Below are 92,484 nucleotides of genomic sequence, written 5' to 3' on the forward strand. Positions count from 1 at the left end.
CAGGTGTTCCCGGACCAGGTGTTCCCGGACCAGGTGTTCCCGGACCAGGTGTTCCCGGACCAGGTGTTCCCGGACCAGGTGTTCCCGGACCAGGCGTCGACCGACCAGGCGTCGACCGACCAGGTATTCCCGGACCATGTGTTTCCGAAGATGTCTACCTCGCCTTCGAGCATGACCCCGCCGATCCACAACCGCGAGAGGCCGCGCGCCGCGTCCAATGATCCACTGCCGTCGGACCGCTGGATCGACTGTGAGTAGCTCGGGACGGAGGCGGAGATAGCCTCCGCAACGTTGAGCAGCCGGGAGATCCCGAAGGTCTCGGACTTTGTCTTGTCGGCGGTTTTCTTCAGGAGCCACTTGACCTGGTCGGGGCTCAGATCGGGTCGTGCCTCGAGGAGGAGGGCCACGGCGCCGGACACAACTGCGGCCGCCTGGGAGGTGCCGGTGGCGCGCACGAGATCGTCGCCGATGCGGCCGTCGAAGTTGAAATAGTCCGAGAACGAACCCGGGTTGCGAAGGCCGATGATCGACTTACCGGGGGCGCTCACATCGATCTTACGATTGGGAACGCCCTCAGAGGTGAAGTCGGCTTCGGTCTCGGTTCCGGCGAGCATCGAGGCACCAACCGCGATGACCAGCGGGTCGTAGGCCGGAGAACTCAGGCTGGCTCCGGCGTTGCCATCGTTTCCTGCTGAAACCACCACGACGATGCCTGCCAGCCAGGCGCGCTCAACCGCATAGGCCAGCGGGTCTGACGAGTAGGGGTTGGTCGACGCAGTGCCGAATGACAAGTTGAGGATATCGATGTCGGATGCACCGCTCGTCTTCTGATTGATGACCCAGTTGATGGCCGCAATCACTTGACTCACGTCCACCGTTCCATCCGCAGTCCCCGCCTTGATGCTGATCAGGTCGGCGTCTGGAGCGATACCGAGCACCCGGTCGGGTGACCGTGTGTGGTCACCGTCGAACCATGCTTGATCAGATGCCACCATGATGCTGGCGAGATGAGTCCCGTGTCCGTTGGCGTCTTTGCCGCGCAGATCCGGGATCATGTCATCGAACGAGAAATCGGGACCGATCGTCACGTTCGAGTACCGCAGGCCGGGGACGTCGACGACCCCGGTGTCGATCAGGGCGATCGTGACGCCTGCTCCGGTTGCCCCGGTCGCGGCGACGCCGTTCCCATCTATCAGGCCGATACGCTCGGCCACCGCATACGGTGACCCTTGATACCCGGATAGATCCCCCCCGGTCAGCGCTCCTGCCGGTGCGCTCGCAACGACGATGATCAGGGACAAGACCACCATCAGCACGCGCCCGTGTGCCTTTCTCGTCCGCCACTCGATACCGTACATTCGCCCTCCCGGTGCTTTCCGACCTCACGGCCGGGCTCCGTGCCCGGGGCCCCTTCGTGCCCCGACTGCGCATGCGAAGCACTATCACCATAACACACAAAAGAACTAGTCCCCCGGTCAGATTTGAAGAATTCTGCGTCGCGGCAATCCATTGCTCAGGGCTGGAAGCGGCCAAGCACCTTCGCCGGGTGGTCGTGGCAGGAGGCCCGCCGTGATAGTCAACCGCTAGTTGTGAATTGCGGGGCCGGGAGTCCCGGCAAATGCCACGCTTCCTATGCCTCGATCTCGAGCTCCGCCTGTGCATCGGCGAGGTCGGCGGCTCGGACGAATACCTTGGCTCTGGCCATTTCGAGACCTGCGTACGTGCCGCCTGCATCGTCGGCCTGGACGAAGGCCTTGATGCCGATGGATTCCAGGTGAGCCCGCGCGATATCCGCCTCGATTCGGCTGAAGAATGCTCCTACTTCTACGGGCTCGTTCGGATCCATGCCCCGACCGTACTCTGAGAGTCCGGCTATCGGCGACGCAAATCTCTTGACATCTCCGTCGAACTCCCTTAGAACAAGGCGACTCGCACTTTGGAGGTTCGGACCGAATAACCACGACACGCACAAAACATCATCCAGAAAGGTGGAGGGAACAGGCCCTGTGAAACCTTGGCAACCATCTCAATGAGAACGGTGCCAATTCCTGCCCGTGGGAACGGGACAGATGAGGACCGAGCGACGACCGTCGTGACCGCCTCTCCAACGGATGAAGGCGGTTCTTCAATTAGAAGCTCCTTCATCTCACCAGCGAAGGAGAGCCATGAGCTCCGAATACCGATTCGAAACCCTGCAGGTTCATGCAGGCCAACAACCGGCCCCCGGCACAAACGCGCGGGCAGTGCCGATCTACCAGACAACCTCTTACACGTTCGACGATGCAGACCATGCTGCTCGTCTGTTCGGTCTCGAGGAGTTCGGCAACATCTACACCAGAATCATGAACCCGACCACCGATGTGTTCGAACAGCGGATCGCCGCTCTCGAGGGCGGGGTGGCGGCCGTTGCGACCGCCTCTGGACAGGCCGCACAGCTGCTGGCAATCAGCAACCTCGCCCAGGCCGGAGACGAGATCGTCTCGTCTAGCTACCTGTATGGCGGTACCTACAACCAGTTCAAGGTGGCGCTGCCGCGCTTCGGGATCGATGTGAGGTTCGTGGAAGGCACCGATCCGTCGGATTTCGAAGCCGCCATCAGCGAACGCACCAAGTCGCTCTACGTTGAATCGATTGCCAACCCGGAGTTCATCGTCCCCGATCTCGAGGCAGTCGCCGAAGTAGCCCACCGCCACGGGATCCCTCTAATTGTCGACAACACCTTCGGATGCGCCGGGTATCTGGTGAGGCCGATCGATCACGGAGCCGATGTCGTGGTCGCCTCCGCCACGAAGTGGATTGGTGGGCATGGGACATCTATCGGTGGGGTGATTGTCGACTCGGGCAACTTCGATTGGCGCAACGGCAACTTCCCGCTCTTCACCGAGCCGTCGCCCGGGTACCACGGCCTGGTCTTCGGTGATGTATTCGGTCCGGATGGCCCGTTCGGCAACATCGCGTTCGCCATCAGAGCCAGGGTCGAAGGTCTGCGAGATCTCGGCGCGGCGCTGAGCCCTTTCAATTCGTTTCTTCTCCTGCAAGGGCTGGAGACTCTCTCGCTCCGGGTGCAGCGTCATGTCGACAATGCGCTCGCTCTCGCTTCCTGGCTGGAAGATCTATCGGAAGTGAGCTGGGTCAATTACCCGGGATTGCCGTCACACCGATCACACGACCTGGCGAAGAAGTATCTCCAGCATGGCTTCGGGGCCGTCCTGTCGTTCGGCGTTGAGGGTGGATTCGAGGCGGCACGGCGGTTCATCAACGCGGTTGAGCTGGCCAGCCACCTCGCCAATGTGGGCGACGCCAAGACCCTGGTGATCCATCCGGCCTCCACGACCCACCAGCAACTCAGTGAGGAGGAACGTGCCGCGGCCGGCGTACGTTCCGATCTCGTTCGCGTGTCGGTCGGGATCGAGCACATCGAGGACATCAAGCGGGACTTCTCCCAGGCGCTCGCTCGTTCGCAAGAAGCAGCACCGGTGTGAGGGCCTCCCCGTCAGCGCTCGGGGGCCACGTCCCCGGCATTACGAGTTTTGACCCGCGTCGACCGGGAGCGTGGTGATGAGCGGCACGGTGGGTCGCGTCGAAACTCGTTTTGTGACCTTGCCGGATGGCCAGGTGCTCGACGACGGCGAGCGACTTGCGCCCGTGACGGTGTCGTACGAGATCTACGGGGACTTGAACCCGGATCGCTCGAACGCCGTCCTCGTGTTCCACGCCCTGACCGGAAGTCAGCATGCGGCCGGCCTCAATGAGGAGGTCCCCGGACTCGACGGCCGGTGGACCGATGACGTCCGGGTTGGCTGGTGGGACGAGTTCATCGGGCCGGGCAAGGCACTCGACACTGACGAGTTCGCGGTGATCTGCGCCAACTACATCGGGAGTTGCTACGGGTCGACGGGGCCTTCCTCGGTGAACCCGGCGAGCGGGCGGCGCTACGGTTCGACCTTCCCGCGGATCACCCTCGGCGACATTGTCGACAGCCAGGTGGCTGTTCTCGACCACCTCGGCATCGGTCGTCTCCACGCGGTCATCGGAGGGTCGGTCGGCGGGCTCATGGCACTGAGCCTCGCTTCCCGCTACCCGGATCGGGTCGACGTCGTGATCCCGATCGCCGCCGGCCTGGGCGTGACGGCCCTGCAGAGGATCCACAACTTCGAGCAAGCGCTAGCCATCGAGAACGACCCCATGTTCAACCGTGGGGACTACTACGACGGTCCGCGTCCGGAACGCGGTCTGGCGCTGGCCAGGATGATCGGCCACAAGACGTTCGTTTCGCTCAAGGCGATGGAGGAGCGGGCCCGGACGGAGGTAGTCGATCGCGACGAGACCGGCGGGTACGTCCGGATCGCGAATCCCCTCGAGTCGTACATGTGGCATCAGGGAACGAAGTTCGTCCAGCGGTTCGACGCCAACAGCTATCTGCGCATAATCGAGGCGTGGCAGACGTTCGATCTGCTTGATCAGGCCGGCGCGGCGGATCTCGACGAGTTGCTGCGACGCTGTCGCCACCAGCGGTTCATGGTGTTCTCGATCGATTCGGACGTGTGCTTCTATCCAGACGAGCAGGAGGAACTGGCCGCCGCCCTGAAGCGCGCCGGCGTTCCCGTCCGGCGAATCACAGTTCACTCCGATCGTGGTCACGACGCCTTCCTCCTGGAGCCCGATTTGTTCGCACCCCACCTTCGCGACTCACTAGCCCGGCACTAGATACCCGTTTTCGCGCGGGGTTCTTCCCCTATACGGTGGGATTCCCGCGCGAAAACGCCTCGACGGCGGGCGGCTCTCTGCAACTACGCTTTGTTGCGGTGTCTTTGAAGGAGTCTTTGTGACGGTATCGGTCGGCAGCATCATTCACCCTGAAGGCGTTCACACGATCGAGGTTTCGACGCCCGAGGAGATGGATCGCTTTCTCGGCGAGTTGGACGCCAACAAGGAACGTTGGGTGCAGACGTCGATCGAGCGGCGCATCGAGTACCTCGAGTTGATCATGGCCCGCACCCGGGCTCTAGCCGAGCGATGGACCCGTTTGGCCTGCGACGCCAAGGGAATCGCTTTCGACGAGCCGGTGTCGTCTGAGGAGTGGAACTCGGGACCCCACCTCACCATTCGCAACGCCCGGCTCCTGCGGAACTCTTTGCGCGACATCCTCGAGCACGGCACCCCCCAGTTCCCGGGTCCGGTGACGACACGCAAGGGCCAGACCGTCGTGGGAGTCTTTCCGACCGACATCTACGACCGGCTCCTCTGGACAGGGATCAAGGCCGAGATCTGGATGGAGCCGGGGGTGACACCTGCCGACCTCGCCGCCACTCAGGCTCTCGCTTATGGAGATGACGCTGATCAGGTCGGTCGGGTCTCGCTCGTGCTCGGTGCAGGCAACATCGCCTCGATCCCCCCAATGGACGTCATGTACAAGCTCTTCGCCGAAAACGAGGTCGTGCTACTCAAGATGAACCCGGTCAACGAGTACCTCGGGCCACTCTTCGCCGACGTATTCGCCGACATGATCGACGACGGGTTCATGCGGATTGTCTACGGGGGAGCCGCCGAAGGCGACTACCTCAGTCACCACGAGCTGGTCGGGTCCATTCACATGACCGGTTCGGACAAGACCCACGATGCGATCGTGTTTGGACCGGGCGAGGAGGGCGCTGCCCGCAAGGCGGCAGACGATCCGGTCCTCGACAAGCCGTTCAGTTCCGAACTCGGCAGCGTGACGCCCGTGATCATCGTTCCCGGGCCCTGGTCCGAGAAAGACCTCCAGCACCAGGGAAAGAACATCTCGGCCATGCTGACCCACAATGCCGGCTTCAATTGCATCGCGGCGCGGGTCGTCGTGACTCCCGAGAGTTGGACGCTGCGCGACCGGTTGATCGACGCGATCAAGAACGGCCTGTCGATCACCCCCGAGCGTCCTGCCTACTACCCGGGAGCCGAGGATCGATGGAAGGCGTTCTTGAAGGAACACCCGGAGGCTGCCGGATTCGGTGAAACGACTCCGGGAACCGTGCCCTGGACACTGATCGAAGGCCTGCGGGCGGAGTCGACGGGGGACGTGTGCTTCACGACGGAATCGTTCACCGGCCTGTTTGCCGAGGCATCGATCCCTTCGCCGGGGTCGACGGCTGAGTACCTCCGGCGGGCAGTGCAGTTCTGCAACGAAGATCTCTGGGGAACGCTCGGCGCCACCATCATCGTTCACCCGAAGTCGCTGAAGGACCCGGAGGTGCGGAGCGCCGTCAACGAGGCGATCGCCGACCTCCGGTACGGAACGGTCTGCGTGAATCTGTGGACCGGGGTCGGCTTCTTCTCGACAAGCGCGACCTGGGGCGCATTCCCCGGCTCCCCGAGGAACGACATCCAATCGGGTCACGGTGTTGTTCACAACACGTACCTGTTCGATCGGCCGCAGAAGAGCGTGATGTGGGGCCCGTTCCGAACGCCGGTGAAGCCGCTTTGGTTCGCCGACCACAAGACGAAGCATCACGTTACGAAGAAGATGGTCGACCTCGATGCGGATCCGTCGCCCGGGAAGCTGCCGGGCATCTTCTGGCTGGCGTCGAGGGGGTAGCGCGGCGCGCGGTCGGCACCGGGAGGGCCCTTCGGCCCCTCCGGGTGGGTCTTCACTCAGGTGGTCATCGCCGGGCCATCGTCTAAACTTGAACCGACTCTAAACATAGAGAAGGTTCAGATTGTCGCTCCGGCAGGCCAAAAAAGAGAAGACCTCGAAGGCGATCCTCGAAGCCGCCTCTGCCAGGTTTGCGACTGACGGAATCGAGGCCGCCCGCATGGACGACATTGCCGCGGACGCAGAGGTCGCCGTCGGGACGCTCTACAACTACTTCGGTTCGAAGCAGTCGCTCCTCATTGCTCTCTTCGAGGCCGAGGTCAGAGAGATGCTGGCCGCCGGTAGGGCGGCGGTGTCCCACGACGTCGACCCGGTCGAGGCCGTCCGGCACCTCTTCGCCGCCTATCTCGACATCATGCTGGCCACCGATCGAAACCTCCTCCGGGAGGTGCTCCGGTTCAGCCTCTGGGGCGGCGAAGCCATTCAAGAACTCGCTCGCCTCGACGAGGAGTTGATGACCCAGCTGGCCGGCGTTCTCTCCGTCCACCAAGAGTCCGGACGCCTCGACTCCTCGCTGGCTGTTGAGGACGCCGTATTCGTTCTCTACTCGGTTTTGATTGCAGAGCTCATCATCTACTTGAGTCTGGAGGGTGTCGCCCCGGGGGCGGTTCATGCCAACGTCGGCCGGCGCGTCCGACTCGTTTTCGACGGCCTCAACCCCTAGGAGCTTCGATGTCCATCGTCATGAAACAGGTCGACAAGACGTACGGGGAAGGCGCCACCACGGTTCATGCCTTGCGCGGCGTCGACCTCGAGATTCCGTCCGGCGAATTCGCCGTCTTGCTTGGACCGAGCGGCTCCGGGAAGACGACCGCGCTCAACCTGACGGGGGCCATCGACGATGTGACGGCCGGTTCGCTCGTTGTGAACGGCATCGATGTCACGACCTTGACGGCCGACGAGCAGATTTCCTATCGCCGCTCGGAGGTCGGATTCATCTTCCAGTTCTTCAATTTGATCCCCACCCTGACGGCAGCCGAGAACGTCGAACTAGTCGCCGAACTGACCGGCCACGACGGTGGTGATCGGGCCCGTGAGGTTTTGAAGCTGGTGGGCCTGGCCGACCGGGCCGACCACTTCCCGGCGCAGTTGTCGGGCGGTGAGCAGCAGCGGGTCGCCATCGCCAGAGCCCTCGCCAAGGAACCGCCGATTCTCCTGTGCGATGAGCCGACCGGCGAGCTCGACTTCGAGACCGGTCGGATGATCCTCGGGCTGTTGCGGGACTTGAACCGCCGGAACAACCAGACGGTGCTCATTGTCACCCACAACGCGGCGGTCGGGGATATGGCCGATCGCGTCCTGCGATTGCGGTCGGGGATGGTGGTTGATGATCTTCGGATCGACTCTCCGGTGGAGGCGGAGGCACTGACATGGTGAGCACGCTCAATCGGAAACTCCGGCGCGACATCCGCCGACACCGTGCCCAGTTCATCGCAGTTGCAGTAACCGTCTTCCTCGGCGTCACGATGTTCGTAGCCTCCTACGACTCGTACCTCAATTTGGACGCCTCCTATCAGGCCACCTTCACCGAGTACCGATTCGCCAACGTGACCTACGTCGGGGGCGATGTCGAGACGCTGGCGGGCTCGGTGGCCGTGGTTGAGGGTGTCGAGTCGGTGGCGGTGCGGACCGTGGCCGACCACCCTCTTCAGATAGGCGGGGTCAAGATGCTCGGCCGGGTCGTCGGCGTGCCCGCCGACCGGCAGGCGGACGTCAATCAGTTGAAAGTGCTCGAGGGCTCGTATCTCGGCGTGGGCGACTCCGTGCTCGTCGAAGAGCACATGGCGAATCACTTCGACTTGAGCCCCGGTGAATCCATTGACGTTCTCGCCGGCGACAACTGGGTTTCAGCTGAAGTGGCAGGCATCGTTTCTTCGCCCGAGTACATCTGGCCTTCGCGCAGCCGCCAGGAACTCATCACCACCCCCGACAACTTTGGTGTGATCTTTACCACTGAGGAAACCGCGCAGAAGTTCACAGAGTCCGGCCCGAATGAACTGGCCGTCTATTTCGATGGCGGCGCGGAAAACGACGGTCTGCTCGAGCAGTTGGCGCCTACGGCGACGGCGGCGGGGGTCGCAGCGGATTACACGCGAGCGGAGCAGCCGTCGAATGCTGCGCTGTCTGAGGATATCAAGGGATTCGAGGAGATGGCAGGGTTCTTCCCCTTGTTGTTCCTTACGGCCGCCGGTCTGGCGTCGTATGTGATGATCAGCCGCCTCGTCCACGCGCAGCGCCCGCACATCGGAGCGATGCTCGCCAACGGGATGACGAAAGGGAAGGTACTCAGGCATTATCTCGGGTACGGGGTGGTTCCGGGGGTGGTGGCCGCCGTTCCCGGAGCGATTGCCGGAGCGTTGCTCGCCCGCGTCATCACTACCTTCTACACGGGACTGTTGTCGGTTCCGGTGACCCTCATCGAGTTCTACCCGATCAACGCCGTCGGCGGGATCCTCTTCGGCGTTGGAGCTGCCTTCCTGGCCGCCCTGGCGCCCGCCCTCGTCGCATCGCGTATTCGCCCTGCAGAAGCAATGCGTGGCGAGACTCCCACGGGAGGAGGGCAGATCAGCCTGCTCGAACGAATCATCCCGCCGCTTCGACGTTTGCCGATCCGCTGGCGCATGCCGCTTCGTGGTATCGGACGCAATCCGCGCCGCACGATCTACACGGTGGTAGGGGTAGTGCTGTCGCTGATGCTGGTGCTCGTGTCGTGGGGGATGATCGACACGGTCAACTACCTGATGAACACTCAGTTCGTCGACATCCAGCAGGAGGACGCGACGGTCTATTTCATCGGTCCGGTCGCGCCCGCCGAAGTCGCAGCACTGACCGGACTCGACGGCATCGACTCCGTTGAAACGAGCCTCCAGGTTCCGGTCACGCTGGTCGCCGGGGTCGAGGATTACGACACGGCGCTGGTCGCTCTTGCGTCCAATACGCAGATGCACAGGTTCCTGTCCGTGAACGGTGATTGGCTCGATCTGGGGTCCGAGGGCGTGCTGGTTGGTAAGGCCGTTGCGGATCTCCTGGGAGTTGAGGTCGGTGACCCTCTCGAGGTGCAGGTGGGGGCTATCGGGGCATCGTTCACAGACGAGATCGCGGGATTTCTCGATGAGCCCCTCGGGACACTCGCCTACATCTCGACCGAGCGTGTCGAGGGACTGGTGGGGTCCCGTCTGCCTGCCACCTCAGCCTTGATTAGATACGAGGAAGGTTTCGAGGGAAGCGACCTCCGACCGGCCATCACCGCACTGCCGGGTGTCGCAGCGTTCAACGACTCCAAGGCGATGTTCGACATGATGCAGCAGTTCATGCTGCTCTTCTATGCGTTTGTCGGGGTGATGCTGGTATTCGGCGGAGCGATGGCGTTCGCCCTGATCTTCAACGCAATGAGCGTGAATATCGCCGAGCGGCGTAGGGAAGTCGCGACCTTGCTGGCCGTCGGGACCGATCGTCGAACGATCAGTCGGTTGATCACAACCGAGAACTTGATCGTGGCGATCATGGGTATCCCGATCGGGCTCTTGGCCGGGTATTACCTCTCCAAGGCAGCGATGGGAACCTTCAGCAGTGACATGTTCTCGTTCGATCTCTATGTGAAGCCGATGACCTTCGTCTGGGCTTCGCTGGCCATAGTGGTGGTGGCGCTCGTCAGCCAGATCCCCGGCTTGCGAGCAATTCGCAGGATCAGCATCCCGGAGGTCATCAAGGAGCGAGCGGCCTGAGAGGTTCAGCTTGGTGAGTTCCAGTTCGGATGGCGTCGGCGATAGTGTTCAACGAGCGATCAAGCACTAGGGAGGACCCGGGCATGCGGACGCTCGTCATGTGGGCAGTAGGGGCGATGATCGCTCTCGCTGCCTGCGGAGGGAGTTCGTCAACAAGCAACGCCAGCCAAACCGAGCCGGTGCCCACCGTAGATGTAGTCGCCGCTGCAACCACCGGCGACGTTGTATCGGCCTCCCCGTCGTTGCGCGAGCAGATGGACGCCATCCACGAGGCCGTCGCCGCCTGGCGAAGTGCCACATCGGTCGAGGCTGCCCGGGTGGCCGCTGAAACGGCTGCGAACCTCGTCGTCGGACCGAACGGGCCCGGCTACGGCGATCGCAACGGCGACGGCGTCGTGAGCGGTGAGACAACCGCAGGAGTGCTACCCGGACTGGACGGCACGCCGCCAGGCCTGGCCGACCCGCTGATGGCGAACGATTGTGTCTTGCGCGACGTGCTCGGCGGCACCTGGACCGACCCCGGCGCAGAGTGGGGAGCGATGCTGACTGCCATCGACGATTGGCGATCCGACAACAACACCATGCCGTCGCTCGCCAGCCACCCCATGCGCATCGTCGGCTGGGCAACGTTCACCCTCCAGTCCGACTCACTTGACGAAGCCCACGAGTATGGGGGTCACGCCAAGCTGCACGTCGATGTTGCCCTCCGTGCGCTGGACTGCTGATCATCCCCGCGCTGATTCGGTCCTTTCGGCCGACCGGCCCTGATCGCCGGACCGGGCGCCATGGTGGCGGCAGGTCGGGTGCGGCGGGGGAAACGAACTTGCGCGTTCTAGTGGTCTGTCTGCTATTTGATGACCGGGGTAGGCAGTGCCACGAACCCTGCCACAGCGGGGATCGTCCGGCAGGAGACCAAGTCACCAAATCCGCGACGGACCACTAGGTGGGTACGAAATAGACGTCGGTCGGCTTCAGCTTGCTGTTTCTCAGGAACCGGGGCTGTACTTCTCTGCCGATCCACTCGAGCGATGCCTGCGTGTGATCCAGGCCGATCAATCTGGTGAGGAACAGGGTGTTCACACCTTCGTACTCGATCAGGGCCAGTACGAACGGTGTATCCGGCAAGAACTCCTCCGATCCGAAGTAGCAGACGGTGAACGCGTGCACGGTCGCCGTTCGATCGGTGACATCGATCCATTCGGTCTCCCGACCTGAGTACATGTCATGGCCGCGCGGGGTGGCGTAGGAGTACCCGGATTCGGCATCCTGCGAGGCCAGCAGCCGTTTGTTGGAAGCGCCGGCGAACCAGGGGCTGTCCTGTCCATACGAATGGAGGTAGGTGATCGAGTACTCCTGCTCGATCTGGATGGGTGTCATCCGCTTGAGGAACGCCAGGGCGTCCGTGTCGGTCTCGATGGGAAATGGAACTCCGTGGACGACGAAGCCGCCCAACGTCTCGTCCCGGCGTGCGTCGCTCATCAGTTCCCCTCCTTTTCGAGAATGCTGACCGAAACGTAGGTGCCGGTCCCGGCGTGAGAGTGGATGGCTCCCCGGCGGGCGTCGGCGACTTGCAGCGTCTCGTCCCCGAAGTGCTTGCTGATCGTGTTCTGGAGTTGCCAAATTGCGAAGACTCCCTGCATCAGCCCCGTTGCCCCCACTGGATGGCCACAGGCGATCAGCCCGCCGGACGGGTTCACAGCGCAGGCCGGATCCTCGGTCAAATCGAGCCCGTAGTCGATGCCTGGCATGAACGCCTTTCCGGAGGCTGCGAATGGTCCACCCTCGCCATACCGGCACAGTCCCAGATCCTCGTAGGTCTGGACTTCGCTGGAGGTGTAGGCGTCGTGAAGCTCGACAAAATCGAGCTCGGCCAGCGGATCGGAGATGCCGGCATGTGCGTAGGCCATGTTGCCGGCGGTGCGCCCGGCCCTGAACGAGTGGACCCCCGGATACCGTGTACCTCGCTCCCACAAATCCCGGTAGTAGGAACGAGTGTCATCGGAGTCCCGCTCCTGATCGGTTGCGTAGTCCGAAATGAATGTCTCGTAGTCGACGTGTGGACGATCACCCATCCGCATGGCATCGGTGCCACGGCCGATGCCGGTGACCCGGACGAGCGGCCGCGTGATTTCTGCACCGGCTGCCTCCAGCCGCTCGATACCCTCCTCTGAAGCAAAGATCACCGCCGCCGCGCCGTCCGACATGACGCAGATGTCCAGGCGGGTCAGCGGCCAGGCAACCATCGGTGAGTTGCGGACGTCGTCGATTGTGTAGCGGTTGCGCTTCTGGGCGTAGGGGTTGTGGTAGGCGTTGAGGTGGTTCTTGACCGAGACCGCCGCCATCTGCTCGACGGTCGTGCCGTACTCCTTCATGTGGCGGGTCACCATCATTGCGTAGTAGCCCGAATAGAACCCTCCCACCGGATAGTCCCACGACACGTCCGATGCAAGCGCAATGAACTCGTTGCCCTTCCAGGTTTCGACGTGGCTCATAGTCTCGAATCCGTAGGCGACGCACACATCCATGTGGCCGGACGCAATCGACTTCCACGCCTCTTGAAAACAGAGACCGCCGGTAGCGCCCCCACCTTCGACGCGGTGCGATGGTTTGGGTACCAGTCCCAGATAGTCCTGGGCCATGATCCCGGCCATCAGCTGGCGAGAGAAGTGATCCGAGAAATACGACGCTACCGAACCGTCGACGGCCTTCGTGAAGGCCGGGAATTCGAGGCCGAGGTCGGCGACGGCGTAGTCATAGGCCTCCTTGACGATGGCCTGGAAGGTCTTATCCGGTCTGGCCTTGGCGAATTTGGACACACCGCCGGACAGGGCGTAGACAGGTCGCATGCAGAGAACCTCCATCGTGTACGGCCTGCGCTGAGACTACCCAGTGCATGGCGCCCCCGACGGACGACATGATCACCCTGATTCCGGTTACACAACTTCACTAGCCTCGAATCCATGTACCGGGACATCACCGAAGGAACCGTCCTGTGGGAGCCCTCACCGGAGGAGCGCAGAGACGCCAAACTCACGGAGTTCTCGAACTGGCTGGCGCGGTCCCATGGCAAGACGTTCGGCGACTACTCCGCCCTCTGGGAATGGTCGGTTTCTGATCTCGAGGGATTCTGGGGAGCGGTCTGGGAGTACTTCGGGATCGAGTCGTCCTACGAGCGCGTGCTCAGTGGTCGAGACATGCCGGGCGTTCGCTGGTTCGAGGGCGCCCGCCTCAACTACGCCGAGCGGGCCTTATCCCGCAGAGACGACCATCTCGCCGTCATCGCCACAGACGAACTCGGCGTCCGCCGGGAAGTGACCTATGCGGCCCTGGCCGACCAGGTAGCGGCCGCTGCCGCCGGCCTCCGTCGCCTTGGGGTTGGAATGGGAGATCGGGTGGCCGCCCTGATGCCCAACATTCCGGAGACGCTGGTGGCGTTCCTGGCCACGGCCAGCCTCGGAGCCGTGTGGTCGAGTTGCTCACCGGAGTTCGGAATCGGAGCGGTGGCGCATCGCTTCGAGCAGATCGAACCCAAGGTTCTGTTGGCGGTGGACGGTTATCGGTTCGGGGGAAAAATGTTCGATCGTCTCGAGATCGTGGAGGAGCTGGCAGCTCGGCTTCCTTCCCTCGAGGCGACGGTCATTCTCAACCGAATCGGCACCCGCCGCCCGTCGTCCACACTGGGCTGGGAGGAATTCACTTCTCATCCGGAACCCCTGCGCTTCGAGCCCGTCCCCTTCGACCATCCCCTGTGGGTCCTGTACTCATCGGGAACCACCGGGCTGCCCAAGCCCATCGTGCACTCACAGGGAGGCATTCTCCTCCAGCACCTCAAAGATCTGGTCTTTCACATGAACCTCGGTGAAGACGATCGGTTCTTCTGGTACACATCGACGGGGTGGATGATGTGGAACCTCCTCGTGTCCGGACTGCAGGTCGGCGCAACGATCATCCTGTACGACGGCAGTCCGGGCTATCCCGACCTGAGCGCCCTCTGGCAGATGGCCGAACGGCTCGAGCTCACCTACTTTGGAACGTCTGCCCCGTTCATCCATGCGTGCCTCAAAGCCGATCTTCACCCGGGTAGCCAGTACGACCTTTCGCATTTGCGAAGCGTCGGCTCAACGGGCGCACCGCTCACTCCGGACGGGTTTGCCTGGGTCTACGACCGGGTCCACGATGACCTCCTGCTCGGCTCGATCAGCGGTGGCACCGATCTCTGCGCAGCATTCATCGGCTCGTGTCCTGTGCTTCCGGTGAAGGCAGGCGAGATCCAGTGTCGTTATCTCGGCGCCCGTGTCGAGTCCTACGACGTGCTGGGCAAGCCGATCATCGACGAGGTCGGAGAACTGGTCATCACTGCACCGATGCCATCGATGCCCATCTACTTCTGGAACGATCCGGACGGCTCCAAGTACCGGGCCAGCTACTTCGAGATGTATCCCGGCGTGTGGCGCCACGGCGACTGGATCAAGGTGACCTCCGACGGAGGGTGCGTCGTCTCGGGCCGATCCGACTCGACGCTCAATCGAGGCGGGGTACGGACGGGAACCAGCGAGTTCTACCGTGTCGTCGACAGCTTCACCGAGATCGAGGACAGCCTTGTCATCGATACCGGTGCACTTGGTCGCGAGGATCGGCTATTGCTGTTCGTCGCTTTGAAGGCCGGCTTCACGATGAACGCCGACCTGCAAGATCGGTTGCGCTCCAAAATTCGGTCAGAGATTTCGCCTCGCCACGTCCCCGACGAGATCCACCGGATCCCCGACATTCCGCGCACATTGAATGGAAAGAAGATGGAGGTGCCGGTCAAGCGAATCATCGGGGGGGTAGCGATCGAACAGGCGGCCCGCTTGGACGCCATGGCCAATCCGGCAAGTCTGGAGGCCTTCGTCCAGTGGGCGGCGGAGCGCAGGGATCAGCAGGGCGAGAGGGAGTACTAGCCAATGGATCCCACCTCTGTGTTCTGCTGATTTCGGATTGCGTAACCGGATCGCTCCCATGACAGAGCGCTCGAATCGATTCGGTTCGTCGATTCTGGTGGCCGGACCCCCCGACCCGGGGTCTACCCTTCTTTGACAGGAGGCAAACCGTGGACTTTGTGGAGACGCAGGAGCAGTTGATGTTGCGACAGGCGATCGCAGAGATCGCGGCGGGCTTCGGCCACGAGTACTACGCCGAGCGGGGTCGGCGCGGTGAGAAGGTAGAGGAACTCTGGGAGGCGCTGGCGGGTGGCGGGTTCGTCGGCGTCAACATCCCTGAGCAGTTCGGCGGTGGCGGGATGGGCATCTATGAGCTTGCCATCGTGTGCGAGGAACTGGCCGCCCAGGGCCTCCCATTGCTGATCCTCATCGTCTCGCCGGCCATCGCCGGATCGATCATCGCCAGATTCGGCACGGACGGACAGCAGCAGGCGTGGTTACCCGGCCTGGCAACGGGGGAGCGACGGATTGCCTTCGCCATCACGGAACCGGATGCCGGATCGAATTCGCATCGCATCTCGACGACGGCCAAACGCGATGGCGATGTGTATCGCCTCAACGGCCAGAAGTACTACATCTCCGCGGTCGACGAGGCGGATCAGATCCTGGTGGTGACTCGCACCGGAGTCGATGAAACCACCGGGAACGCGCAGCTGTCGCTGTTCGTGGTTGATGTGGACACGCAAGGACTGACGAAGCAAAAGATCAACATGGAAATGGTCTCCCCGGAGAACCAGTACACGCTGTTCTTTGACAATGCGGCCGTACCGGCCGATCGCCTGGTCGGGACCGAGGGGGACGGCCTCCGTCAGGTCTTCCAGGGCCTCAATCCCGAGCGCATCACCGGTGCCGCTATCGGAGCGGGTATCGGCCGCTATGCGCTCGACAAAGCAGCCGATTACGCCCGTCAACGCAAAGTATGGGATGTGCCGATCGGTGCACACCAGGGAATCGCTCACCCACTCGCCAAGGCCAAGGTCGAGGTGGAACTTGCCAAGCTCATGACCTACAAAGCCGCCTGGCAATACGATCACGGACATGATGCGGCAGAAGCCGCCAACATGGCCAAATACGCCGCCGGCGAGGCGGCACTCGAGGCGCTCGACCACTCGATCCAAACGCACGGAGGAAACGGCCTGGCCTCCGAATACGGCCTCGCCGACATGTGGGGGAACGCGCGCCTGCTTCGAACAGCTCCGATCAGCCGTGAGATGATCCTCAACTTCGTTGCTCAGCACTCCCTCGGACTCCCTAAGTCGTACTGATGAAAGAAGAAGCCGCGCCCGCCTCGCCCGACTCAAAAGAGGTCGCGTCGGGGGTCATCAGGGTGCAGCTGCCGATCAACTTCACCGGCCTCGGGCATACGAACATGTATGTTCTCGAGGATGACCGCGGCGCCGCCGTTATCGACACGGGCTTGCCCGGCAGAGCGGCCTGGGCGGCCATCCGTCGTGGATTGGATGCTGCCGGTGTCCCGATCGCCAGGGTCCACACGATCATGGTCACACACTCGCATCCCGATCACTTCGGTAATGCTGCCAGGCTGGCTGCCGAATCGGGCGCCGAACTCCTGACGCACAAGTCGTTCCAGATCTGGTGGACACTCGACAACCACTCGGAAATCGACGAGGACGAGCTGGCCCGGCATGCGGAAGCCCGGGCGGGCCGGATGCCCTGGCATGGCGCGTCGCAGCGCCGTTCGGCCGGTGCCCGTGCCCGCGGGTGGTGGATGCGCAACGTCGGCCATCGCATGTATCGGATCCCCACCCCGACCAGGCGTCTCATCGACGGCGAGGAGCTTCAGCTCGGCCGCCGCACTTTGCAGGCGGTCCATACGCCGGGGCACACGGCGGATCATTTGTGTTGGTTCGATCCGGAATCGGGGGTGCTGTTCAGCGGTGATCACGTGTTGCCGACCATCACGCCGCACATCGCCGGAATCGGGGCCGGCGCCGACCCGCTGGCCGACTATGTGGCCAGCCTCGACAAGGCGGTCGCTTTGCCCGGTGTTGGTTTGGTGCTTCCGGCTCACGGCGACCCGATCGTCGACCTGGCCCGTCGGGCGGCTTCGATCAAGCATCACCACGAGGAACGCCTCGATCAACTCCGCCAAATCGTCGCGACCTCCGGCCCGATGTCGGTCGAAATTCTGGCGGAGGAACTGTTTCCGAAACGTTCGTGGGGGTTCATGGCGGAGAGCGAGACGTTTGCCCATATCGAACATCTTCGCTTCCTCGGTGAAGTCGACCGGGCAACCGTCGACGGCAGGGTGGTGTTTGGAGCCACTCACCATTAGCCCTGGGCGTGAGCCTGGAGTAAGAACCTAGAACTCATAACCTAGAACTGCTTGCCATCTGTGAAGAGCCGATCATGCCCCAGCCCGGTGGCACGATCGGCTCTTCAGTTCGCCCGTCCCCGGCGAGAATCTGTTCTTGTGCAGCAAGAGTCCGGTCGGCAGCCACTCTTCCTTTCGCGATGAGCATTCAATTCTCGCGCTGAATAACTAGTCACTTAGTCTCGACCTCCGTGGCGGGTGAGCCGTGGCCGTGCGAATATGATCACCCAACTTCGCGGAGCGCCAGATGATCCACACCAGCCCGTACCCCGGTGTCTCGATACCCGATGTGTCCATCACGACCTATGTGTTGAAGGAGGCGAGTGCTAACCCGGACAAGCCGGCGTTGATCGACGGCCCTACCGGTCGCCAACTCACATTCGGGCAGCTCGAGGCCGGCATTCGTGCCCTGGCGGGGGGCCTGCGCTCCCGCGGATTCGGCCGAGGTGACGTCCTCGCCATCCTGGCTCCCAACCTACCGGAGTACGCGATCGTGTTCCACGGAGCCGCGATGGCAGGCGGAACGATCACCACTCTCAACCCCACCTACACGGCAGAAGAGGTGAGGTTCCAGTTGGAGGACTCGGGAGCCTCATACCTCGTGACGGTCGGCATCATCGTCGATGTCGCCAGGGAAGCGGCGGCTCGGGCCGGTCTGGAGAACGTCTACACGATCGACCCGACCGAAGGCGCGGCGCCCCTGAGTGAGCTGTTCGGCGCTCCGCTCGGCGAGCACACGCCGGTCAACCCCTCAGAAGACGTCGTGGTGCTGCCCTATTCGAGCGGGACGACGGGTCTCCCCAAAGGCGTCATGCTCACTCACCGAAACCTCGTAGCCAATCTGGAGCAGAGTCAGGTCGTCCTCGAGATTTCCCCTGACGACATCGGGATCGGGATTCTTCCCTTCTTCCACATATACGGCATGCAGGTTCTGATGAACGGCGCGCTGGCGCAGGGGACAACCCTCGTCACGATGCCCCGGTTCGACCTCGCTCAGTTCTTGCAGATCTGCCAGGACCATGCGGTGACCCGCTATTACCTCGTACCTCCGATCGTGCTGGCTCTGGCCAAGCATCCGCTGGTCGACGAGTACGACCTCTCTGCGGCCAGGCAGGTTTTCTCCGGTGCGGCGCCGCTCGGCGCAGAACTCGCCGCCCAAGCTGCGGCAAGGGTGGGATGCGAGGTCGTCCAGGGCTACGGCCTCACCGAGACGAGCCCGGTCACCCATGCGACTCCGGTCGGCGGCTTCAAAGCGGGTTCCATCGGGGTGTTGCTTCCGAACACCGAGTGCAGGATCGTTGATCCGGTCTCAGGTGCGGATCTCGGCCTCGATGACGATGGAGAGATCTGGATTCGTGGCGATCAGGTGATGAAGGGATACCTCAACAACCCGGAAGCGACCGCGGTCACAATCGATGAGCATGGCTGGCTCCACACCGGCGACATCGGCCATGTCGATGAAGATGGGCACTACTTCATCGTCGACCGCCTCAAAGAGCTGATCAAGTACAAGGGATTCCAGGTGGCGCCTGCCGAACTCGAGGCATTGCTGCTCACCCACCCCGCCGTCGCCGACGTGGCGGTCGTGCCAATTCCCGACGTCGAGGCGGGTGAACTCCCCAAAGCGTTCGTGGTGACAAAACCCGACGCGGCGGTTGCCGCGGCGGATCTCCAGGAGTACGTGGCCGGTCACGTCGCACACTACAAACAGATCAGGGCTCTCGAGTTCGTCGACGAGATCCCCAAGTCGGCGTCCGGGAAGATCCTCCGGAGGGTTCTCCGCGACCGGGGGTAGACAGCGGTTGGATCCACCGCCACCACTAGGTTGGGTCAGAGTGAAGCAACGCCTCCGTACCCTCGTTCGCCGCCAGACGACGGCCGTGTTCATCGGTTTGTCGCTCGTCGTCGGGCTGCTGGCCGGTCTGGGCGGGGCCGCAATGATCGGGAGCATCGAACTCGTTCGCGACGGCGTCGGGTGGATGGACGGTGCTCTGTCGTGGGGGCGCTTCATGCCGCTGCTCACCGTCCCGGTCGGGCTGTTCGCAGCCTGGGCTTTGGCGCAGCGCTTTCCTGAACTGCGCGGAAGCGGCGTTCCGGAGACGACCGCCGGTCTGGCGGTTCGTTCCGGCTATGTGCCGACCCGGTCCAGCTACCTCAAGATTCTCGCCACCGCATTGACACTAGGCAGTGGAGGTTCGGCCGGGCGAGAGGGACCAACGGTGATGGTCGGTGGGGCGATCGGTTCATCGATCGGACGCTACTCGGGTCTCGGGGAAGACCAGGTGCGCAGCCTCGTTGCCGCAGGGGCGGGGGCCGGGATTGGAGCATCCTTCAACGCTCCCATTGCCGGGATGTTGTTCGCGATGGAGGTGATCCTCGGCAATTTTGCCATTCGCCATCTCAACGCGGTGGTCATTGCCTCCGTCACTGCCGCAGTGACTGCCAGATCGATTGTCGGTGAGGACCGGATTCTGTCTGTCCAGCCCCACAGTGTCGGCGATCCAACGGAACTCGTCCTCTATGTGGTTCTGGGATTGCTGGCCGCGGTGGTGGGGTTTCTCTTCCTGAAGACGTTCGACTCAGTCCATACCCCGTTCGCCCGGTTCGAGAGGCGGACCTGGTTGCGTCCGCTGGCGTTCGGGATTCCGGTGGCCGCCATCGTGACGATCGAGCCGAGGGTCCTCGGAACCGGCCAGGACTTCATTCAGCAACTCGTGGGCGGCGGAATCATGGATATCGCCTGGTGGGTTCTGCTGGTGCTGGTCGGCCTGAAGATCCTGGCAACGGCGGGGACCCTCGGATCTCAGGCCTCGGGTGGCCATTTCATGCCGGCGCTCTTCATCGGGTCGTCGCTCGGCGCTGCGTTTGCCGTGCTCGTCGAGCCGGTCTGGGGGTTTTCTCAACTCGACACGGGAGCGTTTGCCGTAGTGGGGATGGCGGCGATGTTCGCGGCGGTCGCCCGGGCGCCGCTCACGTCGATCCTCATCGTGTTCGAATTGACCGGCGATTACGGTCTCGTCCTCCCACTCATGCTGGCTACCTCCTTGTCGACCGCCATCGCTGATCGAATACACAAAGAGAGCGTCTACACCATCCCCCTTGTGCGCAGGGGCATCCGATTACTGCGCACCAGCGATGTCGACTTGCTCGACACGGTGGCGGTTGGCGAGGTGATGAGCCTTTGGAGCGAGGTACTCCGACCAGGGATGACGACCGGAGAGGTGCAAGCAATGCTCGACCTGCATCGTCACCACGGGCTGCCGGTCGCCGACGACTCAGGTCGCCTCGTCGGCATTCTCACGGTCACCGACATTCTGCGGACGGGTGGGCCGTCTGATCAGGTAACCGCGGCCGAAGCAATGACCCCGCGTCCCGTCACCGTGACACCGGAAACGCCGGTGTCGCTGGCCCTCGAGCGCATGGCCAGCCTCGGTGTCGGGAGACTGCCGGTCGTCTCCGAAGACGATCCGACCCACCTGGTGGGGATGTTCCGGCGAGAGACCGCGGTCAAGGCCTACCACCACGCACTGACCGAGGTCACCGAGACGGAGCTGTTGCGCAAGCGCCAGCGCCTATGGACGCGGCCGGACGCCGAGTTCTTCGAGTTTCACATTCCGGCCGGGTCGATGGCCGACGGTAGGCAGGTGAAAGAGGTTCACTGGCCGGCGGGGTGCACGTTGGTGGCCATCCGGCGCGGCCGGGCCGTGTTGGTCCCTGAGGGCAACACGGCTCTCCAGGACGGCGACATCGTCACCGGTTTCGGAGCGCCTGGAGCCCGGTCGCAGGTCCTGGAGCGGTTGCGTGCAACGGCACACGATGAGGATGTGGCGCCGGGTGATTGACGGGGAGACGTGACAGCCTCTGCCGGTGGGCCGGGGTCAAACCACGGAGTCCGTCGCGGGAAGCGGAGCAAACAAGTCAACCGGATTGCCGTCTGGATCGAGGACTGTGGCGTAGCGCTGGCCCCACGGGGCGTCGAACGGTGCGACGTGGCTCCGATTCCCGGCGGCGACTATGAGGCGGTGCCGGTCGTCCACTTCCTCCGGCGAACCGCACAGGAAGGCCAGCGCAATGCGATGACCACCTGTCGGCGGTTCCCACCGCGAGAACGATCTGACGATGTCGACCGTGTCGAGCATCAGTCGTAGCCCGCGGGCGAGGTTCAGCTCGACGTGCCCCTCGCTATGTGTTCCCGGCGGAATTTCGAGCCCGAGCAACGCGTAGAACGCCAGGCTCTTCTCCATGTCCTCGACGATGATTCCCATCGCATCAAATCGAACGGCCATCTGCACCTCCATGAGGCAGTGTATGGGGGTCTGCACCAAAAACACGGCGGGAATCTGCCACGATGGTCGCTATGAACACCGCAGATTTCCTGGTAGTCGGCGGCGGTATCGCCGGAGCGTCGGCTGCCTACGAACTTGCCGCCCACGGCCGCGTCGTCCTGCTCGAACGCGAGCCTCAGTGTGGCTACCACACCACCGGTCGATCGGCCGCTTTGTTCACCGAAGCCTGGGAGACCCCGACAATCAGGTCGATCGTTGCGGCCGGCCGGTCGTTCTTCGAAGAACCCCCCGACGGTTTCACCGCCGTCCCCCTGGTTGCGCCTCGCCGCATCCTGCTCATCGGTCGACCAGATCAGCGGGGAGCCGTCGAAGCTGCCGCCGCCGATGCCCGGACTGAGATCCCCTCCGTCCGGATGATCGACGGACAGGAGGCGCTCGAGTTGTGTCCGGCTCTGCGGCCGGACTACCTGGATGTCGCTGTTCTCGAGTCGGGCGGGTACACGATCGACGTCGACGCGCTCCTGCAGGGCTTTCTTCGCGGTGTGCGTCGTCGTCACGGTGAGGTGGTCACAGGCGCTCCCGTCATCGGAATCGAACGCTTGGATTCCGGTTGGAACGTCACCGCCGGTGAACAGCGTTTCGCCGCCCGGGTGCTCATAAATGCGGCAGGCGCCTGGTCGGATCAGATCGCCGGCCTGGCCGGCGTTCAACCGGTCGGGTTGACGCCGTTGCGACGAACGGCCTTTACGTTTTCCGGCCCGTCGAATCATGATGTTCGGCAGTGGCCGGCGGTGATCGATATCGACGAGCAGTTCTACTTCGAGCCTGAAGGCCCGCAACTACTTGGCTCGCCGGCCGATGAGACGCCAACTCATCCGCACGATGTGCGCGCTGAAGAGATCGACGTGGCTATCGCAATCGAGCGGATCCAGGCGGCCACAACGATCGAGATTCGCCACGTTCGCAGGGCGTGGGCGGGGTTACGGACCTTCGCTCCGGATCGCTTGCCGGTGGTAGGGCCCGACCCGGATGTGCCCGACTTCATCTGGCTGGCCGGGCAGGGCGGATTCGGGATAATGACGTCGCCGGCGATGGCGAGAATCGCAATGTCGATGGCGATCGGGGCCGGCTTCCCCCTGGGCCTGCCTGCGCACCTCGAGGCTGCTATCCGGCCGGAACGGCTCCGGACGTGACCCGGCGTTTCCCTCGGGCAGGCTCGGCGATCGGGCCCGCCACGTCGTGAAGGTCTCAATCGTCGACCCGGCCGACCCGCGGATTCTCGACTACATAGGGCTACGCGATCATCAACTGCGGCGGCAGCGGGAGGCGTCCGGAGGCGACCTGGCCGGCGTGTTCATCGCCGAAGGGGCCCTCGTCGTCGAGCGAGCCCTCCTCGCCGGCTACCGGCTCAAGTCGCTGCTTATCGACGCTACCCGGGGTGAGCCGATCCCGGCGATGGTCCCTGCCGACGTTCCCCACTACTTCGCGGGTCCGGACGTCGTACTCGAGGTCACGGGCATCCACCTGCATCGAGGCCTCATCTCCGTGTTCTACCGCAAACAGCTTCCATACCCGGAGGAGGTGCTGGCGGCGGCGCGCCGCGTCGTTGTACTCGAGAACGTGACGAACCCGACCAACCTCGGAGTCATTGTTCGGGCGGCCGCCGGCCTCGGGTTGGATGGACTGCTCCTGGACCCGAGGAGCTGTGATCCCCTTTATCGGAGGGCACTCCGGGTGGCGATGGGAGAAGCTTTCGCCCTCCCGCATGCGCGGATCAACAGGTTGCCGATGGGGCTCGATCCGGTCCGTAGAGCAGGGTTCCGGATCGCGGCGCTGACACCGGATGCGTCGGCCATCCCGATTGACCAGCTCGTGATCGAGGCGGATGAGAAGCTCGCCGTCGTGCTCGGCGCAGAGGGGCCGGGACTCACGGAAGAGACACTGGCGGCGGTCGACGATCGGGTGAGGATTCCGATGCAGAACGGGGTTGATTCGCTCAACGTGGGGTCGGCAGCCGCGGTGGCTTTTTACGCTCTGACGCGGCGCTGAAAGCTCTGCCCTTCCCGTTTTCGGAGGGCGGACTTCAGCGGATCTGGTCGGCGATCTCCTCGTACTCCGCGTGGCGTCCCGTCGCCTTCTTCGAGTAGATGAGCTTCCCATCAACGACAACTTCGAACACGCCTCCGCGCGAGGGGATCAGCGTGGCGGCCTGTATCCCTTCCTCGAACTCGGTCAGTATTTGCTCGACCATGCGAACCGCACGGTCAAGATACTTTCATTGCGCGCAGTACTCGATGCTGATGATCATGCGACCTCCTGGCGGCGAGCCTAGCTGCAGGAAACCTCACGCATCCCTGGTTGCCCGGATGGGAGGGTGAGACGGAAGACCGCTTCCCCGTGTTCTTCGTCGAAGTCGTAGACCAGATCTCCTGCCATTAGTTTGGCCAGCCGTCGAGACACGGCAAGTCCCAGACCCACCGAAGCGGTAACGCCGGGCTGGTTGTGCGCCCGTGCGTACGGTTCGAAGATCCGCTCGCGGTCTTCGTCCGGGATTCCCGGGCCATCATCGCGCACTTCGATGGTGACCACGTCCCCGTCGTGCCTGCCGACGATGCGCCGGCTCTTCCCCCCGTAGCGGTGTGCATTGGCGATGAGGTTTCGAACGATCTGGCGGAACCGGACCGGATCGGCGAGCACCTCGCAGTCGCCGGACGGCCGTGTGATCGAGTTGTCCCATCCGAACTCTGTGACGATTCGATCGACGTTTTCTGCGACGTTGATTCGCTCGGGGGCGATGCTGATCTGGTTGATGTCGGCACGGGCCGCAACGAGCAGGTCTTCAACGATGAACGCCATCTCGCGCGATTGGCCGGCAATGAGTTCGAGCAATTCGGCCCGTTCCGAATCAGAGAACACCATATGTCCATGGGCGAGCTCGCCGGCCAGGCCGACCACGGCCGTAAGGGGGGTGCGCAATTCGTGGCTCACAGAGGCGATGAACTCGTCCTTCGAGCGGATCAGTTCGGCCATCCCGCCGCGGACGCGCATCTCTTCCGTGATGTCGTGGATGGCAATCACCAGCCGGTCGGGATTCGGCCGGAGGCGGAGTGGTCGAATCCATCGCACTTCGATCCAGATCTGGTCACCGTTGAACGTCACCGTTTCGTAGGTGCACTCGAAGGTCAGCCTGCCTTCGACCATCGCCACTACCTCGGAGACCAGGGCCTCGATGGATGTCTCGTTCACCCTGGTGGTTGACATGGGGCCAACCAACGCGGCCGGATCGTCGAGCCCGAGTAGCTCGGCGGCCGCAGCATTCACGCGCACGTAGACGATTCCGGCCGCGAGATCGGTCACCACGGCCGGGTGGGCGAGGAGGTACTTCCCCAGTTCCTGCGGGTCATTGATGCCCAGGTTCTCCACCGCTCGCAATGTCGCGCCCCAGTCCTGTTCCAGCAGCGCAACAGGGCTGTCTTCAAAGAGCCGGACGTACCGGCTGGCCGATACCAATGTCGCCATCCTGACGGACAGCATGATGAGAGCCACCAAGCCAAATCCGGTGACGATGGTGGCGGCGGTGGCCACCCTCGCAGCCCCGTCCTCCACCCATAGGAAACCGGCCAGCACGAGCACGGCACCTACCCCGATCACATACGCGAGACGCCCTGTGTCGACGAACAGCAGACCAATGCCGCCGATGATGACCAACGCCAAAGATGCCGGCAGCAGCGTGGCGTCGGTGCCGACGAGGGGGTAAGTGATCACGACCGAGACGAGCGACAGGATCAAACTCAGGACAACCTTCCGGCCGCCGGACCAGGCCTGCCAGCCGAAGAGCGCCGCCACGATTGCCGGCGTTATCGATTCCAAGAGCTGATCGGTACTTCCCGTGAAGAGGCCGGATGCGAAGATTACCAAAGCGGTCAAGGCCGATGCGATGGCCCCCATCCGCATCATCGTCAATCGAACGGTGACGATTGCCTCGTGGAAGACGTCGGTCTCCTCGGGGTCGTTCGTGACGAGTGCCCGGAGGGTCTGACGGGTGGCGCTCAGAGGGCTGTCGGGCCTGGAGAACCGGCCTGAATCCGGTCGACGGTTGCTCACGGCTCGATCCCAACGTTGGTCACGACGATGAGGATCTGGTCGGCGAGGACCTGGTCGTCGGGTTCGATCCGGACCGACGTGATTACCCCTCCGGTCGGAGCACGGACAGAATGCTCCATCTTCATTGCCTCAATGACCACCAGAACGTCGCCCTGGGCGACGCGGTCGCCTTCTCTTGCTGTTACGGCGACCACCCGCCCCGGCATGGGGGACAGCAGCGAGCCCGGCTCTTCATGCGCGGTCGCCTCTGGAAATCGAGGGAGTTCCAGGAGGGCTGAATGCCCCAGGACGCTGTCGACATACCACGTGTCTTCCTGGCGATGGGTCGTGAAAGCCCGCAGCACCCCATCGATTTCGATCTCAACGGACGCGTCCGAGCATGACCGGAGCACGGCCGGTACGGGTTCGCCGCCTAGGCAAACGCTCAAGCCCCGGCGATCGAACCGATAACCCATCTCGATGTCTCCGCTTTGTCCCCGGAAGCCGAAGTTCTGGAGCTGCGATGGGCTGTTTCTCCATCCGGAGGGAATCGTCCTGAGAAGCGCGGCTTCCGACCGGGCGACGTACTGGCCGGCCAGAGCGGCAGCCAAGGCGTGCATCCGCTCTGAAGCCGGATCTGCGAGAGGTGCTCCCAGTTCGGCCGGGTCGTGCCGGTCGAGGAAGTGGGTGTCGGTCCGGCCGGCCAGGAATTCCGGATGGCGCAGAATTCTGACCAGGAGTTCCCGGTTGGTGTACAGCCCGTGGATTTGCGCACGGGCCAAAGCTGCCGCCAGGCGCCCGGCTGCCTCATCCCGGGTCGGTGCATACACGACCACCTTGGCCAGTAGCGGGTCGTAGTGAATTGAGACCTCGGAGCCGTTTTCTACCCCGGTGTCGAGGCGGACGGACGAATCGGGTTCGGTGAGCTCGAATCGGTGGAGCGTACCGGTGGTCGGCAAGAACTCGTGGCGTGGGTCTTCCGCATATAGGCGTGCTTCGATGGCGTGGCCGCTGGTCGTTGCTCCGATCACCTCCGGGTCGAGCGGGTGGCCCTCGGCGACTCGGATCTGGGCTCTAACGAGATCGAGGCCCGTCACCATTTCCGTGACCGGATGTTCCACCTGGAGCCGGGTGTTCATCTCGAGGAAGTAGAACTCGCCTTCGGGATCCAGAAGAAACTCGACCGTCCCGACCCCCAGGTATCCGACGGCTTCAGCGGCCCTGACGGCCGTCTCTCCAAGGGCGGCCCGCCGGACCTGGTCCACGGCGGGGGAGGGAGACTCCTCGATGATCTTCTGATGGCGGCGCTGTATCGAACATTCACGTTCAAAGAGGCTCACCACTGTGCCAAACGAATCGCCGAGGATCTGGACCTCGATGTGGCGCGGTTCCTCGATGTAGCGCTCGAGGAAGAGCGTGTCGTCCCCGAATGCCGACTGCGCTTCACGACGGGCAGCCGCCATGGACTCCTCGAGTTCGGCGGCGTCCCTGACGATGCGCATGCCTTTCCCGCCGCCACCCGCTGAAGCCTTCACGAGGATCGGATATCCGACCCGCGCCGCAGTAGCTGCCACCGCCGTCGTGTCGAGCCCGGCAACTTCCTCTCCTGGCGCCACCGGGATGCCGGCGGCCAGCATGAGGCGACGGGCCTCGACCTTCGAGCCCATGGAGGCGATCGCCGCAGGCGAGGGTCCGATGAAGATGATGCCCGCTTCCGCGCATGCAGTCGCGAAGGCCGCGTTTTCGGCCAGGAACCCGTATCCGGGGTGGATGGCCTGTGCGCCCGTTTTGAGTGCGGCTTCGATGACCAGATCGCCGCGCAGGTAGGTGTCGGCAGGAGCGGCGCCCGGGAGTTCGATTGCTTCGTCTGCTTCTGAGACGAAGGGTGCGTGGCGGTCGGCGTCTGAATACACCGCTACCGTCGCGACGCCCATCAAGCGACAGGTCCTGAACACCCGCCGGGCGATCTCGCCCCGGTTCGCAACCAGAATCTTGCTGAACCGCATCACGCCCAACTCCCGTTTTCGCGCGGGAATCCCACCTCATAGGGTGTGAATCCCGCGCGAGAAGCTGATTTGAACCGTTTCACATTCGGAAGACCCCGAACTCACCGGTGCCCTGGACAGGAGCGGAGTGAACCGCGGAGAGGGCGATCCCGAGGACCGTGCGCGTGTCGCGCGGATCAATGATGCCATCGTCGCGGACGCGGCCGGTCGAGTAGTAGCCGAGTGCTTCTCGCTCGATCTGTTCCTCGATAGCGCGGCGGCGCTGCTCTTCCTCAGCCTCATCGACCTCCTGCCCGCGGGCGGCCGCCCCGGCCCGGGTGATGATCGACATCACGCCGGCCAGCTGCTCGCCGCCCATGACTGCGACCTTGTGACCGGGCCATCCGAACACAAACCGGGGATCGAACGACCGGCCGGACATGCCGTAGTTGCCGGCCCCGTACGACGAACCTGCCATCAAGGAAATGTGCGGGACCTCGCTGTTGGAGACCGCATTCACCATTTTGGCCCCGTCTTTGATCATCCCGCCCTGCTCGTACTCTTTGCCAACCATGTAGCCGGTGGTGTTGTGGATGAAAAGGATCGGAGTGTCGTAGCGATTACACAACTGGATGAACTCGGTTGCCTTCTTCGCTTCTTCGCTGAACAGGACTCCGTGCTGGTTGGCGACGATCCCAACCGGGAAGCCATGGATCGATCCCCAACCGGTAACCAGCGATGTGCCGTAGGTGAACTTGTATTCATCGAAACGTGAGCCGTCGAGTACGCGGGCCAGCACCTCGCGCATGTCGAACGGAACCTTGAGATCAGCCGAGATGATTCCCAACAGGTCTTCAGGGTCGTGCCGCGGCTCATCCGCCGGCAGCTTCGGTCCGTAGCCCAGCTTGCTCCAGTTGAGATGGTTGACGATTTCTCTCCCGATGCGGATTGCGTCGTGCTCGTCGGCCGCCAGGTAGTCGGACAGTCCAGAGATCCGCGAGTGCATCTCGGCCCCGCCGAGTTCCTCGTCGGTTGAATCCTCTCCCGTCGCCATCTTGACCAATGGGGGCCCGCCGAGAAACACCTTTGCTCGCTCCTTGACCATGACGGCGTAGTCGGCCATGCCGGGGACGTAGGCCCCGCCTGCGGTTGAGTTCCCGAACACGAGAGCGATCGTCGGGATACCGAGTTTGGACAGCTGAGTCAGGTTTCGGAACCACTTGCCACCGACCAGGAATACGTCAGCCTGCGTCGGGAGATCTGCTCCGCCCGACTCAACCAGATTGATGAGCGGGAGCCGGTTCTGGCGGGCGATGTCTTGAATGCGAAGGCTCTTGGGGAGCGATATCGGGTTGGATGAACCCGCCCGGCTCGTGGGGTCGTTGGCGCTGATGGCGACCTCCACGCCTGAGACGACTCCGATGCCGGTGACGAGGTTGGCTCCAATCGGGAAGTCCGTCCCCCATCCGGCCAGCGAAGAGAATTCGAGGAACGGCGTGTCCCGATCGAGCAGCAACTCGATTCGCTCCCGTGCCAGGAGCTTGCCACGGCTGTGATGCCGCTCGACGTATTTTGGGCCACCACCGAGCCGCGACGTGTCCATGAGTTGCTCGAACTCGGTCAGCCGTTCGACCATGGCTGAACGGTTTGACAGATACTCAGTGGAACGTGTGTCGATCTTCGATGTCAGCACCGGCATTACCGGCAGGTTAGTTGCGGAGAAACGGGGTAGCCGATCCCTGCTGGGTACCATCGCCTTCATGCGATGGACGCGATTCGTGGGTGCGCTCGGGATGCTGGTTGCCGTCGGCGGCGTTTCGGCGGCGATGGTTGCCTCAGGGCAGCTGCGGGCTGCCGCCGTCGACCGGTCCGCCTCGCTCGACCGGGCGCTCGCCGCCAGTGGCGAAGCGCTCCGCACGGCCGACGACACGGTCGCCATCGTTGCCTCGATCGTGGACCAGTTGGCCGGCAGCCTGGTGGCCGTCGAGGATGCCGCGTTCGATTCGATCTCCACCATCGATGGCGCCGAGAGCGGACTACGGAAACTGGCGGAGATCAGCGGAGAGGACCTTCCGCGCATCGTCGAGTCGCTGCAAGAGGCAATGCCGGCTCTTATCCAGGTAGCCGACGTCATCGATGGAGCCCTCGGAGCCTTGAGCTTCGTCGGCGTGCCCTACGATCCGGACGTGCCGTTCGATGAGTCGCTCACCGGTGTGGCAAGTTCTATCGAGACCCTCCCGGAACAGGTTCGAGCCCAGGCCGTGCTCATCGAAGAGGTTGCGGACGGACTCGGTGGGCTGGCCGATCAGGCCGGTGATCTGGTCGTCGAAGTCGGCGCGGCACGTGCGCAACTCGCCGACGGACTGGAATTGCTCAATCAGTATCGAGCGACCACCGCCACCGCGATCGATGCCGTCGAATCCCAGCGGCAACTGCTCAACACACGCATCGAGTCCGAACGTTCGGCAATCTGGTGGATGAGTGCGGCGGTCGTAGTCGCCCAGTTCGGCTTGTTCGGCGGCGGAGCCTGGCTGGCGTTTCGCAAGGATGGCCAATCAACACCGGTGGACACCGGCAGCTAGCGATTCGCCGTGGTTTCCGACACGGGTTCGGAACCTCGGGCCGAACGCCCCCGGCGTCGGACCTTCCGACCCTATGGTCACCCGACCGAGTCGGCGACCATGGGGCCGTCATGGGAGGTCATTGCCACACTCCGATGGCAGGGGAGACACCTCGAAAGGCAGGAGTCGTAGCCCTTGTTGGTCATCCCAACGTCGGCAAATCGACGCTGTTCGAGGCGCTCACCGGTCATCGAGTAATCGCCGCCAACTATCCCGGCACGACGGTTGAGATCGTCCGTGCTGCCGGGCGTCGTCTCGATGCCACCTTCATCGACTCGCCCGGAATCCTCTCGTTCCCTTCACGGACCGAGGATGAGCAGGCGACGGTGCGCGTGCTCCTCGACTCCTCTCCCGTCGGGGTGCTACAGGTAGGCGACGCCAAGAACCTTCGCCGGACCCTTCTCGTGACCGTGCAACTCGCCGAGATGGGCCTGCCGCTCACATTGGCGCTCAACATGGCCGACGAGGCCGGAGAGCGCGGCATGCCCGATCGGGCCGAGGAACTCTCCCGCCTCCTCAGTATCCCGGTTGTCGCAACAACTGCAGTGCGTGGTGAGGGAATCAGGACCCTCGAAGAGGCCTTGCGCGCTCCCGGGACTCCTTCCATCCGGGTCGGGTATCCCGCGCCGATCGAAGCAGCTGTTCGTCAGCTTGCCGAGATCCTTCCCGATGATTCTCTCAGCGAGCGGTCGGTCGGGCTGCTGTTCCTGGCCGGGGACCCCGTCGCGGAAGAGTGGGTTCGGGACCATCTGGACGATCGTCGGGTCGGTGAGATGGTTCGCCTCCGAACGAAGGCAGCTGAAGAACTTGGGTCACCGCTCTCGTCGGCGATCCTGGCAGCTCGGATCGCGGTCGTTGACACGTTGTTGGGGGATGGCATCGGTACTGCGCCGATTGGGGGGCAGGTTCGCAAACGCAGGATCAGTCGCCTGACGACCCACCCGGTCTGGGGCATTCCGCTGCTGGCTGCGGTGCTTTCCGGGCTCTACTGGTTCGTCGGGGTCTTCGGGGCAGGAACACTCGTCGGCTGGCTCGAAGGGACGCTCTTCGGTGAATACATCAATCCCTGGCTCAGCGCGCGTCTCGACCGGCTCGTAGCCTGGGACTGGCTCCGGGATCTCCTGGTAGGGGAATACGGCCTCTGGACCATGGGGATGACCTATGCACTGGCTCTGATCCTACCGATCGTGGCCACCTTCTTCTTCGCCTTCGGGCTGCTGGAGGACTCGGGATACCTTCCACGGCTGGCGGTTCTCACGAACCGGATCTTCAAGGCGATGGGCCTCAACGGCACAGCGGTGGTACCGATGGTGCTGGGGCTCGGTTGCGTAACGATGGCAACCATGACGACCCGGATCTTGTCCTCGAAACGAGACCGATTGTTGGTCATCCTGTTGCTCTCACTCGGCGTGCCGTGCAGTGCCCAGTTGGGGGTGGTGATGGGCATGTTGGGCGGCATCTCTATGACGGCGTTGATGATTTGGGGATTCGTCGTAGCGGGCGTGTTGGTGACGGTTGGCTGGCTGGCGGCCCGGTTGGTGCCGGGCGACCGCTCGGTGTTCGTCGCCGAACTGCCACCGATGCGTCGCCCGCCGGTCCGCCCCGTCGTACTGAAAACGGTGGCCAGGGTCGAGTGGTACCTCCGGGAGGTCGTGCCTCTCTTTCTGCTCGGCTCGGTGCTGTTGTTCGTGCTCGATCGGCTAGATGTTCTCCAATGGCTGGTCGGTGTGGCCGAACCGCTCGTGGTCGATTGGCTCGAGTTGCCCGCCGAGGCGGCCACCGCCTTCATGATGGGGTTCTTCCGGAGGGACTTCGGCGCCACCGGCCTGTTCCTCATCGCCGGCGCCGGGCTACTCACCCCGCTCCAGATCGTGGTGAGCATGACCACCATCACGCTGTTCGTCCCATGTGTGGCCAGCGTGCTGATGATCGCCAAAGAACGCGGAGCGAAGACGGCGGCGGCGGTAACGGCGCTTGTCTTCCCGCTGGCCATCCTGATCGGCGGTCTGCTGAGCCGCACACTCGAGTTCGTGGGATGGGGAGCATGAGTCGCTCGATGTCCTGTCCGCTCTGCGGCGCTCGCTTCGATCCGGAGATCGAAATCGCTTGTGGAAGTTGTCCCATGCACGGAGCTTGCACCCTGGCCTGCTGCCCGGAATGCGGGTATACGACCGTCGACATTGGAAGGTCCCGCTCGGCCGGTCTGCTCGCCAGGTTATTTCCCGCGCGCAAAGAGGAAACGATCGTGGCGGCGACACTCGACGTTGCGACGCTCGGCGAGGATGTAGCGATTGCCGGTTTCGCGGAGAATATGACCACCGGACACCGGGAACTCCTGCGCGCTTACGGAATCGAACCCGGGCGAATGGTGCGCGTCGGTCAGCACTCGCCGGTCACCGTTGTGCGGGTCGATGAGACCGAGATCGCGTTGGAAGCCGACCTGGCGAGGTTGATCTTCATCGGCGCCCCCCGCTGATCGATTCCGTTCTCGGCCGTCCTGCTCGTTCCCGGGCCGGGCTTTGCCGCGCCGCCAAGCTGGTTCGGGGAGGTACCGTCTTGTGGATAGCAGGAATGGAGGGGTTGTGAACGAAAAGATCGGATTCATCGGACTCGGGATCATGGGATCGGGGATGGCCCGCAACCTCGTGGAGAAAGGTCACGACGTAACCGTGTGGAACCGCACCACATCCCGGGCGGATGAGCTGGCCGCGGTGGGTGCAGTGGCGGTGGATTCGCCGAAGGCGGTGGCGGAGTCATGTGATATCACGATGATCTGCGTCTCCGACACACCCGATGTCGAGGCGGTGCTGCACGGCGATCAGGGCGTGTTGTCCGGTCTGAGCGAAGGGCAGCTCGTTATCGATCATTCCACGATCAGCCCATCGGCCACGCTTCGCTTCGCCGAGGAGGTTGGCAACGTGGGCGCCTTCTGGCTCGATGCCCCGGTCAGCGGCGGCAGCGAGGGAGCGGCGCGCGGCACCCTCTCGATCATGATCGGGGGTGACGCCGACCAGTTCGAACGTGCCGTGCCCTTCCTGGAGGCGTTCGGGACCACTATTACCCATGTTGGCCCGACGGGAGCCGGGCAGCTAGTGAAGCTGGTCAATCAGATTCTGGTGGTCGGCACCCAGCTGGCGGTATCGGAGGCTCTCCTGTTCGCCGAGGCAGGAGGACTGGACCTCGAGAAGACGCTGAGTGCCGTCGCCGGGGGAGCGGCCGGGTCGTGGATGCTCTCCAATCGGGGTCCGCAGATGATTGTTCGCGATTGGCGGCCGGGCTTCACGATCGACCTCCAGCAGAAAGACCTCCGTCTCGTGCTCGAAGCCGCAGACGAGTTGGGAACACCCGTTGTCGGTACCGGTCTGGTGTTCCAGATGTACCGGGCATTGCAGCGCCGGGGATTGGGCGGCGACGGCAACCACGCACTCGTGAAAGCGCTCGAGGAGATGTCGGGAATCACCCTCGGAACGTGACGATACGGTCACCATTCGACTACGTTGATTCGAAACTACGACCGGGAGCGACATGGCGGCCGTTGATGCCCTCCATTGGACCGAAAACGAAGACGCCAACCGGCTGCTGGCGGCCGATCCTCTGGCACTGCTGATCGGGATGTTGCTCGACCAGCAGTTCCCGATGGAGCGAGCGTTCTTTGGGCCATTCCTTCTCTCGCAACGGCTCGGGCGGGATCTCGATGCAGCCGACCTCGCCTCGATAGACGAAGAAGAACTGATCACGCTCTTCAAGGGGCCACCGGCGATTCACCGGTTCCCCGGTTCGATGGCCAAGCGCACCCAATCGTTGTGCCAGGCCATTGTCGACGACTATCGGGGCGATGCCGCGCAGATCTGGGTGACCGCCTCCAACGCGGCCGAGCTCCTGAAGCGGCTCAAAGCCCTCCCGGGCTACGGCGTGGCGAAGTCTCGGATCTTCATCGGAATACTTGGAAAGCGACTTCGGGTGACCCCTGACGGTTGGGAGAAGGCGGCCGCGGACTGGCCCTCCATTGCCGATGTCGCTGTCTTCGATGACGTGCTCGAGCTGCGTGAGAAGAAGCGGGCAATGAAGGAAGTCGGGAAGACCAACACCTGAGCCGGCCCTTCTCGACCACCGTTAGCCAGAAACGGCTGCCTGATACCGAGCCAGGGTTTGCTCCGCGAAGTCGATCAGCGTCCGGCGGAGTGCCTCGGGCGCCGTTACCTTGACTGCGCCGCCCCACGGCAGAAGCGCAGATCGCGCCTGAATGATGTCGTCGAATCGGAATACGAGCCGGGTGCCGGAGACGGTGAGTTCGTTGCCGAATCGACGTCGGAGCAGCGGTATGACGGATTCGGAAGCCGACGCCTTGGCAACGAAGTTTCGCCGGCTGACGGCGGCGGTCGTTGCATAGCTCTGCCAGAAGGCGGTGAGTTCGAAGTCGGCCGGTCTTTCGAATCGGGTCGTGGTGAGTTTCGCCGACGCGATTGCATTGACCTGGTCGACACGGACCCGTCGATCGGCCAGCGTCCAAACGAGGTGCCACCGCTCTGCCTGGGAGACGAGGCCGAGCGGCTGCACGCGGCGCTCTACCCGGGAATCGAACATCCTTGTTACCGCAAGATCGACGCATAAATCCCCATGGACCGCCCGGTTGAGGACTTCGAGCAATGTGTCGCCGGCGGCAGGGTCGATATAGACCCGGCCCTCGGGACGGCGCTGTTCCGCCGGGATGGCGGCGCTGAGTTTGGCGAGCGCCGAAATGAGGGGTCCGCTCACCAACGACGCCGATTCCGTCGTGGTCAAGAGGGCGAGTGCTTCGTACTCGCCTGCAGTGAGGCCGGTTAGCTCCGTTCGCCAGTCCCCATAGAGGCGCGCTCCGCCTCCAGGTCCTGCGTCGGTGATGAGCGGTACACCGGCGACACGCAATCCGTACCAGTCCCGATAGATCGTTCGAACCGAGACCTCGAGGTCCCGGGCCAATTCGTCTGCAGTCACTCTTCCCTTTCGCTGGATGATCAGCAACTCAGCGAGCAGACGATCGGCTCTCACGGGCGAGCTCCGAAAGACGGTTCCACCCGAGAACCACGGTCGGCATGTCGGGGTCGTTCGTGTTCCGTTTTACCCCGATCCATATTGCTGACACTAGATGACAGGTATCGGGCGGTACGGTTTCGGCGAAGGAGGTCAAGTGTCGGATATCACGGTGGAAATCCGAGATCTAGACGCAATGACCGTGGCCAGTGCCCTCGGCTTCGGCACCGAGCCCGAATACGAAGCATGGGAGTTGATTCGCGGGTTTGCCGAAAGGCATGGACTCGATCTCACCTCGGGCGAGCATCGCTTTTTCGGGTTCAACAATCCGAACCCGTCACCGGGTAGCCCTAATTACGGGTACGAGCAGTGGATGACCATTGATCCAGACATCGAGGTCGAGGAGCCGCTGACGCGTAAACAGATACCGGGGGGACAGTACGCGGTGACCCGCCTCAAAGGGATCGAGAACATCACGGAAACCTGGCGGGAATTTGTCGCCTGGTTCGAAGAAAGCGGCCGGCACCCCGGGCGTGGATGGGACCAGTGCCTGGAGGAACTGCTGACGCCGATCACGTCGCCGCCGGAACAATGGGAGTTCGAATTGTATCTGCCGGTGGCCGTCGGCCCATAGCCGCTTGGTCGGTGTCCCCGTCCTGAGCGTGGTCGACGGAGCGCAGCCTGTCCGCATAAGAGCTCCGTCTCGGCTATCAATGGTCCATGCAGGTTTCGTTCTTCTTCGATCCGATCTGTCCATGGTGCTGGGAAACGGCCCGATGGCTCATCGAGGCGCGCAGTCACCGTCCGATCGAGATCGACTGGAGGCCGTTCAGTCTCGACATCAAGAACGAAGGCGCCTCTCCGTCGGAACGTGGGAAGCGGATGCAGCTCGAGGGCAGGAGAGCACTCCGGGTGGCGGAGTACGTGCGGGCGAAGTCAGGGCCTTCAGCAGTAGAGAACCTGTATGTAGAGATGGCGCGGCGCTGGCACCTGGAGGGCGAGCGGACCTTTGACCTGGCGTCGATCGTGGAAGCGGTTGGGCTCGAGTCGCTCGCACCCGGTGTGGCCGACGATTCCGACTGGGACGTACCCGTTGAGGTCGCAATGGCAGAGGCGATGACCGTTGTCGGGGAGGACGTTGGTGTGCCGATTGTCGTGTTCGAAGGAACCGACCCGGTCGGCTTCTACGGCCCCATAATGGCTCCCGCACCGCGAGGGGAGGAAGCCGCCCACCTCTTCGATCATTTGATGGTGCTGGCTCGCACTCCCGGGTTCTTTGAACTCAAACGCCAACGGGACGCTCCGCCGCGGCTGAGGGGAGCACCGTGAACCGTGAGGTGCTGGCCCGGAGAATCCGGAGCGTGGGATCCATCGGCATCATGCTGGTCGTGCTGACCCCGCTCATGCCGCTCTTCCTGGTGCTGGCCGGCCTGCTCGGCCTACTGCGACGCACCAACTTCGTAGTGGTCCGACTTCTCGTGTTCGGGTGGTTGTATCTCGTTGGTGAGTTGCTCGGTGTATGCCGGGCAGGGGCGATCATGCTGATCGCCAGACCTGGAAGCCGTCGTTTTCTCGACCTCAACTACCGGCTCCAGACCTGGTGGGCGCTGTTTCTCTTCCGCTGGGTTTCACGTTTGCTCCGCCTCTCCTTCGAGGTGCAGGGTGACGACGAGCTCGAGCCGGGCCCCATCCTGATCTTCATGCGCCATGCGTCGATCATCGACAATCTGCTCCCGCTGGTGTTTGTGTCTGAACCGCACAACCTGCGTATCCGCTACGTGCTGAAGAAGGAACTCCTATCGGATCCGGCGCTCGATATCGTCGGCAACCGCCTTCCGAACTTCTTCATCGATCGCGCGAGTAGCGACGAGGCTCAATTGCAGGCGCTGCGTGACCTGGTGACCGACCTCGAACCTCATGAGGGCGCCATCATCTACCCGGAAGGGACGCGGTTCACCCGCCGCAAGCGCCATGCGATCCTCGCCAAGTTGGAAGGGTCGGAGTTCTTCGAGCGGGCGTCCGCCCTGGAACGGGTTTTGCCCCCGCGCATCAACGGGCCGCTGGCCATGCTCGAGGGAGCCCCAGGAGCAGACGTGATCATCTGCGCGCATCACGGTCTCGAAGGATTCGCCACGGTGGGTGACATTCTCTCAGGTCGGTTGGTTGGGTCGACGATCACCGTCATGTTCAGAAGGATCGCCCGCCGCGATGTCCCGACCGATCGTCAGCTTCGTATCGACTGGCTCTATGCGGAATGGGCCAGGGTCGACGCAGACGTCGCTGATTGACCGCTATTTGCCCGCACCGGGCCTACAGGCCACACTGCGGATGTGGCTGCTGACACCTCTCAGGGATGGCCTGACAAGGGCAAGGGAAGACCGATGGTGATCGGCATTGCCGGTGGCTCCGGTTCCGGAAAGTCGACGATCGCCGACCGCGTGCTCAACGCCATCGGGGTGGACCGGGTCCTACTCATCGAGCACGACGCCTACTACCGCGATCGCCCGGAGTTGTCGGCCGAGCAGCGGGCCGGAATCAACTACGACCACCCCAACTCGCTCGAAACGGAGCTACTGGTCCTGCATATCGAAGCCCTGTTGGCGGGGCGGAAGATCGATCAACCGCTGTACGACTTCAGCGTCCACGCCCGCCGGCCTGAGACGGTCGTGGTCGAACCGCGCCGGGTGATCATTCTCGAGGGGATTCTCGTGCTCGCCGAGGAGCCGTTGCGAGAGCTGATGGATCTGAAGATCTATGTCGACACCGACGCCGACCTCCGCCTCGCCCGGCGAATGGATCGGGATATTCGGGATCGGCACCGGACGCCGGAATCCGTGTTGGATCAATACCTGGTGTCTGTGCGGCCGATGCATCTCCAGTTCGTTGAACCTTCCAAGCGGTATGCCGACATCATCATTCCGGAGGGCTACAACAGCAGCGCCGTCGGTACCGTGATCGGGATGATCCGGGAGTATCTCGCCCGGGAGTAGGGAGCCGACCCCTTTTCTCGGCAATGCTGTGGTGTGTCACGCGCCATTGCATTGCGCAGAAAACCCCGACCCGTTTCTCGGCAATGCTGTGGTGTGTCACGCGCCATTGCATTGCGCAGAAAACGGGTTTTGTCAGTCGGCGATTGCTGCGCGTGTGCCGTCGTTCAACTCGATGAGCAACCGGGGCCGCACCTCTAGTTGCACCCCGCGCTGGCCGCCGCTCACGAAGACCGTGTCGTGCTGGAATGCGGATTCGTCAACATAGACCGGGATCCGCCGGGTCCTGCCGAACGGGCTGATGCCGCCGACCACGTATCCGGTCAGCCTCTCGGCGTCCTTGGCATCTGCCATGTGGGCGCGTTTGCCGAGGGCAACCCGGGCGAGAGCCTTCATCGAGAGTTGGCGATCGACCGGAACAATGCCGACGGCCGGCCGGCCGTCGACCGAGGCAACCAGCGTCTTGAACATTCGGCCGCCGTCTACGCCCACTGCCGCCGCCACCGACTCACCGTAGGAGCCCTCGTCGGAAGCGACGTGGTAGTAGTGGACGTGGAATTCGGCTCCTGCTCTTTCGAGCGCCTGGATTGCCCGTATCTTGGTCACGACGCATTGTTCCACGCTCGGCCCCCCGCGCGTCGAGCTCATATACTGTTCCTTCGTGACTCACCAACATCCTTCCGTTGCGATCCTTGGAGCCGGAGCCATGGGCGAAGCCCTGGCCATGGGCTTGATCGACGCTGGGTGGGAGCACACAGCCATCGAACTCGCCGCCAGGCGAACCGAGCGGGCCAAACGCGTCGCGGCAAGCACGTCGTGCCGGTGTGTGCTCGATCCTGCTGAGATCCTGCCCGGCAAGGACGTCGTGGTTGTGGCGGTGAAACCACGAGACGTGCATCACCTCCTGGGACAGATCCACTCTGCGCTCGGCGCAGGACAGGTCGTTGTCTCGCTGGCTGCCGGGGTACCGACCACCGTCTTTGAGAAGGTTCTCGGTGCAATCCCCGTGGTGCGGGTGATGCCGAACACCCCCGCGATCGTGCGCCAGGGCATCACCGGTATGGCCGCCGGTGCCCACGCCGGCCCCGCCGACCTCGATCTGGCCGAGCGAGTCCTGACCGCGGTCGGGCCGGTGACCAGGCTCGACGAGCACCTCCTCGACGCAGTGACCGCGGTGTCCGGCACCGGGCCTGCGTATGCATTCCTGCTTGCCGAGGCTCTCACAGAGGCAGCCATCCGTGAGGGACTTCCCCGAGACGTAGCCGAACTGCTTGTTCACCAGACGATCAAAGGTGCCGGGCACCTCCTTGTCGACACCGGACGCAGCCCCTTCGAACTCCGATCCGAAGTGACCTCTCCCGGGGGTACAACCGCGGCGGCCATGCACGTCCTCGAGGAGCGCGGTTTTCGGGCGCTCGTTGAAGATGCGGTCCGGGCCGCCGCCCAGCGATCGAGAGAAATGGGTGGATTCGCCGTGGCGGCCGAGGAGGAAGAATGATCAACGCCTTCAGCAAGGTCATGCTGAAGGCAACCGATCTGCGGCTGTCGAAATGGCTCTTCACTGATCTGAATGCAGGTCGCAAACTGGCGCTGCGTTTTGTGGCCGGCGAGACCCTCGCAGAGGCGGTGGCGGTCGCAACGACGCTCAATGCCAGGGGAATGAGCGTATCCATGGATCACCTCGGTGAGGCGGTCACGGATGTGGGCTCTGCCCGGGCTGCGCGGGACGACTACCTGGCCTGTCTCGACGAGATAGCCTCCACCGGTCTCGATGCCAACGTGTCGGTGAAGCTCACCCAGCTCGGTCTCGCGCTCGATCGGGGCATTGCAATCGAGGCGATGCGACAGATTGCCGGTCGAGCGGCAGAGCTCGAGACGACGGTCACTATCGACATGGAAGACAGCCCCTATACCGATGCCACCTTGGACATCTACGAATTGATACAGAAGGAATTCGGGAACGTTGGGGTGGCCGTTCAGTCATATCTCTATCGGTCCGGTGCGGATATCTCCCGGATCGCGCCACTCGGCGGGCATATCCGGCTCTGCAAGGGGGCATACGCCGAGCCGGAGTCCATTGCGATGAGCCGCAAGGAGCACGTCGACGCCAACTTCGCGACCCTGACCCGTCAGCTGATGGACCAGCACGATGCAAAGCCTGCGATTGCCTCACACGATGATCGGCTGATCGACCTGGCGAGAGCCCTGGTGGCCGGCCGCTCGTCGCCTTTCGAGTTCCAGATGCTGTTTGGAATCCGGACGCAACTGCAGGAAGAGCTGGTGCGTCAGGGCCACCCATTGCGCATCTACGTACCGTACGGCTCTGAGTGGTACCCCTACCTGACTCGGCGGCTGGCCGAGCGCCCGGCCAACACGTTGTTTTTCATGCGAGCGTTGTTCGGCAAGTAGCGTGGTGGAGAGCTACCGACGACGATCGTGCGAGGTGACCGAGTGCTCGAAATAGGTCAACAGGCCCCCATGTTCAAGCTTTCCGACGAGACGGGAACGCCGGTGTCGTTGTCCGACTACACAGGCCGCAATCTGGTCATCTTCTTCTATCCGAAGGCAATGACTCCCGGGTGCACTGCGGAGGCGTGCGACTTCCGCGACCGTGCTGATGCGCTGCTGACCGGTGGATTTTCTGTATTGGGAGTTAGTCCGGATCCGATCAACCGGCTGGCCGCCTTCAAGGACAAGGAGTCGCTGAACTACCCGCTCCTTTCCGACGAAGAGCACACCGCCGCCTCCGCCTACGGAGCGTGGGGAATCAAGAAGAACTACGGGCGCGAGTATGAAGGTCTGATCAGGTCGACCTTTGTGGTCGACGCGACGGGAAGACTGAGTCATATCTACCGGAACGTGCGCGCCAAGGGGCATGTCGGTCGCGTGACGAGCGACCTCCTGGGCCTGTGAATAGATCCGGGCTTGCGCCCCACCCGGCAGGCCTGCCGGCCTGGCCCATCGCTATGCTGCCGAGAGTGATACGCCGATCCTCGCTTCTCGTGCTGGTTGTCTTGGCCGTCCTCGCTGCTGTACCTGCCCTCGCAGCCGAACCCGAAGACATCGCCGTCGAACTGGAGTTCCGCAACTACGCAGCGGAGCCGGGCACTTCGGTGGATATCAATGCACTCGAGGAGCTCATTGTCGATGTCGATGCCGTCGGACAGGGCGTCTACTTCGTCGTCCTCGCCTCCGACCCGACCGGAGGCAACGACCTGTTCGCAGCCCGACTACTCGACCTGCAACTCGAGGGCACTGTGATCGTGATCTCTCCGAATGAGATCGGAGCGGCCTCAACCGTCTTCGAAGACGCGGCCGTGAACGATGCCGTCGACTCGGCCTACGACAAGTTCCTCGATCGCGATGACGTCGGAGCGTTCAGAGAGTTCGCCCGGGATCTTCCGAATAGCGCCCAGCCGGCGACCGGGTCGACGGCGGCGGTAGACGAGCCGGTCCCGGCTTCGCAATCATCCGGGGGAGGAGGGGGATGGTTCTTCCTCATGTTCATCCTGCTCATCGTCGGGGGCATCGGGTTCATGCTGTGGCGCAACTCGCGGCGGGACGAAGCGGTTGCCGAAGGCCGGGTGGATGAAGCCCAGGATGAACTCAAAGGGCAGCTAGACGTCATCGCCAACGAGATCCTCGATCTCTCCGATCGGGTGACCGTTGCCGAGAACGAGGTGGCGCTGGCACACTTCCGCGCCGCCAGCGACACGTTCTCTGAAGTGACCGACGCGGCAGAAACCGCGACGGCTCTTGCCGATCTCGAAGCGCTTTCCGATCGGCTCGACCGCGCCCGCTGGCAACTCGAAGCCGCGGAGGCCCTTATTGAAGGCAGGGAGGTTCCGCCTGAGCCGGAGGACCGACCGGCTCACTGCTTCTTTGATCCTGCCCACCGGGCAGGTGTGGAAGAAGCGGAGATCCGCACCCCCGCCGGTTCGAAGATGGTGAGCGTGTGCCGTGAGTGTGCTGCGAAGCTTCGCAAAGGCGAGACGCCGACACCGCGTTCGATCAACGTTGGAGGGCGACCGGTTCCCGCACCACGAGCACCGAGATCCTACGGTGGCGGAGGGCTCGATTGGCTCGGGGCCTTCTCGATCATTCTCGGCGGACGGGACAGGGGCACCTCCTACGACTTCGGAAGCACGCGTAGCGCCAACCGGAGCCGCGGGGGCGTCGGGTCCGTGTTGGGCCGCCTCGGCACTCGGGGCAGCGGAACATCTCCAATAGGTGGGACTCGGAGCGCCAGCCGATCGACGCCCCGTCGAACTACGACCAAGCGAACCTCCACGCGGTCGACCTCCACGAGCACCCCGGCGCCGAAGGTCAAGGGTCGAGCTCGCCGCCGCCGCTAGCAACCGTTCCTGCCGCCTGCTCGCCCGGATCAACAACGAGCAACATACGACCCGGTGTTCGCCTCCACCGCGCCTTTCCCGGTCTTAGTATGGATCGCAGTCATCGACAGAGATCGGAGAAACGATGTTCAAACGCGTGTGGGGGTACATCAAGGCGCTGTTCAGGCGCACCGTCGAAGGTGCGATGGATCCTGAAGTAGAGATCGAGCAAGCCATCCAGGAGGCACGCAAACAGGATCAGGTGCTGCGTAACCAGGCTGCCAAGGTCATCGCCCACCGAACTCAGCTGGAAGCCAAGATCGAGCAGGCCGCCGACACCGTCGGCGAGGCCCGCGAGATGGCCAAGAAGGCCCTTCTGCGCGGCGAAGAGGCCAAGACGCAGGGTGATCTCGACGGGTTGAACAAATGGAATCAAGCTGCTCAAAGCCTGGCTCTCAAGCTCCAGGCAGGTGAGAACAACCTCAACGGACTGAAGGACCAGTACGAGGTCTCGGTGAATCAGGCTGAGGACGCCAAGCGAGCTGTTCAGCAGAACGCGATGCGGCTGCAAGAACTGGCCGCCAAGCGGATGGAACTGGTCGGTCAACTACAACAGGCCAAGATGCAGGAAGCGGTCAACTCGGCCGTCGAGACGATCTCGGCATCGATGGAAATCGAACAACCCAGCCTCGACAAGGTCCAGGACAAGATCCAGGCGCGACTGTCGGAAGCGAAGGCTCGCGCCGAGTTGCGCGAAGCGACTCCCGAAGGGTCGGAAGCCGAGCTGCGTGAGGCGATCTCGCTGGCCCAGGCCGACACCAGGCTCGAAGAGCTGAAAGCGGAACTAGGGCTCACGGAGTAGCAAAAGCCGGATCGTTCGTGATTGGTGCCGCAGCGGCAGGCCGCTGCGGCACTTTCCCCCCTACCCCAGCGGCAGCAGCCGCTGCGGTACTTTCCCCCCTGCGGGGGGAAAGTACCGGCGACCAGCGACTCTGTTGCGGATGCCCCCTTACCCCAGCGGCAGCAGCCGCTGCGGTACTTTCCCCCCTGCGGGGGGACCGAACCGGCGACCAGCGACTCTGTTGCGGATGCCCCCCTACCCCAGCGGCAGCAGCCGCTGCGGTACTTTCCCCCCTCCGGGGGGACCGAAGCCGCGACCAGCGACTCGCGACCAGCGACTCTGTGACCTTCGACCCTGACGGGGAGCCGTCTGTCGGGTCGGGAGGTTCGTAGACTCTTTCGCATCGCCCAGACGAAAGGACGAATCATGGAGCCCCGCCGACGGCCGACTGCGACTCTCGTGCTTCTCGTCATGGCCTTTGCGGCATTTCCCGCCACGCTGCTCTTGTGGTGGATGGGCACTCTTCCCGGTCACAACGTGCCGGAGATCGGGAGGGAGATCTTCGGCAACGTTCCGGGCGCGTTGCAGGCAGCGTTCTATGTGGGAGTGGGAGCGTTCCTGTCGCTGACCCTGTATCTGTTCTCCGAGCGCTCGCGGAGCTGGGAGCGTGGGGGCGCCGAATCTCGCGCCGGCCGCTGGGGTGAGCGCTTCCGAACCATGATGGCGGGACTGGAGATGCGGACGCTGCTGAGGGATCGAGCCGCCGGAATCATGCATGCGCTCATCTACTACGGGTTCGTGTTGTTGTTTCTCGGCACCGTCACGCTCGAGATCGATCATCTCCTTCCGGATGGTTTGAAGTTCTTGAGTGGCACGTTCTACAAGGTGTACTCGGCGATTCTCGACGCGGCGGCAATCGCGCTGGTGGTCGGCGTTGTGTGGGCCGTCATCCGGAGATATGGCCAAGCACCCTGGCGGCTCCGATCAAAGACGAAAGCGGAAGATGCGTGGATTCTCACGGTGCTCGGTCTGATCGGGGTGACCGGGATCTTCACGGAGGCGGCCCGGATCGCAGTTGACGGCCGGCCTGACTTCGAAGTGTGGTCGTTCGTCGGGTACCCGTTGAGTTCGCTGTTCCCTGCCTCCGCCGCTGCGGGATGGCATCAGTTCTTCTGGATCTTCCACGTAATCACGTTTGTCTGGTTCCTCGTGATCCTGCCCACGACCAAGCTCCGGCACATGGTGACCTCACCGGCCAACATGTTCCTGGCGCCGAAGGACCGACCCAAAGGGGCGATGAAGGCGCTTCCGAACTTGATGGAAGCAACCGACATCGAATCGCTCGGTGCTTCTGTGATCACGGACCTCACCTGGAAGCAGATCTTCGATACAGACGCCTGCACCGTGTGCGGCCGTTGCACGAGCGTGTGTCCTGCCAACATGACCGGGAAGCCGCTCGATCCCCGCGAGATGGTGTTGAAGGTCGGGGAGGTGGCGGCGTCGACTGCACCGGCGCGGATCTCTACGCCCGTCTCCATGGATGCGGAGATCACGATCGACGCCGGCAGCTTGTTCGATCGGGTGACTCCTGAGGAACTGTGGTCGTGCACTACGTGTAGAGCGTGTGATGCCATTTGCCCCGTCAACATCGAAATCCTCGACAAGATCCTCGATATGCGGCGCTACAAGGCACTGATGGAAGCCGACTTCCCGACCGAACTCGGAAAGGCGTTCGTTGCTCTCGAGAACCAGGGGAATCCCTGGGGCCTCAGTCAGCAGAATCGTATGGACTGGGCCAAAGACCTGGACTTTAAGGTCAAGGTGCTCGGTGACGATGGGGTCGAATCGGCCGACTACCTCTACTGGGTTGGATGTGCCGGGTCCTTCGACGACCGCAACGTCGAGGTCACGAAGGCGACAGCCCGTTTGCTGCACGAGGCCGGGATCGATTTCGCCATACTGGGCCCGAAGGAGTCGTGCACGGGCGATCCGGCCCGCCGTTCCGGCAACGAGTACCTCTATCAGCAGCTCGCCTTGTCGAATATCGAGACACTCAATGATCTTGGGGTTGAGAGGGTGATCACGCAGTGCCCACATTGCTTCAACTCGCTTGCCAACGATTATCCCCAGCTCGGCGGTGACTACGAGGTCGTTCACCACAGCCAGCTGCTCATGGAGTTGGTCGGGAAGGGCTCACTCGACACGGCGGCGGCGACCGGGACCACCCCACAGATAACCTTCCACGATCCCTGCTATCTGGGCCGTCACAACGACGTCTATTTGGCGCCACGGGAGGTCGTGTCCGCATCGGGTGCGTCTCTAGTGGAGATGGAGCGGAACGGCACCAACGCGATGTGCTGCGGGGCCGGCGGAGCTCGTTTCTGGATGGAAGAGCAGACCGGCAAGAAGGTGAATGTTGAGCGCGCCGAGCAAGCCATCGCTACCGGCGCCGACGAGGTGGCAGTCGGATGCCCCTACTGCTACGTCATGATCGACGACGGTGTCAAAGAACTGGGGTCAGAGATGCGGGTCCGTGATATCTCGATGATCCTGGCCGACTCGGTATTCAAGAAATGAACTCGAACCTCGAGCGCTGAGTCGCTCGCCGGGGCTGATCTCCGTCGACATCTGGTTCTGCTGAGGCCTTGTGGCCTCTCACAAGACGACCGCGCTAAGCATTGCGATCCCTACTAAGAGTGGCTATGATTGATGCTGCGGATCGCGGCCGGGCGGGCGGCGAATCCACGGAAGCGTGAACTGCCACTGGTAGGTTGACGTGGTCCTTGGGGAGCAAGGGAGGCTCGAGTGCGGCACAAATCGAACTGCAAAAAGGGTATGCACGCGTTCGGACGTCAGTCCGACGTGGGTGGCGGACTTCAACGCCAGGTCTGCAGATCGTGCGGGCTGGTCGAGATCGATTTGCGCTCCGATGCAGAAGTCGAAGATTCCAAGCTGTTTGCCCCTGTGCGGACTGACAGCATCTTCGCTATTCAGTCTGTGCTGGAAGCCGAGTTCGAGCCGCCTGAGCGGCGGTTCGGGGTTCGTCCCTCTCACAGGTCGATATCCAGCGACGTGTCCTGACAGGTCTTAGACCTACGGATGGCGGTCCGCTGCGAACGTGACAGAGGGGGGGCTACGACCGGCAACCGCCCGTAGCCCGAGTACCGAGTACGCGTCGATTCCTTTCTCACTGAACTCTCAGGTTGTTTCCAGATCTGCCTTAGATCTACCGGGCATCCTCCGGGGGGCAGTGAGAATTCGCCGTTAGACGAAACGGTGTGGAGATAGACGATCCCGGTCTCCGCAGCGTGAGCTCTGGCCCCGGCCGACTCTGATTGCGATCAGAACGCGAGAGGATGCAAGATGAGCGATACCAAAGTCATATCGGAGTCACACATGCCACCAGATGAAGACTCCTCGCCCGAGGGTGAGGGAGAAACCACAGACACAGTGCGGCGACGTGGACGCTGGATGTGGTGGGGGGTCGGCCTCCTGGTCGTCGCCGGCGCGGCCAGTGCTGCGGTACTCATGGCCAACGAGGCTCCTTCCGATTCGACTGCGGTCACGGCCATCCAACTGAATTACGGTGAGGCGGTCATCACCGATCTCGTGCAAACGGAGAGCTTCGACGGCACGCTCGGCACCGTGGACGGCGATCCTGTGACGACCCAGTTCGCAGGCACCGTCACGAGCGCGGCGACCGCCGGCGAGAGGGTCGAGCAGGGTGACGTGTTGTTCAGCATTGACGGAGAACCCGTCGTGCTCCTCTACGGCGAGGCGCCCGCCTATCGCGATCTGGCTATTGGTGTCGACAGCATGAGCGTGCCGGGCCGGCTGGTGGGAACCATCACTGGCATCGTCGAACCGGGGACCGCGATCGAGCAGGGTGATGTCCTGTACCGGGTCAACGGCGAGCCGGTGGTCGTGCTCTACGGTGATGTTCCGGCCTACCGGACCTTGCGCGATGCCTCGACCAGCCTCGAAGGAGATGACGTCCAGCAGCTCGAGGCGGCACTGATCGCGCTCGGCTATGACTCCGGCGAGACCGTGACCGTCGATCAAGAATTCACCTACAACACTGCGCAGATCGTGGAAGCCTGGCAAGAAGACATCGGCGCTGAAGTCGACGGGGTCGTCGACCTGGGCGAGGTGGTCTTCATCCCGGGCCCTGCCCAGGTTCGGAGCGGTGCGGCGATCGGGGATTCCACCGGCACGGGGAGTCCGGCCGTCACTCTCATCACCGGTGAGGCAATGGCGGGTGCCGACGTCGAGCAACTTGAAGCCGCACTCAACGCTCTCGGGTTCAATCCCGGCATCGTGGACGGCACATTCACCGATGAGACCCGGATTGCCGTGCTCGACTGGCAGGCTGCAACAGGACTCCCTGAGGATGGCGTCGTCGACCTAGGTGAGATTGTGTTCCTGGAGGGTGCTGTGCGTGTGAGCGACCGGCTGGCTTCGGTCGGCAGCCGCGTCGGTGCCGGCAGCCCCGTCCTGGCAGTTTCATCGTCCGAGAAGGTGGTCCGCCTCGACCTGCCTGCCCGCAATCAGGGCATTGTCTCGGTCGGCGATGAAGTCATCATCGTGATGCCGGACTTCTCAGAGACGCCCGGTGTCGTGGCCTCCGTCGCTACTACCGCTTCTGTCGACCAGGGCAACCAGGCTGTGTTCGAAGTGATCGTGGAACTCATCGATCCCTCCGTGGCCGATGGCCTCGATGAAGCACCGGTCGATGTCGACGTGATCTCCGAGTCGGTTGAGAACGTGCTGGCAGTCCCCGTATCTTCGCTCGTGGCGCTGACCGAAGGTGGCTACGCCGTGAGAGTCGACACGGGCGGGGCAAGCCCGCAACTGGTGGCCGTCGACCCCGGGTTCTTTGCCGACGGCCTCGTCGAGATCACCAGCAGCGAGGTGCAAGCGGGCGATCGGGTGGTGGTGCCGTGATGCCGTCTGAGCCGGTTCTTTCCCTGAACAATGTGTTCAAGGAGTACCCGACGACGCCGGTGGTTCGTGCTCTCCGTGGTGTGAGCTTCGCAGTCAACTCAGGCGAACTCGTCGCGGTGGTCGGCCCGTCTGGATCCGGCAAATCGACTCTGCTGCACATCATGGGAACCCTGGATCGACCGACCTCCGGCGAGGTCACGGTGGCGGGCTACCAGGTCTCCCGACTGTCGGACAGAGACATGTCGTCGCTGCGCGCTCACCATATCGGCTTCGTGTTCCAGCAGTTCCACCTGCTGAGCGGGTTCACGGCACTCGACAATGTGGCAGATGGTTTGTTGTATACCGGCCTGCCACTTCGCACTCGTCGCGACATGGCCGAAGTCGCGCTGCGCAGGGCCGGCATGGGTCACCGCCTCGACCACGTTGCCACCAAGTTGTCCGGCGGCGAGCGTCAACGAGTGGCGACCGCCAGGGCCTTGATCGGCAATCCCTCGATCGTGCTGGCGGATGAACCAACCGGCAACCTCGACTCGAAGACATCTGATGCAATTGTCGAACTCATCGAGGAACTGAATGAGAGTGGCACGACCATCGTGGTGATCACCCACAACCCCGAGATTGCCGAGCATTTCCCTCGCTCCGTTGGTCTTCGCGACGGACAGATCGAATACGACACCTCCTGGAAGGACGTTGCCTGATGGCAACCACCCTCAAGCCGAGCAGCCTCCATCCGCGGGACCTGGGGAGGACTGCGACGGTCGGACTCCGGACCCGCAAGCTGCGAACGGCGCTTTCTGCCCTCGGCATATTGATCGGCATTGCGGCGATGGTCGGCGTACTCGGGCTGTCTGAGTCGTCGAAGTCGGAGTTGCTGTCGCAACTCGACCGGCTCGGGACGAACCTGCTGACCGTGGAGGCCGGAACCGGAATCGGGATCGGCTCGGGAGAACTCCCCGAAGAAGCGGCCGGGATGATCGCTCAGATCGGACCGGTCGAGACCACCACTGTGGTGAGTGCGGTCGATGACGCCAACGTATATCGAACCGACTACATCCCGGAGGGACAGACCGGTGGTGTCTCCGTTCAGGCCGTGGACCTGACGTTGCTCGACACTCTGGCCGGCGACGTCGCCGATGGCCAGTGGCTAGATGCCGCGACGGGCGCCTATCCGACGACGGTGCTCGGTTCTGTTGCCGCCGAGCGATTGGGGGTCACCGAGGTGACCGGTACCGAGCAGGTGTGGCTCGGTGATCAGTGGTTCACGGTGATCGGCATCCTCGAGGAGTTCGAGCTGGCTCCGGATCTCGACCGTGCTGCCATGGTTGGTCTCGACGCGGCCGCCGACTACCTCGACGCTGACGGAGTGCCGACTCGCATCCTCGTTCGCGTCGACCCCGACCAGGTCGATGCGGTGATGGGCGTGATGGCTGCTACTGCCAATCCGGAGAACCCGGAGGAAATCGAAGTCGCCCGCCCCACCGATGCATTGGAGGCCAAGGAGGCTGCCGATGATGCGTTGACGGCGCTGTTTCTCGGGCTGGGCGCGGTTGCGCTTCTCGTTGGAGGGGTCGGAATCGCCAACGTGATGGTCATCTCGGTGTTGGAACGAAGGGCTGAAATCGGGCTTCGTCGTGCTCTGGGCGCGACCAAGCGGCACATCGCTTCGCAGTTCCTCGGTGAGGCCCTGCTGCTGTCCGGCATCGGAGGAATCGGTGGGGTCTTGGCGGGCGTGGCGGTGACTACCACTTACGCCAGCATTCGCGGCTGGTCTGCGCTCGTGCCACCTATTGCCATCGGCGGTGGGATCGCAGCCGCGCTGGTCATTGGCGCGATCGCCGGCCTGTATCCGGCCATCCGGGCCGCCCGCATGTCGCCAACGGAGGCGCTCCGCACCGCCGGGTGAGTGCGCACTTCCGCTGGCTCTCTGGGCTGCAAGAGGTGTTTTGCCCCCTCCGCCTCGCCGACTCGGCACCTCCCCCGCTTTCAGCGGGGGAGGAACGCGCTGGTGGTTGGGGGCTGTGGCGGCGGTGATGTCCCCCTGCTGGTCGGCGTTCTCCCCTCACGGAGTGGGGGGAGTCCCGGAGCGGAGCGGAGGGGAGGGGGGCTGGTGAGGTCTTTGTTTGGGGTTTGTTGCCCCCTCCGCTGGTCGACATGAATCGGCCCGCGTTGGTTTGGCTGGTCGAATCCATTCACATCGATCGTCGACTCGGCACCTCCCCCGCTTTCAGCGGGGGAGGAACGCGCTGGTGGTTGGGGGCTGTGGCGGCGGTGATGTCCTCCTGCTGGTCGGCGTTCTCCCCTCACGGAGTGGGGGGAGTCCCGGAGCGGAGCGGAGGGGAGGGGGGCTGGCCGGTTTGGTCTGGGGTTTGTTGCCCCCTCCGCTGGTCGATATGAATCGGCCCGCGTTGGTTTGGCTGGTCGAATCCATTCACATCGATCGTCGACTCGGCACCTCCCCCGCTTTGAGCGGGGAGGAACGCGTGTTGCCTATTGCCTATTACCTATTACCTATTACCTGTGATTTCCCATACCGCGCCTGTCCGGGGGGCCAACGCAATATGGATCTCTCCGTCGGTCGATTTGATGCCGCCAGTTCCCCACAGCGTCCTGAACCCGGTTCCGAGGAGCTCATCGACGATCGTGGCCGAGGATCCGAGGTCGGATGTATTCACTGCGATGAGAAGCTGTTCTTGGCCATCTTCCATCACGAAGGTATACAACGAGGAGCCGTCCTCGGCCGGCAACCTGCGGTACTCGCCGTGGCGCAGCACGCGGTGTTTTCGTCGCAGGGCGACCAGCGATCGGTGGGCGCGCAGCAAACGGTCGTTCCACAGGTCGGTGCGCTTCCATGGGAATGCGCCGCGTGATCCCGGATCATTGCCACCGCTGAGCCCGATCTCGTCGCCGTAGTAGATCGAGGGGGCGCCGGGGAAGGTGAAGTTCAGGAGAGTCGACAGAATCACCGAGTCGATGTCGCCGCCCGCCACGCTGAGCACCCGCGCCGTGTCGTGAGAACCGAGCAGGTTGAGGTTGGCCAGGTGGGCGTGACGCGGATACCTCCCCAGGAGTTCCTCAACAGCGTCCCCGTAGGCCGGCGCGTCGAGCGCCGGCGCCACCGGGAAGGGGAGTCCGGCGGCCAGTTGAGCGTTGACCCGGTCTCCGGCCGTGAAGGCAATCGTCCTGCCCCCGAAGTGGTAGTTCATCGTTCCATCGAACCGATCGCCGCGCACGATCCAGTCGGTGGCGTCCTCCCAGATCTCTCCGACGATATAGAGATCCGGGTTGATTGCCCGCACTCGCTCCCGGAACTGCTCCCAGAATCCCTCGGTTGTGATCTCGTTCGGCACGTCGAGCCGCCAGCCGTCGATACCCCGCCGAGCCCAGTACTCCCCGATATTGAGGAGATACTCGGCGACCTGCGGGTTGTCGGTGTTGAACTTGGGGAGGGCCGCGTTGCCCCACCAGGCCTGGTAGCCGGGGTGCTTGCCGTCGTAGGCGTGGAGGGGCCAGCTTTCGATGATGAACCAGTCCAACCAAGCCGAGCTCTCTCCATTCTCGAGCAGATCGTTGAATCGCAGGAACCCCCGGCCGCAATGGTTGAACACCCCATCGAGCACAACGCGAATGCCGCTTCCGTGGCAGGCATCGAGGAGCTCGTCAAAGGCAGCTTCACCTCCCAGCATTGGGTCGATCTGGTAGTAGTCCCAGGTGTGATATCTGTGGTTTGAAGCCGACGAGAAGATCGGATTGAGATAGAGGGCGTTGATGCCCAGGTCGACCAGGTAGTCGAGCTTCTCAGCGATGCCGAGCAGATCCCCGCCCTTGTAGCCGAAGATGGTCGGCGGGCTGTCCCAGTCTTCCAGATTGGGTGGCTTGTCAACGCGATCGGACGATGCGAACCGATCGGGAAAGATCTGATAGAAGATGGCGTCGGCGACCCAGGCCGGGGGACGGTCTATTTGTCTGGTCATCGGTCCTCCCGTTGCCTTGCTTCACATTCGCGGCAGTCGGCCATGCGTAGCTCGTCGCTATCACTGCTGCCGTCCCCGCCACGACGCGTGCCGTCAACGACGATCGCGGGATGAACAGCGGACACCGGACTCCGGGGCCTGGTCAACTGAGGCGATCATGGCCTCTCCTGCCGGCTCGGCACACACAAGGAGTGAATCTAGCGGTCGGAGGCCCGCTATCCCACCCGTGCTCGGTAGGCTGCCGCCGAGCCACGATGATTGGATGGCAATTGAGTTCGGGTCTTGTCTGGTTTCGCAAAGATCTCCGCCTGTCCGACAACCCGGCCTGGTCGGCCGCGACGTCTGATCACGAGATCGTGCAGGCGCTCTTCGTGGTCGATCCCCGGCTGTGGGACCGCGCCCCGGCTCACCGCCGGATCCAACTGGAGGCCAATCTTTCCGCGCTCGACGGACAACTCACCGCGATGGGCGGGCGACTGAAAGTACTGACCGGTGATCCGGCCGCGCTGGTGCCGGCGGCGGCGCGGAACCATCAAACCATCTACTGGAACGAGGACGTTTCCTCCTTCAGCCGGCGCAGGGACGCACAGGTCCGGGAACGGATCGCCGGGGAGATTGCCACGTACCACGGGTCCCTCGTTCACCCGCCCGGGGCAGTCGTCACCGCCGGTGGGGAGACCTACCGGGTGTTCACGCCCTTCTGGCGCAAATGGTCGGCAACGGAGTGGCAGCCGTGGCCGGAGGCAGGTAATGCGGCGGTGCTCGCCGATCCGGGAGACGGCCTAGCGCCGTCCGGGATCGCTCCGGTTCTGACCCCGGGCGAAGAGGGGGCGCTCGGTCGCCTGCGTGCCTTCGACGTTGACATGTACGAGGCAGAGAGGAATCGGCCGGACACGAACGGCACGTCGATGCTGTCGGTCGACTTGAAGTTCGGAACCATCAGCCCGCGGACGATCATCCGTCATCTGTCCGGCCGGCGGGCAGAGCCATTCATCCGACAGCTCGCCTGGCGAGACTTCTATGCCCATCTGCTGGTGGTCTTCCCGGCGATGGCGACTACCAACCTGCGGTCCGACTACGACGGGATCGCCTGGCGCAACGACCTCGGCGAGTTCGAAGCATGGCAGACGGGCAACACCGGATATCCCATCGTTGACGCCGGTATGCGGCAGCTGATCGAGACCGGATGGATGCACAACCGGGTGCGGATGGTGACGGCTTCGTTCCTGGTCAAGGACCTTCTCATCGATTGGCGTTGGGGAGAGCGGCATTTCCGCCGGTTGTTGCTCGATGCCGATCCGGCCCAGAACGCCGGCAACTGGCAGTGGGTGGCGGGAACCGGAGCAGACGCGGCCCCCTATTTCCGGGTGTTCAACCCCGTCACCCAGAGCCGTAGATTCGATCCGGATGGCGCGTACATCCGACGCTATGTTCCGGAACTCGCCTCTGTTCCGAAGCACCTGATCCACGCCCCGTGGGAGGCCGGTGGCCTGGAGTTGGCAGAGTACGGAGTCACCATCGGCCGGGACTACCCGCCGCCACTCGTCGACCACGCCATCGCCAGAGAAACGACAATCCTCGCCTACCAGGCGGCCAGAGCTCGGAATGTGACTTGATCTGACCTCCGTTGCACTCCGGCGCAACGTCGTGGGACGCCTACCGAACGAACCCGACTTCCCGGTCAGGTATTGGAACTGCAAAGACGACGACGTTGCTGTCGTAGCTACCCGCCGATTCACTGAACCCTCCACCACAGGTGATCAGCGTCAGGACCGGTGAACCCTCCCTGGCGAAGATCGTGTCGAGTGGCAGTTCGTCCTTTTGGTAGATAGTCCTTGCTTCGACCCGAAACCGACGTACCGAACCGTCGCTGAACCCGACGGCAACGATGTCACCCGGATCGACGTCTCGTAGACGAAAGAACACACCGGGTCCTTGATTCGCCAGATCGACGTGGGCGGCAAGCACCGCGGAGCCACTCTCGGCAGGGCGAGGTCCAAACTCGTACCAGGCGACCTCGGTGACGTTGCGGGGTACTGCCATCTGGCCCGTGCGGGCATCTACGCCCGTTGGGATGATCGGAGCCTCGACATCGATCGAGCCGACGGTCAGCACCACGGGGAGGATGGCTTCCTCGACTTGTGTGTCAGAGAGCCTGCCCGGCCAGATGGGTACGGTGGAAGAAGGTCGAACTGCATCGGATGGGGGAGGGAGGCCGGCGGTCGTGCTGGTAGCGGTGGAGGGGGTGGTGCTCGCCACCGGATGACCAAGAGACGCCTCAACTGCAGCGACATCACCGGCTTCACCGGATCGGCCGGTGCCGACAAACATGGCGGCCACGGCCATCAAGGTGATGAGGCTGATCGTGAACGCGTACGTGAGGGTGCGGCGGGACATGAAAGAAGTGTAGAAAACCCCGGGGGGGCCGCTGGGGCCTCCCCGGGGTTTGCCCGGTATGTTCGCTACTTGCCGGAACGGCGGGTGAGAGCAACCCCGGAGCCGGCCAGGCCGATCAGCGCCATGCCGCCAGCGAGCGCCAGGGCGAGCGGGAAGCCGTCTGAAGCCAGTCCAGCGTCGCCGGTGGGAACACCGGTGGGAGCAGCTCCAAGACCCGAGATGGTCTGAACCGCCACCGTGAAGCTTCCGCCTTCGAGCGAGCCGATGGCGTAGACGATGGTTGAGGTTCCCTCAGCCAAGTCGAGGTCTGCCTCGAATACGACCGGATCGGTTGCGCCGGTGGGTACGACCTTGGCGTTGTACGTTGCGGCAGGAACGTCGCCGGCAGCTTCGTTCGGATTGCTCAAGCCGGCGAAGAGGACGCCGTCATTGGCGAGCACGTCGACGGTCGGGGCGGCTGCAGTGTGACGCACCGTCAGGCGGGTATCGCCGGCGGCGATTTCTGAGATGTCATTGACGAACACGGAGGCGGTGGCGGCACCGGCCTCGTCGAGGTGGGCCTCGATAGTGGCGTTCGCTCCGGCCGGGAGGGTCACGACCAATGGTCCGAGCGCCGGGTCGGTGCTCGCAGGGTCGGCTCCGGCGCCGTAGATCTCAATCGAATAGTCGGCAGCCGGCAGGGTGACAGGCCCGGCGAAGTTGCCGAAGGTCAAACCCGGGATGAATGGGGCGCTGTAGTCGCCGTTGACGTAGATGTCGACCGGGAATCCACCGTCGCCGGGGATTCCGTGTAGGACGGAAACGGTACCGTCGGTGGTCTGGGCGAGGGCCGCACCGGCCGGCAGGGCCAGCAGCAACACTGCCACTATGAATATGCGTCCGAGATTGCGCATGGCTTCTCCTTGTAGTTGGCGCCCGTATTTCGGGCTTCATACAGGTGATCTACGGAGGCGCCGGTGGACATGGATGACACTTAGTGATAGAAACACGGGGCGGCCGAGGGTTTTCTTCGGAAGGGGCCGCTGCAATGCGTCCAACAGAACTGTCAGCGCTCGCCGACGCTCCCTTGGTCACGGCTATCGGCCGCTTCTCCCAGGAGGCGCTCGGCGAGGCATACCGTCGGCACTCCGGAGCCGTTCACGGCCTGGCGCGTCGCCTCCTGCGGGATGACACCCTGGCGGAGGAGATCACACAAGAGGTCTTCCTGCGCCTCTGGAATGATCCCGAGAAATTCGATGCCGGTCGCGGATCGTTGCGTTCGTTTCTCCTCGCCCATACTCACGGGCGCAGCATCGATCTCATCCGCTCAGAGTCGGCGCGCCGTACAAGGGAGGACAAAGACGCCCGGCTGGATCCCGGTTTGGGCCAGGACGTTGAGGAAGAAGTTTGGGATATGGCCCTTGCCGAAAGCATTCAAGGGGCCCTTTCCACCCTGGGAGAAGGCGAGCGTCGACCGATCGAACTTGCCTACTTCGGCGGACACTCCTATCGGGAGGTCGCCGAGATCCTCGGCGAGCCCGAAGGAACGGTGAAGAGCCGGATCAGGTCCGGATTGAAACGGCTTCGCGTATCGCTCGATGCTGCAGGTGTGAGCAACGCATGACACAACACGACGAGTACACGGATATCGAAGATCTGCTCGGGGTGTATGCCCTGGACGCCATCGACGCGCCCGAACGTGACCTCGTCGAGCAGCATCTTCAGGTGTGTGAGGTCTGCCGGGCCGAGGTAGACGAGCACCACACGGTGCTGGCCACGCTGAGCGCAGACATGGAGCCTGCCCCCGATCGGATCTGGGCTCGGATTGCCGGCACGCTGGACGCCCAACAGCCCAGGTTCGCCAACGTCATCCCTTTGACAGGCTCGCCTCGCAACACGGGCCAAAAACCCTTCCGCTGGGTGGCCGGGGTGGCCGCGGCCATGGTTGTGCTGCTGGGCGGCGCAGTGTTCTCTCAAGCGAACCAGATCGACGACCTCAACACCCGGGTGGCGGCTCAGGAGCAAGAGATCACCACGCTGGCCTCGGCACAAGCCGGTAATCCCCTCGAGCAGGCAGTCACGGTGGCGCTCGACGACCCGGGCGCGCAGGTTGCCACATTGACCGCTGAAGGGACGGCTGGAGCGATGTTGATCGTGGTCCTGCCGGATGGAACCGGCTACGTATATCAGAGCACTCTCGAGCAGCTCCCAGATGACCTGACCTACCAGCTCTGGGCCGTGATCGATGACAGAGTGATCTCGGCAGGTGTTCTCGGGAACCGTCCCACCATCGTTCCGTTCCACATCGATCCAGAAGGCCTCAAGGGATTGGTCATCACTCGAGAAGTGTCCGGTGGGGTGGCTCAATCTGAGGCGGACCCGGTTGTCTCATGGTTCGGCGCGTAGCCGTGGGCGTCTCCAGCTCCCTCGATTTGGATGATGTGCTCGATCGGACGGTGATCGGGAGCTTCACCAATATCGGTTTTGCCCTTCGGAGCCGCAGGTGGCCTCGTGAGCTTCCCACGCTCGAAGGGAAAACGATTGTCGTCACCGGTTCGACGTCAGGGCTGGGCCGGGCGGCGGCGGAACGACTGGCCGGTCTCGGCGCTCGCCTATGTCTGGTCGGGCGTTCCGAGGCAAAGCTCGAGACGGCCCGCCGGGAGATCCGCGCGGCCACCGCTAACGACGACCTGGCGGTGTACGTTGCCGATCATTCCGATGTCGGATCGGTGCGCGAACTCGCCGATGCTCTCCTGGCAGGTGAACCCAGGATCGATGTGTTGATCAACAACGCCGGCGCCCTGTTCACCAAGCGATCCGAGACCGCAGCCGGTATCGAACTAACGCTCGCCACGAACCTCCTGAGTCACTTCGTGCTCACCAATCTGTTGATTCCCCGTCTCGAAACCTCCGCACCCTCCGGCATCATCAATGTGTCATCGGGTGGCATGTACACGCAGCGGATCAGAGTGCGCGATCTTCAGTCCAGGCGCGGTGAGTACAAGGGTTCGATCGCGTATGCCCGGGCGAAACGTGGTCAGGTGATTCTCACCGAGCTGTGGGCTGAGCAACTGGCGGATCGTGGTGTCGTGGTCCACGCGATGCACCCCGGCTGGGCCGACACTCCGGGGGTTGAGGATTCGCTTCCGACCTTCCGCCGGGTCACCAAGCCGTTTCTGCGGACTTCCGAACAGGGAGCAGACACCATCGTCTGGTTGGCCGCCTCGGATGAAGCTTCCCGATCCACCGGCTTGTTCTGGCTCGACCGCCGTCCCAGGCCAACGCACCGGTTGAAGAGCACCGTCGAGGCGCCTGCCGATCGACACGGGTTACGAGTGGCCCTCAACGCACTGGCCGGTACCGCCTTCTGACGTCGAGGTGCGCCCGGCTCCGAACCGCCCGGCGGGCTGCCCTGTCAACGTCCTAACCATCCTGGCACCGCCAACCCGCCTTGCGGCTTCTAGGCTTCAGTGGCTTTCGGAGACAGGAGAACGATGCATCTCGGCGTAGCGATATTCCCAACGGACACGACGCTGCAGCCTGTCGATCTGGCCCGGGCAGTTGAAGAGCGGGGGTTCGAATCGTTGTGGTTCCCGGAACACAGTCATATCCCGGTCAGCAGGCGAACCCCCAGGGGTGGCGTGGCCGGGGCCGCCCCCCTCCCCGACTACTACTGGAGAACCCACGACCAGTTCGTGGCACTGGCCGCGGCAGCCGCGGTCACTTCGACTCTCAAGTTGGCCACCGGAATCACACTCGTAGCTCAGCGAGACCCACTCTGGCTGGCCAAGGAGGTCGCCTCCCTCGATCTGATCTCCGGCGGACGTGTGTTGTTCGGCATCGGCTATGGGTGGAACAAGGAGGAGATGGCCGATCACGACCTCCAGTACACCGAGCGGCGTGCGGTGCTCCGCGAGAACATCCTGGCCATGCAGGAGTTGTGGACCAAGGACGAGGCGGAGTTTCATGGCGACCACGTCGATTTCGAGCCGAGTTGGTCGTGGCCAAAACCCGTCCAGAAGCCGCATCCTCCGGTCATCCTCGGTGGGGCGGCGGGTCCGAAAACGATAGAGCACATCGTTGAATTCTGCGACGGATGGATGCCGATCGCCGGGAGGCACTCGTTTGGCGACCGGCTGGACGACCTGCGACTGGCTGCCGAGCGAGCGGGGCGCGACCCGGCTTCCATCGAGCTTGGTCTGTTTATGGCTCCTCCGAACGCCAGTGCCTTAGAGCCGCTGGCCGCCTCCGGGATCGGCCGGGCCGTGCTGGGACTCCCGCAGGGGCCGCCGGAGGAGGTACTGGAGGCGCTGGATTCGTTTGTGCCGCTCCTCGACGTGGTTGGAGGGTGACCGGCACCGCCTGGATTGTCGCCTTCTTCCTCGGAATGTTGTTCCTGGCGACCGGTGCAATGAAGTTGATCGTTCCGTATGAGCAGGGGCGGGCACGCATCGGCTGGATCGGAGACGTGCCGGCGGGTCGCTACCGGCTGGTCGGATGGCTGGAAATCGCGGGAGCGATCGGCCTGGTGTTCCCGACTCTGGTCGACGCCTTCGACCCGGTGGTGCCCGTCGCTGCCGGGGGTCTGGCTGCCGTCATGGTGGGAGCGATGGGTCTCCACGCTCGCCGCCACGAGTGGGGATCTCTATTACTCACGTCGGTGCTGCTGGCGGGTTGCGTGTTCGTGGTGGTCGGCAACCTGGGATGACGTCAACTGCCGCCAAATCGCCGGCGGGCGGTCAGACGAGTGCCGGAGCTGCAATGCGCTCGGCTTGACCGCGGAGTTCGGCTAGCTGCGTGAGGAATTCGGGTCCGGTGCCAAGCTCTTCGGCGATCGTCGTGTAGTAGTCGAGTCCTTCGATCAGGTTCGCCTTGTACTCATCGAAGTAGCTCGCCTTGCGCGGTGAGAGATCGAGCACGAAACGATCGAGTTCCTTATTGACGAAGTCGAGGTAGAGCTCTGCCTCGCGGATGAACATGTGGGGACGCCCGGGCTGCGACATGAGCTGGGCCCGCCCATAGATATGGTCGACCATTTCGCGGAGGCTGGCCAGCTTCGAGAAGTTCACGATATTCGGACCGGTGCAGATTGATGTGTGCGACCGGTTCTTGATGGCGTTCTTTCCCTCGGCTCCGCCGGCTAGATCCCGGCACAAGCATGTTTTCGCCAGGATGTCCTCACGAACTACCGCGAGTTGTTCCGGTGAGTAGCCCTCCTGATCGAGGTGGGCGAGCTTCTGGACCTGGTAGGTCCGCGACGCAACGCAGATCGGCTCTTCGCTGAACTCGGTATTGGAGAGAGCGAGATATCCCTTCGGGCAAGCGCTGCCCGGGCGGCCCTTCTCGATCTTGTCGCGGCGGTTTCTCTCGCTCTCCGACGTGCGCAGGCTCCAAAACGGTATGCCGAACGGTGAGGAGTTGCTGAGATAGACATCGTCGCCGGTGGCCTCCTGCAGCTTCACCAAATGCTGGTCATCAACGTTCGTGACTTCTGGAACCAGGAGAAATGGGGTGCCCCACCCTGCGGAGTCCACGTTGAAATACTCAACTATCTGCCGGTGCTCTTCTGCGGTGCCGATCCCACCCTGGACGGTGATTCGCAGCTCGGGTGGGTCTGCGACGGGGGACCGGTCCGTCTCTTCGAGGCCGCGGTTACGCATCGAGTGAAGTGTCTCGATGAGCTCTGCGCGCCTCTTCTTGAACTCGTCGAGGATCGGTCCGAGCAGCTTTCCGGCGGTTGGGAAAGTGTGACCGCCACAGTTGAGCCCAGACTCGACCCGGAACTCCGATACCCACAGGCCCCGCTTGGCGAGGTACTTCCCCTGGATGAGGGCGGAGCGAAAGTCGCTCACCTTGAGGACGATTTGTTTCCGCAGTTCGCCCTGGTCGTCCGGGTAGAAGTCGTCGAACTGAGTCAGGTAGTTGTACAACCTGGGGTTGAGCCCGGCGGAGAAAACGACTGCCGAGCGCAGGGTGCTGCGGGCGAAGCCGCGCAAGCCGGATAGCGCGTCGCTCAACTCGGGTGCTTGTTTCATTCCGTCCTGGTAGGCGTCGCGATCGACCTTGGTCATGAGGTTGACGTCGATCGAGCCTGCCGTGACGTGGCGCCGCAGCAGATCCTGGAGGCGGTCGCGCTCTGACTCATCGCGGCTCTCCCTCATTCGCTGGTAGGCCTGGCGGAGGGGTCCGGTGGGCAGCATCTCGAAGTACTTCGTGAGGTCGTTACCGGCTTCGAACAGCATCAACTGCATGGAACGGATCTGCTGCGCTACCTGAGTCTGAACGAGATCGAGGTAGGCGGTGATCCGCCTGGCTCGCGCATCGTCGGCGTCGTCGGGGATCTCCTCGTAGGTCTCTCCCGCCAGCTCACTGTGGAACTTGCGCATCTGCTCGATGAGCATGTCGTCGACGATCTGAATCACAGACGAGATGCCGAAACGGGCAACCTTCAACGGAGTGTCGATCGTGAAGCCTGTGCCCATTACCGGGATGTGAAAAGAGTGGACGGCAGCCGTCAAGTGGGTTCCCCGTTTTCGTAAACCCCAGTCAAGCAGACAAATGCCATTAAAGGGAGGGTCAAAATCAAGAGGTTCAGCAAGAGATTCTGAGTTATTGCAAGAGATTCTGAGTTATAGGTTCTGAGTTTTGCAGGAGGTTCTGAGTTTTAGGTTCTGGGTTGTGGTCCGTCGGGAGGCGTCTATCCCATCACGGGCACGCGTCGCCGGCTAGAACCTACAACGTAGAACCTGAAACCAGATCGCAGATCGTCGCGGATGGCAGTAGGCAGTAGGCAGCAGGCAGCAGGCAATAGGCGATAAGGGGCGCCGGTTAGAACCTACAACGTAGAACCTGAAACCAGATCGCAGATCGTCGCGGATGGCAGTAGGCAGTAGGCAGCAGGCAGCAGGCAATAGGCGATAAGGGGCGCCGGTTAGAACCTACAACGTAGAACCTAAAACCTCGATCGCAGATCGCAGATCGTCCGACTCCTCCTCAGCTCCTTACACCTCGGGCAAGTGCGCCAGGGCTTCTGCGACCTTTGCTTCGGGATAGTCGTAGTCGATGATCTCTCCGGCCAGGAACTTGTCGTAGGAAGCCAGATCGAAGTGTCCGTGCCCGCACACCGCGGTGAGGATGACCTTCTCCTCTCCAGATTCCTTGCATGCCTCGGCTTCCCGTATGGCCGCGGCAATGGCGTGGGTCGGTTCGGGAGCAGGAATGATCCCCTCGGTCCGTGCGAACCGGATGGCGCTCTCGAAACACTCGACCTGGCCGATCGCGGTCGCTTCGATGAGCCCGAGCTCGTAGATGTGCGAGAGCAACGGCGACATGCCGTGGTAGCGCAAGCCGCCTGCATGGATCGGGTCCGGTATGAAATCGTGGCCGAGGGTGTGCATCTTCATCAAAGGAGTCATCCCCGCCGTGTCGCCGTAGTCGTAGGCATAGACGCCTTTGGTGAACGACGGGCAGGCGGCCGGCTCGATAGCGCGGATGGTCGGGTTGATCTTGCCCGCCATCTTCTCGCGAAGGAACGGGAAGCTGAGCCCGGAGAAGTTCGAGCCACCCCCCGTGCAAGCCACGATCACGTCGGGCGACTCACCGATCTTCTCGAACTGACGGAGGGTCTCCTCTCCGATGATCGTCTGGTGCAGAAGTACGTGGTTCAAAACGCTGCCGAGCGCATAGCGGATCGTGGGATCCTGAACCGCAGCTTCAACTGCCTCTGAGATGGCGATCCCGAGCGAACCAGGACTGTTCGGATCTTGTTCGAGGATCGTCCGACCGGCAGCCGTGAGCATGGAGGGGCTCGAGTGGACCGTTGCGCCCCAGGTCTCCATCATCGACTTGCGGTAGGGCTTCTGCTCGAACGAGGCGGCTACCTGCCAGACCTCACATTCGAGACCGAACAGGGCGCTGGCAAACGCCAGGGCACTGCCCCATTGGCCAGCCCCCGTCTCGGTGGTCAGCTTCCGGATGCCTTCCCGGGCGTTGTAGAAGGCCTGCGGAACGGCGGTGTTCGGCTTGTGAGAGCCGGCCGGGCTCACGCCTTCGTACTTGTAGTAGATGCGCGCCGGCGTATCCAGGGCTTGCTCGAGACGTCGCGCCCGGTAGAGCGGAGTGGGCCGCCATAGCCGGTAGACGTCGAGGACTTCACCTGGGATGTCGATATAGCTGTCTGTGCTGACTTCCTGCATGATCAGCGCCATGGGAAAGAGCGGGGCGAGATCTTCAGGTCCGACAGGTTGTTTGGTGCCGGGATGGAGCGGTGGGGGAGGTGGTTCGGGCAGGTCGGGCACGATGTTGTACCACTGGGTGGGCATCTCCGACTCGTCCAGCATGATCTTGGTGGCGTCGCTCACAGCATGTACCTCTCGTCTGCTCCTGAATCGATGGTAGCTCTCCTGCGCTGAGCCGACCACGGATTGAAAGAGGGCCCGCAGCAGCTGCTGCGGGCCCTCAGTCGTAGGTTGCGGGTTGGATTACGGAGCGAACACGAACGGTGTCACGCCAACCTGGAAGGAATGGCGAACCTGGGCGTTGTCGAAGGTCGCAACGCCGAAGTAATAGGTGGCACCCATGTCCGAGAACTGCACATCGAACTCGGAACCGGTCGTCATCGCACGTGCGATCTCGACCGTCCAGGTACCGTCGGCATACGTCCACTCTGCTGAGATGTCGCTGCGATCACCAGTGAACTCGGCCTTGTAGATACCGGGAACCCGGTCACCGGCCACGAACAGTGAGTCGTCGAACTCCACCTTCTCGGAGTCGAGGATGTAGCCGGGCGAACCGTCCTTGGCGCCACCATCGGGTGACATGAAGGCAGGCAGGGTCTTGTCTTCGTTCTCGTTGTTGGTGTAGCCGCCGCCGTCACTCGGGTCGCCGTGGCGCCCGGCGCCGGGGGTGTCGGCCGAGTACCTGACCGAATCGACGTACTGGTCGTCGATCTGGTGGAGGTTACGAACCGACTTCCAGTGCCAGATGTCGCCGATTTGGCCTTCCGCCGCCGTGTACTTGTTGCCGTAAGGCTTGGCGTCCGAGTCCTCACCGGCATGGCACATGACGAAGCAGCCCGATGATTCGAAGCCTTCGATGGCGGAATCCGTGTTCCAGATGATGGACATCTTGTCCTCGTACCAGAGGTTGTTGTCGCCGCCGTTGTCGTTCGGATCCTTGAGCTTGGCCCATGAACCGTCGTCCTGCTTCTCCCATGGCGAGCGCAGGTAGCTCTCGGTGGGATCATCCCAGCTCACCAGGAAGTAAACGGTATCGCCCGAGTACACGGACTGGAGGCTGACATCGGCGCCGCCGCTGTTGGCTCCACCGGAGACGGCAACGGTCGTGACCGGGGCCCCTGCCCAGGCGCCGTCGTCGGCGACACCATCGAGGGTCGGAGCGTCCGTAGCAACCGAAACCAGCGTTCCCTCAGGAACCTCGAGCATCGCTTCCGTGGTCGTTGTGGCCACCATTGCCTCGGTAGTCGTTGTGGCCACCATCGCTTCGGTAGTTGTGGTCTCGGGCGCGCCGACCGCGCCTTCTGTGGTAGTGGTCTCATCTGAACTGCCGCAGGCAGCCAGGATGAGCGCCAGCATCATTGTGATGCCGGCGATACGTATGAAACGCATATAAGTTCTCCCCGTTAAGGTCTCATCAGTATATCTATCTGATATACCACAAGCGAGATTCGGCAGACGTCACTACTTAAGTGACCTGTGCTGCCCACATAGGGTGGTGAAGAGGCCCGATGCGGCCTCGCCCAGACTTCCAGGCTCGCCAGATGCATTTACGGCCTGATTGACTGCCGGGCGAGATCGAGAGAGGTCCCTTGGACCTACCCGGCCAGCAGAGTACCCAGGCGGGTGGCTTCGGTTCCTAGGCTGGAGACTCCAATCCCCCGGTAACCCCAGCCGGTGAGATGTAGACCGGGGTGATTGGCCACGGTCGCGTCGAGCTTGCGCATCCAATCGACGTGACCCACGTTGTACTGGGGGATTCCGGGGTCGTGCCTGACGACTCTCGACCAGGTCGGTTGCACCCGCGTCCCGATCACACGACTCGTCTCGTCGATCATCATGGCAATGAGTTCTTCATCCGTCCGCGTCAGCACTTTCGGGTCGGCAGCACCTCCGTAGATCCCTTTGGCGAGATGGTGCAGCTCCGGTGCTCGCCCGGGGGCGTATTGCGACTCCATGAGGATTCCCAGGACGTGCACATCGGTGTCCGGGCCGATCAGTGCACCGAATCCTGCCGGAAGAGGAACGTCCGCTGCCCGGCCGCCGATCCCGACGACCGCCACGGGGGCGACCACTGCCTCTCCTAGCTGCGCAGCGATATCGGGCGGCGCCAGCTTGCAGGCATCGTGGGGAGCCAGGGCTAACACGATGTCTTTCGCCTGCAACTCACTTCCTGCTTCGACGATCCAGCCGTTCTCAATCCTTCTGACGGCACTCACCGGCCGATTCGTCTGGAAGGACGCGCCGAGATAGGCGGCGAGGTCTTCGGCTACCCCTGTCATTCCGTTCGCCGGAACGTGGACCGAAGCTCGCGGCGTGTCTTTCTCGCGCTGCTTCATGCGGGCCATCATCCCCCGGACCATGCTGCCCGCCTCGTCTTCGAGCGCCACCATCCTCGGGAACGCGGCTCGCATGGACAGCGTGGATGGGTCACCGGCGAAAACGCCGTGCGCCATCAGGGTCGCACCGAGTCGGCCGAGTTCCGGACCGAAGCGACGGCTGAAGTAACTCTCGATCGACTCGTCGGAGCTGGGGGGCGGTGTCTTGACCCATGGTTCGCAAATCGCCCGGAACTTCGCTCTCCACGAAACCAGTCCGGAGAAGGCGAGGGCCGGCGATTCCGGAACCTGAAAGAGCTCGTCCCTCTCGTAGACGAATCGTGACTTCGCCTCCGGATTTGCAGCCAGCATCTCGATTCCCGCCGCTTCGAAGACGGGTCCGAGGTCGGAGTTGGGCCACAGGAGGGACCCGGCCGCGGGTTCGAGTAGAAAGCCGTCCTGCCGAACGCTGGACGCCACGCCGCCGGGGTGTCCCGACGCTTCAAGGACTAGTACTTCCATGTCGCGGCGCTTCAATTCCGCTCCGACGATCAGTCCACCCAAACCACCGCCGACCACGATCACGTCACTCACAGCGAATCCTCCAAAACATCGGCCAGCATCGGCCCTACCTCGGGCCGGTCGTTCATCATTTCCGATCGGTAGTAGGTGCGGATTCCGACCTCTTCGGCCGCATCCCGGAAGAGCATGTCGACTTCGTAGAGCGTCTCGATGTGATCGGTGACAAATGAGATGGCCACCATGCCCACCGTGTCGAATCCGTCGCCGGCGAAGTCGGCGAGTACATGTTCGGTTCCCGGCCCGATCCATTTCACCGGCTTCGTGCGGGACTGGTAGCCGAGCCTGGCGTCGATCGAGTACGGGATCCGATCCACCACTGCCTTGACGGTGGCGGCCGTCTCTTCTGGATACGGGTCGCCTTTGGCGACCACGCTCCGGGGAAGGCCGTGCGCCGAAAACAGCACGGCAGCCCCGTCCCGCTGATCATGTGGCCGGGTCTCGAGCATCTCGGTCACCAGCTTCGCCTGGAAGTCGAGATACGACGGATGGTCGTACCAGGTGCGCACGACGTCGAGCGGGACTGCAACGTTCAGTTCCTCGAGCACCCGCCTGAGTTCGTTTTCCGAAGATCCGGTGGTGGCCCTCGAGTATTGGGGGTAGAGCGGCAGGAGAATGATGCGGTCCACGTTGGCGCGGACGAGCGAACGTACTGCATCGTAGGTATCCGGGCGTGTATAGCGCATGGCTACAGCCACTTCAGCGTCGTGTCCCCGTTCGTTCAGCGTTGCCTGGAGCATCCGGGCTTGTGCCAGCGTGATCTCCATGATGGGGGATCCACCGCCGATCAGCCGGTAGTTTCGCCTGACGAACGGCCCACGCGCTTTCGCGACCAGCCACCCGAAGGCTTTGCTCACTGCCGGACCGCCGGGGATGGGCACGAGATCAGGGTCGGCGAAGATCGCACGAACGAACGGCTCGACTTCCTTCTGGTCACGGGGGCCGCCTAGTTGGGCCAGGATGATTCCAGTCTTGGACATGCTGCTCCTAGACAGTTCGGGAGAAGACGGGCTTGTCCCGTTTCACATTCTTGAGGTACACATCGAAAGCCATGGCGACGTTGCGAATGAACACCCGGCCGAGCTCGGTGGCGGTGATGTGGTCGTCGGCGACGGTAGCCATCCCCTCCTCGACGGATCCGCCGGGCCCGGTGATGACCGCCAGCTCCTTAGCGAAGTACTCGTGGAAATCGATGGAGAACAGCTCCTCCACGTCGGGAAACGAGAGATGCGAGTTGCACATCAGCTCGGTGATGACGTGGCGGCGGATCCGGTCGTCGTCGGATAGGGTAACTCCTCGCTCGACCGGCAGTTCGCCGGCTTCGATCGCTTGGTAATACGAGTTCAGCCGCTTGTGGTTCTGGGCGTATGCGCCGGCGACGTCGCTGATACCGGAGGTGCCGAGGGCAACCATTTCGGTTCCCCGCTTGGTCGTATACCCCATGAAGTTGCGCGAAAGCGAACCGTTGCCCATCGCGATGGAGAGTTCGTCGTCTGGTAGGGCGAAGTGATCCATGCCGATGGCGCGATAGCCGCCTCCGACGAGGGTTTCCGACACCTGGGCGAGCAGCGCGAACTTCGCGTCCCGATCGGGAAGGGTTGCCTTGTCGATCCTCTTCTGATTGGGCTTGACCCAGGGCACGTAGGCGAATGAATAGACCGCCAGGCGGTCGGGGCGCATCTCGAGCGTCTTCTCCAGTGTGTCGCCCATCGTGTCGAGAGTCTGGCCGGGGAGCCCGTAGATGAGGTCGATGTTGATGGAATCGAATCCCAACCGCCTGGCTTCGTCGTAGAGGGTTCTTGTTTCTTCCCAGGTTTGGTTTCGCCCGATCATCTCCTGGACCGTTGGATCCAGATCCTGGACCCCCAGGGAGAGCCGGTTGAACCCCAGTTCCCTGAGCATGAGCAGGTGTTCGGGAGTCGTTACGCGGGGGTCGACTTCGAGGGCAACCTCGGCATCCGGCGCGATGGTGAAGTGCAACAAGAGCGTCTTGTGGAGGGTGCTGAGGTCATGGGCCGAGTAGTAGGTTGGGGTTCCTCCCCCCCAGTGGTACTGCACGACCGAGCGTCGCTCGCCGAGATGGTCGGCGACGATCGCCGCTTCTTCGATGAGGCGTTGGAGGTACACGTTGGAGACCGAGTCGCGGCGGGCGATCACTACGTGACATCCGCAGAACGAACAGCGGGCGTCGCAAAAGGGGAGATGCACATACAACGAGAGGGGCCCCCCTGCGTCGCGTGCGGCGTCCCGCAAACGACCCGCGTAGGCGTCCGGCCCGAATGACTCCGTGAACTCCACCGCGGTCGGATACGAGGTGTAGCGCGGGCCGGGTCGATCGTAGCGAGCCAGGAGGTCCGGCGTCAGCGAGATCACCGGTCCTCCCCTCGGACGGACGCCACCATGGCGGCCACGTTGTCGACTGGGGTGTCGCGGTGGATGCCGTGACCGAGATTGAAAATGTGGCCGGGCCGCCCACCGGCTTCGTCGAGTACACCGGCGACGGCCTTTCGGACCCGTTCCGGGTCGGTCAACAGAGTCGCCGGATCGAGGTTTCCCTGGATGGGGTGAGAAACGCCAACTCGCTGCCACGCCTCCGCCAGAGGCAGCCGCCAGTCGACGCCGTAGGCAGTGGCCCCGACCCCGTCGAAGTGGGGGAGGAGATGAGGGCCGTGGGGGGCGAAATAGATCGTGGGCACCGTCTGGTGCTCGAGGGCGGCCCTTGCAGGCGGAATGGCCAGGTCGACGAAATCGTTGGCCGAGAGGATGCCTGCCCACGAGTCGAACAACTGCACAACGTCGGCACCTGCACTCACCTGCATCTGCAGGTAGGCCGACATTGCCCGGCCGACCTTGAGGAGCGCTTCGGTGGCAACCGTCGGTTGGCGCTGGAGCGTGCTGCGGAGGGCCATGAATTCCTTGCTCCCTCCCCCCTCGAGCAGATAGGCGAGCAGCGTGGTGGGAGCCCCGGCGAACCCGATCAGGGCGACCCCGGCAGGTAGGTCCGAGCGTACGTTGGCGATGGCCTCGGCCACGAAGTCGACCTTGTGAGGCTCGAACTCTGGAAGCCGCGCGATTTGTTCGATGGTCATCGGTGCGAGTTGCGGTCCCGGGTTGAAATCGACTGTCACGCCCATGGCTTCGAGCGGTGTCATGATGTCCGAGAAGATGATTGCGGCGTCGAGTTCGAATCGTCTGATGGGTTGCAGGGTGATCTCGGCTGCCACGGCGGGATCGTGCACCGCCTCCTGGAACGAATGCCCGGCGCGTAACTCCATGTATTCGGGCAGGTAGCGGCCTGCCTGTCGCATGAACCAGACGGGCGGCCGGTCGAGTGGCTCTCGGCGAAGAGCTTGCAGCAGTCTCACGATGCAGCTTCGATGATGGCCTCTTCGAGCGCAGTGAGCGCGATGTCGAGAGTGCCGTCGAGGTGTGACTCCATCAGGAACCAGGTTTCGAAAGGCGACGGCGGCAGCAACACTCCCCGTCGCAGTGCGCCGTGGAAGAAGCGGTTGAAGAGCTCGGTATCGAGACCCGCCACGTCGGTCCAGGTGGTCGCCCGGTCGACCCCCAGGAAGACGCCTACCATGCCGCCTACCGCGTGAACGACTCCGGGCAAACCCGCTTCGGCGAGGGCTTTCCCGAGGCGGTGTTCTATCAACCGCCCGGCCTCCTCGAATCGATCGTAGAGATCGTCGTTGCTCCGGATCCAGCGCAGCGTTGCCAACCCGGCCGCCGTAGAAAGGGGATTGCCGGCGAGCGTACCGGCCTGGTAGACGGGCCCGTTGGGAGCGATCATGCTCATCAGGTCGGCCCGGCCTCCGTAGACGGCGGCTGGCGTGGCGCCGGCAACGACCTTGCCCATCGTCGTCAGGTCGGGCGAGACGCCGTAGCGACCTTGGGCGGATTCGCGGCCCACCCTGAATCCGGTCATGACTTCGTCGAAGATCAGCAAGGCGCCGTGAGATCCGCACAGGTCGCGCAAACCGGAGAGGAACCCATCGGCCGGGGCGATACAGCCCATGTTTCCTGCCACGGGTTCGACGATCACCGCGGCGATGTCGCCGGTGGCGAGATGCGCCTCTACCGAGTCGAGGTCGTTGAAGTCCGCCACCCTCGTGTCGATTACCGTCCGCTCGGGGACACCGGGGCTCGACGGGGTGCCGAAGGTGGCGAGGCCGCTGCCGGCCTGCACGAGGAACGGGTCTGCATGGCCGTGGTAGCAGCCGGCGAACTTCACGATTCCGGCCCTGCCGGTGGCAGCCCGGGCGAGGCGGATCGCCGAGGCAGTTGCTTCCGTCCCGCTGTTGACCATGCGTACGACCTCGATCGAGGGAACCATCTCGACGATCAACTCGGCGAACTCGACCTCTGCTGTGGTGGGCAGGCCGAACGATGAGCCGTTTTCCGCGGCCTCTGTGATGGCTGCAATGACCGATGGGTGCGCATGCCCGTTGATCAATGCCCCCCACGAGGCCACGAAGTCGATGAGTTCCCGGCCGTCGGTGGTGGTGACCCTCGCTCCCGACCCTGAAAGAACGAACGGTGGGTCTCCTCCCACTGCTTTGAAGGCCCTGACGGGCGAGTTCACTCCTCCGGGGATGACGGCACGAGCGCGTTCGAACCAGCTCATCTCATCCCTCCCTCAACGCCAGGGCGGCATCGATGGCGAAGTACGTCAAGACGATGTCCGCTCCGGATCGAACGATGCCGGTCAGTGATTCGAGCATGACCCGGTTCCTTTCGATCCAACCCTGTGCCGCCGCCGCTTCGATCATCGAGAATTCACCGGACACCTGATAGGCGGCGATTGGCAGGTCGGTGCGATCCCGCAGGTCCCTGATGATGTCCTGGTAGGGACCGGCCGGCTTGACCATGATCATGTCGGCGCCCTCGCCCTCGTCGAGGGCGGCTTCCCGCCTGGCTTCGCGGGCGTTGGCCGGATCCATCTGATAGGACCGCCGGTCGCCGAATGTCGGTGCAGAGTCGGCTGCCTCGCGGAACGGCCCGTAGTAGCCGGATGCGTACTTCACGGAATACGAACAAATGGTGACGCCTGTGTGGCCCGTCTCGTCCAAACTGGTGCGGATGGCGCTCACCCGTCCGTCCATCATGTCGGACGGTGCGACGATGTCGGCGCCCGCGTCTGCGTAGGCAGATGCAGCCCTGGCGAGCAGGGGTAGAGCGGCATCGTTGTCGACGGTGTCTCCGGTAATCGGCCCGCAGTGGCCGTGACTGGTGTACTCGCACAGGCAGACATCCGCCCAGCGCACCAGGCCGGGGGCGGCGCCGGCGACTGCCTCTATGGCTTTCGGAACCGGCCCGGCCGGATCCCAGGCCGGCGAACCGATCTCGTCCTTGTGGTCGGGGATCCCGAAGAAGATCATCCCTCCCACCCCGGCATCTTCTGCCCGTTTGGCCAAATCGAGGATGCCGTCGACGGAGAGATGATAGTGGCCCGGCATCGACGCAATCGAGCGGCGGACTTTTTCGCCGGCGACCACGAACACCGGCAGGACGAACCGGGCCGGATCCAGGCGGGTCTCCGAGACCGTTCGCCGCAACCTATCCGTTCTGCGGAGTCGCCGGGGGCGGATCGTCGGGAACTGACTCATGCTGCAACTCCCAGGTGTTTGGCGACGGCTTCGGCCAGGCTCTGGAACGTCGGAGCTTCGGCAACAATCGTCGCCGAAGTTCCGGTCCGATTGACCGCCAGACGGGTGCTCTCTCCGATTGCCGCCACCGGCTTGTCGAGCGGTCGTGACAGCTGCCATCCGGACACCGCCGACGGAGAAGCGAATGTGATCACATCGACGGGATCGGAAGGAGGGGCCAGGGGCACGCTGGTGTAGATGATTGGCGCGGAGAACTCTCTGGCATGGCCGGCCAGTTGCTGCAACGGCCTGGGATCGGCTCCGCGTCCATGGGGCCAGGCGACGGATCTGCCGGTTACGTGTGGGGCCAGCATCTCTACGAGTTGTGCCGACCCGCCGGTGCCGATCATCGCCGCCCGGCCGCCACGCGCTTGCACCGCCCGGGCGGTGGCAGCTCCGACGACTGCAAAGTCGACGGCAGGAAGGGGACCTTCCGGCCAGAGAATGTCGATCGTTCTCTTTGAACTGACGACCAGTAGATCCGTGAGGAGGGCGATGGCGCGAACCGCCTCGAGTTCCGGCTCAGCAGAGGACTCGACGCCGATGCAGGGGAGCAGCACAGTCTGCAAGCCGAGGAACGTGAACGGCATGGCGGCGGCTTGCGCCCGATCGGCACTGGTGGTGACGGCCACGCGTTTCATAACCCCAACTCCTTCCGTGCCGCCGCAACCACGCCGGCGGGGTCATCGCCGAGGACCGAAGTGCGGCGAGCCCCGTTGTGGTCTTCGATGAAGGCATCCATGCGGATCCGGCCGTCGTGCCACTGCGCCAGGGCACCGAGTGCCGACCGGCATCCCGCCCCGGTCTCGGTGAGGAGCAGCCGCTCGCCGGCGACCAGAGGCGCCAACTCGTGGTCGTCGATGACCGCGACGAGACCTCGGATGGGCCCGTGATCGCGCGTCTCAACGGCCAGCACACCCTGCCCCGGGGCAGGCACCATAGAGTCGAGCGTGAGAACCTCAGAGATGTCGTCCGTGTGACCGAGGCGAGTGAGCCCGGCCTCGGCGAGGATTGCTGCATCGACCTCGCCACCGGCAACCTTCCGGAGGCGCGTATCGACATTGCCGCGCAGTTCCCGGGTGGAGAGATCCGGGCGTATGGCTTTGAGCTGGGCAATGCGACGGGGGCTGCCGGTCCCGACCACGGCCCCTTCGGTCAAGTCGGCGAGCCGTGCTCCGACGACGGCGTCCCAGGGAGTCGCCCGCTCGGGCAACGCCGCCAGGACTAGGCCGTCTGCTTGGGCGGTGGGAAGATCCTTGAGTGAGTGAACGGCGGCGTCGGCCCGGCCGTCGAGTACGGCGGCCTGTACGGCTCGAACGAATGCGCCCATTTGGGTGAGCTGCGCGACAGGCGAGTTCCGATCAAGGTCTCCGGTCGAGTCGATCTCAACGAGTTCGATCCTCATGTCTCCGTGGACGGCGCGGAGCCGATCGGCTACGCGCCCGGCCTGGTAGAGGGCCAGTGCCGAACGACGGGTGGCGAGACGGATCTCAGTCGGCACCCGCCACCCCGAAGACCTCGGCGAGGATGGGTGCGGCGCTCGCACCGTTCTCGGCCGAACTCAGGTAGGACAGCGGACGGTGCAGGACGCGGTGCGCCACGGTCTGGGCAAGCTGGTTGAGAACGGCGAGTTGCTCATCGTCGACTTGGAGTCTGCCGGAGAAGCGGCTCACCTCTTCATCAACGGCCCGCCGGGCCTCGGCGAGTATGGCGGAAATGACGGGACCAACCTGATGATGGTTCGTCAGCCTGGCCCACATGTCCGTCGCCAACCCGTCGAGCACTTCTTCGACCTCGGTGGAGGTCTGGCGGTCACGCGCCCGGTCGGCGAGGTCGTCCAGATTGACGTAGCGAAGGCGTCCGTTGCATCCGTTCGGAGAAAAGTCCGGTGGCATCGCCAGGTCGATCAGAAGGAGTTGGTCCGGTCTGGCACTCAGTGCCTCCGCCAAAACACCTCCGTCGAAGAGCTCGCGTTTGGATGAGGTAGCGCTGATGACGACAGGGAATGAGGCGAGGGCCTTCGGCGCGTCGGTCATATGCCGGACCTCGTCCGCATCGAAAGCGACGGCGTCCGGGCGACGTGCGAACACGGTCACTCTCGGCGTACGCCCGGCGGTGCGCAGTGTCTCGGCGGCGGCGTGGGCCATCGCCCCGGCCCCGAAAATGGCTACCTCTCCGGCGCCGGCGGCGAGGTCGGCGGCGACTAGCGCCATAGACCCGACGCCAGTTTCGGGCAGTCGCTTCCGAGCGGCTCGACCGGCCCGCACCGCGGATTGAAGGAGCTTCTCGAACATGCCCCCCGCCGCTCTATGGCTGCGGCTCATTTCGAGGGCAGTGCGGAACTGACCGAGCACCTCGGGTTCGCCGACGATGGGGCTATCGAGGCCCGCTGCCACCCGGTAGAGGTGGTGGACGACGTCGCGATCGAACCTGACGACCGGCGCGGGGAGGTCTGCGTCCGGGTACAGCAGTTCGAGCACCCGCCTGTTGGCTCTGTCGCAACCGACCGACACCACTTCGACTCGCAGACAGGTGGCAAGGACAAAGGCGTCGACACCTACCGCTCGGACCCGGTTCAGAGCCTCCTCGAGATGAGGTCCGTAGAGAGCCAGCCGCGCTCGGTCCTCGCTGGATGTGTCGGGATGAGCGAACGTCGCCGATGTGACCCTGAAACTCGGATGAGCCACTGCCGCGTGCGTATGCCCTGCGATCGGCGTTGACATTATCTCCCCGATTTTGCCGTTCCTCTTACATCAGGTTGGCCGGGCTTCTTGACCGCACTTCAGGGCGAGAAGTCCCTTCTTGCTGGGTCACCGGCCCCTATGCGGGGCAAGTTTGGGCCAGATCTGCGGTCGACACCGAGTCGATATCGAGCCGACGCGGAGTCGGCCGGTGCAGCCGGCGCTCGACCCGGCAAACGAGCGACTCGCGACCCGCGACTCGCTACCCTTTCGCCATGCCAGTTGGATACCAGGGCGAGGCGTTCTCCTACAGCGATCGGGCTGCCGGCGAGTTGTTTCCCAACCGCCAGAGGATCGGGTTCGAGAACTTCGTTGATGCATTTGCAGCGTTGACTGCCGGAGACGTTGGTCGGTTGGTCCTGCCCATCGAGAACTCGACGACCGGGAGTGTGCTCCCGGTGCTCGACCGCCTTGTGGCGGGCGGGGCCAAGATCGTTGCCGAGCACTACGTCGAGGTGCGCCATGCGGTCCTCGGTGTGCCGGGGGCCACCCTCGATGGCGTCGTCAGCATCCGCTCGCATGCAGAGGCTCTGTCGCAGGCAGGCGATGCGATTGCCAGGCGGGGATGGCAGCCGGTGCCGGTGAGTGACACGGCGGGCGCCGTGCGGATGATTGCCGAGCGTGGCGACCCGACGCGGGCCGCGCTTGCTCCGCCTGAGGCGGCCGGGCCGCATGGGCTGGAGATCCTCTTGAGCGACGTCGTGGACAAACTCCACAACACGACGCGCTTCGTCGTGCTCGAGGCGGGTGACCCTGAGATACCGGCGGACGCCGACAAGTCCAGCGTTGCCTTTGAAACTCTTCACCGCCCGGGTGCTCTAGCGCTGGCACTCACCGAGCTCGGCTTGCGGGGTGCCAACCTGACTCGCATCGAATCGCGTCCGACCGAGACGCCGTGGACCTACCGCTTCTTCGTCAATCTTGTCCATCAGCCGGGCCCCGAAGGTTTCACGGCAGTCTTCGACCCCCACCCGGTGACGATGGCCGAGATCCACCATCTCGGCACCTACCGATCCGAAGTGAGCTGAGTGAACCCGGCGGCGGCCTGGGATCGAGTCGAGGAGGGCTGGAAGGTGGCCTTCCTTCAAAGCTGGAAGGCATTCTCCCGCAGCTCATTTCCGGTGGGATCGGCACTGGTCGGTGGAGATGGGGTTGTCCTCGCTAGTGGTCGCAACAGAGTGTTCGACCCGGCCGAGGAGGGTTTGTCGGGATCTCTACTCGCCCATGCAGAGATCGACTCTCTGAGCCGGTTGTCGGCCGACGAACGACACGACGATGTGACGCTCTTCACGACCCTCGAGCCTTGTGTTTATTGCATGGGAGCAGTTGTGGTGTCCCGGGTTGGGACCGTCCGGTATGCGGGGGTCGACCTGTACGGTGGCGCGGCGGGCCTCCCGTTGGATCTCAATCAGCAGACTGCTCGCTACCCGTTGCGCGTCGAAGGGCCCCTGGCCGGCCCCTACGGAACGTGGGCGGCCGTCCTGCCGCTCGTGTTCCTTCTGGGTGCCGACCGCTGGCGACGGGTTGTCGACCATGTCGGTCGGGCCGATCCGCGACTCCTGGACACAGCGGGCCGGGTAGGTGAGCTGGCTTCGTTGCTGGATCCGAAGTCAACCAGTCTGGCCGCCGCGCTCGAAGAGGCCTGGCCGATCCTTCAATAGGGACGGCGACCTACGGCGAATGCCATGATTTGGCCTCCAGTCGAGACCGCTGGTGTCCTCGCCGTTTCGGGACCATGGGCCCTATGGTGTAGTGGTGATCGCTTCATAATCTCGCGGTGAGACGAGGGGTATTTCATGGATGATATGTCGAACACGCCACCGGACCCGGAAGACCAAGACGCACTTGAGGTGCCGGAGGCCGAATCCACCGGTTCCGCCGACGATGATTACACCATTCAATCGTTGTACGGCCATCCGCTGGCGGCGCTGGGCGGGGCAATCATGCTGGCCGGCATCCTGGTCTTCATCGTGCTGCTCGGTCTCGACTACCTCTCGGAGACCGAGAACCCCTATCGGTCACTCGTCGCCTTCATCGGGGCGCCCGCGATCGGGTTCCTCGGCCTGCTCCTGTTCCTGATTGCCATCCGCGTTCAGGTCTCCTCGGCCAAGCGGCACGGTCAGCACATCCGCTGGCGGTTGACGATCATCCCGTCGAGCGCCCGCTATATGCGCAACTTGTGGCTGTTCCTGGGCCTCAGCGCCGCGCTTGTCATCATCTTCATCTATGCAGGGTTCAGGGGGTACGAGGCCACCGAGTCCGTGGCATTCTGCGGAGAGACCTGCCATACAGTGATGGGTCCGCAGATCGAGACCTACGGCGACTCTGCCCACGCCCGGGTGCCGTGTGTCGAATGCCATATCGGCCCGGGTACCTCATTCTGGGTGCAGTCGAAGATCGACGGTATCCGGCAGGTTGTGGCCGTCGCACGGAACTCCTACACCCGGCCGATCCACACGCCGGTGGTGAGCCTCCGGCCTGCTCCAGAGACGTGTGAGCAGTGTCACTGGCCGGAGCAGTTCTACGGCCAGAAGTTGCAGACGAAGCAGTACTACCGGACCGACGAACAGAACTCGCCGTGGACCATTTCCCTCCTCGTCAACATCGGGGGTGGCAACCCGCAGACGGGCCGGGCCGAAGGCATCCACTGGCACATGGTCACCGACAGCGTGGTCGAGTACATCGCGGTGGATGAGAAGCGTCAGGACATCCCGTGGTTCCGGGTGACCAAGCCGGATGGGTCCGTGCAGGTGTATGCCGATCCGACCGCCACGTATCCCGATCCCAACAGCGTGCTCACTGAGAAACGGGTCATGGACTGTGTCGATTGCCACAACCGCCCGAGCCACAAGTTCACTCCTCCCGCAGTGTCGGTCAACCTCGCTTTGTCGAAGGGCGAGATCTCCGGCGACCTTCCGTTCATCCGTGCAGTGAGTGTCGACCTGCTCAACGCCGAATACGCAACGCTCGACGAGGCGTTGGCCGGCATCCCGGCCGGCTTGCGGGAGTACTACGAACAGCAGTATCCCGGGCGGGTCGCAGAACTGACTGAGGACATCGACCAGGCGATCACTGTGCTTCTCGGGATCTACCAGGCCAACTTCTTCCCTGAGATGAACACCGACTACCGGGCGCGGGAGAACAACCTCAGCCACTTCGTCAACGACGGGTGCTTCCGGTGCCACGGCGGTGACCAGGTCAACGAGGTCGGCGAACCGCTCTCGGCCACCTGCGACAGCTGTCATGAGATCATCGCGCAGGGCCCGTCTGCGGATCTCAACGAGTTGCAGAACGACATCGCCGGTGTGGACTTCGTTCACCCGCTCGAGATCGGCGACATCTGGGAAACGGTGAAGTGCACGCAGTGCCACACCCGGGAGTCCGGCTACTAGGACATGCTCCCTCCAGGGACCCTCGCGCGTCTCTCCCCACGGTGGGGGAGACTAAAGAGACGTCTTTCTTCAGGGTGCGTCGTGAACGCGTTTCTCCCCCACGTTCGTGGGGGAGATGTCGAGTCCTAGAGACAGAGGGGGCCGCTGCCTGTGGTGTGCCCCCCTTCCCTTCGCTCGCTTTGCTCGGTTCGGGACTCCCCCCACTTCCGTGGGGGGAGAACGCGGTTGTGGCGTGTGCAGCAGCGAACCCCTTCTCGCGTTTCTCCCGGCCTGTCCTTGTCGCAAAACAGGGGGGCGCCGCGAGGGGGGTCTTCGGGCAGGGTGCGTCGTTTGTTGACGCGTTTCTCCCCCACGGAGTGGGGGAGATGTCGAGTCTTCGAGACAGAGGGGGGCCCCACTCAGAAAGGTGCCCCGCTCAGAAAGGTGCCCCGCTCAGAAAGGTGCCCCGCTCAGAAAGGTGCCCCGCTCAGAAAGGTGCCCTCCTCCCCTTCACTCGCTTTGCTCGGTTCGGGACTCCCTCTACTGCCGTGAGGGGAGAACGCCGAGGGGCGCGAAGCCCAGCTTTACGGCGCGCCGGCCCCGATCCACTCCTTGAACGTCGCCAGCTCCGCAGCAGTGAAGGCACCCGGATGGCCTCCGGCCTCCTGGACGGTGATGAGCGTGCTCCCGGCGGCGTCGCCGGGAAGGATCGCATCGCCGCTGGCCAGCGCATTCGAGAGCGAGGACAGATCCACGCCACCGAGGGCCACCGTGTCGGAGTGGCAGGCGCCACACCGCAGAGCGGCCGTCGCTCCGATTCCACCGTCCCAACTCAGTGCTGCGGTCGGCGTTGCGCCGTCACCGGCGGCTCCGGAGTCGATCCACGCAGTGACCAGGGCCAGATCTCCGGCGGTCAATTGGCCGGGATGTCCTCCGGCCTCCTGGACCGTCACCAGGGAACTGGCAGCGGCGTCACCGGTGACAACAACTCCCTCGGAACCCAGCGCCCCCTCGTATGACGAGAGGTCGAGTCCGCCCATTGAGTTCGAGGCTGAGTGGCAGGTACCACAGTTATCGGCCAGTAGGGGTCCAACCGTCGCCCATGTGACTTCGCCCTGCGGCACCGTGGTCTCGGTGGGGAGGGTGGTGTCGGGGATGACGATGGTCGGGAGCGGGTTGTCTTCAGAGAGCGCCGGTCCGCTCGGGTTCTGGAACTCAGGTGGCAGCGGTTTGAAGGCCACTACGTCTTCGATGGGCTCGATGGTGGCGATAGACGTATCTTCGAAGCTCACGAACCAGTAGATGCCGGCCATCATGAGGACCGCCACAACGCCGAAGGCGAGCAGGAACTTGCGCCGCCGCTCAGCCATCTGGGCCGGGGTCGCCTGCGGACCGGACTTGCCTGCCTCTATGGCCTCGAGTTCCAGGCCGTGTTCTTCGATCATCTCTACCCGGCTGATGTAGCCGGTGAAGATGCTCCTGTTGAAGTGCTTGATGTGCACGTGGTAGATGTGCCAGACGAGGATGGCCAGCACTGCCAGGATCGCCTCTCCACCGTGAGCTGCTTTGGCGGCCGGGATGAAATCGCCGGGGAGGAACTTGGCGGTGGAAATCGGATTCCACAGCATGTAGCCGGTGGCGATCATCAACACGGTGCCCCAGACGAACGACCAGTACTCGACTTTCTCCGCGAATGTGAACCGACCTTGTTTCACCGGTTCGTGCCGCCGTCCCGCCAGCAGCGCGACCGATTCTTTGATGGCAATCCAGTCGCGCTTGCTCGGGACCATGGCCCGTGGCCGCCGTTCGACGTACGTGCGATATCCGGCTTTTCCAAAGTGCCAGATGACGGCGAGCATGAGGATGGTCGCCAGCCACCGATGAATAACGCGCACTTGCGGCAACCCACCGAGGAACCCGATCCACCACTGAGAGATGGCCGACTCGAAGAACTTCTGGATAAGTCCGGTGAGGCCGAGGCCGGCGAAGCTGATTACCTGGACGGCATGCTCGATGCGATCCGCTTTTCCAAAACGCAGTATCCGGTCATCCGCTTGGACGTCCGCTGCTTGGCGCTCGAGGACGTCAGACACTCGCGGCCGCCTTCCGTCGATGCTGCAGATGGCGAATGCCATCGATCGTCACCCAGACCAGCATGCCCCCTACGACGCCGGGGATGACGAGTCGGTAGAACCAGTTGACCAGCCAGACAAAAATCGCCTGGTCGGCGGTTGGTTGGTAGTGCTTCATCCACGAGTCAGGGAAGTTGGCGGTGGCGTCGGGGTGGCACCGCTGACAGGTGAGGAGCAGGTTCTCCTTGTAGACAGTCGAGTCGACCGAGTCGGCGGCCAGGATGTTGTGCACGCCGTGGCAGTCGATACAGACCGGCGAATTGGTCTTCTGGTCGGGCGCCAGTTCCTCGAAGAGCATGACAGTCGTGCCGTGGAAATCGGCCACATAGGTGTCGAAGACGGCCGTGCTGATCCCGTACTTGCCCATGAGGGCTTCGTCCGCGTGGCAGTCCTCGCAGATTTTCGGTGAGAACAAGTGGAACTGCGAGTGCGAAGGTCCTTCAACACTGTGGACACCGTGACAACTCGTGCAGCTCGGAACGTCCTGATTGTCGTGTTCGAGCAGGGCGGCGCCGTGGATGCTGCCGGCATACAGGTCGTAGATTTCCGAGTGGCAGTTCCGGCAAGTGCGGGGGATGGCCGTCGTGTCGGCGCTCGGGTGAGTCACGTTGTGGGCGCCGTGGCAGTCAGTGCAGACGGCTGCTTCCCGGTTGCCGCCGGCCAGTGCCTCGGTGTGCATGTTGTCGAGCGTGTCGGTGTATTCGCTCTGATGGCAGTTGAAACACGTGGTGTACAACTCAATGGCGAGGTCACGACGGGTGACGGCCGACATCGGATCGTGGGGGTATTGCCCGATATCGGTATGACAGGCAATGCAGGTGAGGCCGGCCTGACCGTGAATCGAGGCGTCAAAGACGGTGCGCGGCACCACGGCGGGAAGCATCTCACCCGACGGGAACGACAGAATGATGTTCCCGGATTTGTGGCATCCTAGGCAGTAATTGTTGACTTCCGAGTCGGCGGAGTCCTGCGCTGAGGCCAAGTCCGCCGAGAGGGCAGTGAATCCGATGACGGCAATGAACAGCATCCCCCACAGAGCGAACCGTTGCAGCTTGGTGCGCATCGATCTCTCCGGAATCGGTTGTTGGTCCGATCTCTCTTGGTCAAGCTACCGCATGACCCGCCGGCCACTCCAGGGGCCTGAGTCACTTACTAAAGGGTCGGGAACACCTTTGTTGATTGGGCCTTTGGCGGCACTCCGCGATTCAGTGGGGTGTGCTGGTTGCGAGTAGGTCCCAGTTGGGTTTTCCGGCGTAGAGGAGGGTTCGGATCCGGTAGTTGCGGAAGTTGGTGATCCTGAACGCCATCCGCTTGACGCGCTTGAGGAGGTTGTTGACCGCTTCGGTTGGTCCGTTCGACACCCGAGCCCGGTGCCAAGCCACGATCTGATCCTTCCACCGGGCGATGGTGCGGCCGAGGGAACGCACCTCGAGGGGCATCGTCCGGTCTCCGAGGTCGTCGATGAGCTGGTCGACGAGCTCACAGGCGAGGTCGTGATCGTCGAAGTGGTAGATGGACCGGATGGTCTCTTTGGCATGCCAGGTCATCTGCACCTCACCCCGAGGGTCGCCCGCCTTGAGCAGACCGGTCAGTTTCAGCTCGCCGGCTTGGTCGAGCCGCTCATGGGCTTTGGTCAACAACCGCCGTGCCCGATACAACGGGTCGTCTTTTCTGCCTCGATGCCCGACGGTCTCGTTCTGGACTCGGCGGCGGCACTCGTCCAGCTTCGAGTTGGCGAGGCGTACAAGGTGGAACGGGTCGGCCACCTGGACAGCGTCGGGAAGCATCACATCGAACACTTTCCGGTACGGTCCCGACAAGTCCAACGTCGCCCACCGGATCCGGCCCCGCCACTCGCCTGTCTGCTTCTCGAGCCATTCGATCGGACCCGAAGCGGCGCGGCCGGCCACCACATCGAGCAACTGGCCGGCTTCCACGTCGACGATCTGAGTGGTCCACTCCTGGCGGCGCCATTCCCCGACACGGCACCGCAACGTCTCATCCAACCCCAGGGCCGACACGTCTCCGAACCGTGCCGGGTCGTCGACCAGGGCTTGACCGTAGGCAGCGACGGCGTCCATCACCGGATGCCAGCCGCAGCCCAGATCCTTGGCCACCTCCGTGACTGATCGGCCATGACGACCCACCTGCACCGTCGCCCACCGGCCCGCCCGATCCGTCAACTTCAACCGGGATGCGGCGATTGCCGGTGCCTGCTCGGTGAACGACCCGCACCTCAACGGGCATGCCCAGCGGATCTTGCGCCACGCCAACACCGTCGGCCGTCCGAAACAGGGCAGATCCGTCAACTCGACCATGTTCCGATCGTTCACCGTCACCGCCGACCCACAGGCGGGACACGACGGACGTTCTCCTCTGGTCTCGACCATCACTCGAAGATGGGTGTCGGCATCGGTCACCTCCAACACGTTGACGGCGGGCAACCCCACCAGCAGCTCGCACATGGCAATAGCATCACACGACACAGGGACTCCCGAATCTCGAAGGCCTAAAACACCTCCAGATTCGTCGAGTCCCTGTTACTCGTCGAGGATCCCCACCGATCACACCCCACTCAAACGCGAAGCCCCCCTTTGGCCCGGGTGTCGAGCGGGGTCAGCCCTCGGGTGGTTGGTAAGTCCTCGCGTAGGCCGCCTGCTCCAGGTCGTTGGCAGACGGCAGTGGCGTCGCAACGGTGAAGAGCACGACACGGTTGTTCTCGCGGTCGGCCAGCGCGAACGACCCATCCGGGGCCACGGCGAGCTTCTCGGGGAAGTTGAGAGATGTCTCCGCGATGCCGGCCGCACCGAACTCCGAAATCAGCTCCCCATCTGGGTTGAGAACAACGATGTGTCCGGCGCCGGAGCACTTGTCTTGTGCTCTGAAGGTGTCCACCACGTAGAGATTTCCGTCGGATCCGATGGCGATTCCTCGCGGAAGTTGCCAGAAGCTGACGATTTCTCCATCGACGTCACGCTCACCGGAGATCCACAGGACTTCGCCCGTCTCGTCGAGGGCGACTATGCGGCGGTTGAGCGTGTCGGCAACGTAGAACGTGCCGGTCTCCTCATCAATTGTGAATGCGTCGGGGAAAGCGAATTCCCCGGCCCCGGACCCCCTGGCGTCGCCTCCCCAGCGGTCGACAACGTGGCCCGATCGATCGAAGAAGTAGAGCCCGTCGTTGCTGGCGGCCACGATCTGGTCTTTCCACACGCGTACCTCGTAGGGGGAGAACCCGTCCGGTCCAAAGACGTCGAAATCCTGGTCTACTGCCGGGAAGGTCTCGATGTATCTGCCGTCAGCTGAATAGATCAAGATCGCTCGAAGCGCCCAATCGGCGACGTACAACCTCTGCTGATCCGCGGAAAACGCCATGCTGTAGGGTCCCCATAGTTTGCCGGGGCCTTCGTCCGCTCCGATGACGTTGATGAGCTCCTTCTCGGGTCCGAATACGAGAATTCTGCCGTTACCGGTGTCGGCCACGAGCACATTCCCGTTCACATCGAACTGTGTCGCTAGGGGTTGGAGCAGTAACTCGTCGGCACCCGACCCGAATCCGATGATGGTTTTCTCGAATACCATTGGACAGTCGGCTGGGAGCGCCAGGTTTCCTGCATCGGAATCCGGACGCAATATCCAGATCAGCGTTATTGCCAGGATACCCGCCGCGATTACGAGCAATACGATGAGGCCCAGCAGCATCCTTCTTCCGCGGCGATCGGCTTCAACAGGCTCGGTTCCTCCCGTTGAGGTTGGGGGTGGTGGGCCGGGGGTTGTGCCTGGGCCTTGAGGTGGGTTTGCTTCCATGGTTGCTCCTATGGTGTCGTGGCAGCGGCACCGAGCCTGGCGAGCGCATCGCGGATGTCGGTGTTTGTGGGGTTGAAGGCTGACGCTTGTTCGTATGCGGCGATTGCACTATCGATCTCGCCCTGCGCCTCCAGCGCTCTACCGAGCCCGAAGTGCGCGTCTGAGACGAAACGATTGTCCGCGATGGCCTCTTGGAAAGCCTCCTGGGCTTCCGTGGGCCGATCCATCTCGAGCAGCAGGTCGCCGAGAGCGATGAACGGCAGCGCCTTGTTTTCTCGCGGAGCGTATTCGGCCGACCGGGTGAGCATCTCGGTTGCCCTGTTTTGATCTTCCCTCCTCACCATGACAGCGAGGTCCAGTAGTGCCGACCACTGGTTGGGGTCGATTTCCAGTGCGCGCTCGAGTGTTTGCCGAGCTTCTTCGGCTTCGCCGTTTCGGAGCAGTGCATTTCCGAGGCCGGCGAGAGCCCAGGCGGCACCAGGGTTTTTATCAACGGTGTCGCGCCAGGATGTAATCTCGAGGGCGGTCATCGTCTCCGGTACGGGATCGGGGCGGAGCTGTAGAAAGACGATCGCGCCTCCCAGACCGGTCACGACGATCATCAGGACAACCACGATGGTCAGAAGACCAGTCGGGATCGGCTGCGCTCTCTTACTTCCAGTCATCTGCCAATACCTCTACTTCGACTTCGTCCCGTCGGGTTTCCAGCCAGTCTACGAATGCGGCTTCTTGCATGTCTCCAGTTAGTTCATCCATCAAGGAGTTCCTCACCTCGATGAAGGGGAGCGTGCCACCAGAGTCTTTGAACTGGTCGGGGTTCGCGTTGTAGTAGGCCTCGGCATTTTCCTCGGTTGCCTCGATGCCTTCAGTGATCGCCCGGTACACCCGTGACGAGGACTCCTGGAGGTACAAACGGCGGCGTGCCTCCTGCTCGTCGATTCCGTTTTGAGCCAGCCAGGCTTCCCACTCGTCGCCGCCGCCGATGGCAGCGCGTAGATCGTCTAGTGCTTGGTCAACATCGCCATCGGAGACGGCTACGCCTCGCTCTTCGGCTTCAATCTCTACGATGATGTCGTCGGTGAGCGTCCGAAGCACAACGACCCGCCAATCCTCGCCAAGCGCTACCTCGATATCGCCCCCGTGTAATTGCGCGATGCCTGCAATGCGAGAATCCGCCACCGATTCGTAGACAGGACGGCCATCCACTGTGGCGATGATCGGCCCGGCGGGTTCAGACGATTCACATGCCGGGGCAGTGATAGCCAAGACCGCGAGGAAAAGAGCACTCCCGGTGTTGCGGCGCAGCTTCATCCTGATGTACCTCCGATGGGTAGTGGTCGTGAGCGGGGTCGAACTCCGGCGTGACAAGCGTCCGAGCAATAGGTCGCTGTGTGGCAGGTGCCACAGTTGTTGGCACCTCCTTCATCTACATCGGCGCCGTGGGTTGCGTTCCAGCCGTCCGGGTGGTTGATGTCATGACAGTTCGCGCAGGTTGAGGCGCTATGGCAAGCGGTGCAGGAGTCGCGATCGGTCCCGTCAAACGACCCCGGTAAAATGAGGCTGTGATCCTGCCCGGGATGGAACGAATCGGGAAGGTGACAGGTGCCGCAGTCGACGTAGCCACCACGAGGTATGGCGAAGTCGTAGTAGTGGGGCAATGACCCGGGCACATGGCAGTACTGGCACTGGCTCTCCGACGCAACTTGTGTATGGCATTCGGCGCACACTCGCTCTGGGGGTGCCAGCGGGTTCGGGTGTGTCAGATCTGTGTGACAGGCTTCGCAAGTGAGACCGGCTTCCGCATGGGTGGGATGGTTGAAGTACAAATCGCTGGACCGAACGTTCGTCCAGTAGTTCTCGTGGCAGTCGGCGCACTCAGAGAACTCCGATGGCACCGCGGCTTCTGCTGTCGGCTGTTGCCAGACTGGCAGAACCCAGCGATCGATGGACTGGTCCGCTTCATCGACGAACCGCGAGAGGAGGCCGGGCCGTTCGTCGCTGCCTGCCCACAGCACGACCACGTCTTCAGCAAATCGTCCAAGGCCGTCCCTCGCATCGGGTGAGACGAGCACCGCTCCGACAATTGCACCTTCGATAATGAAGAGGCTGATGACAGACGCGACGATCAGGGTGAATCTGTTCACGGCACTATGTCCCAGTCGTAGAGCCGTTGCTCGGTGTGCACCGAGTGTTTGACATGGCAGACACTGCAGTCGCGGATGGAATGGCACGTGGCGCAAGCCGACGCTTGAGGCGTTTCCACCGACCGGAAGTGCAGCCCAACCCAGTTTTCCGGATGCGGTATTTCGGTCCCGTGGCAGCCTGCGCAGAAGGAGGGCGCATGACACGACGTACAGCTGGCGCCGCGATCTCCGATGCTCTCCGGCCCGTGCATCGTGGTCCAGTCTCCCGGGTGCGGATAGGTCGCTCCGACGTGACACGCCGAGCAGAAGTCTGAGGCGTGGCAATCGACACACGCGGTCGGTTCGGCGACGGCGTCGCGGCCGTGGGTGAACGAGTAGTCGGCTGGATGCGGATCCCCTGGACGGGAAACGGCTGCGGTCGTACCCGGATGAGCGACCTGGCCGTGGCAAGCGTCGCAGGCAGCATCTGGTCCCGGATGCCCGGCGGCCACCAGTTCAGAACTCGCCGCTATCTCGATGTGACACTCACTGCATGCCCCCGGGGCGAGAACCCCCTGTGCGGTGGGTAGCCGAGTGACTTGCTGGGCGGCTTCCCTGATCAGAGTCGGTACGTAGACCAGGCCGCCGAGGAGACCGTGGGTCGTACCGTGACATGCGAGGCAGGCGACATCAGCATGAATGGATTGGCCATGACTCGTTGCGGCCGACTCGGCAGTGTGGCACGAACCACAGAACGCCCGTGAGGAACCTGGATAGGTGGTTGTGAAGCCGATCGCAAGCGCGAATAGAGCTGCCACTCCAAGCACCCAGAGAAGCCATCTGCGCGGTCCGTCGGATGCTCCCTCGAGCTCGCGCGGTAGCTTCCTTCGATCGGGAAAGTCGGTCGACGGCGGAGTCTGGCTGTTTCCATCCGGTGGCTCGGGAGGGTCTGGAGGCGATGGATCGCTCTGCGACGGCGGTGGCGGTTCGACACCGTTGCCGCGGAATGCCTCCGGAGGCCCCTCGCCGGGCGGCTCGAAGGTCATGGTCGCTCCCCTGGTTCTTCGTTCCCAGAGGTGTCGCCATCGAGGGTCGAATCTGCCTCGCCTGTGGTTTCGGCTGGTGGCGCGAGGCGTCGAAGGTCGGCTGAGTAATCCTCTACACCCCGTGTGTGGCAAGAAACGCAGGTGTTGGGATCGTGGCACTCGAAACAGCCGGCACCACCGTCGGTTCGCACAACCTCAGGATGAGCCTCTCTCCAGACCGGAACGTCGGGGTTCTGCGGGTGGTGGCAGGCGTCGCACTCATCACGAGTGGTCAGATCTGGTCCGCGCTCGTGACAGCTCATACACGATTCGATGCTCGAGTCGAACGTAGCCCGCGCATGCGGATATCCCGCCCATCCGTCGTCGTGCGGTATGTCGACACCATGGCACGCCGTACAGAAATCTTGTCGCGAGTGGCAAGTCTCGCACAGCGACTGGCTGATCAGGGCGCCAGAGCCGTGAACGTCCCGCCACTCTGCAGTGAAGTGGCTCTGGGGCGGAGGCACAGTGGCATTGTCGTGGCACCGGAGGCACGGCAGCTCGAGAGCCGGCCCGGCGTCTAGGTGGCACGAAAAGCAATCCTCCATGTTCGGTGTCAGCGGGGGAGTGCGATCGTGCGTATCGAGACCATGGCAATTGCCGCAACCGACGTCACCAGAAGTCGAGAAGTGCTCTTCGTGTCGAAATCCGATGAGTTGCACCAGTCCGGCTTGCAGGGAGTGCTCGATGTCATCGTGGCATTCGAGGCACGCGTCGAAGTCGGAATCCGCCGCCACGGCGGCGGCTGCAATCGGGATCAGCGGTGGGTCGTTTGCCGGATCGTCCGTCAACTGCCAGGCGACCAACGCAACAACGGTGAGGAGTCCGCCGAGCGCAAAGGGCCGTGGTCGTCGTCTCATCGCGACCACCCGGCGAGATGGGGTGCGCTGCAGGCTGCGATGGTCCCCAAGTAATCCACGCCTACTCCTCTTGGACGAACGGGCGGAGAGGGATGTGGCCGCCGTTTAGTAATGTGTCGTAGGTCACCGAGAAGACCCGCCTCAGCTCGTCGAAGGCGTCCTCGCAGACGGGTCGGATCGGACAGTCGGCTGCGGTGTCACAGGTTTCGGGATGCTCGCAGCAGATGTTGACGAAGAGTGGGCCTTGCACGGCCTCTATGACGTTGAGCAGGCTGATCTCGCTTGGATCGCGCGCAAGATCGATCCCGCCGTTGACTCCTCGTCTGGTGGTGAGTATGCCCGCTTTCGACACGGCCGCCACGATGCGCCCGAGGATCGATGGGGGTATCCCGGCCCGTTCCGCGACTGCTCCGGTGGAGGTGTGCCCGGTGCGGGCTACGTCGAGAACACAGCGCACGGCATAGTCGACCTCGCGGGTGATCAACACCGTGGGCCCCCTCTCGACCACTCACGGCATTCACAAACCATTGCGGACCCTCGCCTCTCTCCCATGTGGCCCAACCCGCGGCTCCTGACAGCCATCCCGGGTCCAACCGCGACGGTACTCGCAGTCAACTGGCGTCCTGTAGGGCCCAATGGCATTCGCGGGGGGATGGAGGTCGGGTCTGTCATCAGAACCGCGTCGATCCGTGATTGTGGCACTGTGTGCAGAGCCTGTTGGGTGTGTGGTGGTCGCCGTGGCAGCTGCCACAGAAGTCAGAGAGGATTGCCTGCTGTTCTGGGGTGTCCTCATCGATGAATCCGGTAACCCGTGGGCCGACGGTGCCGGCGGGCACACCTGCCTGTCCGGGGCTGATCACATACTCGCGCAACAGGTATGAGTTCGAGGAGCCATGCGGGTCGTGGCAGGCGGTGCAGGCGAGTTGGGCGCCCGCACCGTGGTCCGACCGTTCGTTGGTGAAATAGTACGTGGCGTCGAACGTGTCGTGGGGTCCGCCGCTCCCGTTCAGCACGGCTGAGTCGTTGGTGAGCCGCACGTCGTAGGGGACCCAGGTGCCGGCGTTGATTGGAGCGGTCGTGGTCGGGTCCTGGTGACACGCAACGCAAAACTGCGATATGGTGCCCCGGGTGAACGTGCCGTCCGTCCAGGTGATGGCGACGTCGCCTCGGGTGTCTCCCGGATTCGAGATCTTGCTCCCAGTTGCTGAGTACTCACGGTCAACCCGATGAGCGTTGTGACATGACGCGCACTCGACCTCACGGCTACCAACGTCTTGTTCATGGTCGCCGATGGGGTGGTGGTAGATGCGAATCAAGCCGTCGGCGTCGGTGGGGTCGTAGTCGTTGGCTGCCGCCGTGAAGGCGTACTCGAGGTCGGTGGTGTCGAAGGGAAGATCGGGGTTGGTGTTGGGCGTTGCCGTGTTGTGGCAGGTGAAGCAGGTGGCCTCTTGTTGGGAGAGGCCCGGGTAGGCCGAGCCATGGCCGTTGTGGCAGTTCACGCACTGGATGCCCGATCCCGAGGGAGGATCGCCCCCGAGCATTTGGTGAACGCCTCCGTCAAACGCAGTCTGATCGCCAAACGGAGCGGGGAATGGAGAGGCGGCACCGTGGCACCGGTAGCAGTAGGTGTTGCCAATCGGAGTGCCGACCGGCGAGTAGACCCAGCCACCGGAACCATCGTTGATGCGCAGGAGTTTCGTGAACTCGGATCGAGCCTGATGTGGCGTGTGGCAGTCGCCACACGTGACCGAGTATCCGTCGAGCGCGTGGGGGAGGGGATGATACGAAGGTTGGGTGCTCTCCCCCAGATTCGACTCGCCGAACTCTGCGCGGATGTCGGACGTCGATCCACTCCCGTCGTGGCATCGGTAGCAGGCTTCCTTTTCGGTGGCGGTTGCCAGCAATGTGGTTCCGGCGGCATTGTGGACGTCGTGGCAGGAGAGACACCCGTTCGTGGCGGCGCTGAGGAGACCGTGAGGGTCCGGGAACTCAACTGCCTGAGCCACCGCGAGGATCGCAAAGGGCATTGAAGTTGCTGCCGTGTCCGCGCGTTGGTCCGGTCCGGCCGCAGCCGGCAAGAATGTAAGGGCACCGAACACAACGCTCAGCGTGGTCGCAAGAGCGATCCGCCGCCATTGTGCGCCCGGTACTCGAAACCTGACGAGTTTGGTCAAATATCCTCCGCCACCCTAAGAGTAAATCATACCTATTTCGGGCGATTTCGGTAGTGCGATGCGCCCCGTTGATGGGGCCGAATGGCCCTGTCGCGATAGGGCCATTCCTCAACTTGACGCTGTGTCGGGAAACACATAGAGTGATGAATGAGCCAAGTGCTATCGGCATATTTGACCTAAAAGGTCTGATTACGTCGAGGTTAGGGATTACGCATCGCCAGGCTTCTTGGCGGCATCGCGATGCGGGTTGCGAGAAACAGAAGGGGAGCATGCAGCTCCCATGAGTCGGGTTCCGAACCCGACAGGGAGGAGGGCGAATGAGACGGCGATTCAGAACCGTCGGACTCGTTGTGTGTGTAATGGCTGCGATGTTGGTCCCGGTAACGGGGGCGATGGCGCAGGATGCGAGCAATGTTGGTGATCCAGCTGCCGGGGCAGTTGATCCGCATGGTGGGTACTCGTCGACTACGCAGTTCTGTCTGCAATGTCATGACGTCCATAATGCAAACGGATCGTACGGTCTCATGGGGGCAGTCAGTGTGACAGCCGTCTGTCAGACTTGCCATGCGTTGCCGAGGTTGGGTGGAGGCGGAGTAACGGTTCCGAGCCACAATCCAACGCCAAATCTCAACCCCGACGGGTCGGTCAAGACACTCGGTACGACGTCGTCGTTCAGTGCCTACGACCTAACGGGTGGGGTGGGCGAAGAGCACACGATCGGTGCTACAGACATTGACGGCAACCCGATGACGCAGTCTGCCTACCAATACCGTGGACGGTTCCTCGGAACCGATTCTGCCGTTGCGGCGGGTGCGGGCACTGCAGGTGAGTACGCCGGCGGTCTTTACTGCGCCAGTTGCCACACGGCACACGGCGAGTACGGCCAGGTTGTGAATGATCCGGTCGAACCGACGGCAACCAGTCCTGGCGACGAGGGTGTGCACTTCTATCAGGGGAATACGCAACTCTGGTTGGACTACTCCGGCGACGCGACAAACCCGAATGCCGACTGGTTCGCATGTGAAGCCGCGGCCGATGTAATGATTGGCACCGGCGTCGGCACCGCCTGTGCGAAGCGATTCGACGCGCTGACGATCAACGATGAAGAGGGCAAGCCCTCTTCGCTGTTCGGCTACAAGCTGCTGTCGTCATATCCGAATCACACATGGGGGAGCAAGTCGAGCTTCAAGTTCGACAACCACGCGCATGATGTATCGGTGTGGTGCTCAAAGTGCCATGATTCGAAGTCGATCGATACTGCGGGCATTCACAATCACCCGACGGGCTGCCTGGCTTGCCACGGCAACCCTTCGGATGTCGACTCGCGAGGTCGATTCACTGTTGCGACGGCCTTCGACTTCCCGCATACGTCGCCAAATGCGGCCTTCCTGCGGGCGTTGCCTGACGCACTCTGCATCAGCTGCCACACGAGGGGAAGCCTGCCGTAGACGACCTGTAACTTACCGACTACCCGAAGTGGGGAGCCGAAAGGCTCCCCACTTCTCTGTCCCACCCCAAACCCCTTCTTGCGTCACTTCTGGGCGTATAGCGCCCGTGGCTTCAGGTGGTGTGGGCGACGGGGTGGCTTTGGAGGTGGGTTGTGGGCCGTCCCAAGATTCCGTGGTTGGTGGCGCGTGAGGCGTTGTTGGCGATAGGCAGGGGTGCAACGATTGATCAGGCTGCTGTGGTGGCTGGTGTGTCACCGCGGGCGGTTGATCAGCTGGTCAGCGAGCATGGCCGCATGTTGCATTTGGAAGGTCATAAACCGCGGGCTGATGTGTTGACGGTGGGAGAACGTGAAGTTACGTCCATTGACGTGGTGTACGGGAGGGTCTGAGGGTCCTTCCTTATCGGTGTTCACCGCGTCAGCCTCACGAACACGTGCAAGCGAGCGTGAGGAGTAACGCGGTGATCAATAAAAGCATGGACGCGTTGGTGTGGCTGCGCAAGCAGCTCGAGACCGGCGACAACGACTTGCTGCGTGAGATGGTGCGCAGCTTCGCCGAGGAGTTGATGGGAACCGAAGCGGATGTGGTGTGCGGTGCCGGCTACGGGGAGGTCTCGGTGGACCGGGTCAATAGCTGCGGACTGGTTCGTATTTCCCGGACTGGCTCCTGGATGCGAGGACCCGTTCGGAGCGGGCGTTCATCCAAGTCGTCTCGGAAGCCTACGTTCGGGGCGTTTCCACTCGCAGGGTCGAAGGGCTGGTGGAGGCGTTGGGGATCACGTTGACGCCGCTCGCTGAAATTCCCCAGGGTTGCTCATCGAAATTCCTCACCTTGGGTTGGGTTTGGATGCTAGTTG

General features: G+C 63.2%; 79 protein-coding genes, 2 pseudogenes and 1 riboswitch. Of the genes and pseudogenes, 45 read left to right on the forward strand and 36 right to left on the reverse strand.

The annotated features are described in order from the left end of the window. Together P1T08_04025 and P1T08_04030 are read right to left on the reverse strand one after the other, a co-directional pair. The coding region (locus P1T08_04025; protein ID MDF1595254.1) for a S8 family serine peptidase at nt 1-1,358 on the reverse strand (1,358 nt) is incomplete at its 3' end. Nucleotides 1,359-1,630: 272 nt separating this feature from the next. After that, nucleotides 1,631-1,846 (reverse strand): DUF2007 domain-containing protein, encoded by a 216-nt coding sequence (locus P1T08_04030; protein ID MDF1595255.1) that lies wholly within the window; start codon nt 1,844-1,846, stop codon nt 1,631-1,633. Between the two features lie 127 nt (nt 1,847-1,973). Next, nucleotides 1,974-2,076: riboswitch (SAM riboswitch) on the forward strand. 89 nt (nt 2,077-2,165) lie between these two features. Here P1T08_04030 and P1T08_04035 point away from each other — a divergent pair. The 7 genes from P1T08_04035 (at nt 2,166) to P1T08_04065 (ending at nt 11,078) form a co-directional block, all read left to right on the forward strand. Beyond that, nucleotides 2,166-3,482 (forward strand): O-acetylhomoserine aminocarboxypropyltransferase/cysteine synthase, encoded by a 1,317-nt coding sequence (locus P1T08_04035; GenBank protein MDF1595256.1) that lies wholly within the window; start codon nt 2,166-2,168, stop codon nt 3,480-3,482. A 76-nt stretch (nt 3,483-3,558) separates the two neighbouring features. Beyond that, nucleotides 3,559-4,707 (forward strand): homoserine O-acetyltransferase, encoded by a 1,149-nt coding sequence (locus P1T08_04040; GenBank protein MDF1595257.1) that lies wholly within the window; start codon nt 3,559-3,561, stop codon nt 4,705-4,707. A gap of 118 nt (nt 4,708-4,825) precedes the next feature. Continuing rightward, nucleotides 4,826-6,571 (forward strand): aldehyde dehydrogenase family protein, encoded by a 1,746-nt coding sequence (locus P1T08_04045; GenBank protein MDF1595258.1) that lies wholly within the window; start codon nt 4,826-4,828, stop codon nt 6,569-6,571. A gap of 121 nt (nt 6,572-6,692) precedes the next feature. Then, on the forward strand, nt 6,693-7,292 hold the full coding sequence (locus P1T08_04050) for a TetR/AcrR family transcriptional regulator (protein ID MDF1595259.1): 600 nt from the start codon (nt 6,693-6,695) through the stop codon (nt 7,290-7,292). An 8-nt stretch (nt 7,293-7,300) separates the two neighbouring features. Next, the gene (locus P1T08_04055) at nt 7,301-8,005 is read left to right on the forward strand and encodes an ABC transporter ATP-binding protein (protein ID MDF1595260.1); all 705 of its coding nucleotides are present in this window, start codon (nt 7,301-7,303) and stop codon (nt 8,003-8,005) included. Beyond that, nucleotides 7,999-10,353 carry an FtsX-like permease family protein gene (locus P1T08_04060; protein MDF1595261.1) on the forward strand — a complete coding sequence of 785 codons (2,355 nt, stop codon included), beginning with the start codon at nt 7,999-8,001 and terminating at the stop codon, nt 10,351-10,353. The genes P1T08_04055 and P1T08_04060 overlap by 7 nt, the downstream gene beginning before the upstream one ends. An 83-nt stretch (nt 10,354-10,436) precedes the next feature. Then, a complete protein-coding gene (locus P1T08_04065; protein MDF1595262.1) occupies nt 10,437-11,078 on the forward strand; it encodes a hypothetical protein in 642 nt (213 codons plus the stop codon). A 214-nt stretch (nt 11,079-11,292) separates the two neighbouring features. On the opposite strand, the gene P1T08_04070 is transcribed toward P1T08_04065, so the two are convergent. Both P1T08_04070 and P1T08_04075 read right to left on the reverse strand, forming a co-directional pair. Continuing rightward, nucleotides 11,293-11,832: an OB-fold domain-containing protein gene (locus tag P1T08_04070; protein ID MDF1595263.1), complete on the reverse strand. Its 540-nt coding sequence runs from the start codon at nt 11,830-11,832 to the stop codon at nt 11,293-11,295. Next, the gene (locus P1T08_04075) at nt 11,832-13,199 is read right to left on the reverse strand and encodes a thiolase domain-containing protein (protein MDF1595264.1); all 1,368 of its coding nucleotides are present in this window, start codon (nt 13,197-13,199) and stop codon (nt 11,832-11,834) included. Before P1T08_04075 ends, P1T08_04070 begins: the two co-directional genes overlap by 1 nt. A 114-nt stretch (nt 13,200-13,313) precedes the next feature. Here P1T08_04075 and P1T08_04080 point away from each other — a divergent pair, with 114 nt between their 5' ends. From P1T08_04080 to P1T08_04100, 5 genes are all read left to right on the forward strand, one after another. Next, entirely contained in the window at nt 13,314-15,293 is a 1,980-nt protein-coding gene (locus P1T08_04080) for an acetoacetate--CoA ligase (GenBank protein MDF1595265.1), read from the forward strand. Nucleotides 15,294-15,442: 149 nt separating this feature from the next. Beyond that, nucleotides 15,443-16,597, forward strand: coding sequence for an acyl-CoA/acyl-ACP dehydrogenase (locus P1T08_04085; protein MDF1595266.1), 1,155 nt, complete (start codon nt 15,443-15,445; stop codon nt 16,595-16,597). Continuing rightward, entirely contained in the window at nt 16,597-17,628 is a 1,032-nt protein-coding gene (locus P1T08_04090) for an MBL fold metallo-hydrolase (protein ID MDF1595267.1), read from the forward strand. Before P1T08_04085 ends, P1T08_04090 begins: the two co-directional genes overlap by 1 nt. A gap of 286 nt (nt 17,629-17,914) precedes the next feature. After that, nucleotides 17,915-19,462, forward strand: a complete 1,548-nt coding sequence (locus tag P1T08_04095) for a 4-coumarate--CoA ligase family protein (GenBank protein MDF1595268.1) — start codon at nt 17,915-17,917, stop codon at nt 19,460-19,462. A gap of 40 nt (nt 19,463-19,502) precedes the next feature. Continuing rightward, nucleotides 19,503-21,509, forward strand: a complete 2,007-nt coding sequence (locus P1T08_04100) for a chloride channel protein (protein ID MDF1595269.1) — start codon at nt 19,503-19,505, stop codon at nt 21,507-21,509. A gap of 36 nt (nt 21,510-21,545) precedes the next feature. Here the strand turns inward: P1T08_04100 and P1T08_04105 are convergent, their stop codons facing one another. Beyond that, the gene (locus P1T08_04105) at nt 21,546-21,953 is read right to left on the reverse strand and encodes a VOC family protein (protein ID MDF1595270.1); all 408 of its coding nucleotides are present in this window, start codon (nt 21,951-21,953) and stop codon (nt 21,546-21,548) included. A 71-nt stretch (nt 21,954-22,024) separates the two neighbouring features. On the opposite strand from P1T08_04105, the gene P1T08_04110 reads away from it, so the two are divergent. Both P1T08_04110 and P1T08_04115 read left to right on the forward strand, forming a co-directional pair. After that, nucleotides 22,025-23,146 (forward strand): FAD-dependent oxidoreductase, encoded by a 1,122-nt coding sequence (locus P1T08_04110; GenBank protein ID MDF1595271.1) that lies wholly within the window; start codon nt 22,025-22,027, stop codon nt 23,144-23,146. Between the two features lie 46 nt (nt 23,147-23,192). Further along, a complete protein-coding gene (locus P1T08_04115; protein MDF1595272.1) occupies nt 23,193-24,002 on the forward strand; it encodes an RNA methyltransferase in 810 nt (269 codons plus the stop codon). Between the two features lie 34 nt (nt 24,003-24,036). Here P1T08_04115 and P1T08_04120 read toward each other — a convergent pair. The 4 genes and pseudogenes from P1T08_04120 to P1T08_04135 all read right to left on the reverse strand — a co-directional run bounded on the left by P1T08_04120 (nt 24,037) and on the right by P1T08_04135 (nt 29,720). Then, nucleotides 24,037-24,213: pseudogene (locus P1T08_04120) on the reverse strand (Rdx family protein). Nucleotides 24,214-24,281: 68 nt separating this feature from the next. After that, nucleotides 24,282-26,057 carry an ATP-binding protein gene (locus P1T08_04125; GenBank protein ID MDF1595273.1) on the reverse strand — a complete coding sequence of 592 codons (1,776 nt, stop codon included), beginning with the start codon at nt 26,055-26,057 and terminating at the stop codon, nt 24,282-24,284. Next, entirely contained in the window at nt 26,054-28,042 is a 1,989-nt protein-coding gene (locus P1T08_04130) for a biotin carboxylase N-terminal domain-containing protein (GenBank protein ID MDF1595274.1), read from the reverse strand. The genes P1T08_04125 and P1T08_04130 overlap by 4 nt, the downstream gene beginning before the upstream one ends. Nucleotides 28,043-28,121: 79 nt before the next feature. Further along, nucleotides 28,122-29,720, reverse strand: a complete 1,599-nt coding sequence (locus P1T08_04135) for a carboxyl transferase domain-containing protein (GenBank protein MDF1595275.1) — start codon at nt 29,718-29,720, stop codon at nt 28,122-28,124. Between the two features lie 61 nt (nt 29,721-29,781). Between P1T08_04135 and P1T08_04140 the strand changes: the two genes are divergently transcribed. From P1T08_04140 to P1T08_04160, 5 genes are all read left to right on the forward strand, one after another. After that, the gene (locus tag P1T08_04140; GenBank protein ID MDF1595276.1) at nt 29,782-30,603 is read left to right on the forward strand and encodes a hypothetical protein; all 822 of its coding nucleotides are present in this window, start codon (nt 29,782-29,784) and stop codon (nt 30,601-30,603) included. A gap of 134 nt (nt 30,604-30,737) precedes the next feature. After that, nucleotides 30,738-32,690, forward strand: coding sequence for a ferrous iron transport protein B (gene feoB, locus P1T08_04145; GenBank protein MDF1595277.1), 1,953 nt, complete (start codon nt 30,738-30,740; stop codon nt 32,688-32,690). Continuing rightward, nucleotides 32,687-33,118, forward strand: coding sequence for a FeoA family protein (locus P1T08_04150; GenBank protein MDF1595278.1), 432 nt, complete (start codon nt 32,687-32,689; stop codon nt 33,116-33,118). The genes feoB and P1T08_04150 overlap by 4 nt, the downstream gene beginning before the upstream one ends. Before the next feature lie 106 nt (nt 33,119-33,224). After that, nucleotides 33,225-34,115: an NAD(P)-dependent oxidoreductase gene (locus P1T08_04155; protein MDF1595279.1), complete on the forward strand. Its 891-nt coding sequence runs from the start codon at nt 33,225-33,227 to the stop codon at nt 34,113-34,115. A 52-nt stretch (nt 34,116-34,167) separates the two neighbouring features. Then, nucleotides 34,168-34,734, forward strand: a complete 567-nt coding sequence (locus P1T08_04160) for a Fe-S cluster assembly protein HesB (protein MDF1595280.1) — start codon at nt 34,168-34,170, stop codon at nt 34,732-34,734. 21 nt (nt 34,735-34,755) lie between these two features. On the opposite strand, the gene P1T08_04165 is transcribed toward P1T08_04160, so the two are convergent. Beyond that, a complete protein-coding gene (locus tag P1T08_04165) occupies nt 34,756-35,670 on the reverse strand; it encodes a WYL domain-containing protein (protein MDF1595281.1) in 915 nt (304 codons plus the stop codon). 139 nt (nt 35,671-35,809) lie between these two features. On the opposite strand from P1T08_04165, the gene P1T08_04170 reads away from it, so the two are divergent. The 4 genes from P1T08_04170 (at nt 35,810) to udk (ending at nt 38,642) form a co-directional block, all read left to right on the forward strand. After that, complete coding sequence (locus P1T08_04170) at nt 35,810-36,286, forward strand: GyrI-like domain-containing protein (protein ID MDF1595282.1); 477 nt, start codon at nt 35,810-35,812, stop codon at nt 36,284-36,286. Nucleotides 36,287-36,372: 86 nt separating this feature from the next. Next, nucleotides 36,373-36,981 carry a DsbA family protein gene (locus P1T08_04175; protein MDF1595283.1) on the forward strand — a complete coding sequence of 203 codons (609 nt, stop codon included), beginning with the start codon at nt 36,373-36,375 and terminating at the stop codon, nt 36,979-36,981. Continuing rightward, complete coding sequence (locus P1T08_04180; GenBank protein ID MDF1595284.1) at nt 36,978-37,940, forward strand: 1-acyl-sn-glycerol-3-phosphate acyltransferase; 963 nt, start codon at nt 36,978-36,980, stop codon at nt 37,938-37,940. Before P1T08_04175 ends, P1T08_04180 begins: the two co-directional genes overlap by 4 nt. A 93-nt stretch (nt 37,941-38,033) precedes the next feature. Beyond that, nucleotides 38,034-38,642 (forward strand): uridine kinase, encoded by a 609-nt coding sequence (gene udk, locus P1T08_04185; protein ID MDF1595285.1) that lies wholly within the window; start codon nt 38,034-38,036, stop codon nt 38,640-38,642. A gap of 132 nt (nt 38,643-38,774) precedes the next feature. Here the strand turns inward: udk and ybaK are convergent, their stop codons facing one another. Continuing rightward, nucleotides 38,775-39,245: a Cys-tRNA(Pro) deacylase gene (gene ybaK / locus P1T08_04190; GenBank protein ID MDF1595286.1), complete on the reverse strand. Its 471-nt coding sequence runs from the start codon at nt 39,243-39,245 to the stop codon at nt 38,775-38,777. Nucleotides 39,246-39,300: 55 nt separating this feature from the next. Between ybaK and proC the strand changes: the two genes are divergently transcribed. The 9 genes from proC (at nt 39,301) to P1T08_04235 (ending at nt 50,661) form a co-directional block, all read left to right on the forward strand. After that, nucleotides 39,301-40,137: a pyrroline-5-carboxylate reductase gene (gene proC, locus P1T08_04195; protein ID MDF1595287.1), complete on the forward strand. Its 837-nt coding sequence runs from the start codon at nt 39,301-39,303 to the stop codon at nt 40,135-40,137. Continuing rightward, a complete protein-coding gene (locus tag P1T08_04200; protein MDF1595288.1) occupies nt 40,134-41,048 on the forward strand; it encodes a proline dehydrogenase family protein in 915 nt (304 codons plus the stop codon). The genes proC and P1T08_04200 overlap by 4 nt, the downstream gene beginning before the upstream one ends. Before the next feature lie 27 nt (nt 41,049-41,075). Then, entirely contained in the window at nt 41,076-41,552 is a 477-nt protein-coding gene (bcp, locus tag P1T08_04205; protein ID MDF1595289.1) for a thioredoxin-dependent thiol peroxidase, read from the forward strand. Nucleotides 41,553-41,617: 65 nt separating this feature from the next. Then, nucleotides 41,618-42,994 carry a hypothetical protein gene (locus P1T08_04210; GenBank protein MDF1595290.1) on the forward strand — a complete coding sequence of 459 codons (1,377 nt, stop codon included), beginning with the start codon at nt 41,618-41,620 and terminating at the stop codon, nt 42,992-42,994. Between the two features lie 124 nt (nt 42,995-43,118). Next, nucleotides 43,119-43,835 (forward strand): PspA/IM30 family protein, encoded by a 717-nt coding sequence (locus P1T08_04215; GenBank protein ID MDF1595291.1) that lies wholly within the window; start codon nt 43,119-43,121, stop codon nt 43,833-43,835. Nucleotides 43,836-44,240: 405 nt separating this feature from the next. Further along, a complete protein-coding gene (locus P1T08_04220; protein MDF1595292.1) occupies nt 44,241-46,391 on the forward strand; it encodes a (Fe-S)-binding protein in 2,151 nt (716 codons plus the stop codon). Nucleotides 46,392-47,177: 786 nt separating this feature from the next. Further along, nucleotides 47,178-48,758 (forward strand): peptidoglycan-binding protein, encoded by a 1,581-nt coding sequence (locus P1T08_04225; GenBank protein MDF1595293.1) that lies wholly within the window; start codon nt 47,178-47,180, stop codon nt 48,756-48,758. Further along, a complete protein-coding gene (locus tag P1T08_04230; protein ID MDF1595294.1) occupies nt 48,758-49,456 on the forward strand; it encodes an ABC transporter ATP-binding protein in 699 nt (232 codons plus the stop codon). Before P1T08_04225 ends, P1T08_04230 begins: the two co-directional genes overlap by 1 nt. Beyond that, a complete protein-coding gene (locus P1T08_04235) occupies nt 49,453-50,661 on the forward strand; it encodes an ABC transporter permease (GenBank protein MDF1595295.1) in 1,209 nt (402 codons plus the stop codon). Before P1T08_04230 ends, P1T08_04235 begins: the two co-directional genes overlap by 4 nt. Before the next feature lie 601 nt (nt 50,662-51,262). On the opposite strand, the gene P1T08_04240 is transcribed toward P1T08_04235, so the two are convergent. Continuing rightward, on the reverse strand, nt 51,263-52,729 hold the full coding sequence (locus P1T08_04240) for a glycoside hydrolase family 13 protein (GenBank protein MDF1595296.1): 1,467 nt from the start codon (nt 52,727-52,729) through the stop codon (nt 51,263-51,265). 254 nt (nt 52,730-52,983) lie between these two features. On the opposite strand from P1T08_04240, the gene P1T08_04245 reads away from it, so the two are divergent. Further along, entirely contained in the window at nt 52,984-54,345 is a 1,362-nt protein-coding gene (locus tag P1T08_04245; protein MDF1595297.1) for a deoxyribodipyrimidine photo-lyase, read from the forward strand. A gap of 40 nt (nt 54,346-54,385) precedes the next feature. Here the strand turns inward: P1T08_04245 and P1T08_04250 are convergent, their stop codons facing one another. Then, nucleotides 54,386-55,126, reverse strand: coding sequence for a class F sortase (locus P1T08_04250; protein ID MDF1595298.1), 741 nt, complete (start codon nt 55,124-55,126; stop codon nt 54,386-54,388). 65 nt (nt 55,127-55,191) lie between these two features. Next, nucleotides 55,192-56,019, reverse strand: a complete 828-nt coding sequence (locus P1T08_04255) for a DUF4397 domain-containing protein (protein MDF1595299.1) — start codon at nt 56,017-56,019, stop codon at nt 55,192-55,194. 134 nt (nt 56,020-56,153) lie between these two features. On the opposite strand from P1T08_04255, the gene P1T08_04260 reads away from it, so the two are divergent. The 5 genes from P1T08_04260 to P1T08_04280 all read left to right on the forward strand — a co-directional run bounded on the left by P1T08_04260 (nt 56,154) and on the right by P1T08_04280 (nt 59,813). Beyond that, nucleotides 56,154-56,729 carry a sigma-70 family RNA polymerase sigma factor gene (locus tag P1T08_04260; GenBank protein MDF1595300.1) on the forward strand — a complete coding sequence of 192 codons (576 nt, stop codon included), beginning with the start codon at nt 56,154-56,156 and terminating at the stop codon, nt 56,727-56,729. Next, nucleotides 56,726-57,511 (forward strand): anti-sigma factor, encoded by a 786-nt coding sequence (locus tag P1T08_04265; GenBank protein MDF1595301.1) that lies wholly within the window; start codon nt 56,726-56,728, stop codon nt 57,509-57,511. The genes P1T08_04260 and P1T08_04265 overlap by 4 nt, the downstream gene beginning before the upstream one ends. After that, nucleotides 57,496-58,476 carry an SDR family NAD(P)-dependent oxidoreductase gene (locus tag P1T08_04270; protein MDF1595302.1) on the forward strand — a complete coding sequence of 327 codons (981 nt, stop codon included), beginning with the start codon at nt 57,496-57,498 and terminating at the stop codon, nt 58,474-58,476. The genes P1T08_04265 and P1T08_04270 overlap by 16 nt, the downstream gene beginning before the upstream one ends. Before the next feature lie 123 nt (nt 58,477-58,599). Next, entirely contained in the window at nt 58,600-59,457 is an 858-nt protein-coding gene (locus tag P1T08_04275) for an LLM class F420-dependent oxidoreductase (GenBank protein ID MDF1595303.1), read from the forward strand. Then, nucleotides 59,454-59,813, forward strand: coding sequence for a DoxX family protein (locus P1T08_04280; protein ID MDF1595304.1), 360 nt, complete (start codon nt 59,454-59,456; stop codon nt 59,811-59,813). Before P1T08_04275 ends, P1T08_04280 begins: the two co-directional genes overlap by 4 nt. A 31-nt stretch (nt 59,814-59,844) precedes the next feature. Here the strand turns inward: P1T08_04280 and P1T08_04285 are convergent, their stop codons facing one another. The 12 genes from P1T08_04285 to P1T08_04340 all read right to left on the reverse strand — a co-directional run bounded on the left by P1T08_04285 (nt 59,845) and on the right by P1T08_04340 (nt 74,610). Next, complete coding sequence (locus P1T08_04285; protein ID MDF1595305.1) at nt 59,845-61,623, reverse strand: hypothetical protein; 1,779 nt, start codon at nt 61,621-61,623, stop codon at nt 59,845-59,847. A 483-nt stretch (nt 61,624-62,106) separates the two neighbouring features. Then, complete coding sequence (locus P1T08_04290; GenBank protein MDF1595306.1) at nt 62,107-63,465, reverse strand: TrpB-like pyridoxal phosphate-dependent enzyme; 1,359 nt, start codon at nt 63,463-63,465, stop codon at nt 62,107-62,109. Between the two features lie 120 nt (nt 63,466-63,585). Next, nucleotides 63,586-64,731 carry an ethylbenzene dehydrogenase-related protein gene (locus P1T08_04295; protein MDF1595307.1) on the reverse strand — a complete coding sequence of 382 codons (1,146 nt, stop codon included), beginning with the start codon at nt 64,729-64,731 and terminating at the stop codon, nt 63,586-63,588. Nucleotides 64,732-64,937: 206 nt separating this feature from the next. Next, on the reverse strand, nt 64,938-66,251 hold the full coding sequence (gene hemG, locus P1T08_04300) for a protoporphyrinogen oxidase (protein MDF1595308.1): 1,314 nt from the start codon (nt 66,249-66,251) through the stop codon (nt 64,938-64,940). Continuing rightward, the gene (gene hemH, locus P1T08_04305; GenBank protein ID MDF1595309.1) at nt 66,248-67,216 is read right to left on the reverse strand and encodes a ferrochelatase; all 969 of its coding nucleotides are present in this window, start codon (nt 67,214-67,216) and stop codon (nt 66,248-66,250) included. The genes hemG and hemH overlap by 4 nt, the downstream gene beginning before the upstream one ends. Nucleotides 67,217-67,223: 7 nt before the next feature. Further along, complete coding sequence (gene hemN / locus P1T08_04310) at nt 67,224-68,609, reverse strand: oxygen-independent coproporphyrinogen III oxidase (GenBank protein ID MDF1595310.1); 1,386 nt, start codon at nt 68,607-68,609, stop codon at nt 67,224-67,226. Further along, nucleotides 68,606-69,601 (reverse strand): uroporphyrinogen decarboxylase, encoded by a 996-nt coding sequence (gene hemE / locus P1T08_04315; GenBank protein ID MDF1595311.1) that lies wholly within the window; start codon nt 69,599-69,601, stop codon nt 68,606-68,608. The genes hemN and hemE overlap by 4 nt, the downstream gene beginning before the upstream one ends. Beyond that, nucleotides 69,598-70,866 (reverse strand): glutamate-1-semialdehyde 2,1-aminomutase, encoded by a 1,269-nt coding sequence (gene hemL / locus P1T08_04320; GenBank protein MDF1595312.1) that lies wholly within the window; start codon nt 70,864-70,866, stop codon nt 69,598-69,600. Before hemL ends, hemE begins: the two co-directional genes overlap by 4 nt. A gap of 1 nt (nt 70,867) precedes the next feature. Beyond that, the gene (hemB, locus tag P1T08_04325) at nt 70,868-71,848 is read right to left on the reverse strand and encodes a porphobilinogen synthase (GenBank protein MDF1595313.1); all 981 of its coding nucleotides are present in this window, start codon (nt 71,846-71,848) and stop codon (nt 70,868-70,870) included. Next, nucleotides 71,845-72,528, reverse strand: a complete 684-nt coding sequence (locus P1T08_04330; protein ID MDF1595314.1) for a uroporphyrinogen-III synthase — start codon at nt 72,526-72,528, stop codon at nt 71,845-71,847. The genes hemB and P1T08_04330 overlap by 4 nt, the downstream gene beginning before the upstream one ends. Beyond that, on the reverse strand, nt 72,525-73,388 hold the full coding sequence (gene hemC, locus P1T08_04335; GenBank protein ID MDF1595315.1) for a hydroxymethylbilane synthase: 864 nt from the start codon (nt 73,386-73,388) through the stop codon (nt 72,525-72,527). The genes P1T08_04330 and hemC overlap by 4 nt, the downstream gene beginning before the upstream one ends. Next, entirely contained in the window at nt 73,378-74,610 is a 1,233-nt protein-coding gene (locus tag P1T08_04340; protein MDF1595316.1) for a hypothetical protein, read from the reverse strand. The genes hemC and P1T08_04340 overlap by 11 nt, the downstream gene beginning before the upstream one ends. A 233-nt stretch (nt 74,611-74,843) precedes the next feature. Between P1T08_04340 and P1T08_04345 the strand changes: the two genes are divergently transcribed. The 3 genes from P1T08_04345 (at nt 74,844) to P1T08_04355 (ending at nt 78,020) form a co-directional block, all read left to right on the forward strand. Continuing rightward, nucleotides 74,844-75,656, forward strand: a complete 813-nt coding sequence (locus P1T08_04345; GenBank protein MDF1595317.1) for a prephenate dehydratase domain-containing protein — start codon at nt 74,844-74,846, stop codon at nt 75,654-75,656. Further along, a complete protein-coding gene (locus tag P1T08_04350; GenBank protein MDF1595318.1) occupies nt 75,657-76,289 on the forward strand; it encodes a nucleoside deaminase in 633 nt (210 codons plus the stop codon). 135 nt (nt 76,290-76,424) lie between these two features. Next, nucleotides 76,425-78,020 (forward strand): NapC/NirT family cytochrome c, encoded by a 1,596-nt coding sequence (locus tag P1T08_04355; GenBank protein ID MDF1595319.1) that lies wholly within the window; start codon nt 76,425-76,427, stop codon nt 78,018-78,020. A gap of 563 nt (nt 78,021-78,583) precedes the next feature. Here the strand turns inward: P1T08_04355 and P1T08_04360 are convergent. The 8 genes from P1T08_04360 to P1T08_04395 form a co-directional block, all read right to left on the reverse strand. Beyond that, the gene (locus tag P1T08_04360) at nt 78,584-80,092 is read right to left on the reverse strand and encodes a cytochrome b/b6 domain-containing protein (protein MDF1595320.1); all 1,509 of its coding nucleotides are present in this window, start codon (nt 80,090-80,092) and stop codon (nt 78,584-78,586) included. After that, complete coding sequence (locus P1T08_04365) at nt 80,085-81,194, reverse strand: cytochrome c3 family protein (GenBank protein MDF1595321.1); 1,110 nt, start codon at nt 81,192-81,194, stop codon at nt 80,085-80,087. Before P1T08_04365 ends, P1T08_04360 begins: the two co-directional genes overlap by 8 nt. A 142-nt stretch (nt 81,195-81,336) precedes the next feature. Continuing rightward, on the reverse strand, nt 81,337-82,596 hold the full coding sequence (locus tag P1T08_04370; protein ID MDF1595322.1) for an ISL3 family transposase: 1,260 nt from the start codon (nt 82,594-82,596) through the stop codon (nt 81,337-81,339). A gap of 151 nt (nt 82,597-82,747) precedes the next feature. After that, on the reverse strand, nt 82,748-83,833 hold the full coding sequence (locus tag P1T08_04375; protein ID MDF1595323.1) for a 6-bladed beta-propeller: 1,086 nt from the start codon (nt 83,831-83,833) through the stop codon (nt 82,748-82,750). A 113-nt stretch (nt 83,834-83,946) separates the two neighbouring features. Then, nucleotides 83,947-84,603 (reverse strand): tetratricopeptide repeat protein, encoded by a 657-nt coding sequence (locus P1T08_04380; GenBank protein ID MDF1595324.1) that lies wholly within the window; start codon nt 84,601-84,603, stop codon nt 83,947-83,949. Then, nucleotides 84,590-85,249 carry a hypothetical protein gene (locus tag P1T08_04385; protein MDF1595325.1) on the reverse strand — a complete coding sequence of 220 codons (660 nt, stop codon included), beginning with the start codon at nt 85,247-85,249 and terminating at the stop codon, nt 84,590-84,592. Before P1T08_04385 ends, P1T08_04380 begins: the two co-directional genes overlap by 14 nt. Next, a complete protein-coding gene (locus P1T08_04390; protein ID MDF1595326.1) occupies nt 85,246-86,082 on the reverse strand; it encodes a hypothetical protein in 837 nt (278 codons plus the stop codon). Before P1T08_04390 ends, P1T08_04385 begins: the two co-directional genes overlap by 4 nt. Further along, a complete protein-coding gene (locus P1T08_04395) occupies nt 86,079-87,107 on the reverse strand; it encodes a hypothetical protein (protein ID MDF1595327.1) in 1,029 nt (342 codons plus the stop codon). Before P1T08_04395 ends, P1T08_04390 begins: the two co-directional genes overlap by 4 nt. Before the next feature lie 152 nt (nt 87,108-87,259). Here P1T08_04395 and P1T08_04400 point away from each other — a divergent pair, with 152 nt between their 5' ends. Both P1T08_04400 and P1T08_04405 read left to right on the forward strand, forming a co-directional pair. Then, nucleotides 87,260-87,670, forward strand: coding sequence for a hypothetical protein (locus tag P1T08_04400; GenBank protein MDF1595328.1), 411 nt, complete (start codon nt 87,260-87,262; stop codon nt 87,668-87,670). A gap of 51 nt (nt 87,671-87,721) precedes the next feature. Continuing rightward, a complete protein-coding gene (locus tag P1T08_04405) occupies nt 87,722-88,060 on the forward strand; it encodes a hypothetical protein (protein ID MDF1595329.1) in 339 nt (112 codons plus the stop codon). 7 nt (nt 88,061-88,067) lie between these two features. Here P1T08_04405 and P1T08_04410 read toward each other — a convergent pair whose 3' ends face one another. Together P1T08_04410 and P1T08_04415 are read right to left on the reverse strand one after the other, a co-directional pair. Continuing rightward, the gene (locus P1T08_04410; protein ID MDF1595330.1) at nt 88,068-88,493 is read right to left on the reverse strand and encodes an Rrf2 family transcriptional regulator; all 426 of its coding nucleotides are present in this window, start codon (nt 88,491-88,493) and stop codon (nt 88,068-88,070) included. Nucleotides 88,494-88,677: 184 nt separating this feature from the next. Then, nucleotides 88,678-90,180, reverse strand: coding sequence for a cytochrome c3 family protein (locus tag P1T08_04415; protein ID MDF1595331.1), 1,503 nt, complete (start codon nt 90,178-90,180; stop codon nt 88,678-88,680). Nucleotides 90,181-90,497: 317 nt separating this feature from the next. Between P1T08_04415 and P1T08_04420 the strand changes: the two genes are divergently transcribed. Both P1T08_04420 and P1T08_04425 read left to right on the forward strand, forming a co-directional pair. Further along, complete coding sequence (locus P1T08_04420; GenBank protein MDF1595332.1) at nt 90,498-91,628, forward strand: cytochrome c3 family protein; 1,131 nt, start codon at nt 90,498-90,500, stop codon at nt 91,626-91,628. A gap of 523 nt (nt 91,629-92,151) precedes the next feature. Further along, nucleotides 92,152-92,408: pseudogene (locus P1T08_04425) on the forward strand (transposase). Nucleotides 92,409-92,484: the final 76 nt, after the last annotated feature.

It is taken from the genome of Acidimicrobiia bacterium (assembly GCA_029210695.1).
In the GTDB taxonomy this organism is placed as follows: domain Bacteria; phylum Actinomycetota; class Acidimicrobiia; order Spongiisociales; family JAHEDJ01; genus JAHEDJ01.

What these genes read in the sequence shown, in the direction of transcription:
- P1T08_04225 (MDF1595293.1), top strand. Translation starts at nt 47,178, where the DNA reads ATGAGCGATACCAAAGTCATATCGGAGTCACACATGCCACCAGATGAA.
- P1T08_04345 (MDF1595317.1), top strand. Translation starts at nt 74,844, where the DNA reads ATGCCAGTTGGATACCAGGGCGAGGCGTTCTCCTACAGCGATCGGGCT.
- P1T08_04110 (MDF1595271.1), top strand. Translation starts at nt 22,025, where the DNA reads ATGAACACCGCAGATTTCCTGGTAGTCGGCGGCGGTATCGCCGGAGCG.
- P1T08_04130 (MDF1595274.1), bottom strand. Translation starts at nt 28,042, where the DNA reads ATGCGGTTCAGCAAGATTCTGGTTGCGAACCGGGGCGAGATCGCCCGG.
- P1T08_04230 (MDF1595294.1), top strand. Translation starts at nt 48,758, where the DNA reads ATGCCGTCTGAGCCGGTTCTTTCCCTGAACAATGTGTTCAAGGAGTAC.
- P1T08_04080 (MDF1595265.1), top strand. Translation starts at nt 13,314, where the DNA reads ATGTACCGGGACATCACCGAAGGAACCGTCCTGTGGGAGCCCTCACCG.
- P1T08_04200 (MDF1595288.1), top strand. Translation starts at nt 40,134, where the DNA reads ATGATCAACGCCTTCAGCAAGGTCATGCTGAAGGCAACCGATCTGCGG.
- P1T08_04175 (MDF1595283.1), top strand. Translation starts at nt 36,373, where the DNA reads ATGCAGGTTTCGTTCTTCTTCGATCCGATCTGTCCATGGTGCTGGGAA.
- P1T08_04275 (MDF1595303.1), top strand. Translation starts at nt 58,600, where the DNA reads ATGCATCTCGGCGTAGCGATATTCCCAACGGACACGACGCTGCAGCCT.
- P1T08_04215 (MDF1595291.1), top strand. Translation starts at nt 43,119, where the DNA reads ATGTTCAAACGCGTGTGGGGGTACATCAAGGCGCTGTTCAGGCGCACC.
- P1T08_04395 (MDF1595327.1), bottom strand. Translation starts at nt 87,107, where the DNA reads ATGACCTTCGAGCCGCCCGGCGAGGGGCCTCCGGAGGCATTCCGCGGC.
- P1T08_04240 (MDF1595296.1), bottom strand. Translation starts at nt 52,729, where the DNA reads ATGACCAGACAAATAGACCGTCCCCCGGCCTGGGTCGCCGACGCCATC.
- P1T08_04150 (MDF1595278.1), top strand. Translation starts at nt 32,687, where the DNA reads ATGAGTCGCTCGATGTCCTGTCCGCTCTGCGGCGCTCGCTTCGATCCG.
- P1T08_04065 (MDF1595262.1), top strand. Translation starts at nt 10,437, where the DNA reads ATGCGGACGCTCGTCATGTGGGCAGTAGGGGCGATGATCGCTCTCGCT.
- hemL (MDF1595312.1), bottom strand. Translation starts at nt 70,866, where the DNA reads ATGAGCTGGTTCGAACGCGCTCGTGCCGTCATCCCCGGAGGAGTGAAC.
- P1T08_04380 (MDF1595324.1), bottom strand. Translation starts at nt 84,603, where the DNA reads ATGACTGGAAGTAAGAGAGCGCAGCCGATCCCGACTGGTCTTCTGACC.
- P1T08_04355 (MDF1595319.1), top strand. Translation starts at nt 76,425, where the DNA reads ATGGATGATATGTCGAACACGCCACCGGACCCGGAAGACCAAGACGCA.
- P1T08_04105 (MDF1595270.1), bottom strand. Translation starts at nt 21,953, where the DNA reads ATGGCCGTTCGATTTGATGCGATGGGAATCATCGTCGAGGACATGGAG.
- P1T08_04095 (MDF1595268.1), top strand. Translation starts at nt 17,915, where the DNA reads ATGATCCACACCAGCCCGTACCCCGGTGTCTCGATACCCGATGTGTCC.
- P1T08_04375 (MDF1595323.1), bottom strand. Translation starts at nt 83,833, where the DNA reads ATGCTGCTGGGCCTCATCGTATTGCTCGTAATCGCGGCGGGTATCCTG.
- P1T08_04330 (MDF1595314.1), bottom strand. Translation starts at nt 72,528, where the DNA reads ATGAAACGCGTGGCCGTCACCACCAGTGCCGATCGGGCGCAAGCCGCC.
- P1T08_04160 (MDF1595280.1), top strand. Translation starts at nt 34,168, where the DNA reads ATGGCGGCCGTTGATGCCCTCCATTGGACCGAAAACGAAGACGCCAAC.
- hemB (MDF1595313.1), bottom strand. Translation starts at nt 71,848, where the DNA reads ATGAGTCAGTTCCCGACGATCCGCCCCCGGCGACTCCGCAGAACGGAT.
- P1T08_04245 (MDF1595297.1), top strand. Translation starts at nt 52,984, where the DNA reads ATGATTGGATGGCAATTGAGTTCGGGTCTTGTCTGGTTTCGCAAAGAT.
- P1T08_04365 (MDF1595321.1), bottom strand. Translation starts at nt 81,194, where the DNA reads ATGCGCACCAAGCTGCAACGGTTCGCTCTGTGGGGGATGCTGTTCATT.
- P1T08_04270 (MDF1595302.1), top strand. Translation starts at nt 57,496, where the DNA reads ATGGTTCGGCGCGTAGCCGTGGGCGTCTCCAGCTCCCTCGATTTGGAT.
- P1T08_04040 (MDF1595257.1), top strand. Translation starts at nt 3,559, where the DNA reads ATGAGCGGCACGGTGGGTCGCGTCGAAACTCGTTTTGTGACCTTGCCG.
- P1T08_04070 (MDF1595263.1), bottom strand. Translation starts at nt 11,832, where the DNA reads ATGAGCGACGCACGCCGGGACGAGACGTTGGGCGGCTTCGTCGTCCAC.
- P1T08_04075 (MDF1595264.1), bottom strand. Translation starts at nt 13,199, where the DNA reads ATGCGACCTGTCTACGCCCTGTCCGGCGGTGTGTCCAAATTCGCCAAG.
- udk (MDF1595285.1), top strand. Translation starts at nt 38,034, where the DNA reads ATGGTGATCGGCATTGCCGGTGGCTCCGGTTCCGGAAAGTCGACGATC.
- P1T08_04135 (MDF1595275.1), bottom strand. Translation starts at nt 29,720, where the DNA reads ATGCCGGTGCTGACATCGAAGATCGACACACGTTCCACTGAGTATCTG.
- P1T08_04060 (MDF1595261.1), top strand. Translation starts at nt 7,999, where the DNA reads ATGGTGAGCACGCTCAATCGGAAACTCCGGCGCGACATCCGCCGACAC.
- P1T08_04340 (MDF1595316.1), bottom strand. Translation starts at nt 74,610, where the DNA reads ATGTCAACGCCGATCGCAGGGCATACGCACGCGGCAGTGGCTCATCCG.
- P1T08_04035 (MDF1595256.1), top strand. Translation starts at nt 2,166, where the DNA reads ATGAGCTCCGAATACCGATTCGAAACCCTGCAGGTTCATGCAGGCCAA.
- P1T08_04265 (MDF1595301.1), top strand. Translation starts at nt 56,726, where the DNA reads ATGACACAACACGACGAGTACACGGATATCGAAGATCTGCTCGGGGTG.
- P1T08_04140 (MDF1595276.1), top strand. Translation starts at nt 29,782, where the DNA reads ATGCGATGGACGCGATTCGTGGGTGCGCTCGGGATGCTGGTTGCCGTC.
- P1T08_04030 (MDF1595255.1), bottom strand. Translation starts at nt 1,846, where the DNA reads ATGGATCCGAACGAGCCCGTAGAAGTAGGAGCATTCTTCAGCCGAATC.
- P1T08_04385 (MDF1595325.1), bottom strand. Translation starts at nt 85,249, where the DNA reads ATGAAGCTGCGCCGCAACACCGGGAGTGCTCTTTTCCTCGCGGTCTTG.
- P1T08_04260 (MDF1595300.1), top strand. Translation starts at nt 56,154, where the DNA reads ATGCGTCCAACAGAACTGTCAGCGCTCGCCGACGCTCCCTTGGTCACG.
- P1T08_04220 (MDF1595292.1), top strand. Translation starts at nt 44,241, where the DNA reads ATGGAGCCCCGCCGACGGCCGACTGCGACTCTCGTGCTTCTCGTCATG.
- P1T08_04090 (MDF1595267.1), top strand. Translation starts at nt 16,597, where the DNA reads ATGAAAGAAGAAGCCGCGCCCGCCTCGCCCGACTCAAAAGAGGTCGCG.
- P1T08_04420 (MDF1595332.1), top strand. Translation starts at nt 90,498, where the DNA reads ATGAGACGGCGATTCAGAACCGTCGGACTCGTTGTGTGTGTAATGGCT.
- P1T08_04295 (MDF1595307.1), bottom strand. Translation starts at nt 64,731, where the DNA reads ATGCGTTTCATACGTATCGCCGGCATCACAATGATGCTGGCGCTCATC.
- P1T08_04055 (MDF1595260.1), top strand. Translation starts at nt 7,301, where the DNA reads ATGTCCATCGTCATGAAACAGGTCGACAAGACGTACGGGGAAGGCGCC.
- P1T08_04370 (MDF1595322.1), bottom strand. Translation starts at nt 82,596, where the DNA reads ATGTGCGAGCTGCTGGTGGGGTTGCCCGCCGTCAACGTGTTGGAGGTG.
- P1T08_04255 (MDF1595299.1), bottom strand. Translation starts at nt 56,019, where the DNA reads ATGCGCAATCTCGGACGCATATTCATAGTGGCAGTGTTGCTGCTGGCC.
- feoB (MDF1595277.1), top strand. Translation starts at nt 30,738, where the DNA reads ATGGCAGGGGAGACACCTCGAAAGGCAGGAGTCGTAGCCCTTGTTGGT.
- hemH (MDF1595309.1), bottom strand. Translation starts at nt 67,216, where the DNA reads ATGTCCAAGACTGGAATCATCCTGGCCCAACTAGGCGGCCCCCGTGAC.
- P1T08_04250 (MDF1595298.1), bottom strand. Translation starts at nt 55,126, where the DNA reads ATGTCCCGCCGCACCCTCACGTACGCGTTCACGATCAGCCTCATCACC.